At 59.5% G+C, this 114187-nt stretch carries 111 protein-coding genes and 1 pseudogene (1 of these 112 cut by a window edge); 40 read left to right on the top strand and 72 right to left on the bottom strand.

From position 1 onward, the window contains the following. The 8 genes and pseudogenes from NUV55_RS05970 to NUV55_RS05935 form a co-directional block, all read left to right on the top strand. Window positions 1-385, top strand: the 3' portion of a protein-coding gene (locus tag NUV55_RS05970; RefSeq protein ID WP_296671234.1) for a hypothetical protein. 35 nt of this gene lie to the left of the window's left edge; 385 of the gene's 420 nt are visible here — the last part of the coding sequence; the start codon falls outside the window, past its left edge; the stop codon is at window positions 383-385. A gap of 5 nt (window positions 386-390) precedes the next feature. Beyond that, window positions 391-1662, top strand: a complete 1272-nt coding sequence (locus NUV55_RS05965; RefSeq protein ID WP_296671233.1) for a 6-phosphofructokinase — start codon at window positions 391-393, stop codon at window positions 1660-1662. Between the two features lie 40 nt (window positions 1663-1702). Further along, window positions 1703-1891, top strand: coding sequence for a hypothetical protein (locus NUV55_RS05960; RefSeq protein ID WP_296671231.1), 189 nt, complete (start codon window positions 1703-1705; stop codon window positions 1889-1891). A gap of 123 nt (window positions 1892-2014) precedes the next feature. Continuing rightward, window positions 2015-4036 (top strand): sodium-translocating pyrophosphatase, encoded by a 2022-nt coding sequence (locus NUV55_RS05955; protein ID WP_296671230.1) that lies wholly within the window; start codon window positions 2015-2017, stop codon window positions 4034-4036. A 403-nt stretch (window positions 4037-4439) separates the two neighbouring features. Beyond that, window positions 4440-5507, top strand: coding sequence for a GSU2403 family nucleotidyltransferase fold protein (locus tag NUV55_RS05950; protein ID WP_296671228.1), 1068 nt, complete (start codon window positions 4440-4442; stop codon window positions 5505-5507). Window position 5508: 1 nt separating this feature from the next. Beyond that, window positions 5509-5655: pseudogene (locus NUV55_RS05945) on the top strand (sodium/proton-translocating pyrophosphatase); the annotation flags it as partial. A 175-nt stretch (window positions 5656-5830) separates the two neighbouring features. After that, a complete protein-coding gene (locus NUV55_RS05940; RefSeq protein ID WP_296671226.1) occupies window positions 5831-7426 on the top strand; it encodes a DNA cytosine methyltransferase in 1596 nt (531 codons plus the stop codon). A gap of 3 nt (window positions 7427-7429) precedes the next feature. Continuing rightward, window positions 7430-7840 (top strand): very short patch repair endonuclease, encoded by a 411-nt coding sequence (locus NUV55_RS05935; protein WP_296671225.1) that lies wholly within the window; start codon window positions 7430-7432, stop codon window positions 7838-7840. Here the strand turns inward: NUV55_RS05935 and NUV55_RS05930 are convergent. From NUV55_RS05930 to NUV55_RS05905, 6 genes are all read right to left on the bottom strand, one after another. Further along, a complete protein-coding gene (locus NUV55_RS05930; protein ID WP_296671223.1) occupies window positions 7815-7982 on the bottom strand; it encodes a hypothetical protein in 168 nt (55 codons plus the stop codon). The genes NUV55_RS05935 and NUV55_RS05930 overlap by 26 nt on opposite strands. 29 nt (window positions 7983-8011) lie before the next feature. Next, the gene (locus NUV55_RS05925) at window positions 8012-8746 is read right to left on the bottom strand and encodes a hypothetical protein (RefSeq protein WP_296671222.1); all 735 of its coding nucleotides are present in this window, start codon (window positions 8744-8746) and stop codon (window positions 8012-8014) included. After that, on the bottom strand, window positions 8743-9462 hold the full coding sequence (locus NUV55_RS05920; RefSeq protein WP_296671220.1) for a hypothetical protein: 720 nt from the start codon (window positions 9460-9462) through the stop codon (window positions 8743-8745). The genes NUV55_RS05925 and NUV55_RS05920 overlap by 4 nt, the downstream gene beginning before the upstream one ends. Window positions 9463-9529: 67 nt before the next feature. After that, window positions 9530-11404 (bottom strand): hypothetical protein, encoded by a 1875-nt coding sequence (locus tag NUV55_RS05915; protein WP_296671218.1) that lies wholly within the window; start codon window positions 11402-11404, stop codon window positions 9530-9532. Window positions 11405-11422: 18 nt separating this feature from the next. Further along, on the bottom strand, window positions 11423-11839 hold the full coding sequence (locus NUV55_RS05910; RefSeq protein WP_296671216.1) for a type II toxin-antitoxin system VapC family toxin: 417 nt from the start codon (window positions 11837-11839) through the stop codon (window positions 11423-11425). 2 nt (window positions 11840-11841) lie between these two features. After that, on the bottom strand, window positions 11842-12072 hold the full coding sequence (locus NUV55_RS05905; RefSeq protein ID WP_296671215.1) for an AbrB/MazE/SpoVT family DNA-binding domain-containing protein: 231 nt from the start codon (window positions 12070-12072) through the stop codon (window positions 11842-11844). 164 nt (window positions 12073-12236) lie between these two features. Between NUV55_RS05905 and NUV55_RS05900 the strand changes: the two genes are divergently transcribed. Further along, window positions 12237-12785, top strand: a complete 549-nt coding sequence (locus NUV55_RS05900) for a metallophosphoesterase family protein (RefSeq protein ID WP_296671213.1) — start codon at window positions 12237-12239, stop codon at window positions 12783-12785. 42 nt (window positions 12786-12827) lie between these two features. Here the strand turns inward: NUV55_RS05900 and bioB are convergent, their stop codons facing one another. The 5 genes from bioB to ubiD form a co-directional block, all read right to left on the bottom strand. Further along, window positions 12828-13799: a biotin synthase BioB gene (bioB, locus tag NUV55_RS05895; protein ID WP_296671212.1), complete on the bottom strand. Its 972-nt coding sequence runs from the start codon at window positions 13797-13799 to the stop codon at window positions 12828-12830. A gap of 84 nt (window positions 13800-13883) precedes the next feature. Continuing rightward, on the bottom strand, window positions 13884-14648 hold the full coding sequence (fnr, locus tag NUV55_RS05890; protein ID WP_296671210.1) for a fumarate/nitrate reduction transcriptional regulator Fnr: 765 nt from the start codon (window positions 14646-14648) through the stop codon (window positions 13884-13886). A 222-nt stretch (window positions 14649-14870) separates the two neighbouring features. Continuing rightward, window positions 14871-15305, bottom strand: coding sequence for a large conductance mechanosensitive channel protein MscL (gene mscL, locus NUV55_RS05885; RefSeq protein WP_296671208.1), 435 nt, complete (start codon window positions 15303-15305; stop codon window positions 14871-14873). Between the two features lie 150 nt (window positions 15306-15455). Next, a complete protein-coding gene (gene hemN, locus NUV55_RS05880; RefSeq protein WP_296671206.1) occupies window positions 15456-16928 on the bottom strand; it encodes an oxygen-independent coproporphyrinogen III oxidase in 1473 nt (490 codons plus the stop codon). 105 nt (window positions 16929-17033) lie between these two features. Then, a complete protein-coding gene (ubiD, locus tag NUV55_RS05875) occupies window positions 17034-18524 on the bottom strand; it encodes a 4-hydroxy-3-polyprenylbenzoate decarboxylase (protein WP_296671204.1) in 1491 nt (496 codons plus the stop codon). A 107-nt stretch (window positions 18525-18631) separates the two neighbouring features. Here ubiD and NUV55_RS05870 point away from each other — a divergent pair, with 107 nt between their 5' ends. Then, window positions 18632-19111, top strand: coding sequence for an SCP2 sterol-binding domain-containing protein (locus NUV55_RS05870; RefSeq protein ID WP_296671202.1), 480 nt, complete (start codon window positions 18632-18634; stop codon window positions 19109-19111). Here NUV55_RS05870 and NUV55_RS05865 read toward each other — a convergent pair. The 8 genes from NUV55_RS05865 to NUV55_RS05830 all read right to left on the bottom strand — a co-directional run bounded on the left by NUV55_RS05865 (window position 19108) and on the right by NUV55_RS05830 (window position 25700). After that, entirely contained in the window at window positions 19108-20673 is a 1566-nt protein-coding gene (locus tag NUV55_RS05865) for a DUF116 domain-containing protein (RefSeq protein WP_296671200.1), read from the bottom strand. The two genes, NUV55_RS05870 and NUV55_RS05865, sit on opposite strands and share 4 nt — an antisense overlap. Further along, window positions 20670-21560, bottom strand: a complete 891-nt coding sequence (locus NUV55_RS05860; protein WP_296671197.1) for a U32 family peptidase — start codon at window positions 21558-21560, stop codon at window positions 20670-20672. Before NUV55_RS05860 ends, NUV55_RS05865 begins: the two co-directional genes overlap by 4 nt. Next, window positions 21557-22612: a peptidase U32 family protein gene (locus NUV55_RS05855; protein WP_296671196.1), complete on the bottom strand. Its 1056-nt coding sequence runs from the start codon at window positions 22610-22612 to the stop codon at window positions 21557-21559. Before NUV55_RS05855 ends, NUV55_RS05860 begins: the two co-directional genes overlap by 4 nt. Before the next feature lie 30 nt (window positions 22613-22642). Continuing rightward, window positions 22643-23278, bottom strand: coding sequence for a TatD family nuclease-associated radical SAM protein (locus NUV55_RS05850; protein ID WP_296671194.1), 636 nt, complete (start codon window positions 23276-23278; stop codon window positions 22643-22645). A gap of 125 nt (window positions 23279-23403) precedes the next feature. Beyond that, entirely contained in the window at window positions 23404-23892 is a 489-nt protein-coding gene (locus tag NUV55_RS05845; protein WP_296671192.1) for a hypothetical protein, read from the bottom strand. A gap of 30 nt (window positions 23893-23922) precedes the next feature. Further along, window positions 23923-24288: a TusE/DsrC/DsvC family sulfur relay protein gene (locus tag NUV55_RS05840; RefSeq protein ID WP_296671191.1), complete on the bottom strand. Its 366-nt coding sequence runs from the start codon at window positions 24286-24288 to the stop codon at window positions 23923-23925. Window positions 24289-24501: 213 nt separating this feature from the next. Continuing rightward, complete coding sequence (locus NUV55_RS05835) at window positions 24502-24903, bottom strand: YajD family HNH nuclease (protein ID WP_296671189.1); 402 nt, start codon at window positions 24901-24903, stop codon at window positions 24502-24504. Window positions 24904-24956: 53 nt separating this feature from the next. After that, window positions 24957-25700: a thioredoxin domain-containing protein gene (locus NUV55_RS05830; RefSeq protein ID WP_296671187.1), complete on the bottom strand. Its 744-nt coding sequence runs from the start codon at window positions 25698-25700 to the stop codon at window positions 24957-24959. A 319-nt stretch (window positions 25701-26019) separates the two neighbouring features. On the opposite strand from NUV55_RS05830, the gene NUV55_RS05825 reads away from it, so the two are divergent. Further along, complete coding sequence (locus NUV55_RS05825; protein WP_296671185.1) at window positions 26020-27327, top strand: NAD(P)/FAD-dependent oxidoreductase; 1308 nt, start codon at window positions 26020-26022, stop codon at window positions 27325-27327. Between the two features lie 52 nt (window positions 27328-27379). On the opposite strand, the gene NUV55_RS05820 is transcribed toward NUV55_RS05825, so the two are convergent. The 3 genes from NUV55_RS05820 to NUV55_RS05810 all read right to left on the bottom strand — a co-directional run bounded on the left by NUV55_RS05820 (window position 27380) and on the right by NUV55_RS05810 (window position 32636). Next, complete coding sequence (locus tag NUV55_RS05820) at window positions 27380-30508, bottom strand: efflux RND transporter permease subunit (protein WP_296671183.1); 3129 nt, start codon at window positions 30506-30508, stop codon at window positions 27380-27382. Beyond that, the gene (locus NUV55_RS05815) at window positions 30505-31800 is read right to left on the bottom strand and encodes a TolC family protein (RefSeq protein ID WP_296671180.1); all 1296 of its coding nucleotides are present in this window, start codon (window positions 31798-31800) and stop codon (window positions 30505-30507) included. Before NUV55_RS05815 ends, NUV55_RS05820 begins: the two co-directional genes overlap by 4 nt. Window positions 31801-32060: 260 nt before the next feature. Further along, window positions 32061-32636, bottom strand: a complete 576-nt coding sequence (locus NUV55_RS05810) for a cell wall hydrolase (RefSeq protein ID WP_296671179.1) — start codon at window positions 32634-32636, stop codon at window positions 32061-32063. Between NUV55_RS05810 and NUV55_RS13795 the strand changes: the two genes are divergently transcribed. From NUV55_RS13795 to NUV55_RS05795, 4 genes are all read left to right on the top strand, one after another. Beyond that, window positions 32583-32876, top strand: coding sequence for a DUF3565 domain-containing protein (locus tag NUV55_RS13795; protein WP_367280358.1), 294 nt, complete (start codon window positions 32583-32585; stop codon window positions 32874-32876). The two genes, NUV55_RS05810 and NUV55_RS13795, sit on opposite strands and share 54 nt — an antisense overlap. 38 nt (window positions 32877-32914) lie before the next feature. Beyond that, on the top strand, window positions 32915-33727 hold the full coding sequence (locus NUV55_RS05805; protein WP_296671177.1) for an inositol monophosphatase family protein: 813 nt from the start codon (window positions 32915-32917) through the stop codon (window positions 33725-33727). Between the two features lie 111 nt (window positions 33728-33838). After that, complete coding sequence (locus NUV55_RS05800; RefSeq protein ID WP_296671176.1) at window positions 33839-34993, top strand: GGDEF domain-containing protein; 1155 nt, start codon at window positions 33839-33841, stop codon at window positions 34991-34993. 150 nt (window positions 34994-35143) lie between these two features. Continuing rightward, a complete protein-coding gene (locus NUV55_RS05795) occupies window positions 35144-36094 on the top strand; it encodes a phosphoribulokinase (protein ID WP_296671174.1) in 951 nt (316 codons plus the stop codon). 26 nt (window positions 36095-36120) lie between these two features. Here NUV55_RS05795 and NUV55_RS05790 read toward each other — a convergent pair whose 3' ends face one another. The 18 genes from NUV55_RS05790 to NUV55_RS05705 all read right to left on the bottom strand — a co-directional run bounded on the left by NUV55_RS05790 (window position 36121) and on the right by NUV55_RS05705 (window position 53002). After that, window positions 36121-36651, bottom strand: a complete 531-nt coding sequence (locus tag NUV55_RS05790) for a glycine cleavage system protein R (RefSeq protein WP_296671172.1) — start codon at window positions 36649-36651, stop codon at window positions 36121-36123. A gap of 100 nt (window positions 36652-36751) precedes the next feature. Further along, complete coding sequence (locus NUV55_RS05785; RefSeq protein WP_296671171.1) at window positions 36752-37813, bottom strand: hypothetical protein; 1062 nt, start codon at window positions 37811-37813, stop codon at window positions 36752-36754. Window positions 37814-37925: 112 nt separating this feature from the next. Next, on the bottom strand, window positions 37926-38078 hold the full coding sequence (locus NUV55_RS05780; RefSeq protein WP_296671169.1) for a hypothetical protein: 153 nt from the start codon (window positions 38076-38078) through the stop codon (window positions 37926-37928). A gap of 11 nt (window positions 38079-38089) precedes the next feature. Then, a complete protein-coding gene (locus NUV55_RS05775) occupies window positions 38090-38458 on the bottom strand; it encodes a DsrE family protein (protein WP_296671168.1) in 369 nt (122 codons plus the stop codon). A 181-nt stretch (window positions 38459-38639) separates the two neighbouring features. Next, window positions 38640-40244 (bottom strand): cytochrome D1 domain-containing protein, encoded by a 1605-nt coding sequence (locus tag NUV55_RS05770; RefSeq protein ID WP_296671167.1) that lies wholly within the window; start codon window positions 40242-40244, stop codon window positions 38640-38642. Between the two features lie 13 nt (window positions 40245-40257). Then, the gene (nirJ, locus tag NUV55_RS05765; RefSeq protein ID WP_296671165.1) at window positions 40258-41460 is read right to left on the bottom strand and encodes a heme d1 biosynthesis radical SAM protein NirJ; all 1203 of its coding nucleotides are present in this window, start codon (window positions 41458-41460) and stop codon (window positions 40258-40260) included. A gap of 116 nt (window positions 41461-41576) precedes the next feature. Further along, complete coding sequence (locus tag NUV55_RS05760) at window positions 41577-42098, bottom strand: AsnC family transcriptional regulator (protein ID WP_296671164.1); 522 nt, start codon at window positions 42096-42098, stop codon at window positions 41577-41579. Further along, window positions 42095-42538 carry an Lrp/AsnC family transcriptional regulator gene (locus tag NUV55_RS05755; protein WP_296671162.1) on the bottom strand — a complete coding sequence of 148 codons (444 nt, stop codon included), beginning with the start codon at window positions 42536-42538 and terminating at the stop codon, window positions 42095-42097. Before NUV55_RS05755 ends, NUV55_RS05760 begins: the two co-directional genes overlap by 4 nt. After that, window positions 42538-43083, bottom strand: coding sequence for an Lrp/AsnC family transcriptional regulator (locus NUV55_RS05750; protein ID WP_296671161.1), 546 nt, complete (start codon window positions 43081-43083; stop codon window positions 42538-42540). The genes NUV55_RS05755 and NUV55_RS05750 overlap by 1 nt, the downstream gene beginning before the upstream one ends. Continuing rightward, a complete protein-coding gene (locus tag NUV55_RS05745) occupies window positions 43074-43535 on the bottom strand; it encodes an Lrp/AsnC family transcriptional regulator (RefSeq protein ID WP_296671159.1) in 462 nt (153 codons plus the stop codon). Before NUV55_RS05745 ends, NUV55_RS05750 begins: the two co-directional genes overlap by 10 nt. Further along, window positions 43532-44677: a cytochrome D1 domain-containing protein gene (locus NUV55_RS05740; protein ID WP_367280361.1), complete on the bottom strand. Its 1146-nt coding sequence runs from the start codon at window positions 44675-44677 to the stop codon at window positions 43532-43534. The genes NUV55_RS05745 and NUV55_RS05740 overlap by 4 nt, the downstream gene beginning before the upstream one ends. Before the next feature lie 28 nt (window positions 44678-44705). Next, the gene (locus tag NUV55_RS05735; protein WP_296671156.1) at window positions 44706-45044 is read right to left on the bottom strand and encodes a cytochrome c; all 339 of its coding nucleotides are present in this window, start codon (window positions 45042-45044) and stop codon (window positions 44706-44708) included. A 54-nt stretch (window positions 45045-45098) separates the two neighbouring features. Then, complete coding sequence (locus NUV55_RS05730) at window positions 45099-45431, bottom strand: plastocyanin/azurin family copper-binding protein (protein WP_296671154.1); 333 nt, start codon at window positions 45429-45431, stop codon at window positions 45099-45101. Window positions 45432-45576: 145 nt separating this feature from the next. Next, complete coding sequence (locus NUV55_RS05725) at window positions 45577-46569, bottom strand: ethylbenzene dehydrogenase-related protein (protein ID WP_296671153.1); 993 nt, start codon at window positions 46567-46569, stop codon at window positions 45577-45579. A gap of 69 nt (window positions 46570-46638) precedes the next feature. Further along, entirely contained in the window at window positions 46639-47271 is a 633-nt protein-coding gene (locus tag NUV55_RS05720) for a NapC/NirT family cytochrome c (protein ID WP_296671151.1), read from the bottom strand. Between the two features lie 161 nt (window positions 47272-47432). Next, window positions 47433-49052, bottom strand: a complete 1620-nt coding sequence (locus tag NUV55_RS05715; protein WP_367280360.1) for a cytochrome D1 domain-containing protein — start codon at window positions 49050-49052, stop codon at window positions 47433-47435. A 354-nt stretch (window positions 49053-49406) separates the two neighbouring features. Next, entirely contained in the window at window positions 49407-51167 is a 1761-nt protein-coding gene (locus tag NUV55_RS05710) for a nitrite reductase (RefSeq protein ID WP_296671148.1), read from the bottom strand. A 137-nt stretch (window positions 51168-51304) separates the two neighbouring features. After that, entirely contained in the window at window positions 51305-53002 is a 1698-nt protein-coding gene (locus NUV55_RS05705; RefSeq protein WP_296671147.1) for a NosR/NirI family protein, read from the bottom strand. A gap of 149 nt (window positions 53003-53151) precedes the next feature. Between NUV55_RS05705 and NUV55_RS05700 the strand changes: the two genes are divergently transcribed. Next, entirely contained in the window at window positions 53152-53334 is a 183-nt protein-coding gene (locus NUV55_RS05700; RefSeq protein WP_296671145.1) for a hypothetical protein, read from the top strand. Between the two features lie 67 nt (window positions 53335-53401). Here the strand turns inward: NUV55_RS05700 and dsrB are convergent, their stop codons facing one another. From dsrB to NUV55_RS05650, 10 genes are all read right to left on the bottom strand, one after another. Beyond that, window positions 53402-54475, bottom strand: coding sequence for a dissimilatory-type sulfite reductase subunit beta (dsrB, locus tag NUV55_RS05695; RefSeq protein WP_296671143.1), 1074 nt, complete (start codon window positions 54473-54475; stop codon window positions 53402-53404). Between the two features lie 126 nt (window positions 54476-54601). After that, window positions 54602-55834 carry a dissimilatory-type sulfite reductase subunit alpha gene (gene dsrA, locus NUV55_RS05690; RefSeq protein WP_296671141.1) on the bottom strand — a complete coding sequence of 411 codons (1233 nt, stop codon included), beginning with the start codon at window positions 55832-55834 and terminating at the stop codon, window positions 54602-54604. 267 nt (window positions 55835-56101) lie between these two features. Next, entirely contained in the window at window positions 56102-57466 is a 1365-nt protein-coding gene (locus NUV55_RS05685; RefSeq protein ID WP_296671139.1) for a cbb3-type cytochrome c oxidase subunit I, read from the bottom strand. An 89-nt stretch (window positions 57467-57555) separates the two neighbouring features. Then, entirely contained in the window at window positions 57556-58062 is a 507-nt protein-coding gene (locus NUV55_RS05680) for a hypothetical protein (protein ID WP_296671138.1), read from the bottom strand. Window positions 58063-58188: 126 nt separating this feature from the next. Further along, a complete protein-coding gene (locus tag NUV55_RS05675; protein WP_296671136.1) occupies window positions 58189-58581 on the bottom strand; it encodes a hemerythrin family protein in 393 nt (130 codons plus the stop codon). Continuing rightward, a complete protein-coding gene (locus NUV55_RS05670) occupies window positions 58559-60169 on the bottom strand; it encodes a cytochrome b N-terminal domain-containing protein (protein WP_296671134.1) in 1611 nt (536 codons plus the stop codon). Before NUV55_RS05670 ends, NUV55_RS05675 begins: the two co-directional genes overlap by 23 nt. 87 nt (window positions 60170-60256) lie before the next feature. Next, complete coding sequence (locus NUV55_RS05665) at window positions 60257-61027, bottom strand: SCO family protein (protein WP_296671132.1); 771 nt, start codon at window positions 61025-61027, stop codon at window positions 60257-60259. A gap of 308 nt (window positions 61028-61335) precedes the next feature. Continuing rightward, window positions 61336-63030, bottom strand: coding sequence for a cbb3-type cytochrome c oxidase subunit I (locus NUV55_RS05660; RefSeq protein ID WP_296671130.1), 1695 nt, complete (start codon window positions 63028-63030; stop codon window positions 61336-61338). Window positions 63031-63043: 13 nt separating this feature from the next. Then, the gene (locus tag NUV55_RS05655) at window positions 63044-63580 is read right to left on the bottom strand and encodes a hypothetical protein (protein ID WP_296671128.1); all 537 of its coding nucleotides are present in this window, start codon (window positions 63578-63580) and stop codon (window positions 63044-63046) included. 18 nt (window positions 63581-63598) lie between these two features. Continuing rightward, window positions 63599-63766, bottom strand: coding sequence for a hypothetical protein (locus tag NUV55_RS05650; protein ID WP_296671127.1), 168 nt, complete (start codon window positions 63764-63766; stop codon window positions 63599-63601). A gap of 309 nt (window positions 63767-64075) precedes the next feature. On the opposite strand from NUV55_RS05650, the gene NUV55_RS05645 reads away from it, so the two are divergent. The 6 genes from NUV55_RS05645 to NUV55_RS05620 all read left to right on the top strand — a co-directional run bounded on the left by NUV55_RS05645 (window position 64076) and on the right by NUV55_RS05620 (window position 69732). Further along, the gene (locus NUV55_RS05645; RefSeq protein ID WP_296671125.1) at window positions 64076-65071 is read left to right on the top strand and encodes a heme A synthase; all 996 of its coding nucleotides are present in this window, start codon (window positions 64076-64078) and stop codon (window positions 65069-65071) included. A gap of 140 nt (window positions 65072-65211) precedes the next feature. After that, the gene (locus NUV55_RS05640) at window positions 65212-66243 is read left to right on the top strand and encodes a COX15/CtaA family protein (RefSeq protein ID WP_296671122.1); all 1032 of its coding nucleotides are present in this window, start codon (window positions 65212-65214) and stop codon (window positions 66241-66243) included. Window positions 66244-66343: 100 nt separating this feature from the next. Then, window positions 66344-67582 carry an NnrS family protein gene (locus NUV55_RS05635; RefSeq protein WP_296671121.1) on the top strand — a complete coding sequence of 413 codons (1239 nt, stop codon included), beginning with the start codon at window positions 66344-66346 and terminating at the stop codon, window positions 67580-67582. 112 nt (window positions 67583-67694) lie between these two features. Beyond that, window positions 67695-68144: a hemerythrin domain-containing protein gene (locus NUV55_RS05630; protein ID WP_296671119.1), complete on the top strand. Its 450-nt coding sequence runs from the start codon at window positions 67695-67697 to the stop codon at window positions 68142-68144. A gap of 7 nt (window positions 68145-68151) precedes the next feature. Continuing rightward, entirely contained in the window at window positions 68152-68421 is a 270-nt protein-coding gene (locus tag NUV55_RS05625; protein WP_296671117.1) for a DUF2249 domain-containing protein, read from the top strand. Between the two features lie 3 nt (window positions 68422-68424). Continuing rightward, window positions 68425-69732: a hypothetical protein gene (locus NUV55_RS05620; RefSeq protein ID WP_296671116.1), complete on the top strand. Its 1308-nt coding sequence runs from the start codon at window positions 68425-68427 to the stop codon at window positions 69730-69732. Between the two features lie 92 nt (window positions 69733-69824). Here the strand turns inward: NUV55_RS05620 and NUV55_RS05615 are convergent, their stop codons facing one another. The 6 genes from NUV55_RS05615 to NUV55_RS05590 form a co-directional block, all read right to left on the bottom strand. Next, the gene (locus NUV55_RS05615; RefSeq protein WP_296671114.1) at window positions 69825-71222 is read right to left on the bottom strand and encodes a GGDEF domain-containing protein; all 1398 of its coding nucleotides are present in this window, start codon (window positions 71220-71222) and stop codon (window positions 69825-69827) included. Continuing rightward, on the bottom strand, window positions 71219-73654 hold the full coding sequence (locus NUV55_RS05610; RefSeq protein ID WP_296671112.1) for an EAL domain-containing protein: 2436 nt from the start codon (window positions 73652-73654) through the stop codon (window positions 71219-71221). The genes NUV55_RS05615 and NUV55_RS05610 overlap by 4 nt, the downstream gene beginning before the upstream one ends. Beyond that, window positions 73639-74100 (bottom strand): hypothetical protein, encoded by a 462-nt coding sequence (locus tag NUV55_RS05605; protein WP_296671111.1) that lies wholly within the window; start codon window positions 74098-74100, stop codon window positions 73639-73641. Before NUV55_RS05605 ends, NUV55_RS05610 begins: the two co-directional genes overlap by 16 nt. Further along, entirely contained in the window at window positions 74097-75197 is a 1101-nt protein-coding gene (locus NUV55_RS05600) for a hypothetical protein (RefSeq protein WP_296671109.1), read from the bottom strand. The genes NUV55_RS05605 and NUV55_RS05600 overlap by 4 nt, the downstream gene beginning before the upstream one ends. Before the next feature lie 378 nt (window positions 75198-75575). Continuing rightward, window positions 75576-77732, bottom strand: coding sequence for a cytochrome D1 domain-containing protein (locus tag NUV55_RS05595; RefSeq protein WP_296671107.1), 2157 nt, complete (start codon window positions 77730-77732; stop codon window positions 75576-75578). A gap of 228 nt (window positions 77733-77960) precedes the next feature. Continuing rightward, entirely contained in the window at window positions 77961-78242 is a 282-nt protein-coding gene (locus tag NUV55_RS05590; protein WP_296671299.1) for a LuxR C-terminal-related transcriptional regulator, read from the bottom strand. Here NUV55_RS05590 and NUV55_RS05585 point away from each other — a divergent pair. Continuing rightward, the gene (locus NUV55_RS05585; RefSeq protein WP_296671302.1) at window positions 78183-78572 is read left to right on the top strand and encodes a hypothetical protein; all 390 of its coding nucleotides are present in this window, start codon (window positions 78183-78185) and stop codon (window positions 78570-78572) included. The genes NUV55_RS05590 and NUV55_RS05585 overlap by 60 nt on opposite strands. Before the next feature lie 362 nt (window positions 78573-78934). Here the strand turns inward: NUV55_RS05585 and NUV55_RS05580 are convergent, their stop codons facing one another. The 3 genes from NUV55_RS05580 to NUV55_RS05570 all read right to left on the bottom strand — a co-directional run bounded on the left by NUV55_RS05580 (window position 78935) and on the right by NUV55_RS05570 (window position 82616). Beyond that, the gene (locus NUV55_RS05580) at window positions 78935-79600 is read right to left on the bottom strand and encodes a SurA N-terminal domain-containing protein (RefSeq protein ID WP_296671106.1); all 666 of its coding nucleotides are present in this window, start codon (window positions 79598-79600) and stop codon (window positions 78935-78937) included. Between the two features lie 65 nt (window positions 79601-79665). Beyond that, window positions 79666-81789 carry a c-type cytochrome gene (locus NUV55_RS05575; protein ID WP_296671104.1) on the bottom strand — a complete coding sequence of 708 codons (2124 nt, stop codon included), beginning with the start codon at window positions 81787-81789 and terminating at the stop codon, window positions 79666-79668. Window positions 81790-82004: 215 nt separating this feature from the next. Then, on the bottom strand, window positions 82005-82616 hold the full coding sequence (locus tag NUV55_RS05570; protein ID WP_296671102.1) for a LuxR C-terminal-related transcriptional regulator: 612 nt from the start codon (window positions 82614-82616) through the stop codon (window positions 82005-82007). Window positions 82617-82920: 304 nt separating this feature from the next. Here NUV55_RS05570 and NUV55_RS05565 point away from each other — a divergent pair, with 304 nt between their 5' ends. Next, the gene (locus NUV55_RS05565) at window positions 82921-83301 is read left to right on the top strand and encodes a SirB2 family protein (protein WP_296671101.1); all 381 of its coding nucleotides are present in this window, start codon (window positions 82921-82923) and stop codon (window positions 83299-83301) included. A 92-nt stretch (window positions 83302-83393) separates the two neighbouring features. Beyond that, window positions 83394-84566, top strand: a complete 1173-nt coding sequence (locus NUV55_RS05560) for a nitronate monooxygenase family protein (RefSeq protein ID WP_296671099.1) — start codon at window positions 83394-83396, stop codon at window positions 84564-84566. A 15-nt stretch (window positions 84567-84581) separates the two neighbouring features. Here NUV55_RS05560 and NUV55_RS05555 read toward each other — a convergent pair whose 3' ends face one another. Next, window positions 84582-84980, bottom strand: a complete 399-nt coding sequence (locus NUV55_RS05555; RefSeq protein WP_296671095.1) for a TraR/DksA C4-type zinc finger protein — start codon at window positions 84978-84980, stop codon at window positions 84582-84584. 151 nt (window positions 84981-85131) lie between these two features. Between NUV55_RS05555 and NUV55_RS05550 the strand changes: the two genes are divergently transcribed. After that, entirely contained in the window at window positions 85132-85785 is a 654-nt protein-coding gene (locus NUV55_RS05550; RefSeq protein WP_296671093.1) for a cytochrome b/b6 domain-containing protein, read from the top strand. Window positions 85786-85788: 3 nt separating this feature from the next. Here NUV55_RS05550 and mobA read toward each other — a convergent pair whose 3' ends face one another. The 3 genes from mobA to NUV55_RS05535 form a co-directional block, all read right to left on the bottom strand. Next, window positions 85789-86412 carry a molybdenum cofactor guanylyltransferase MobA gene (mobA, locus tag NUV55_RS05545; protein ID WP_296671091.1) on the bottom strand — a complete coding sequence of 208 codons (624 nt, stop codon included), beginning with the start codon at window positions 86410-86412 and terminating at the stop codon, window positions 85789-85791. Beyond that, window positions 86409-87608 (bottom strand): gephyrin-like molybdotransferase Glp, encoded by a 1200-nt coding sequence (glp, locus tag NUV55_RS05540; protein ID WP_296671090.1) that lies wholly within the window; start codon window positions 87606-87608, stop codon window positions 86409-86411. Before glp ends, mobA begins: the two co-directional genes overlap by 4 nt. A 78-nt stretch (window positions 87609-87686) precedes the next feature. After that, complete coding sequence (locus NUV55_RS05535) at window positions 87687-87932, bottom strand: thioredoxin family protein (RefSeq protein ID WP_296671088.1); 246 nt, start codon at window positions 87930-87932, stop codon at window positions 87687-87689. A 112-nt stretch (window positions 87933-88044) separates the two neighbouring features. On the opposite strand from NUV55_RS05535, the gene NUV55_RS05530 reads away from it, so the two are divergent. After that, window positions 88045-88749 carry a Crp/Fnr family transcriptional regulator gene (locus tag NUV55_RS05530; protein WP_296671086.1) on the top strand — a complete coding sequence of 235 codons (705 nt, stop codon included), beginning with the start codon at window positions 88045-88047 and terminating at the stop codon, window positions 88747-88749. 108 nt (window positions 88750-88857) lie between these two features. On the opposite strand, the gene moaA is transcribed toward NUV55_RS05530, so the two are convergent. The 7 genes from moaA to NUV55_RS05495 all read right to left on the bottom strand — a co-directional run bounded on the left by moaA (window position 88858) and on the right by NUV55_RS05495 (window position 96996). After that, window positions 88858-89847, bottom strand: coding sequence for a GTP 3',8-cyclase MoaA (moaA, locus tag NUV55_RS05525; RefSeq protein WP_296671084.1), 990 nt, complete (start codon window positions 89845-89847; stop codon window positions 88858-88860). Beyond that, on the bottom strand, window positions 89834-90637 hold the full coding sequence (locus tag NUV55_RS05520) for a molecular chaperone TorD family protein (protein WP_296671083.1): 804 nt from the start codon (window positions 90635-90637) through the stop codon (window positions 89834-89836). The genes moaA and NUV55_RS05520 overlap by 14 nt, the downstream gene beginning before the upstream one ends. A 25-nt stretch (window positions 90638-90662) precedes the next feature. Beyond that, a complete protein-coding gene (locus NUV55_RS05515) occupies window positions 90663-91439 on the bottom strand; it encodes an ethylbenzene dehydrogenase-related protein (RefSeq protein ID WP_296671082.1) in 777 nt (258 codons plus the stop codon). Window positions 91440-91452: 13 nt separating this feature from the next. Continuing rightward, window positions 91453-92505, bottom strand: coding sequence for a 4Fe-4S dicluster domain-containing protein (locus tag NUV55_RS05510; RefSeq protein ID WP_296671080.1), 1053 nt, complete (start codon window positions 92503-92505; stop codon window positions 91453-91455). Window positions 92506-92527: 22 nt separating this feature from the next. After that, window positions 92528-95251, bottom strand: a complete 2724-nt coding sequence (locus NUV55_RS05505; protein WP_296671078.1) for a molybdopterin-dependent oxidoreductase — start codon at window positions 95249-95251, stop codon at window positions 92528-92530. Between the two features lie 214 nt (window positions 95252-95465). Further along, window positions 95466-96134, bottom strand: coding sequence for a PAS and helix-turn-helix domain-containing protein (locus NUV55_RS05500; RefSeq protein WP_296671076.1), 669 nt, complete (start codon window positions 96132-96134; stop codon window positions 95466-95468). A gap of 85 nt (window positions 96135-96219) precedes the next feature. Next, complete coding sequence (locus tag NUV55_RS05495) at window positions 96220-96996, bottom strand: Crp/Fnr family transcriptional regulator (protein WP_296671075.1); 777 nt, start codon at window positions 96994-96996, stop codon at window positions 96220-96222. 188 nt (window positions 96997-97184) lie between these two features. Between NUV55_RS05495 and NUV55_RS05490 the strand changes: the two genes are divergently transcribed. The 10 genes from NUV55_RS05490 to NUV55_RS05445 all read left to right on the top strand — a co-directional run bounded on the left by NUV55_RS05490 (window position 97185) and on the right by NUV55_RS05445 (window position 109667). Next, window positions 97185-100670: a molybdopterin-dependent oxidoreductase gene (locus NUV55_RS05490; RefSeq protein WP_296671073.1), complete on the top strand. Its 3486-nt coding sequence runs from the start codon at window positions 97185-97187 to the stop codon at window positions 100668-100670. A gap of 111 nt (window positions 100671-100781) precedes the next feature. Beyond that, window positions 100782-101909 (top strand): 4Fe-4S dicluster domain-containing protein, encoded by a 1128-nt coding sequence (locus NUV55_RS05485; protein WP_296671072.1) that lies wholly within the window; start codon window positions 100782-100784, stop codon window positions 101907-101909. 16 nt (window positions 101910-101925) lie between these two features. Continuing rightward, window positions 101926-102759: an ethylbenzene dehydrogenase-related protein gene (locus NUV55_RS05480; RefSeq protein WP_296671070.1), complete on the top strand. Its 834-nt coding sequence runs from the start codon at window positions 101926-101928 to the stop codon at window positions 102757-102759. A 22-nt stretch (window positions 102760-102781) separates the two neighbouring features. Continuing rightward, window positions 102782-103528, top strand: coding sequence for a molecular chaperone TorD family protein (locus NUV55_RS05475; RefSeq protein ID WP_296671069.1), 747 nt, complete (start codon window positions 102782-102784; stop codon window positions 103526-103528). Window positions 103529-103655: 127 nt separating this feature from the next. After that, entirely contained in the window at window positions 103656-104195 is a 540-nt protein-coding gene (moaB, locus tag NUV55_RS05470) for a molybdenum cofactor biosynthesis protein B (protein ID WP_296671067.1), read from the top strand. Window positions 104196-104317: 122 nt separating this feature from the next. After that, the gene (gene moaC / locus NUV55_RS05465) at window positions 104318-104791 is read left to right on the top strand and encodes a cyclic pyranopterin monophosphate synthase MoaC (protein ID WP_296671065.1); all 474 of its coding nucleotides are present in this window, start codon (window positions 104318-104320) and stop codon (window positions 104789-104791) included. A 67-nt stretch (window positions 104792-104858) separates the two neighbouring features. Then, window positions 104859-105056 (top strand): DUF2892 domain-containing protein, encoded by a 198-nt coding sequence (locus NUV55_RS05460; RefSeq protein ID WP_296671064.1) that lies wholly within the window; start codon window positions 104859-104861, stop codon window positions 105054-105056. 132 nt (window positions 105057-105188) lie between these two features. Further along, complete coding sequence (locus NUV55_RS05455) at window positions 105189-108713, top strand: FAD-dependent oxidoreductase (protein WP_296671063.1); 3525 nt, start codon at window positions 105189-105191, stop codon at window positions 108711-108713. Between the two features lie 74 nt (window positions 108714-108787). Further along, window positions 108788-109243, top strand: coding sequence for a glycine zipper 2TM domain-containing protein (locus tag NUV55_RS05450; protein ID WP_296671061.1), 456 nt, complete (start codon window positions 108788-108790; stop codon window positions 109241-109243). A 184-nt stretch (window positions 109244-109427) separates the two neighbouring features. Beyond that, window positions 109428-109667 carry an addiction module protein gene (locus NUV55_RS05445; RefSeq protein ID WP_296671059.1) on the top strand — a complete coding sequence of 80 codons (240 nt, stop codon included), beginning with the start codon at window positions 109428-109430 and terminating at the stop codon, window positions 109665-109667. 54 nt (window positions 109668-109721) lie between these two features. Here the strand turns inward: NUV55_RS05445 and NUV55_RS05440 are convergent, their stop codons facing one another. Together NUV55_RS05440 and NUV55_RS05435 are read right to left on the bottom strand one after the other, a co-directional pair. Then, a complete protein-coding gene (locus NUV55_RS05440) occupies window positions 109722-110309 on the bottom strand; it encodes a chemotaxis protein CheB (protein ID WP_296671057.1) in 588 nt (195 codons plus the stop codon). A 743-nt stretch (window positions 110310-111052) separates the two neighbouring features. Then, window positions 111053-112210: a patatin-like phospholipase family protein gene (locus tag NUV55_RS05435; RefSeq protein WP_296671055.1), complete on the bottom strand. Its 1158-nt coding sequence runs from the start codon at window positions 112208-112210 to the stop codon at window positions 111053-111055. A gap of 118 nt (window positions 112211-112328) precedes the next feature. On the opposite strand from NUV55_RS05435, the gene NUV55_RS05430 reads away from it, so the two are divergent. From NUV55_RS05430 to hflD, 3 genes are all read left to right on the top strand, one after another. After that, entirely contained in the window at window positions 112329-112769 is a 441-nt protein-coding gene (locus NUV55_RS05430) for a VOC family protein (RefSeq protein ID WP_296671054.1), read from the top strand. 261 nt (window positions 112770-113030) lie between these two features. Continuing rightward, window positions 113031-113291: a metal-sulfur cluster assembly factor gene (locus NUV55_RS05425; RefSeq protein WP_296671053.1), complete on the top strand. Its 261-nt coding sequence runs from the start codon at window positions 113031-113033 to the stop codon at window positions 113289-113291. Window positions 113292-113402: 111 nt separating this feature from the next. Then, entirely contained in the window at window positions 113403-114068 is a 666-nt protein-coding gene (hflD, locus tag NUV55_RS05420) for a high frequency lysogenization protein HflD (RefSeq protein ID WP_296671051.1), read from the top strand. Window positions 114069-114187: the final 119 nt, after the last annotated feature.

Raw genomic sequence — 114187 nt, 5'->3', positions numbered from 1 at the left:
CGAGCTCTGGGCCGTGCGCAATACCCTGAAGGAACGCTACGGCAAGGAGATCGAACCGCAACGGGCCGACTCCGAGGTCATGCTCGGCGGCGCCGATGGCGTGGCCTGGTGCCCGGCACTGTTCTGGAGCGCGAAGGGGGCAAACTTTGCCATTGTAAAACCCGGTGCCAAGCGCTTTCGGGCCAACTTCTATTACCATCCGGAGTACCAACTCGGCACCGGCATCGACAGTTATGACGAGATCGGCGACTGTGTCATCAGCGTGTTGCAAGTCGAGTCCGATCATCTGCGCAAGCAGAAAATCAAAACGGATCAGCAACCGGCGAAGGATAGCGATGACTCGCCGGACAAACCGGACTTATCACCAAACTTCTGGGGAGATTGAAACCTGTGGCAAAAAGCAAACCCAAAAATGCATTCTACGCCCAATCGGGCGGCGTCACCGCCGTCATCAACGCCTCGGCCTGCGGCGTACTGGAAACCGCGAAAAAATATCCGAAGAAAATCGGCAAGGTCTACGCCGGACGTAACGGTATTATAGGAGCGCTGACGGAAGACCTGATCGACACCGGCAAGGAATCGGTGGCCGCCATCAAGGCGCTACGTCACACGCCTTCGGGCGCGTTCGGCTCCTGCCGCTACAAATTGAAAGGCCTGGAGCAAAACAAGCGCGAGTACGACCGCCTGATCGAGGTGTTCAAGGCGCATGATATTGGATTCTTCTTTTACAACGGCGGCGGAGACTCGGCCGATACCTGCCTCAAGATTTCGCAACTGTCCGAGACCATGGGCTACCCCATTCAGGCCATTCACGTCCCCAAGACCGTGGACAACGATCTGCCGATCACCGACAACTGCCCCGGTTTCGGCAGCGTCGCCAAATACATCGCCGTCTCCACGCGCGAAGCAAGCTTCGACGTGGCTTCGATGGCCAAAACCTCAACCAAGGTATTTATTCTTGAAGTCATGGGCCGTCACGCCGGCTGGATCGCGGCCGCGGGCGGGCTCGCCTCGACTCCGGATACTGAGATTCCGATCGTGATCCTGTTTCCGGAGGTCAGCTTCAACAAGGAAAAGTTTCTCGCCACCGTTGACGCCAACGTCAAAAAATTCGGCTACTGCACCGTGGTGGTGTCCGAAGGCGTAAAGAGTCCGGACGGCAAGTTCCTCGCCGACCAAGGCCTCAAGGACGCCTTCGGTCACGCCCAGCTCGGCGGTGTCGCGCCGGTCGTGGCCGCGATCATCAAGGAAGGTCTCAATCTCAAGTATCACTGGGGCGTGGCCGACTACTTGCAGCGCGCCGCGCGTCACATCGCCTCGAAGAACGACGTGGAGCAGGCCTATGCCATGGGCAAGGCCGCCGTGGAATTGGCCGCCAAGGGTCATAATTCGGTGATGCCCACGGTGGTGCGCCTGTCCAGCAAACCTTATAAATGGAAAGTGGGCCAAGCCCCGCTTAATAAGGTAGCGAACGTCGAGAAGATGATGCCCAAAGACTTCATCACCGACGATGGCTTCGGCATCACCGCCAAGTGCCGCACCTATCTGGAACCGCTGATACAGGGCGAAGATTATCCGCCGTACAAGAATGGCCTGCCGCAATACGTGCGTCTCAAGAATGTGCCGGTGAAAAAGAAACTCTTGGGCGAATTCAAACCCTGAAAAATCAGGCGCCCGCATTACACTCGACAAGGCAACGGAATTGCTCACGGTACAGGCGGGTTTTGGCGGGTTCTACAACGCCAATTCGTCCAAGCTGATTCTCGCGGAAGTCAGCCGTGAGCACAGCCAGGCAGCCGTGGACCGGCTAATCCGTGACTTGAATCTCGACAGGGTATTTGGCTTCGAACCGGGAATGCATTTCGAAGGCGGTTTAACCATGAAGAAATAAACGCCTTGAATTACAATTGATTTGGATCAACGAAGCGATTCAACTGAATCAGTTACTTTCAGCACTCTTCGATAACCAAAGCGCCTAACGGCGCAGCAACGTTTCACTTGCGGGAGGAAACACATGTCTGACAGCCTGATCTTTGCCCTTGCTTGCGCCGTCGCCGCTATCGTATACGGCGTGGTGTCCATCAAATGGGTGCTGGATAAACCCACCGGCAGCGAGCGCATGCGCGAAATCGCCGCCGCCATTCAGGAAGGCGCCTCGGCCTACCTGAATCGCCAGTACACCACTATTGCTGTCGTCGGCGTGATTCTATTCCTCGTTATTTATTTCGTGCTCGATCCCCGCACTGCCATTGGCTTCGCCATCGGCGCACTGCTTTCCGCTGCCACCGGCTATATCGGCATGCACATTTCGGTGCGTGCCAACGTGCGCACCACCGAGGCGGCCAAGGACGGGCTCAACCCGGCACTGCAAGTGGCGTTCCGCTCGGGCGCTATCACCGGCTTGCTGGTGGTCGGCCTCGGACTGCTGGGCGTGGCCGGGTATTACGCCCTGCTCAAACATTTATATCCCGGCTTCTCCCAGTCGGAACTGATAGCACCGCTGGTCGGGCTCGCCTTCGGCGGCTCGCTCATTTCAATCTTCGCGCGTCTCGGCGGCGGTATCTTCACCAAGGGCGCCGACGTGGGCGCTGACCTCGTCGGCAAGGTCGAGGCCGGCATCCCCGAAGATGACCCGCGCAACCCGGCGGTGATCGCGGACAACGTGGGTGACAACGTCGGCGACTGCGCCGGCATGGCCGCCGACCTGTTCGAGACCTACGCCGTGACCATCATCGCCACCATGCTGCTTGGCAGCATGGTGCTGCCGAATTTCGGCAACGCCGTGCTGTATCCGCTGGTCCTCGGTGGCGTGTCCATCCTCGCCTCCATCCTCGGCACCTTCACCGTCAAGGTCAGCAAGAAGGAAAAAATCATGAACGGCCTGTATCGCGCCGTAATCACCTCCGGGGTGCTGGCCGCGATCGCGTTTTATTTCGTGACCGACAAAATGATGGTCGGCAACGGCTCCTACAGCACCATGCAGATTTACGGCGCGGCGCTCATCGGGCTCGCGCTCACCACCGCCATGGTGGTCATCACCGAGTACTACACCGCCACCCAGTACAGCCCGGTGCGCAAGATCGCGCAGGCCTCGACCACGGGCCATGGCACCAACGTCATCGCCGGCCTCGGCCTGTCCATGAAAGCGACGGCGCTGCCGGTGCTGGCGGTGTGCGCCAGCATCTGGGGTGCCTATGAACTTGCTGAGCTCTACGGGATAGCCATCGCCGCGACCTCGATGCTGTCGATGACCGGCGTCATCGTGGCGCTCGATGCCTATGGTCCGGTCACCGACAACGCCGGCGGAATCGCTGAAATGGCGGGGCTGCCGAAAAAAGTGCGCGACATCACCGATCCGCTGGACGCCGTCGGCAACACCACCAAGGCCGTCACCAAGGGCTACGCCATCGCCTCGGCAGGCCTGGCGGCGCTGGTGCTGTTCGCGGACTACACCGACGCGCTCAAACACGCCGGCAAGGCAGTGGAATTCAGCCTCACCAACCCCAACGTGATCATCGGTCTATTCATCGGCGGCCTGATCCCTTACCTCTTCGGCGCCCTCGCCATGGAGGCGGTGGGCCGCGCCGCGGGCAGCGTGGTGGTGGAGGTACGCCGCCAGTTCAAAACCATCAAGGGCATCATGGAAGGCAAGGCCAAACCGGATTATTCCAAGGCCGTGGACATGCTGACCAAAGCCGCGATCAAGGAGATGATCGTCCCGTCGCTACTGCCGGTGCTGGTGCCCATCGTCGTCGGCTTCACCCTCGGACGCGAGGCGCTCGGCGGCGTGCTGCTCGGCTCCATCGTGACCGGTATCTTTGTCGCCATCTCCATGACCACCGGCGGCGGCGCCTGGGATAATGCCAAGAAATACATCGAAAACGGCAAGCACGGCGGCAAGGGTTCAGAGGCGCACAAAGCCGCGATCACCGGCGACACCGTGGGCGACCCCTACAAGGACACGGCGGGACCTGCGATCAATCCCATGATCAAGATCATCAACATCGTGGCGCTGCTGATCGTCCCCCTCTTATAGTAGAAGATTCCCACCGAATCCCCTCTCCCGCCATGTAAATGGGGTGTGCGCGCAGCGCACCACGGCTCGCCTCCCTCTCCCGCGAAGCGGGAGAGGGAATGAGGGTGAGGGTGCGGGAGAGGTCTGGGAGAGGGTTCCATCATCAAAAAGGGCCGGCTTTGCCGGCCCTTTTGTTTTTCTGTGCACCGGCGGCGAGCCTCTCCAGCCTCTGCCGCACGCGGGAGCAATTTACTCGAACCTGTCTCAAAATTATTTCCCCCCCTCCCCTTGCGGGAGGGGGTCAGGGGGAGGGGATTTAATTTTGAGACAGGCCCTTTCCCGGTTCCGGCCGCGTCATAAACCCGGTCAGTATCCGTCATTATCTGTTGTTGACGGATACTATAGTATCCACTAGGATTTCGTTATGACGGATACCAACCGACGGCTCCCCATGTTCACACCGCACCGCCGTTCGCTGACAGTGTTGTACGCCGACCTGGAGAACCATGCGCTTAACCAGGGCGAGGTCTTCGTCGGCACCGCCGGCTCGGTCATCGAGCGCAAGAATGCCTCCGGGTTTCGCTTCTACGCCCACCAGTTCTATGACGGCGAGGGCAAGAAGCGCGAGCGCTACCTGGCGGGGCCCGTGGGCGACCCGAAGGCCGATGCCGCCGCGGCCGGGTTGCGCGAGCGAATCAAGGAGCTGAAGGAGATCGTGCCCTCGCTGCGCCTGCTGGGGCGGGAGGGATTCAATCTGGTCGATGCCAGGACTTATGCCACCCTGGCCAGCCTGCACAATCACGGAGTGTTCGGGGCCGGCGGGATGCTCATCGGCTCGCACGCCTACGGGGTGCTGCTGAACCGGCTGGGTGTCCGTGCGACACCGTATGCCACGGAAGACATCGACATCGCCCGGCGTGAAGCGCTCGCGTTTGAAATGTCGCCCGAACAAGGCCTGCTCGAGATGCTGAAGGATTCCGGGATCCCCTTCGTCAAAGTGCCCCCACTCAACCGCAAGAAACCGCCGACTTCTTTCAAACAGCGCGGCCGGTCGCGGTTTCATGTCGATCTGCTGGTGCCCTCGGCAAACGAGGATTTTCCCGTGGTGCCCGTGCCTGAACTCCAGGCGCACGCCACGGGCCTGCCCTACCTCTCCTATCTCCTGGCCGAGTCCCAGACGGCGATGCTGATGGCGCGCGAAGGCTGCTGCCCGGTGCGGGTGCCCCTGCCCGAGCGCTTCGCCGTGCACAAGCTCATCGTCTCGCGCCTGCGCACCGGGCGTGAGGCGAAATCCGGCAAGGACGTCTTCCAGGCCTGCGTGCTGTGCGCGGCGCTGGCGGAGAGCCACCCGGGCGCTATCGAATCCGCCCTGGCGCAGGTTCCGCGCCGCGCCAGAAAATACCTCGCCCCCGCAGTCACAGCCGCGCGCCGATTGCTCGAGCCTGCCCACGCACGCGCCTGGGAAGAGCTCTCGCAAACAGCCAAACCTTAGGCACGGCGGCAAGGGTTCGGAGGCGCACAAGGCCGCGATCACCGGCGACACCGTGGGCGACCCCTACAAGGACACCGCCGGCCCGGCGATCAACCCCATGATCAAGATCATCAATATCGTGGCGCTGCTGATCGTGCCACTCTTATAGAGTGCGCGCTCTGCGCGCTTCGGCTCGCTCCCTTCTCCCCTTGCGGGAGAAGGGGTGGGGATGAGGGGTAAAATTTATCAATTAGGGCCGGCGCAAGCTGGCCCTTTTCTTTTTCGCCAGAAAATCCTCACTACCAAGCGACAGCCGGCCTTCTAATTCAGGTAATATAAAATTCATGTCACGATGTAAGATAATCCCGATAATCGATCTCTTCGCTGGTCCCGGCGGGCTTGGTGAGGGTTTTTCTGCTTTCTGTTTATCTGATAAGCAGCACCCCTTCAAGGTTATGCTCTCTATCGAGAAGGAGCGTACCGCACATAAAACTCTTCTTCTGAGAACCTTCCTGCGACAATTTTCTGAGAATCGTTTTCCTAAGGAATATTACGAATTTCTGAGAAATCCCAAAGAGTCTCAAGAACATAGGCTTACGCAGCTTTATGAGAAATATCCAAAAGAATTCGAAGCGGCCTCTCGTCAAGCCATGCATGCTGAGCTTGGCCCTGCCGAACAGACAAGAATCAGGGGTGCAATCGACACGGCCTTAGACGGGTCGACTGAATGGGTTCTCATTGGTGGCCCGCCATGCCAGGCATATTCACTGGCAGGCCGGTCACGAAACAAAGGGATATTGGACTACAAGCCAGAAAATGACCGGAAGCAGTATCTTTATCTCGAATACTTGCAGGTTATTGCGGATCATGTCCCGGCGATGTTTGTGATGGAGAATGTCAAAGGACTGCTGTCAGCAACAGTAAAAAACCAATATGTGTTTACCCGCATCGTCGATGACTTGCGTGACCCCTCTCGGGCGCTCGCGCGAGAGGGGCGTAAAATAAACCAACAGGGGCGCAATAAGACACGGGCTCGTTACCGCATCTATTCGGTTATCCATACTGACACTACCAAACCGCTCGTATCATCGGACTACGTGGTGCGTATGGAACAGCACGGTATTCCACAGGCGCGTCACCGGCTCATCCTGCTGGGTGTACGAGAAGACCTCGAACAGGCACAGCCACCAAGTCTTTTCAAACATGCGCCGATCCCGACAAACCATGTTCTTGATGGATTACCGAGATTGCGAAGCGGGCTTTCCAACGGGAATGATAGTGCTGATAATTGGGCTCATGCCCTTCATGCAGCGCGCGAACGACGCTGGTTTGAGGCCTCCAAGAAGAAAGCAGGAGCTGAAGTTTACAAGCTTTTGCGTGAATTGACCCAGCATGTGCGACAACCCAACGCAGATCGGGGCGCTGAGTTTGTCCCATGCGCGCCAAACATAACTCACCGACCAGACTGGTTCCTTGATAAGCACTTGGAGGGTGCGTGTAATCACAGCAGTCGGTCACACATAACCAATGACCTGTACCGATATCTTTACGCAAGTTGCTTTGCAAAGATTCACGGACGATCGCCAGTGATCAGCGACTTTCCAGCCGATCTTCTTCCAGAACATTCGAATGTCGAAGATGCGCTCGATGGTGCGTATTTTGCTGACCGTTTCCGGGTGCAGCAATGGGGACGCCCCGCCACTACTATCACCAGTCACATTTCAAAGGATGGCCATTACTACATCCACCCAGACGCCTCTCAATGTCGCAGCCTGACTGTAAGAGAAGCTGCCAGAATTCAAACCTTCCCGGACAACTATTTCTTCTGTGGCCCTCGCACGGCGCAATATGTACAAGTCGGAAACGCAGTTCCGCCTCTGCTTGCACTTCAGATAGCCGAAATTGTGCACGTCGTGCTGAAACAGGCTGGTGCAATTTGAGGTATGGATACCCTCAGCAAAGCTAAGCGGAGTTGGAATATGTCCCAAATTCGCAGCCAAGACACTTTCCCGGAAAAGATAGTCAGATCAGCAATTCGCCGGCTCGGTTATCGAATACAACTTCATGTGAAGGATCTGCCAGGGAGACCGGATATTGTCCTCCCGCGACGCAATACTGTGGTGTTTGTTCATGGTTGTTTCTGGCACAGGCACTCGCGTTGTCGGTTCACCTATACGCCAAAAACACGCCGAACCTTCTGGCTGCGCAAGTTCACAGAGAACCGAGACCGCGATGCGCGTGCGCGTCGGCATCTTCGGAAACTCGGGTGGAAAGTAATTACGGTCTGGGAGTGTCAGACCAACGATGTGAAAACTCTTACCGTCAGGCTCAAGCGTCTATTGTCATCTGGTTGATGATATGGCGCGCCTGCTCAATTTTCTTTTTATCCCAATACCTGAGGTCACCAGTTTCTGACTCATAGCCGTCAATACCATCTATCGCGGCTGCAAGCAGCTCCAGCAACTCACTCTTTGACATCTGATCAAGAAGTTTCATTGAAAGCCCCGCTGTCTGATAATTCGATTCTAGCGTCTTTCTGACAGAAAGCGATTAAACTCTTTTGGCAGAAGAGTTGCAACTTGGTCTGCTGTCATTGCATAAAGATCCCACGTCATATCGAATTGGTTGAGGAAATCATTTGCAAAGCGACGAAACGTACCCGCCCCTTTACTGGCCGCTCCACGCTTCACCTTCTTCCCAATGGGATCGTAATACATGCGCGTTGCAAGCTCGACCACGCTACGGTTTGTCACAACCTCCTGTCTCGACAATATTTGTTCGCTTGCCTCGCCTGGGGCGTAGAGAGGACCGCACAGAACTACCCTAGCACGCTCCGGATTATCCCGGTGAAACCGGTACACCCGCCAAGGCCCTGCCAGAAGGTGTCTGTAGAACTTCTTCCAGTCATGCGATTCCGAAGGAATCCAGCGTGCCCGCTCTCCTGGCCATTTCTTTGCCTGTTTTCCGGCGGGCGGGCGAAGCGTGTCGAACCAGAACAGCGACAACCAAGCCCATACACCCCTGTCTAAATCGGAATCTGCTACACCTGCTTCGATGAACTTATCATAAAGATATTTCGCAGCATCAAATCGATTCGAGAACTTCTTGCTGTCGATATCAACCTTAACTGAAAGACTCTCAGACTTCGCTTGATCTTCAAGAATTTCTGCTGGAGGTGTGAGCATCGGGTTATCTGCAAGTGCATCCAAGTACATTCCCAGTTCTTCGATGCCTTTTTCATTTAGACGCCGCAGTCTCATTTGTCCCCCCTGCTACGATACTCTTCGTACAGATCAAGCATCTGAAGTCTACGTGAAAATGCCGCAACAACTTGCTCTATCCATTCTTCGAGCGCACCCTCATCCTCGATGTCCGGCGGCTCAGTTGTCACTGGAATAGAACGGACAAACCTCAACCATTGCGTGCGCCAATCACCGGTATCATCATCTTGAGTATCGCCCTTGTCCTTATCCACAAGCAGGATACGAACGAGTATTGCCTCCAGAACTTCAGGCATAACCAATGACCTGAATGCCTGGTCTCTAACAACATCCCACTTTTCACCGAGAGCACTATTTATCAAAAGTACCGGCTTATCACTGAAATCAAGCCTCCATACACGCTTCTCCAGATTCTTGTCAGACCTGACTGGTAAGATCGATTGTCGTGATTGTTCCTCTTCATCCGGTTGCCGGGGAGACAACTCATCTGCCTCGGCCAAGATCAAGCCCTGCTTCTCACCTGGCGATGTAACTTTTACGCGAAAGAGAATTCCGTCAGTTCCATCAAATTCGGTTAACCGTCTATCCGACGGTGGTTTTAGCGCTCCAACAGTTCCGTACGGAAAGCGCATCCAGCTTGCGCTGGACCCACGATATGCTTCAACACATACCACAGCATCTGCCGGAATCTCATGGCCCTTGTCTAGACGAATATCAGCATCAAATGTGCCCGTCTTGTCAGACAATTGGCTCAATCTGAGACTGACCTCATCTCTAGTGATGCGTCGGCGACCTGTGTAGTTAAATGACCGTATCGGCATATCAGTCTTCTCCAGCGGTGACTCTTACACGCACATCCCGATTGACGTCAAAACCCCTAACGGTAACTTGAAAGTCTTTATCATCAAGCTTTGCCGAAATCCGATTATTAGCGCGCGACAGAAGTGTCGCGCTATGAAGTTCGACATCAAATTCATCGTCTTTGAAATCAAAATCTTCAGGGATGTAACGAGTGAACGCATTCCCTCGTCGAACCTCGTATGCAGCCTGTATCTCAAGAGATTTAGGAATTTCTGCCGCCTCAACAGTACCTGCTGCAGCAATGATAAAGCCGCCATCTACACGTGAAATATTGAAAATGCGCTTACCATTCTTGTGACCACCATTTTCCTCATTCTCACTTCCTCCCTTATTCTTTCCGGCCTTCTTATCTTGTAGTTCACCATCCGGCAGATTGAAAATATCTGAAAGAATGTCACGATCCTCTTCGCTTTCTGTCTCCGTCAGCAGCCTCACAATATTGCGGACGCTGTCACTGACAAATTTCAGATCTTTTGGCCCAGACTTGTACTTTCCTTTAAAATGGGAACCATCATGTTGCCATTGTGTATGTGAGGGGTTTTCAGAATCACCTAAGAATGTGGCAAGTGGACGGTCCTCGACAATCACAAGCGCCGTTAATCCACGGTTTGGCCGAGGTCGGACGTCTGGAATAATTAACCCGCCACGTACAAAAACAGGACGCTCATTTCTATCCGAACCATCGCGAATAATAAATACGTCGAAATACGATGGTTGCGCTGGCTTGCTTTTCTCGCGCACATTAACAGGTACGCGTATTGCAAGCTGTTTGTTCGTCATCAATTGATTCGTCAGATGTGGGCGTAGCTCCTCGGGAATGAGCTTTTCATCCCAATCCATTGCTTTGTTCAGATCAGGACTTTTAAGCTTTGGAATGGTCGCTGTGCCCTCCCCAAGCGACCAACGTGCAAGGTTGATCAACGGCCAGAGGTCACGCTCCAAGTCTCCACCAATCCGCTGAATCTCTTCGTGCAACGAATCCTTACTAACTGTGATTTCTGTAGAAGGCGTCTTAATAATTACTTCGAGTCTGCCAGTCAGAGTTGGGTAAAAATAGTCGCGCAATACGGCTTCGACGATCGCGCCTTCGGTTACTTCGGGGTCCAACCAAGGAACAACAATTGACAGGCCAGACTCCGATCCGCGATCCAATGAGAAACATTTTCGAAAGCGTTCCAGCGTGGCCGCATCGTCTATCGGCATCACCATCTCGTCAGCGCGCTGCAATCCATACCACCCATCGGGCTTATAATCCTTATTGTTGAGCTGATGTCCTTTCAGTACTGCCATACCCATGAGCAAGGCCTTTTTGTCATCGTGTCTCACGGTAAATCCGAACATGGTGTTGATACGACTGGAACGCTGAAACACGGTTTTTCCAACCCCCCAACTGCCACGATCACCTTCGCCTTTATCTGAAATGCCATCGCCTCGGAAGAAATGAGCAAAAGCATTTTTTTGGTTCTTTCCGTATGGCACTTTTGAGATATCGCCGGTAAGGCCTTTCGTAAAGAAATCCTCAAAGACAAGAAATTCGCAAAGTTCGCTGCCATCCGGGACTTCTCTCAATCCGTTATCAGGAGCGCGAAAATGCTCCCAACCATCCGTCAAGAATTCGCTCACGTCTTTGCTCTTCTTCGCATTCTCTTTACCGGATACAAAGATGCGAACGAGTACAGGCTCATCTCCAATGGCTGCATCGAGGCTGTTCTGAATTCCTTCGCGCACCAATGCACGTCCCGGATCTGAAATTGTCTCCGACGAGAAGAATTCTCCTTGAATAGGATCACGTCGCTTGTCCTGTGGACGATAAGTATCAAAATACCATTCTGCCATGTGCTTACCCTTCCTCTTTTATGCTTCCAACCACCTGATACGGATGTCACTTTCTACCTGCTTGAATTCCTTGTCTCCAGTCACCAACTCTGCCTTCTGCTCCTTAGCTAGGGCTGCCGCAAAACAGTCAGCAAATGACATACGATTTTTTGATTTAAACATTCCGGCCTGTCGTGCCAGTTTCCAGTCAACGCCAATAAAATCGATTCCAAGTTGCCGCAAGCCCTCGACACCTTTATCAGCCTCGGTTTCCGATACTTCGCGCGCAAGGATGTACCAGACCTCTCCGGCATTCACGACTGACATAAGCAATGGAATTTCATGCTCATGGGCATCGGCGATCAGGTCAGCCACTTTCTGACTTGAGTTTTCATCCTCCAAGTACGCCAGCACTGCCCACGAATCGAGGACAAGCGCCTTGGGTTTTCGCGCCATTTTTAAAGCTCCTTCTCGCGCTTCTTTTCCGCCGCCAAGGCTTTCAACAGGCCTTTCCCCTTGTACTTTCCACGCAGGCTCTGGATGTATTCGCGGGTAATAGGGGTCAGAACGATCTTATGTGCTTGCTCATCCACATCCACTTGGATGCGGGTGTTCTCTGTCATCCCGAGTTTCCGCCGGATTTTTGAGGGAATCACGATCTGGCCTTTGATAGTCATGTAAGTATCCATTGCTGAATCTCCGTATTTTTTAAAAGTATGCCTTTAGATATAAAGTAAGTCAAATATATTTTGTAATACTATAACATAGAAGTGTACTTATATATGTTTGGTTTACTAATAAAAACGCGGGCTTGCTGCGCATACTTCACTCACTGCGATAGAATCACGTCCCTATGAAAATCTGCATCGTTTCCGACAGTCACGATCACCGTGATCATCTCGCCGCCGCCGTCACCGAGGCCAAATCACTGGGCGTACAGGCGGTGATTCATTGCGGTGACCTGGTGGCGCCCTCCACGCTGCACGCCATCATCCCGCTGGGGCTGCCGATACATCTGGTGCACGGTAATAACCAGGGCGACTTGTTTCATCTTTCAAAGCTGGCGCACAAGCCGGAAAATCATGCGCATTACTACGGTCAGGACGGATCGTTCGCTTTGGCGGGGAAACGAATCTTCATTGTCCATTATCCGCATTACGCCAAGGCCATGGCGCTCACGGGTGATTACGAACTCGTGTGCAACGGACACGAACATCACGCCGTCATCGAGCGGATTAAAAATATCAAAGGCGGCGAAACGCTTCGGGTCGACCCCGGCACCGTCGGCGGCGTGAGCGCGCCGGCCACCTGGGTACTCGGCGATCTGGAAAAAATGGAATTTGAAATCCGCCCGGTGCGCCTGCCGGTGACGCAGCCAGACAAACAAACGGATCATAAATAAGGCGCGCGGCTGAGGTCCGGAAATCCGGAACCAAAAAAGCTATCAGGCTTCTGCTGTTTTGCGCGTCGGCGCCGGTATTGCAGGGGACAAGGGGTAAATGCCCAATTTCTCGAACAGCCTGAGATCGGCGTCGGATTCCGGGTTGGGCGTGGTTAGCAGCCGGTCACCGTAGAAAATGGAATTGGCGCCGGCCAGGAAACACAGGGCCTGGAGATGGTCGGGCATGGCGCTGCGGCCGGCGGAGAGGCGCACGAAAGACGTCGGCATGGCAATGCGTGCCACCGCAATGGTGCGCACGAATTCTATGGGGTCGAGCGCCTGTTTATCGGACATCGGCGTGCCGGGAATATGCACCAGCAGGTTGATCGGCACCGATTCCGGCGGCGGATCGAGGGCGGCCAGCTCGGCGATGAACTGAACACGGTCCGTGCGCGATTCCCCCATGCCCATAATGCCGCCGCAGCAGACCTTGAGCCCGGCGGAACGCACCTTTCTCAGCGTATCCAGCCGGCTGTCGAAAGAATGGGTGTGAACAATGTTGTCGTAATGGGCTCGTGACGTATCCAGATTGTGGTTGTAGTAGTCCAGGCCCGCCTGCGCCAGCTGCTCCGCCTGCCCGTCGCGCAACAGGCCGAGCGTGGCGCAGGTTTCCAGGCCGAGGTCCTTGACCGCGCGGATCATATCCGCGACCAGAGTCAGATCTTTTTCCTTCGGACCGCGCCAGGCCGCACCCATGCAGAAGCGGGTGGCGCCGCGCGCCTGGGCCGCGCGCGCGGCAGCAATAACTTCATTCTGCGACATCAAGGGCTGGCTTTCTACGTCCGTGTGGAACCGCGCCGACTGGGAACAATAGCCGCAATCTTCGGAGCAACCGCCGGTCTTGATGGACAGCAGCGTGGAAAGCTGGACCGCGTTCGGATCGAAATGCTGGCGGTGCACCGTCTGGGCACGATAGACGAGATCGTTGAACGGCAACTCAAACAGATCGGCGATTTCGGAGGTTTCGGGACGCATCAGGACTCTTCCGGGGAAAGTCGGCACAAACTTAGGATAAGCCGGCCGGCTTGTCAACCCTGCGGCAAAAAGCAGGTTGACGAATTATTGGGCCGAGACGTTGTGCTCGCGACCGTTGCCGGCGGCCATGTTGCGCAGGCGGTTCAAGTCGCGCAGGGTAATCTGCCGGCCATGAACGTTAATCAGGCCTTCGTCATGAAAGCGCGACAGCAGGCGACTCACCGTCTCGAGCGCAAGCCCGAGGTAGTCGCCCAGATCCTGGCGCGACATGCTGAGCTTGAATTCAGTGGGCAGTCCACCGAGCCGTGCCAAGCGACGCGAGAAACTCATCAGACAAGAGGCCAGACGTTCCTCGGCGGTCATGCGCCCCAGCATCATCAGCATCTCCTCGTCGCGTACGATCTCGCGGCTCATGATGCGCAACAGCTGATGCTGCAGGCCGGGGATCTTGGTCGCCAAGTCCTCCAGCGCCGGGTAGGGAATATCACAGACCTCCGAGGTTTCAAGCGCCTCGGCGCTGCACGGATGCTTGTCGGTGCTGATGGCGTCGATACCGAGCAACTCGCCCGGGAGATAAAAACCGGTCACCTGGGCGCGACCGTCCTCGATCAGGCCGGTGGTCTTAAGCGCGCCGTTGCGGATCGCGTACAGCGAGCGCAGGGGGTCGCCAAAACGATAAAGCATTTCTCCTTTTTTCAGCGTGCGCCGGCGCTTGACAGCCTTGTCAAGAGCAGCAATGTCGACATCATTGAGCCCGAGCGGCAGACATAATTCCTGGAGCGTGCAATCCTTGCAAGCTGCCTTGATGCTGGAGATATTGATGACCGCCGCAGCTTCTCGTTTTTGCACCGAGCTTTTCCTTATGCTTTGGATGCCTTTTGTAACAAAATTGCCAAGGTACGTCCATCGCGCCCATGCATATCAATATAATACAAAGGGTAAACGATTGTTAACGTGATGCAGGGTTCGAGCAAGGAACATGGGAGCCTCGTTTAAGGCTGTCGGCGTCAATCGAGCCGGGTCTGAAATATTGCTTCAGGCCCGGCTCAGCGGATGCCAGTTATCCCCGGATTACTTGAGTGAAGCGCTGCAGAACTTGCAGCGCTTGGCGGCGAGCGGAATCTCCGAGAGGCATTCCGGACAGCTTTTCACTTCGAGTGCCTTGGCCGGGGCCTCTTCTTTCTTCAACCGGTTCATCGCCTTGATCACCATGAACAACGCAAAGGCGATGATGACGAAGTCAATCAGCGCATTGATGAAGAGACCATAGTTCAGTGTCGGCGCCCCCGCGGCCTTGGCCGCGGCGAGCGTGGGAAAACTGCCGCTGCCCAGCGTGACGAACAACTCGCTGAAATCCATACCGCCCAGCGCGAGACCGATGGGCGGCATCAACACATCGGTGACGAACGAACTGACGATCTTCCCGAATGCCGCGCCGATCACGATGCCGACCGCCATGTCCACCACGTTGCCGCGCATGGCGAATTTTTTGAATTCTTCCAACATATGAAGTCTCGTTTTTTATTGCCGTGGAAAAGAGATGTTAGGCCAGTTTGCGGGTATTGTCGTCCGTGGCACCTGATGCCAACTCTGATGCGGCGTTTCCCGACGCGGTGCGCAGGTGACGGACAGTGGTGGAACTGACAGGTCGAGCCGTCAGATCACCTTTGAATAGCGCTGTTCCTGTTTCTCGCGCAGGTAACGGTCGAAAACCATGCAGATATTGCGAATGAGCAGCTTGCCCGCGGGCTGCACGCGCATTGACTTCGCGTCCACCTCAACCAACCCGTCCTGCTGCATGACCTTGAGATCAGCGAGTTCCGCGGCAAAGTAGTCGGCAAAACGGATGCCGCGTACGCGCTCGACGGCATTCAAGTCGAGCATGAAATGGCATATCAACTGCGTAATGATCTCTCGCCGCAGCTTGTCGTCATCATCCAGCACAATACCGCGCATCACCGGCAGATGGCCTGAATCGAGTACCGCGTAGTAATCTTCCAGCGTTTTCTGGTTCTGGCTGTAACAATCGCCCACCATGCCAATCGCTGTAATTCCCATGCCGATCATGTCGCACTCCGCATGCGTGGAGTACCCCTGGAAATTCCGGTACAGCGTGCCGTTGCGCTGCGCCGCTGCCAATTCGTCGTCCGGTCGCGCGAAATGATCCATGCCGATGTACACGTAGCCCGCCTGCGTCAGGCGCTCGATGGTGAGCTGAAGGATATTAAGCTTCTCCTGCGGACTCGGCAGATCGGAGGTGGAGATGCGGCGCTGCGGTTTGAACATCTCCGGCAGGTGCGCGTAATTGAATACCGAGAGCCGGTCCGGGCCAGCGGTGATAATTTTTTCCAGCGTGCGTCCAAAGCTTTCAACAGTTTGGTGCGGCAGACCGTAAATCAGGTCCATGTTAATGGAACGGAAACCGAGCGCGCGCGCCTCCTTGAGCACCGCGAAGGTCTCGGCCTCGGTCTGGATGCGATTCACCGCCTTCTGCACCGCGGGCTCAAAATCCTGCACGCCCATGCTCAAGCGATTGAAGCCGAGGCTGCGCAACACAGCCAGCGTCTCCGGCCGCACCTCGCGCGGGTCCACCTCGATGCCGTATTCGCCCTTGTCGTCATCACGCAGGCGGAAATGCTCGCGCGTGACCTCCATCAGCTCCCGCATTTCCTCGTGACTGATGAACGTCGGCGTGCCGCCGCCCCAGTGCAACTGCTCCACCGTGCGTGATCGATGAAACAGTTGCGCCTGCAGGGCGATCTCGCGATGCAGCCGACCCAGATACGGTGAGGCGCGCTTGCGGTCCTTGGTGACAACCTTGTTGCACGCGCAGTAAAAACAGACGGTGTCGCAAAAAGGCAAATGAAAGTACAGCGACAGCGGGCGCGGCGCGGCCGAAGCATTGCTCCGTTTGGCCTGGTCCTGGTAATCCGCCTCGGTGAAGCCTGTGTGGCCGCTCTCGCGCATCCCTGCGCCCGCGGCACTTGTGCTTCCTGCACTTCGGAACTGCACGGCCGTCGGATACGACGTGTAGCGCGGTCCGCTTTTGTCGTAGCGGCGCAGCAGTTCGGCGTCAAAAATGATCTGGTGATTCAAGCTCGTTTTGGAGAAGTCGATAAATATGATCATTAAAGATAACGCGGGTCACCGGCGAAACCCATGACCTGTATCAATAATAGATCGGGTACGCGGGTGAAATGAAGCAGAATCGGTCCCAGTCCGGTTTGGCCGGATTCAAGGATGGTGCGACGCGATGCCCTCAATCCCCAGCTGGTGCCACAGGTCGTCGACCCGGCGCACCACCTCGGCGCTCATGGAAATCGGCCGGCCCCAGGCACGCGCCGTTTCGGCCGGCCATTTGTTGGTGGCATCCAAACCCATCTTACCGCCGAGACCCGAGACCGGGCTGGCGAAATCCAGATAATCAATAGGGGTGTTCTCGATCAGCAGCGTATCGCGCACGGGATCCATGCGCGTGCTCATGGCCCAAACAACTTCTTTCCAGTCACGCACGTTGATGTCGTCATCGGTGACGATCACGAATTTGGTGTAGGTGAACTGGCGCAGGTAAGACCACACGCCGAACATGATGCGTCGGGCGTGACCGGCATAACGTTTCTTAATGCTGACGCAGGCTACGCGGTAGGAGCAGCCTTCCGGCGGCAGATAGAAATCCACGATCTCCGGAAACTGCTTCTGCAGCAACGGAATGAAAACCTCGTTGAGCGCCATGGCCAATACTGAGGGCTCATCGTGCGGCGAACGCCCCATGTAGGCACTGTGATATATGGGCTGGTCGCGATGCGTGATGCGCTCGACAGTGAAGACGGGAAATTTTTCCTGCGAGTTGTAATAGCCGGTGTGATCGCCGAACGGTCCTTCCAGCGCTTCTTCTGCCGGGTCGATATAGCCCTCGAGCACTATTTCTGCCGAGGCCGGCACGTACAGCGTGGCACAGCCGCAGGGGACGACCTCACTGCGCGCCCCACGCAATAGTCCCGCGAACTGGAATTCCGACAGTGTATCGGGAATCGGTGTCACCGCCGCCAGCAGTGTCGCCGGATCGGCCCCGATGGCAACCACGACGGGAAAGAGATCTCCAGGATGAGCCTCCTTCCACTCACGAAAATCTACCGCGCCGCCGCGGTGTGGCAGCCAGCGCATAATCACTTTATTGCGCGCGATCACCTGCTGACGGTAGATGCCGATGTTCTGTCTTTCCTTGTAGGGACCTTTGGTAACAACCAAGCCGAAGGTGATCAAGGGCCCGGCGTCTTCCGGCCAGCAAGTCTGTATGGGGAATATCGACAAGTCCACGTCCTTGCCTTCGATTACATGTTGTCGGCACGATGCGTTGCTCACCACCCGCGGTACCACGTGCAACAGTTGCTTGAATTCCGGGAACTTCTCGATGACGTCGCCGAGACCGCGTGGCACCTGCGGTTCCTTCAGAAACGAAAGCAGCTTGCCAACCTCGCGCAGGTCTTCGATAGATTCGCGTCCCATGGCTAGCGCCACGCGTCGCGTGGTGCCAAAAAGATTCCCCAGCAGCGGGATATCCGATTGTTTCGGGTTTTCAAACAACAGCGCCGGCCCCTGCACGCGCAGGGTGCGCTGGCATATTTCGGTGATCTCCAGTCGCGGGTCTACCGGGACCGTAATGCGCCGCAGTTCGCCGAGTTTTTCCAGATGCGCAATAAATTCGCGCAAATTTTTGAATTTCATGGAGCGCTCAGAATAGAACGACTTCTGCGAGCATAATTTGACCCAGATCAATAACTTCTTTCATCCAGACCTGTTATAAAACATTCGTCCCATTTTTCCCGGTACATATGCTGCCTCATCCACTGTTACTGCCTCTGCGCATCATCCCCGACGCCGTGCACGCGGAACTGTTCGCGCGTGCATTCAACCACCTGCTGCGCGGCCAGCCACTGGCGGCGCGCCTGCCGGAAATCAACGGCAAATCCGTTTGTATACATATTCGAGATGCGGCGAGCGAGATCCATTTCCGGATCGACCAGGGACGGTTGCAGCCAGCCGCGGCGGGCCTTGCCGATGTCCGTATCAGCGGCAAAGTGGAAGATTTCTGGCAACTCGCGACCCGGCGCGAGGACCCCGACACGCTCTTCTTCAATCGCCGGCTGTGTATTGAAGGCGACACGGAAACCGGCGTGCATGTGAAGAACCTGCTGGACGCGCTGGACTACGACTGGGAGGCGCATTTCCGCGATGTGCTGGGGGAAACTCTGGGCGGAGCCGCATTCGCTGTTTTCCAGCGCGCCATCGACCAGCGTCTGGCCGCGAGTTAATCCGCCTTTCCCGCCACCGGAGGGACACGTTTCATCACCCTACGCAACACATCCAGATCAAGGCGCGCCTGCGCCTGGAATTTCCCCGCGTAGGCCAGATCCTCCTGTTGCAGCTCGTAACAGTTCGAACCGGTGATATCCATCAGCACGGCAGGAATGCCGGCCTCACGAAAAGCATATTCGCGTTTCAGGTAGAAATGGCGGCAGCACATGCCGACATAGGCCGGTGTGTCCTGTGCGCGCAGCTCGCCGAGTGTCTGCTGCAAATGTTCAAAATTGGTGATCGTCACGACGCGCATGCCGCGCTCGCGTGCCAGACGATATGCCTCGCCTACTTCGCACATCCCGCAATCGGGACAACCGTCGCGGTGGCGCCACTTGCACCAGGATGGCTTGGCGCAGTACGGCACCAGCATGACGCTGGCCGCGCGAGCAACATCCGCTGCCGCCAGTGGCGATGGCGCATGCACCATGAGCGTATTGGCCTGCTCATGAGTCAATGCAAACTGCGCCTGCTGGGCATAGCGATCGAGTGCGAGGCGCAGGCCGTGCTGAATGTCCTCGGTGGTAAACCCAGCCAGGTCATGCGGATAGACACGAAAGAATTCATCGAGGCGCTCATCCAGCCACGCCACCGGCGTCCTGGCGAGCCAGGATGAAAGCGAGATAAACAAATACGCGGGATACAATTGCATGCCACCGGCGAATTCAACCTGCTGCAGAGTATCGCCGCTTTCGCTAAGACGCACACGGACATACAGGACACCGCCCGGCGTTTTTACCAGGGCCTGATACCAGAAATTAAGTTCGGCATCCCAGTTACCGGCGGGTGGCGCATGGTTCGCGTCACCGGTAATTTCCTCTGACTTCAATTCCACTCTCTTGCCAAATTCCACGTCAAGCAATTCAGCCCAACCAGTAAGGACATGCCATTCCAGAACAGCCGGCTCAGCGGCAACGCCCTCGTCCCGCAACGTGGTAAAACGACCGCGTGCGCTACGGACACCATCCGGTGTGAGTTTTTCCGTTGGCACGCGCAGCGCCGTCATCATGGTTTCGGTGTCATGATCCAGCAGCAGGCTGCCCTGAAACAGCAGCGCCGAATCCGAGAGCGCGATAAAGCCCGAAGCCAGCTTGCGCCCCGCCAGTTCGATGTCGTTGGGCGGCGCGAATATGGCATTCACGCCCAATCCTTGCAGCCCCTTCACCACTCCCCCGCCTAACAGTGCGAGCCATTCCATGATATTTTTCTTGCCCCAGGCGCTCGGACGGGAAAGCGTCAGCGTCCAGCACAATTGATCGGGGTCGAGATAAACCGCCGCGCCGCCACTCACGCGCTGCACCATGTCGATCCCCTGATCGCGGCAATACTCCGCGCGCAAGGCATGGCCCGCCGTTTCAAAGGCGCCCAGCGAGACAGTGGGACGATAACGATGGAATCGTACGTGGCAAATGGGCGCATCCGCCTCTTGCGCCTCACGCCATTGGGCGCTGTCGAGCCGGATATTTTCCGGGCCGGAATGCAGTCCGGTATCGATTACAAAGCCGGTGCGTGTAGTCATACGTGCACCCGGTGCATGCCTGGTGCGCCATGCCAGTAGCCATCGCAAAATCCAGCTGTTTGATGTGGCGCGATACTACCGGCCGCGGCAGACGATTCCAGTTGCCCGTCCATGACGTGACGGAAAGCATCGATGATTTCGAACATCCCTTCGGGCTGGGGAGAAAGCCGCAAAATATCCACTTTGAGCGCTCGCAGCTCTCCGATTTCGTTTACCAGGTTGTAAGTCTCTCCGGACTGAACCTGGATACCGTTGAGATTCAGAAATGACTGGCCCTCGCGTGTTTGCATCGGCATGCCCTCAGGGTAATCCGCGCAACGGAAACCGCACTCATCCTTGGGGAGGTTATGCGCGCGGGCGGTGAAACAGCGCGCCGAGAAGGACAGCGGCAGACGCCCGAATACGAACACCTCGGTTTCCAGGTTGGCGGAACGGCTGGACTGAAGCGCGGCCAGTGTTTCGCGGTCGAGCTCCATTGGCATCACCCAGCGCCGGGCGCCAATACGCGCCATCAGCTCAAGGGCGCGACTGTTATAGACATTGACATGCGGGCCGACAATAAACGGCGCGACACCTGCCAGCATGTTGATCGCCGCCATGTCGTTGGCCTCGACTGTATACCGGCCGTTTTCAATGATGGTGCGCAGGTAGGAAGCTTCCGATTCGGCCTCGATCAGCGTAAGCGTTGACAGCACCGCTTCTTTGCCCGCGGCGGTCAGACGCGCGGCGATATCGAGCCAGTCCGGCAAACGCATGGCGCGGCGTTTAGAGCAAACCGTCTCTCCCAGATAGACAATATCGACCGGTGCCTCGGCAGCGCGCGCATAGAAATCAAAAACGCGGCTGCGTTCCCAGAGGTATGGAATCGGACCGAGGGAAATTTTCATTGCCATGGCCGGGAATACGCACCGAGCGTGTGGCAGCGTCCTTCGGCGACGTTGTCAAGCTGCTTCACCCATTCGACTTCGGGTACAAATGTCTCCGGATCACTGATACAGGCATCGATGGCTTCGCGCAGGGTGCGCGTAACCTGCGCCACGTAGGCCGGGCTGCGCTGCCGACCCTCAACCTTGATCGCCGCCACTCCAGCGCGATACAGCTCCGGAAGAATGTCGAGCACGTTGAGGCTGGTCGGTTCCTCCATGGCGTAGTAAACCTTACCGCCGACCTCGGCCGCTCCTGCGCGTCCTGCGCGTCCTGCGCCCGCGGCATTCGTACATCCCTGTACAGCAAAGCGGCCTTTACAAATCGTCGGGTAGCCCGCGGGCTCGTCCGGCGCATAGGTGTCAATTAATACGCCATTCAGGCGCGAGCGCCGGCCGCTGGCCGATTCCTCCCATTTCACGTGTTTCGCAGGAGAACACACCCCGTTCGAATTCGGTGATTCGCCGGTCACGTAGGAAGACAGCGTGCAACGGCCCTCGACCATGACGCACAAACTGCCAAAGCCGAATACCTCCACCTCCGTGTTCACGCGCTTCATGACATTCTGCACCTGCGTGAGCGACAACACCCGCGGCAACACTACACGCCGGACGCCGAAATGCCGCACGTAAAAATCAATCGCCTCGTGGCTGGTGGCCGAACCCTGCACCGAAAGATGCAGGCGCAGATCGGGATAAGTCTGTACGGTGTAATCCATGAGCCCGGGGTCAGCGAGAATCAGGGCATCGATGCCGAGGGTGGCCGCCTGATCCACAGCGCGGCACCACTTCTGCCACTGCGATGGGCGTGGATAGGTGTTGATTGCCAGGAATACACGCGCGCCGCGCTCATGCGCGTAATGCACAGCCCGGCGTGCTTCATCCAGATCGAAATTGAGGCCGGGGAAATTGCGCGCGTTGGTGCCGTCACGAAAGCCGAGGTAAACGGCATTGGCGCCATTGTCCACCGCCGCCTTCAGCGCCGGCATGCTGCCTGCCGGGCAGACGAGTTCCATTTTTCCCGTGGGGGGCATGGCGCGAATAAATCAGCCGACAACGTCCAGCACGCGATGCCGGAATTTTACTCCAAGGTCATGCGCGATCTTTTCACACGCCGAAATATCAACGCCGGAGAGTCCATCGATAGCGGTCAGGGTAACGTCCGGGATAAATTCGCGCGCACGCCTCACAAAATCCAGCATCGCCCCGTAAGAGCCCGGCAGTTTCGGACGACAATGCCGGTTATAGATATCCGCGTTCTGGGCATTCAGCGATACCGACAGCGCATCGATCAGGCCTTCCATATCGGGCGTCACATCACGCCCGTAAACAAAACTGGCGAGCCCGTCGGTGTTGATGCGTATCCGTTTGACGCGATGCCGTATGCGGGTCGCCACATCCAGCAGCGTATACAGCCGTAGAGTGGGTTCTCCCAGACCGCAGAACACGATCTCCTGATAATCCTCCGGATTGCCCGCCGCCGCGACGATTTCCTCGAGCGCAGGATCATGATCGAGTCGCAGTTGGTATTCCTGCACCGTCCATTCGTCGTTGAATTTCGGGCAGAATGCACAGCGCAACGAACAGCGGTTGGTAATGTTGAGATACCGGTTGCCGTGCAGGGTATAACCGACAGTTTGCTCTGGGCCGGCCAGCCTCGCCGTTTCCCTTGTTTCAGCCATTGCGCTGGACCTCCGAGAATCCGGAATTTTAGGCACATCATCGGCATGCGCGCTTGATGCAGGTCAAAAAGAAAGGGCCGCACATGATGCAGCCTCACAGGAAAAACCGGGCGAAACGGGTGTACTTACTGGCGGGGCCCGGGCGGGAGTGCGATCTGGTACGTGGCATGGCACGCCACACATTTATTCATGGTCTGTCCGAGCTGTCGCAGCGATAGCTGCACATCATTCATGGCCTCAGCATCCATGGCGATGCGGTCGAAGTCGTTGTGCACGCTGTGTCCCAGCGTCTTGAACTCCAGCGGCAATTTTGCCGCCAATCCGGGCGGGACCGCGTGTGCCGCCGCCATGCCGAGCGGACGCGTAATCTTCACGATGGCGGCAGCGTCTTTGCGTTCTGCTGCCTCCAGCATCTGCTGGATGCCGACGAGGAATTGGCGCATCTCGTTCAGCACCACGACGCGCTCGGACGGATCGAGCAGTATCGTCACCCTGCCATCCACCTCGGTCCCGGTCCTGCCCAGCACTACAAACTTCAGGACCAGACCGACAATAGTGAGCAGCAACAATCCGATGATCACCCGATACACCACGGTATTTTTAGTCGCCGACATAATATTCCCCTTAACTTGGACTTGTTTCAATCAATGCTCGCCCTTGGTGCGCAACAAGCCGGCGAGACGGTTGCCCTGCTTCTGCGGACCGCCACGCGGAAAGATCTCATGGAGATAGCGGTTGCTGCCCTTTTCGGGATCCCACTTCATGCGAAAGTGCTTGATCATCTCACGCACGTTGGCTTGCACGCCATGCTCGACGAAAAACTCGCGCAGAAACCGGATGATCTCCCAGTGCTCATCGGTGAGCTGCAACTGCTCCTGGGCTGCCAATGCATTCGCGAAGTCCTCCGACCATTCTTCCAGGTTAAGGATATAGCCCTCGGAATCCGTGAGCACTTCCTTTCCGCCGACATCGAGTTTGCGAATAAAGGCTGTGGGAACAGTACCTTTCATCATGATCTCCTCTTGACCGGTCACGGCATCAAGCCTCGGACACAAGGCTTTCATTATACTAAGTAGCCCGTATGGTTTGGAATGCACTTGACCTGAATCAAACGGAGACCGGTTATCGCGGGTCTTTGGAGATATCCCGGTCGTGATAGGAATCACGCGCGAACAACGGGGAAATTATTCTGTCGCCGTTGCGCGCGACAGTTCGACATCCAGCTACTTGCTCTTGAGCATATCCTTAAGGCCGGCAAAGGGATTGTGCGTTGCCACGGTCTTTTTCTCCGTCCCGATATTGACGTCATAACCTTGCACCAGATGCGCGAAGCGCTGGTGTTCGTTGTCGTGGCAATAGAGGCAGAGGTTCTCCCAATTGCTGCCGTCCGGGGGATTGTTGTCGTGGTTATGGTCCTTGTGATGCACCGTCAACTCGTGCAAATTCTCGCGCAGGAACGTGCGGCCACAGCGTGCGCAAATCAATGGATGAATTCTCAGTGACTGCTCGCGGTAACCTGCCAGGCGCGTGTCGCGATCCTTATGAGCGCGGGCCACGATGTCATCGAGCTTCTTGTTGTCCAGTGCGCCGGTCGGCTTGCGCGGGCCGGAGTTTTTCCCCGCCATAGAATCTTTTCCGAGTTTGTCCGTATATTATAAAAGCGATGCCTCGCGAACTCCTATCGTGGAGACGTAACGGACAGCTGCCGCAGTTTTTCGATTTCCTGCACGAACACCTCAAATCCTGGGGCACCGAGTGACTGGCGCACGATGGTCAGCGTATCGCCCTCGATAGTTCCGATCAAAAACGATGGCGTGCCGGTGAGCCCCAGCCTGCGGGCACTGCTAACGTCCTGCCCGATACCTTGCCCAAAGGCCTGGCCTTCGAAACAAGCGCTGAACTTTGTCTCGTCCAGATTCAGTTGGCGTGACAACTCTGCATACAGGTTTTGGCCCAACCGGCCCTGATGGGCAAACAAGGCATCGTGCATATCCCAGAAGCGGCCCTGCACACCTGCACAATGGGCGGCCATGGCGGCGGGCACGGCCTGCGCGTGAATTCGAAGAGGTAAATCCTTGTGAATGAACTGCACCACACCGGTATCGACGTAGTCCTTCTTGATCTGCGCGAATTGCTTCTGGTGAAAATCCCGGCAATAGAAGCATTGGTAGTCGCTGAATTCGACGATGCCGATCTTCGCCGTGGTACTTCCCAGGCGTGGATCATTCTTCACGCTCACTTGCGGCGGTGCGCTCCCGATGACGTGGATCGGTCTGTCACGGTAGGCAACGCCGGAGGAGTGTGAACTCCGCTGCGTATCGGCGCCAGCGGCCGGGTCGGGGGGCAATGTAGAACCGGCGCAGGCCACCAGACCGAGGCAGAGCAGGACAACAATGATTATTGGGCGAAAAAGAATAAACATGGTCACAATCCGTGTGGGTAGTTATTCCAGTCTAGCCAGAGATATGACTGGCGCCAACCTTTGCACCATATGGCAGGTGGCAATAATACCTCAGACCAGCTGGCTGTCGCGAATTCCCGGTCCACAAGCCAGCCATTAATCCAACGCAGTGCCTTGCCGCGACTGACACTGCAGCAGTCGAAGAATATCGATACACCGAGCCTTGTCTCAAGTGTCTGCGTCTCCACGAGTTGCCTGCTTTGCGCTTCCTCACGAACCATGCACACCGGCAGATAACTGTTATCGAGGCCGGCGCTCTGTAACGCTGTAGAATAAGGACATGAAGCCACATCGGATCGTGATCGTCGGCGGCGGCGCGGGTGGGTTGGAGCTGGCCACGCGTCTCGGCGACAAGTTCGGGAAGCGGAAGCAGGCGCAGGTCACGCTCGTGGACGCCAAGCTCACGCACCTGTGGAAGCCGCTGCTGCACGAGGTCGCGGCCGGCACCTTCGACTCGCATGAGAACGACGTCGACTACATCGCCCAGGCGCACCAGCATCATTTCGAATACCGCCTCGGGCGCATGGACGGCCTCGACCGCGACCGGCGCGAGGTGAGCCTAGCGCCGACGCTCGACGAGGCCGGCCGCGAGTTCGTCCCGCGCCGCGTGCTGCCCTACGACACGCTGGTGCTCGCGGTCGGCAGTGTCAGCAACGACTTCGGGATACCGGGTGTGCGCGAGCATTGCGTGTTCATCGACGACCGCGACCAGGCCGACGGCTTCCAGCGCGCGGTGATGCGCAATTACATCCACGCGCAAACACATCCGGAGCGCTTGTCAGCGCATCAGCTGCAGGTCGTGATCGTGGGCGCCGGCGCTACCGGCGTGGAGCTGGCCGCGGAGATGCACAATATGGCGCGCCAGCTCGTGGTCTACGGCTTCGACCGCATTAATCCGGAGCAAGACCTCAAGCTTGTCATCATCGAGGCCGCCGCCCGCATCCTGCCGGCGCTGCCAGAGCGGCTTTCCACTGCCGCGGAAAAACAGCTGCACAAGATCGGGGTAGACGTGTACACCGGCCGGCGCGTGACGCGCGTGATCGACGAGGGCGTGCAGACGCATGACGGCCAGTTTTTTCACGCCTCGCACCGGGTCTGGGCCGCCGGCATACGAGCGCCGGCGTTTCTGCGCGAACTCGCCGGCCTCGAGACCAACCGGCTCAACCAGCTGGTGGTGCGTCCGACGTTGCAAACCACGCGCGACGACAATATATTCGCGATCGGCGACTGCGCCTCTTGCCCGCAACCGGGCAAGGACAGGCCAGTACCACCGACGGCGCAGGCGGCGCACCAGCAGGCCGCTCTACTCGTCAAAGCCGTCGCCCGCCGGATACATGGCAAGTCACTGCCTGAATTCATTTACCGCGACCGCGGCTCACTGATATCACTCGCGCACTACACCACGCTAGGAAACATCATGGGCAATCTTATGGGGAACATGATGATCGAGGGCTGGTTCGCGCGTCTGACCTACCGCATGCTTTACCGTCTGCACCAGCGCGCACTGCACGGCACGCTGCCGATGCTGCTGCTCATGTTTTCGGATTTCCTGCAGCAACGTGCGCGTCCGCGAATGAAACTTCATTAAACGGGATTCAGTACGATTGCCATCAAGGCCGACTCGGATTATTCCTGCCAGACTAGTTCCTGGTAGCTTCGACAATCTCCTGTTGCCGTTTTTCCACCGCACGGCGGTCGCGTTCGAAGCGCGACAGCAATTCGTACACACAAGGCACGACGAACAGCGTGAGCAGCGTGGATACCAGCACGCCGCCGATCACCGCGATCGCCATGGGCGCGCGCAGCTCCGCGCCGGGACCAAGGGCCAGCGCCAGCGGCAGCGCGGCGGCAATGGTGGCGAACGAAGTCATCAGGATCGGGCGCAGCCGGATCGGACAGGCCTCGATCAGTGCCGCGCGCACCGTCACACCGCCGCGATCGCGCACCTGGTTGGTGAAGTCCACCAGCAGAATGGAATTCTTCTTCACGATGCCCATTAGCAGGATCAGGCCGATGAAGCTGAAAATGTTGAGCGAATGGTCGAACAGCAGCAGCGTCAGGAACGCGCCCGAGACGCTGAACGGCAGCGCCATCAGCACCGTGACCGGGTGCACGAAGCTGTTGAACTGCGAGGCCAGCACCATGTACGCCACGATCACGCCGAGCACCAGCACGAACCACAGGCTCGCGAACGATTCCTGGAACGACTGCGATCCGCCGACGAAACGTACCGTGTATTCCGGCGGCAACACCTCGCGTGCGATGGCCTGCGCCCGATCCAGCGCCTCCTGCTGCGACTCGCCGGCCTTGACGTTGGCGAATATCTTGATCGCGCGCTCGCGGTCGTTGCGGTTGATCTGCGCCAGGCTCTTGGCCTCACGCACCTGCACCACCTCCGAGAGCGGGATCAGCTCGCCGCGATTGTTGCGCACGTACAGTCGCTTGATCTGGTCGATACGGTCGATCTCCTGGTCGCGCAGCCGCACGCGCACGTCGTAGCGGTGCCCCTCGGAGGAATACTGTCCGGCGACGACGCCGCCGACCATGGCGTTGACCGTCTGGGAGATGGCCTGGATGCTCACGCCGCGCGCGGCGGCGCGTTCGCGGTCCGGGATGATCTGGATTTCCGGCTTGCCGAGCAGATAATCGCTGTCGGTGTCGGTCACGAGACCGGTGGCGTCGAGCTTCGCGATGATAGTCTCGGAATACTCCACCAGCTTGTCCCAGTTGCGCCCCTGCACCGCGAACTCAATCGGAAAGCCGCGCGAGGCGGTGAAACCGCGCTGCGACAGATCCTGGATCGAGACCTTCAGGCCCAGCTTTTTGAGCGCTTCGCGCGTGGCCGCCATCAGCTCCTGCTGCGACAGTTCGTGGCCGGCCTCCGGGTCGATGCCGCGGCTGCCTTTCGGTTTCATGCTGATGAAGGCGTTTGCCAGATTCGACTGTCCGCCAGTGCCGAACCCACCCACCGCGACCATGTAGCGCCGGATTTCGGGACGCGCAGCGAAGAATTTCTCGGCCTCGCGCATCACCGAGTCGGTGAACTCCATCGAGGAATCCACCGGCGTCTGCGCGCGCACGATGAAGCTGCTCTGGTCCTGCGCCGGCATGAATTCCTTGTTGATGAAATTGAGCGTGCTGAACGAGGCCGCGAAGAACAGAGCCGAGCTGCCGATGATGATCCAAGGATGCCGCAATGCGACCTCCAGCAGCTTGCGGTACAGCGCGGCCACGGCGCGAAACGCGAAATCCGCCGCGCGTCCCATGCGCGTGACGCGGCTGCCGGCCTGGACGAACTGCGAGGCGCGCATCGGCGTCAGCGTCAGCGCCTCCAGCAGCGACAGCAGCACCGCCACCGTCATGGTAATACCGAACTGGAAGAAAAACTTGCCGATGACACCGCTCATGAACGCCACCGGCAGGAAGATCGCGACTACCGCCAGCGTCGCCGCCAGCGCGGCGAAAGTGACCTGGCGCGAACCCTTGAGCGCCGCCTCCACGCGGTTCTCGCCCTTTTCCTGGTGGCGCACGATGTTTTCCAGCACCATGATGGCGTCGTCCACGACGATGCCGATGGCGAGACTCAGGCCCAGCAGCGTGAAGGTGTTGAGCGTGAAGCCGAAGAAGTACAGGACGATGAAGGTGCCGATGATCGACGTCGGGATCGCCAGGATGACGTTCAGCGTCGCGGTCCAGCTGCCGAGAAACAACCAGCACACGAACGCGGTGGCGAGCGCCGACAGCACCAGCGCCATCTTGAACTCGTCCACCGACTCCTCGATGAACTTGGTGGTGTCGAAGTTGACGGCGATCTTCATGCCTTCCGGCAACTGCTTGGCGACCTCGGCCATGCGCGCCTTGACGCCCTGCGCCACGGCCACGGTGTTCGACCCGCGCTGCTTGCGGATGCCGATGCCGACCGCGCGCTCGCCGTTGGCGCGCGAGATGCGGCGGATGTCATCCAGCCCGTCCTCGATCTGCGCCACCTGGCTCAGGCGGATGCGGCTGTAGACCGGCTGGCCGCCGCGCTGGTTGATGACGATGTTCTCGAACTCCTTGGCGGTTTTGGCCTCGCCGAGGGTGCGCACGTCGTATTCCTTGAGCCCGGCGGTGATCTGGCCGGCGGGCAGCTCCGAGTGCTCGGCGACGATCGCGTTCAGCACGTCGGTCACCGCCAGTTGGTAGCGGTTCAGTTCCTTGCCCGAGACCCAGACGCGCAGGTTGGGATCGACGTAGCCGCCGAGCGTGATCTCGCCGACGCCGCTGACGGACGAGAACCGGTCCTTGAGCGAGTCCTTCACGTAACGCATCAGCTCGCGCAGCGTGTGCCGGTCGCTCGTGACCGACATCCACAGGATCGGCTGGTCTTCGGGGTTGGTCTTGCTGATGACCGGCGGCTCGATGTCGGTCGGCAGGTGGCGCTGCGCCGCCGCGACTTTATTCTGCACCTCTTGCAGCGCGTCGGCAATGTCACGCGACAGCTCGAACTCGACGCTGATGCTCGCCTGGGCATAGCGCGCGGTGGAGGTCACGCTGCGCACGCCCTCCACCGTCATGACCGCGTCTTCGATGACGTCGACGACGTTGGTCTCGATGACCTCGGGCGCGGCGCCAGGATAGTCCACGCGAATCGATACCACCGGGAAATCCACGTCGGGCAACTGGCTGATGCCCATGCGCGAGGCCGAGATCCCGCCGAACAGGATCAGCGCCGCCATCAGCATCCAGGCGAACACCGGACGGCGGATGGCGATTTCAGGCAGGTTCATGGCGTGGGTTCTTCGGGCGCGGCCGGGCGACGCACGGCCGCTGCTTCCAGCTTGAGATAATCGAGTTTCGCGGTGTAGCGCGCGCGGTCCAGCGCCCGCTGGTTTTCCTGAAAGGCGGTCAGGGCCTGCAACACATCCAGGTTCGTGACCAGCCCCAAGCGGTAGTCACGCCGTTGCACTTCGTAGTTTTTGCGCGCCGCCTCGGTCGCCTTCTCCAGCGCCTCAAGCTGCGAGTGATCGAATACCACGCTTTGATAGACCGAGCGGATTTCCTGCTCTGCCTGGCGGCGCACCTGGCTTGCGCCCAGCTCGGCCTGTGTGCTCTGCGATACCGCCTCGCGCACCTGCGATTGCCGGCTTCCGCCGGCGTACAACGGGATCGTCAGCGCCAGCTGCACATCCCAATCGACGTTCTCAAGGCTGCCCCGGCGTTCCAGGTAACGGTTGGCGTTCAGATCGAGCGAGGGCTGGCGCGCGCCGCGTGCCACGGTGATGTTTTCCTGCGCCGCGGTCAGGCGTTGCTGCGCCGCCTTCACGTCCGGACGCAACTCCAGCCGCACAAGATAGGCCTCGAGCGCATCCAAATTCACTGGCAGGGTCTCGACATCACGCAGCGGCGTAGCGGCTGGCAGGCCGCTCAGGAACGCGAAGGCCTCGCGTGCGGCGCTGAGCTGGGCCCGCAACTGTTCGACCTGCGCGCGCAGGGTGCTTATCGTGCTCTGCACCGTCAGTGTCTCGCCTGTACGCGAACGGCCGATGCGCACGCGATCGCGCAGTTCCTTCTCGCGCTCGAGGTTGTAGTTGATCTGCTCATCGAGATTCTTCAAGTCTTGTTCGAGTGACAGCACGTCGTAAAAATTCTGCGCCACGTCCTTAAACAGCTGCGTGCGCGCCTGGCGATAATCCTCTCCCTGAGCGCCCACCAGTGCCTGCGTCTGCCGCATCGAGGCGAATTCCCGGAAGCCGCGGAACAGCGGCTGGGTGGCGGTAATTCGCGCGTTGGGATGACGCGCGGGATTCGCTGACGTGTCGCGCGCCCCCTTGTCCAGCCAGGTATAGGAAGCGACGCCATCGATAGTTGGGCGCAATGCAGACCCCGCTTGGCGATAACGTTCCTCCGCCTGCTGGATCAGTTCGCCCTGCGTCGCGACCACCTCGCTGCGCGTCAGCGCATGCGCGAAGTAATCGTCCAGCGTCAGCGCCCCGGCGGCAGCCACGGGCCGCACCACGGCCAACAGGCACGCGGCCAGCGCAACGGCCCAGATCGTTGGAGAGGCGTCGTCAGGCTTCACTGAACAATATCCTCCAGAGGTGTACGCCCGGGATTGGACCTGACGGCGGACGAAAATATCCGGCATGCGTTCCGGAAGTTATTGTCGTTGGCATGGGATTATCTATGAGGAACGAACCAGACGAATAGTAAACGATGTAAACCATCTTGCCTGCCTCCGTGCTCACCGACAAGCCTCCCCGTGACGTGGATAATACGGCAGAACGTCGAGGAGATACGCATTTTCGGCCCGCCGATCCCGGCAGGCCATGCAAACCCGCGCTATCGGTAAAAAATGTGTCTACCGATCCGTGCGACGGGCTTGTTACCGCGGGCCCAGCTGGGCTTGATGTGCGTGGCATGATAATGCAGCGCGCCCGCGAGCGTCGGCGTATGACGTCCGTAATAAACCGTTTCGGCGACCTCCCAGGCGCGCCGGAAGGTTTCTTCTTCAAGCGAGGGACGTTCATCCAGTTCGTTCCAGGAGAAAGCGCCGACATAGCGCTTGCGCAACGTATCCCAGTTCCTCTGATGCACCACACCGCAAATCGTGTCGGGGTAGCGGCCCGAAGCCACGCGGTTCATGGTGACCTCGGCCACCGCGTATTGACCGACCATTGGCTCGCCGCGCGCCTCGAAGTACACGTTAAATGCGAGACAGGTAAGGTTCTTCACGTCGTCCCGCCTGGCGAAAGCCGAGTGGATGAAATAACCGAACGAAGTAACAACCAGACCGATTACAAGAATAAAGATAAGCGGACCCTTGCGCGTCGTGTACCAGTGAAAACGCAGATTCTGCCATCCATGCGACAGCGTCGAGGTGCGGGGATGAGTCCTGGAAAAACGTTTCTTGCGCATGTCTCCGGCGTCTTTTCGCACGGGGACGGAGGTGGTGCACCCCGCCCCATTACTCAAAGCTATGATCCCCGGGGCCACCGCGCCAGACCAGTGCGGACCAGTGGAACACGTGCCCGGATCAATGGCGCGATATTCTTTCATATGCGCCATAATCCGCCCTGGACTAACTGCCCGTGGGTCATGGCGCCTGGAGGCCGGGCATTGGATCTGAATCGCGCATGCGGCGATGAAGAAACATGACGTTAAATCTTGAAAAGATCGGGCGAGGAAATAACTCCGTGGACATTCGTAACGAAATTCCAGTACGCGACATCGAACGCTTTTTTACCAAGGCCCTTGAATTTTCCGCGACGGCGCGTTCGCTCATCCTGTCTATGCTGCTGGCCGGATTCGAGGTCAAGCGCAAACCGGACCAGAGCTTCGTCACCACCGCGGATCTCAGGGTCGAAGAATTGCTGCGCGAACTGATCGAGCGGGATTTCCCCGACCACGGCATTATCGGCGAAGAATATCCGCCGACTCGTCCTGAAGCGCCGTTCCAGTGGGTCATGGACCCGATTGATGGCACCGAGGACTTTGTACAGCGTATGCCGGCCTTTGGCAGCATTCTCGCATTGCATTACCGCGGCGAACCGGTCGTGGGCGTTATCGATCATCCGGTGCTGGATATCCGGGTAAGCGCCGCCTTCGGGATGGGCGCCTACCATAACGGCCGACATGTGACGCTCCCCGATCTCGACCCCGATGCCATCGACGGGACCGAGCGCGTGATGCTTCCGTCGCGGGCGAACTTCACCAAGCACCGCGACGACGGGCGCCTGTTCGACGCCGTGGCGCGGGCGCATCCGAACCACCGTATTTACCGCACCTGTTTTACTCATACATGCGCGATCCTGGGCATGGCTGATGCCGCCATTGACTATGGCAACCCTATTTGGGATTTCGCGGCCAGCCGCATCCTTATAGAAGAGGCGGGAGGAAAGTTTCTGAACGTCCGCGAATGGGACGTGCCGTTGTACAGGCGCGTCTACGGTTCGATCATGGGCAAGCCGACATTGGTGGATCGTCTGTCGATGCTTTTCAACCAGTAGTGTTATTCATATTTTTTCATCACAAGATGTTGTTATTTTTCTCTTGTGCGGTTACATTTACGCGCGATAAAAATGAATAAAGGTCCCCGAACCCCCTAGGAGCACACAAGGTTGGCTGTCGGCGAAAACCTCTCCGTCGACCCCGGTTTGATGCGTGCGTTGGTGCGACATCTCGAGCACCTTCAGCGCCATCCGGACGGCGGCGAACTGTTACAGTTGATCAAGGATGGCCTGCATCACTGCCGTGAGCGTGGTCTCGTCAACGGTTCCTGTCTCTCCCATTTGCATCAGCAGTTACTTGCCTATACGCAGAATAACGCACTGCCCTCTTCCATCCGTCTGCGGGCGCGTCTGATCCAGCAACACCTGGCGATTTACCTGCCGCAACCGGATCACATCATCCCGGCGCGCGAATTCACCCCAGAGCCAACGTTGGCCGCACCTGCCAAGACCACGTCAAGACCACGTGCGCTCAAGGCGCCCGATTCCCAGATCACGGAGACTCCCGCCATGGAAAGCCCAAGAACGCCGGAACAGCCATCGGCGCCGGTGGCCAAGACATCGGAGGCGTTGCGCACTACCGAGGCCGGTGTAGCACCGCAACTCGATGAACTGCGCCAGATGCTGGCAAAGGGCATGGACGAGATGCTGCGCGAGCGCGAGACGCTGTCACGTCAACTCTCCGACGCCACCACCTATCTCAAGATGATCGAGGCCGAGCGCGAGCAGTTGCGCGAAGAACTTAACAAGGCCCGGCGCCGCATCCGGGCGGGTGAGAAATCCACGAAAAGGCCGCTCGGACTGCCCAAGCGCGACGTGCTGGTGCGGCAGATCGAATCCGAGATTGAGCGCGTGAAGCGCCATGGCGAACCGCTCGCGCTGGCGCTGATCGATATCGACAACCTGGAAGGTATTCAGGAAAAACACGGTGCGGAAATCGCCGATACGGTGTTGAACCGGTACACGAGCGAAGTGCTCGGCCGCTTCCGCAGCTACGACATGGTGGCGCGCTATAGCAAAAACGAATTCGCCGTGCTGCTGCCCAACACCGGCAAGGACAATGCCTTGCGCGCGCTGGAGAAGGTTCACAAGCGCGCCAAGGAGTCGCATTTCAGCCACAAGGGCCAGAGCTACCCGCTTCCCGGCTTCGGCGGCGTACTCACGTTTTATTCCCCCGGCGAGGAGCCGCACCAGATGCTGCGCCGCGCCGACGAGGCACTGGTTAACCTGAAACTGCGCGGTGAGCGCCAGCTCGTCGTCGTTTAGGCCCCCAGGTGTTTTGACTCTTTTCAGGTGCTGGGGACATAACTACAGGTCGTTTCTTCGCATCCCGCCACGGGGCCCGGCAGCCACCGTTGACCAGCGCACCCGAATACCAACAAGATAGCGATATTCACGGTTACCCGAGGTCGAGCCATGTCTGAAAGGCATCCTATCGTTGCAGTCACCGGCTCATCGGGCGCCGGGACTACCACCGTGCGTCACGCCTTTCAGGACATCTTCCGACGCGAGAATATTACGGCCGCATTCGTCGAGGGCGAGGCATTCCAATGCTACGAACTCGAGGAACGCATGCGCCTGATCCGTCAGGCCCAGACCGAAGGGCGGGCATTGAGCCTGTTCGGTCCGGAGATGCACCAGCTCGACCGCCTCGAGGCTTTTTTCAAGGAATACTCCGAACACGGCACCGGGCAGATCAGGGAATACGTCACGCCCGACAACCAGGAAGAACTTGGGTTGCCCGCCGGCACCTTCACACCCTGGCGGGCATTGCCCAAGAAAACCGATCTACTGGTCTATGAAGGCCTCCACGGCGGCATGGTTGCTCGTACCTGGACCCGCCGAACAATGAGCCCATCGCACAATCCCGCCGTCATCGAGCGGCGCAGTATCACCAACGGCAACAGCGGGGTGGACATCCCGCAGTACGTGGACCTGCTGCTCGGAGTGGTTCCGGTGTTAAACCTTGAATGGGTACAGAAGATTCATCGCGACACCAATGTGAAAGGGCGAACACCGGAGGCCGTCACCAATACCATCCTGCGCCGCCTGCGCGACTACACTAATTTCATCACGCCGCAGTTTTCCCTCACCGACATCAATTTCCAGCGGGTGCCGGTGGTGGACACTTCCAACCCCTTCATCGCGCGCGATGTCCCGACAGCGGATGAAAGCGTGGTGGTCATCCGTTTCCGCGATCCATGGCGATACGATTTCCCCAACCTTCTGAAGCGCATCCACGATTCATGCATGTCGCGCCCGAACACCATGGTCATTCCCGGTGGCAAGATGTCTCTGGCCATGGAGATCATCTGCACGCCATTGGTACATGAATTGCTGGAAAAGCGGACCAACTTAACCGTCTAGATTCACCGGGGACAGAAGTCGACGCACTAGTGCCGCGCCGGCTCAATGGTGGCGTCCAGATTGAGGGTGTCGCAGAAGCTGGTGAACTCGTCGCGCAGACGTCCGATATGCACGTCGGCCGGGATGCTCACCGTCAGGTTGAGCGAAAACATGGGCGTGCCGGTGTGCGCGGCGGGATAGGTCCACGTTCCCATTTCCTCGATGTTGATCTCACGGCTGGCGAAAAAATTGGCGACCTCGTGCACGATGCCGGGATGGTCCATCGCCACCACATCCACCGCGTAGGGCACCCGGTCCTGGGCACTCGTGCGCGGTTCGGTATGCTTCGCTAAAATGGTCAGCTCAAGTTTTTTCTCCAGCGGCGGCAGTTGCCGCTCCAGTCGCGTGATGGCGCCCCAGTGACCGGAAACCATCAGGATCAGGGCAAACTCACCGCCCAACACGGTCATGCGGCTGTCCTCGACGTTGCAACCGCTGTCGAGAATGGTCTTGGATAACTCGTTGACGATCCCGGGTCGATCCGTCCCGAGCGCGGAAATGACGAAATATTTCTTCATAAGTGGACAACGATCCCAAAACTGCCATCAGAGGGGACCGGGAGTCTAGCGATTTCCTTCGGGCCAGGCCATTACCAAAACCCTGTCAGTGACAGTGGGGCTAACGGAATACCTTCAGCTCCCGCACAACCAGCTTGCGCTGCTTGCCACTCCACTGCGACAGGCACAAAAGCTTTCCCTCGCTGTCCACGTCCATGTCGTAAATGGGGGCGGTTTCCTTGATCTTCTTGAGTCCTGCCTTGTCATACACAAACAGGAAGTTTTCCCTTTTTTCATAGTCCGGCCCGGTGATGACCTGAAACAGCACACGGTCACCGCGAATGTGCTCCACGCGCAAACCGGTTTGCTGGTAATTCTTCACAGGGAAGCGATACAGCAATTCAAGTTTGCCACCGGTGTACCGCGCCAGCCAGGCGTCCGGTCCGTAAGCCACGAGCAGGATGATGGCATTGCCCGAGGCAAACGCGCCGCGCAAGCTGTAAATCCACTCGTCCGTGATGTCGACAATTTTTGATATCTGCTTTCGTTCCGTATCGAGGTACCAGATATGATTGTCCTGTTTCCAGTAATTCTTCTGCACAATATATTTCTTCTGGCCGACCTTGAAACCATTCGCCAGCGCGTTCGCCAGCGCCGGCGGCGGTACGGAGGGAAACGCCGCGGTCAGCTCGGGAGTCAACGCTTCATCCCTGTCAGCCGTATCATCGGTGAGCGAAAACGGCTTTTTTCCTATCAGCTTGCCAGCGGCCACGTCGAAGAACAAATTGACGCCATTTACATCGCCGTCCGAAATTCCCGCCTTTAGCGTGGTCGCGTCCTTCCAGGTGAAATCGGCAACAAAGCTCTTATAGATCGCGAATTCACGCGAGCCTTGGGCATCGAGCAGGGTATTAACTTTGAGCGTCTTGAGATCGAGGGCCTGAATCTCCGTCAATTCGGTGGCGCCTTGCAGCAAGACGTGCGCAAACGCCAGGTAACGCGAGTCCGGCGAAAAATGCGGTAATACGTAATCACCGTCCTGGAGTATCAGCAGAATCTTTCCGGAAGCCGGGATTTCGCCCGAAGGCGTCAGCGCAAGCGTAGAGAATGGGTTAGCCAGTACCAAGACCGGCCACGCACTCACCGCCCAGAACACCGACCGCACCCAATGCCGCATGTTCATTCCTGTTCACCGATAGATGACGCCAAAAGAATATATACCTCTCGCACCACGAAAGGGAGGGTCGGCGGATCGTGACTGGCCATCCCTCTTCAAAACCATCTGGCAGTGGCGATCAGTGCTGGGTTTCTCCCGCGGCGAGTTGCTGGATCAACCCCTGCACGATCTCGGGCTCCATATCAAAACCGACCTCGGATTCCGGGTTGAGCGCGATGCCGTAGCCACTACCCAGAAAGGCTTGGCGTGCTCCAGGCTGGATGTTGTTCAACCGGTGCTGCTTTAATAGGTGAGTGTCACCACGTCATCGTCGATGGCTTGGCCGATGACATAGGCGCCGCCCACGGTTTCCTTGATCTCCGAGATCAGATCGTTGCCCCAGAGATCAAGCGCGGGCGAACAGATTTTGAACTTCACGCCGGCCTCGTAGGCATCCTTGATGAAGTCATACACCGTCTTGGGGCTGCCCTGCTTTACATACAGTTTCTCGGCTACTCCCTTAACGGCAAGCTCGGCGGCACCCCCACTGAAAACAATTTCGACGTCGAGCTCCATCGCCGCCGCCACGCTCGCCTGAAAGAAAGGCGCCCCGAGTTCCGCAGGATTTTTCGGGTCGGTGTTCAACATTACGATCATCAGTTTGTCAGCCATCGGAGGTCTCCATAAAACTTGGGGGAAGAAGCTCCCCATCTTCGCGCTAGCATGGTCACCGTCTGGGGATGGTTTACTTTATAGAGGAGACCACGTAGAGGCTTATTGATCTAAATCAGAATCAGCGGGCTTGATTGCAAAAAATCGGTTCGTAAAGCGGAATACATGGCACAAAGGTCGATTAATGGCTGGTTCCCGCCGAGCGCGTGATTTTGTTGTAGACGTTGTATTTGCCAGAAGGTTTTTTCATGGGTAAGCGCTTCACTTCCTTGAAGGTCGCCGCATCGTAGATCACCAGTGCGCCATCCACGTCCCACACGCTCACGAGCGCGTATTTGCCGTCACGCGTGAATTCGGTGTGCGCCGCGGTCTTGCCGGGCGCGGGCGTAAGCGTCTTCACTACCTTAAACGTGCGCTTGTCGATGATCTGGATTTTGTCCTTGTCCTTCGGACTCATCATGGCATCGACCCAGGCGTAGGGCGTGTTCTCGTGCGAACGCATGAAAAAACCAGGCCCGAGGGTATCGATACGTTGAACAACCTTCCAGTTGTTCATGTCTATGATCGACACCACGCCCTCCCGGAGATTGGGGGTGGCCATCACCATGTGGCCGTTACGCTCCCAGGTGATGCCCGATCCAAGATGCGGCATGCCGGGAAGATCGAGCGTGGCAATGCGCCGGCGCACGTCAAGATTGACTATCTGACCCTTGCCGGCCTCGCGCGAGGCCCCGACGATATGGACATACTCCTGATCGAAAAAGAAATCGTCGAGGTAATCATCAAGACGGATACGCTTCGGCGGGAACGGCCCTGGCACGGCGATCCCCTCGCCATATTTAAAGTCATGTACCATGCCCTCGTAGACCGGCTCCGCGTGCTCATCGTAGGTGATTTCCCAGACCTCGGGGATATCCTTGAGCGCCGCGATAAAACTCTTGCGCGGCGCGGCATCGTATACCGCCGAGACGCGCGAACTCTTGCCATCATGCCCTTTGACTTCGATCACTTTGACCGGCGTCAGGTCGCGCGCGTCTAAAATAACGATGCTGTGCGGCAGATAATTGCCAACAGCGACGTATTTGCCGTCGCCCGATACCGCGGCATTGCGCGTATTGATGCCGGCGCGAACCTCGGCGATGAACTTCAGGTTGTAGATGTCGTATTTGGATATCCAGCCGTCGCGCGAGGCGAAGTAAACGTAACGCCCGTCTGGAGAAAACTTCGGCCCACCGTGCAACGCGAAGCGTGTGGGAAAGCGCGCGATTGGCTCGAAGCGGTCGCCGTCCAGCAGCGTGGCATGGTGATCGCCCAGCTCCACCACGATGAAGAGATTGAGCGGATCCCCGACCTTGAACACGGGCTTGTCTGAAAGCTTTTCATCGGGTTTGACGTGCAGCAGGTGTGACGCGCGGATTTCCTTCATGCCCCAGCGCGGGACTTCCGGCAGTGGTTGATAAATCAGCTTGGCGAGTTGCGCGATCTGCTCTGCGCTCAGTTTGTCCCGGAACGGCGGCATCTGGGTCGCCACGCGTCCCTCGCGGATGGTGGCGACCGCCTCTTCACGTTTGAGTCTTCCGAGATTTTCCGGCAATAGCGCCGGGCCAATGGCTCCCAGCCGGTCCGGACCGTGACAAGAGGCACAGTGTTCGGCGTAAAGCCTGTCGGTCGGGACCGACGGCGACGCCACGGCACCCGACGCGTAAACCACGCCCAGAAACAGCCAAGGGAGGATTCTGCTCGCGCGACTGGCGAATTTGGGTAGCGCGACCGAATCAGTGGCCATCACACAATCGCGCCTATTTGGAAACTGCAATGGGAATCCGGGAGTAAGGGCGATTTGTCAGGCGTTCACCGAGACCTTCCACGCCAATCTCCTCGTCGGTGAGATAGCAGGCCGGGTCTTCGGCCCAGGGGTCGTTGGTGAGCTGATGCGCGCGCACCCGGGTGTTGCCCCCGCAAATATCAAAATACTGACAGGCACCGCAACGACCCTTGATGGAACGCGGATTCGCCTTGAGCCCGGCCATGAGCGGGTCGGAAACATCCTGCCAGATCTGCGAGAACGGCCGCTGCTTCACACTGCCCAGGCTGTAATGCCACCAGAAAGTGTCGGGATGGACATTACCGAGATTGTCGATATTGGCGATATTCACGCCCGAGGAATTCCCGCCCCACTGCGCCAGCTTGGCGCGCGTGTGATCAACAAGATGCGGAAAGTGCTGGCGCACCCAGAACAATAAATAAACGCCATCGGCATCGTTGTTGCCGGTAACAAATTCCTTGTGCAGGCCACGCTGTGTGTAATCCCAGCAGCGGTCAAACAGCAGGTCCATGGCCCAGCGCGTCGTTTTCAGGATCACGTCGTCTTTGCGGTTGATGTTGCCGCGCCCGGCGTAGTTGAGGTGCGACAGGTAAAACTTGTCAATGCCTTCGGCTTCCATGAGATTCAGCAGTTCGGGAAGTTCTTTGGCATTGTCCTGGGTCATGGTGAAGCGCATGCCAACCTTGATGCCTTTTTGATGGCACAGACGGATGGCATTCATGGAGGCGTCGTAGGCGCCTTCGAGACGACGGAAACGATCGTGGGTTTCACGCAGGCCATCGATGCTGATGCCGACGTAGTCGAAACCGATTTCCGCGATGCGCTCGATGTTGGATTCGTCGATCAGGGTACCGTTGGTGGACAGCCCGACATAGAAACCCATCTCTTTTGCCCGGCGCGAAATGTCGAAGATATCCGGACGCATAAGCGGCTCGCCGCCGGAAAGAATCAGTACTGGCACGCGGAAACCCTTGAGGTCGTCCATGACCTTATAAATTTCCGTCGTTGAAAGCTCTCCGGGAAAATCAGTGTCGGCCGAAATCGAGTAGCAGTGCTTGCAGGTGAGATTGCAACGGCGGATCAGGTTCCAGATCACTACCGGCCCGGGCGGATTTCTCTTGGGGCCCAGCGGAGTTGGGCTGCTGATCTCCTGCATGTATTGCGATATTCGGAACATTTCATCTTACCTTCAAAACTCATTTCACAGGATTAACAGGATTTTTCAGGATTGACAGGATTACTTTTCGGTTTTAATCTTGTTAATCCTGTGAATCCTGTCTATTCGATTTTTTATTAAGCCAATCTCAAACCGGTTTTCTTGAGGATGCGCGTGCTGTACAACACCGTGTGGCCATGGTCAGCCTCACCCAGGAGTTCCGCGATCAGCGCCATTTTCGTTTCCACTTCCGCGCGGTCGCGTCCGTGAACCATGGCGAAGAGATTATAGGGCCAATCGGGGAGATGGCGCGGTCGATGGTAGCAGTGACTGACGAAATCAAGTTCGCCGATCCTGGGACCCAACTCGCGTACTCGCTCCTCCGGCACGTCCCATACCGACATGCCATTGGCCTGGTAACCCAGCGTGTAGTGGTTCGGCACCGCACCGATGCGACGTATCATGCCCCCGTTCAGCATACGCTGGAGACGTGCAATCACTTCATCGGCACTGATACCCAATTTTTCCGCGATCGCATGATACGGCCGGCTCACGCGTGGAAGACCCTCCTGCGTCGCCACAATGAGGCGGCGATCGGTCGCATCGGGTGCATACGCTGCATCAGCCTGTTTTTCGCGCAAGACGGTGGCGGTGCTCATGCCTCGAACCTCAGGCCGACAAAAAACTCTTCCAGTTTCGGCATGTTGTAGACCGGGTAACCGGTGGTTTTCTCGATTTCGCCGATGACTTCGCCAATACGCGCGGGGGTCTCGGTGGCGAGCACGAACCACATATTGAAGGCGTTCTCGCGCGCATAGTTGTGCGCCACTTCGGGAAAATCGTTGATGATCTGCGCCACGCGTTCGAAATCCTGCGCCGGAATTTTCATGGCCGCCAGTGTCAGCGCCCCGCCCAGACGCTCGGCGTGATACATCGGTCCAAAACGGGTAAGCGTCCTGTTTTCAAGCATCGCCTCAACTCGCTGGATCAGTTCGTCCTCGGTGAGACCCAGCCTTGCCGCTGCTTCGGCATACGGGCGCTCGCACAGCGGGAAATCCCCCTGGAGGTTATTAATGATATGGCGGTCGGTGGCATCCATCAGCATCCATCCGTCTCGGCCGGTAATGTATAAATCGCGCCACGCTGCTTGAAGCGCCGGCGACTGAACAGGACTTCATGTGGCAGTGTTTGCAGGCCGCAATGATTGACCATCCACTCCAGGTGGGCCAGCACTTCCTCACGGTTCTTGCCGTGGATCATGCAGTAGAGGTTGTAGCGCCACTGCGGCAGGCGCCGCGGGCGCCGGTAACACAGCGTAATGAAATCAAAATCGGCGATGCAGCGCCCGAGTTCTGTAACCTGTTCTTCAGGCACGTCCCACACCACCATGGCGTTGGACGCATAGCCGAGTTCATGATGACGCACCACCACGCCGAAACGGCGGATCACGCCAGCCTCTTTCAAATAGGCAAGCCGGGCGATCACCTGCTCTTCCGACACCCCCAGCTGGGCGCCGATTTCGGCATACGGCCGCGGAGTGAGCGGCAACCCATGCTGGATCGCCGCCAACAGACGACGGTCGGCTTCGTCCACGGGCGGGCGCGGCGACGTCGCGGTCGAATGTTTAATGATGTTCAGTTCCATCGCAGATCAAATCCCAGATCAATGTGGTAATCCTCGACGAGCGGGAATGACAACACTTCGTAACCGCTGCGAATGGTGATTTCATCCAACACCGTGTGCAAACGCGCGGCATCCGGCGCCGTGGCCACGAACCAAAGGTTCATCCGGTGTTCACGCTCGTAGTTGTGATTCACTTCGGCATAGCCGCTCACGATAGCCGCCACCGCTTCCAGCTTTTCCGGCGGCACTGCGATCGCTGCCAGCGTGCTGACGCCCACCGTGTTGGGCCGTACCACCGCTCCCACGCGGCTGATGGCGCCGGCCTGTTTCAGTTCATGCAATCGCACAAGTACTTCTTCCTCTGTCACGCCAAGACTTCGCGCCATGTCCGCATACGGCGTGGAGGAAAGCGGGAAATCCTGCTGGAAATCATTCAGCAGGCGCCGGTCAAGATCACTCAATTCCGCCTTCATTGGCCGATCCTCTGCGCCCGTGCCGAGAAGAAAATGCCGCTCGGCTTGTCCGCTGGCAGCGACGCCACGCGCTCGAACGTACCGGTGTCGTACACATCCACACGATTCTCGTCGCGCACAGACAACCAGACATTTTCACCGCGCGGCGTGAACTCCATGTGCAGCACCGCTTTGCCGGGCTTGAGCGTGCGGATCACGCTGAGAGAAAGCGTGTCGATGACCTGCACCGTGTCATTGTTCGGCGGCGCGAAATTCACCCACACCTGGCGCCCGTCCGGGCGCGCCACCACGAATACCGGTTGTCCGGCGACGGCGATGCGACTGGCTTCCGTCCAGTTTTTCTGGTCAATCACCAGCACTTCATGCCTGCCGACCGCCGGCACATAGGCGGTATCGTTTGCCTGTGCCCAGTAATCCATGTGCGGCATTTTGAATACCGGCAGCGGTTCCTGCCCGCGGCCATAACCTTCCAGTACGCGGCGCACGCCCATCGAAGGCTGCCACAGGTCGAGCAGCGCGAGGCCGTCCTCACCGAAAAGGCCGGCGATGTAGTAGCGGCCGTCGGGCGTCACGGTGCCGTCGTAGGGCTGCTTGCCGACATTGGGAAATTTGCGCACCTGCGGCTGACGCGGGTTGCGCATGTCCGCCATCCAGATCTCGCCGGCGTCGTACAGGGAAAACACGAAGATGTCGCCCGGTGCATCCACCAGTCCCACCACCTTGGAGCGGCGGGCACTATCGCCCGATCCCGCCGGGATGTCGGCGAGCAGCTCGAGCGTATCGGCGGTGAACACCTTCACGCCGCCCGGCTCATAATTGGACACCGCAATCAGTTTACCGTCCTGTGAGATGGCGCCGCCGATGGCGTTGCCTGCCTGCACGATGCGCTTGTCGATGCGCCTGCGCAGCATGTCGACCTTGGTCAGACCGCCGTCACGCCCAAAGACATAGGCATAACGCGCGTCACGCGAATAGACGACCGAGGCATGCGACAGATCGCCCAGTCCCGTTACCTGCGCCAGACGCGTGCGTGTCGTCGTCTCCACCAGCTGCACGCTGCCCGCAGCACGCTCGATGATGACCCCGAGATCGCCCGTGCCACGCGGCGAGGCGCAGCCGGCAAGCACTGCCAGAATTGTCATGCCCGTCAGCAGGCGCAATAGATTCAAATTATTTCTCCGCATCGAGTTGTCCCTGCATCAGGACTTCAACCACCCATCCCGCTTCCTGCTCCGTCAGGAAACTCCGCCAGGGCGCCATCGGCGTGCCCGGACGGCCATGCAGAATCGTGGCTCGCAGGCCTTCCGGGGATTTCCCGGCCAGGGCCTCGGGTGTGAGCGCCGGTCCCAAACCACCCTTGAGCGTTAATCCGTGACATGACCCGCAGTCTTGCCGGACCAGATGTACCAGTTCGACGCGCCGTGTCGGCTCGGGCGACGTCACCAGCGATGCGGCAGACACCGCCGCACCCGCCAATACCGCTCCCCCGATCAAACCGATGGTCCACATACTCCCTTTATAGAGGGTGGGCCCGGTTGCCACTTTGATCCTGCTCAAGCCGCCCTATTCGACGACTTCGACCGTGCCGGTCATCTCGGGATGCGGACCGCAGGTATAGGGGTAAAGACCGGGTTTATCGAAGGTCCGGCTCCAGGATTCGCCGGGGAAGAACCGTTGCGACTCGAGATACTCTTCCTTCGGGAACAGCACCGAGTGGTTGTTGCGCCGTTCGTTGTTGACCCATTTGACAGTAGTGCCCGGCTTGATCTTGAGATGCTGGGGTTCGAATTTCATCTTGTCGATGCTGACCTCCACCGTGCCGCCCGCGTGCGCCACAAGGCCCGCGCAAAACAACAGGGCGGCAAGCATCAACCGCAATGCCTGAGTGCTCGTCATTTCTCCCTCCTGTCCATCAATTACGTGCATGTCCAAAAAGCCAACATGCCGTTGGTACATTATCTGACCGGAATGCACCCCGGGAAGCGGTTTCCCCCGAGAAAACACCCCCGCACGGCACAGGAATACCGTGCGGGGTGATCGATTACTGTTTCACGGCGTTGATGTCGGCCTTGGCATTATCGAGTGCCAGCGAGTGACCCAGCGAGACATGGTGATGACGCTCGTTCGAATAGGCATCGTGTATCGCGAAGCCGATATGGTAGGTCTTACCGGGCTCGATCTTGTGATCGCCGATTTCGGCGCTCGCAAGTTTCCTGGTGAAGCTAACCGTCCAGGTATCGCCCTCGAGCTTGCCCTCGGCCACGCCCTCAACCTCTTTCATGCGGCGAGCATCCAGCACATAGCCGTCGCGTGGCGCGGCGCCACTGCGATATTGCACGATGTCGAGGAATTCACCCTCTTTGAGTTCCTTGTCGATCTCGGCGCCTGATTTGAGCTTGTCCCAGCCACCCCACGGATGTTCCTTGTTGGTGATGGAGGTGCGCGATTCCTTGAGATACTTGGTTGGCCCATTCTTGCGAATATCGAGCGCCTTGGCCTTCGCATGGTTGGGCGCATTCTTGTCCACGTCCGGCATGGTGCGCAGATCGTGGTGGCAACTGGCCCAGCAACCGCCCACATCGGCGTAATCGACCTTACCGGCGTCAATCATCATGGCGACCTTGACCTGATTCTTCTCGTCCATCTTTGGGGCGCCAGTGGACTTCGTGTCCTTCCACTGCAACCGCAGGTAAAGGTTGGCGCCATCGTGCGTTGCCTGAACTGTAATCGGAATGCTGCCTGGCACTTTGATTGCGGTCTTCTCCAGATCGGGCTTTCCGCCCGAAACGATCTTCTTGCCAACGTCAGCCGCCTCCTTGTCGTGACAACCTGCGCAGGTTTCACCGCCCTTCATCGCCTTGGCACCGCTGTGATCGACGCCCTTGAGCGTCCACTCGAGGCTGGCCGTGCCCGGATAAAGCAGCGTCATTTTCTTGGCCGGCGCCTTGCTCCAATCCGGCGCCGCTTGCAACGTGCCCATTGTCGCAATTGTCGCCAATACAAGCGTCGAAATAATTGTCATCATTTTTTTCATAAGCCTATCTCCGTCACAGTTGAACCGAATAATCGTACCGTACGCATTCCGGATATTACCGGACTGCCGTCAGAGCGTCTCTTCTTCGTCGGCCGCTTCCAGCTGCTTGTGCACCGGCTTGTGGGCAATGCCCTTGTGGCAATCGATGCAGGTCTCGCCTTTCTTCTGCGCAATCTCATGGAATTTCTTGGCGCGGTCCTTCTGTGCATCGGTCTTCATGCCATCAAAGCTGTGACAGTTGCGACATTCAAGCGAATCGTTCTTCTTCAGTCGTGCCCATTCGTGTTTGGCAAGTTCCAGACGTTTGGCATCGAACTTTTCCGGCGTGTCCACGCTGCCCAGCATTTTGTGCCATAACTCATTGGTCGCCTCGATCTTGCGCCTGACCTTGTATACCCACTCCTTCGGCACATGGCAGTCGGAACAGATCGCGCGCACGCCGGTGCGGTTCTGGTAATGAACTGTCTTCTTGTACTCGACATAGACGTTGTCGCGCATTTCGTGGCAGGAAATGCAAAACTCCAGGGTATTGGTTGCTTCCATCGCCGTGTTGAACCCGCCCCAGAAAATTATACCGCCGATGCCACCCACGATAAGCAGTGCCAGCACGGAGTAATGCGCGCTCGGCCGCCGCAGGGTGTGCCACAGCCGCCCCAGAGTGCCTTTGGGCGCCTTGGGGTCCGATGTTGATTTATCTCTCATGCTTCAATGTCTCTTTGCCGACGTTCCGCGGATGTACTGTCGTATACCGGGGAAGGTTGCCGATGGATGTGAAAGTTGAAAATTACTCCGGTTATTCGGTTGCCTCAGGGCACCGACGACTCCGGGAGGCCGCAGGCCTCCCGGAGTTCGTACCGATTTACTCAGTAGATATCGTGCTGCGTGTTGTACACGTTGAACTTGCCAGTGGGCGTGATCATCTTCGGATCCTTGATCACGGTCTTGAGCTTGCGGGTCTTGTCATCGATCACCACGATCGCGCTCGGATCGGTTTTACCCGCCCAGACCGAGAACCAGACCTCCGTACCTTCGGCGTTGTATTCGGCGTGCACTGCACGCTGAACCGCCTTGGTCTTGCCGAGGTTCGCCATCTTGGCGATGTTGATGATCTCCGGGGGTTTGTCCAGGTTGCGGATGTCATACACGGTTACCGATTCGGCAACTTCCGGCTCCGGATTAAGCGGGGCATCGGCCCACAGGTTTTTTGATTTCGGATGGGTCTTGACGAACAGCGAGCCGCCGCCGTGATTCTTGAGTTCCTGCACCACCTTCCAGGCATACTGCTTGTGCCCTTTGGGATCGGTACCGATGAGCGATATCACGTCAGCACCCAGATGGGACGTGGCCCACACCGGACCAAACTTCGGGTGCACAAAGTTGGCGCCTCGGCCCGGATGCGGCTTGGGCTTGGTATCAACAATCGCCGCCAGTTTGCCTTCCTTGGTGTCCACCACCGCCACCTGGTTAGAGGCGTTCGCCGCCACCAGGAAGTAGCGCTTGGTGGAGTCCCAGCCACCGTCGTGCAGGAACTTCGAGGACTCAATCGTCACGGTCTTGAGATTCTTGAGATCGGAATAATCCACCAGCTGAATCAGACCGGTTTCCTTCAGGTTGATCACCCATTCCGGCTTGAACGGCGAGGCTACGATCGAGGCCACGCGCGGCTCGGGATGGTACTCGCCATCCACGGTGACGCCGCGGGTGGAGACCAGCTTGAGCGGCTCAAGGGTGTAGCCATCCATGATCACGTACTGCGGCGGCCAGTAGGAACCGGCAACCGCATATTTGTCTTCGTAGCCCTTGTACTTCGAGGTCTCCACCGAGCGTGCATCAAGACCGGTCTTGATGGTGGCAACCACAGTAGGTTTCTCGAACCACATGTCGATCAGGTCGAGCTTGCCGTCGCGGCCGATGACGTACACATAGCGGCCGGAAGCCGACAGACGCGAGATGTGCACCGCGTATCCGGTTTTCACAATGCCCCAGATTGTCTTCTTGTCGCCGTCGATCAACGCCACTTCGCCGGCATCACGCAGGGTTACTGAAAAGACGTTTTTCAGATTGACCTTGCTCATCTGCTTCTTCGGCCGCTCCTTGGTCGGGATCACGACCTTCCAGCTGGCGCGCATGTCCTTCATGCCCCACTCCGGCGGGACATCCGGGGTCATCTGGATGTAGGTGGCCACGTTCGCAATTTCCTCCTTGGTGAGGATATCGTCGAAGTTGACCATGCCGCCTTCGGTACCATACGTAAGAATCTTTTCAAGACGACTTTGACCGAGCTTGCGCGTGCCACCCTCGACCACCGTGCCGTCGGGTTTCTTGGTCATGGTGACGGGTTCAAGATTTTTTCCGGTGGCGCCTTTGCGCAACACACCGTGGCAGCCCGCGCAACGTTCAAAATATATTTTCTTGCTGGCTTCCTTGGCTTCCGGTGACAACGTCGGCTCCGGATCCGCGGCCATCGCGTATCCCGATGCCATCAGCATCACGGCCATTCCTGTTGCGACAAGTACCGTATGTTTCATAAAACCCCCTCAAGGTAAAAGAATTGAAACAACCAACCTCCTCAGCTCGACATTACTGCTTGCATGGCAAGCAGCCAATTCAGACGCATTCATCGTCACCTTCCTGCACGCGTACTACATTGATGTACATCAAATAAATCCATTCAATGAGGATATTCGTGGTTCTGAAACGCTGCATTCATGCAGATAGCGCAATTCATCTGCGTCTCGCTCCGAAATTGAAATCAGCATCCGGTTGATGCGCGGTGCGCAAAAAAACGGCGGGGTCACCCCCGCCGTTTATGTGACAAACCTGAATCGTTTGGTCAACTAATACACATCGTGCTGCGTATTATAGACATTGAACTTGCCGGTGGGCGTGACCAGCCGTTTGTCTTTGATGACATGTTTCAGCTTGCGCGTCTTGTCATCGAGGACCACGATCGCCGATTCCTGATCCTTGGCGTTCCAAACCGAGAACCAGACTTCGTTACCGGCCTTGTTGTACTCCGGTTGCACCACCCGCTTCGGGCCTTCACCCAGACCCGCCATTTCAGCGATCTTTACCACCTCATAACCCTTGTCGAGCCTGCCAATGTCAAACACCGCGACAGACTGGCTGATCTCGGCATTCGGGTTGAGTGTCGTATCCACCCACAGATTCTTTGACTTCGGGTGGGTCTTGATAAAGAGCGAACCGCCGCCCTGGCCTTTGATCGAGCGCACCATTTTCCAGGCATTGGCCTTGTGTTTCACCGGATCCGTGCCGATCAGGGCAATGGAATCATCGCCCAGATGGCCCGTGGCCCAGACCGGTCCGAATGTCGGATCGACGAAATTGGCGCCACGACCCGGGTGGGGAATCTTGCCCACGTCCACGAGCGCTTTCGCGCCCTTGTCGGTCTTGGCAAGCTTGCCGGTTTTCGCATCCACCACGGCAATCTTGTTCGACTGGTTGGCCGCCACCAGGAAGTAACGCTTGGTGGAGTCCCAGCCGCCGTCGTGCAGGAAGCGTGCGGCACCGATCTCGGTGATTTTCAGGTTATCCAAATCCGAGTAATCCGCCACCAGAATCTTGCCGGTTTCCTTGACGTTGACGATGAACTCGGGCCTGTAGTGCGAAGCCACGATGGAGGCCACGCGCGGTTCCGGATGGTACTCCTGCGTGTCCACGGTCATGCCGCGAGTGGCGACAATCTTGAGCGGCTCCAGCGTGTCACCCTTCATCATCACGAACTGCGGCGGCCAGTAGGTCCCGGCCACGGCGTACTTGTCTTCGTAACCCTTGTACTTGGAGGTCTCGACCGAACGCGCCTCCAGGCCAACCTTGATCTCGGCAACGTTATTCGGCATCTCCATCCAAAGATCAATGAGGTTGATTTTTGCATCGCGCCCGATCACGAAGAGATAACGACCCGAAGCTGACGTGCGCGAGATGTGCACCGCGTAACCTGTTTTCACGACATTAATAATTTTCTTGGTGTCGCCGTCGATCAATGCGATCTCACCGCTATCGCGCAAGGTAACCGAAAAGAGATTGTCCAGATTGATTTTGTTCATCTTCTTTTTCGGGCGCTTGTCGGGCGAGATCAGCACCTTCCACGAGGCCTTCATTTCATTGAGGCCATATTCGGGCGGTGTCGGCGGCTCGTGTTGCAGGAAGCGCGCCATGATGTCGACGTCCTCGGGAGTGAGGTCTCCCGAGGTGCCCCAATTAGGCATGCCCGCCGGCGAACCGTAATTGATGAACACCTTGAGGTAATCGGTGCCCTTCTTAAGCGTGATGTCCGGCGTCAGCGGCTTGCCGGTCGCGCCCTTGCGCAGCACGCCGTGGCATCCGGCGCAACGCTCGAAGTAAATCTGCTTGGCGCGGGTGAATTCTGCCGTAGTCAGCGGCGGTGCCTTCGGCGACACCACGGTCTCGGCTTCCTCGGGTTTAATTGGCACCGGTGCGCCCTTGTAGCGCATTTCGGTTTCCGGCGTACCGGGATGTCCGGATGGTTTCTCCTCCGCGAACACCGCGGGAAACGCCAACGGCAAAAACGCCAGCAGGGCAATTACGACAGCCCTTTTGGTCTGTATGAATTTCATGATTTTCCTCCTGATGGTTTAAATTAATGGGTCGGAATGGGCCGGAATTTTAGAGAGGGGCTGGTTTCACTCCTTGATTTGTATCAAAAACCACGAATCCATGCAGGTTTGCACGACGCAATTTCTGAAATTTCACGTTATTTCGTGGATTGAGGGCATCCGCTGCAGCCCTCCTGCCCCGGTTCACCCCTTACACCGACGTCATCTAGACCTGTGGAACCGAAGGCGGATTCCATGCCCAAGGCGAGTTCACGTGCACGAACACTGCGCCCACGACGTTTGCGGCGATCAACTTCCGGCGGGCATTTGTGGTCATTCCAGTACGTTACCTGACAGTCAAGACAGTAGTGACACTCATTGGCATTAATCTCCCCGTTCTTGCGGATCGCCTGTACCTCGCATTCTGCTGCGCACACCTGGCACGGACGGCCGCATTCACGATGCCGCCGCAACCAGTCGAAAATGCGGAACTTGCCGGGGATGGTGAGCGCCGCGCCGAGCGGACAGAGATACTTGCAGTAAAACTTGCGATTGATGGCCGAGACCAGGATCAGTCCGGCGGCAAACAGGACGTAGCCCCACTCACGCTGAAAGCGCATGGTGATGGCAGTCTTGAACGGCTCGATCTCGGCCAGGCGCTCGGCCTGCGTCAGTGACTGCAGCGAAATGCCGAACAGCCCGAGCAGGATGATGTATTTCAGCGCCCACAAACGTTCGTGCATCATCTCGGGAAATTCTCTTTGCTTGACGCCAAACCGGCGCGCCAGTTGCTGGGTCAGCTCCTGCAACGCTCCGAACGGGCAAAGCCAACCGCAATAGATGCCGCGTCCCCACAACAGCAGCGTCACCGCCACGAACGACCACAGGATGAACATCATGGGGTCGATCAGAAACCCTTCCCACTGAAAACCGTGCATGAAGGAATGCACGAAGGTGATCACGTTGATAATGGAAAGCTGGGCGAGGGAATACCAGCCGATGAAAAAAACCGTGTACAGCAGGAAACCGTCGCGCACGTAAACCAGCAGGCGCGGCCGCTTCGCGAGCCAGTCCTGGAACACCAGTACCAGCGTCAGGAACGCGAGGCCGGCGACCAATACCGCGATCTGGAAAGTGCGCTTGCGCCAAACGCCCTTCCAGATCGGTTCCTCGACGGCTGCGACGCCGGTACTGGATTTTGATTTCACGGTGGTCGATGCGCGCGATGCTTTGGTGTCACCGGCTTTACCGGCCGACGGAGAAACCGGCGCTTGCTGCTCCACCGACGCGACCTCCGTTTTCGTGACTGTGGGCAAAGCCGGCGGCGCCAGTCCACGGGACTCGGCCACGCGGCGGACGGAGCGTGTGAGAGTGGCGTTCTCGACCATCACGGTGATGGTGGCACCGGAGATACTGTCGATGGCGACCTGACCTGCTACACCGCTGCCAATGACGACATCATCGAATACGGATTTTCCCTGATACTGCCGCGCAAACTGCTGCAAGCGCTCCTCGGTGATGCCGACCACCAGGATCGGTTCCTGATGCTCGACGATGCGGATGCCGACAATTTGCCCGGCAAGATCGAAGCCGACCAGCGTGTTGATGGGATGGCCGGAATAGGCCGGGATGCGAATGACGTCGCCGGTCAGGTAGGCGTACCCGAGCAGGCGCTCACCTTGGTACACGGCCGCGGCCGGCGGCTTGCCTTTGAGCTCATCGAAACGGTCCGCCTGCGGGAAAAAGGTATTCACCGCCGGATATAATTCATCGATGGTTTCGGCGCGCGCCGTGACAACCACGCTAATGAGCAGGGACAATATCAGCAGGTGTAAAACAACGGTCAAATATTTCACGAAAGAATCATGCGCGGACAAGAAGGCATCCCTGAAAAGGCTGAAGCCAGCCTGATACAGGGAGATTACAGCGGTATTGATTTCTGTCAATTGCCAAGTCTCACAACGCGATAGAATCCCGTCACAATCGCTCTGGAGGCGCAGGCACAGTGGAAATAGTCTACTTCACATTGGTAGGAATTGGGCTTTATTTTGTATCCGACTGGATACTGGACCGCATTGAAACTTCTCGTGGCCGCCCGTTCGAGAACCGCTCGGTCATCTTCTTCGTCATTATCCTGGTGCTCGCCGTGGTCTCGTTCCAGCTCCTCGGCCGCCTCATGCATTCGTAAACAGCGCGCCAATGCAAAAGGCGAGGGATTCCCCCTCGCCTTTTGCACAGCACCAGTAAAAATTCCCTCAGAACCGGATATGCACCGAGGCATTGAGACTGGCGCGCGCACCGCGCCAGTTGTCGAGATGATACTTGGTGAACGGCAGCTCGGTCAGTTCGAAGAACCGCGGCCAGCCGATGCGCTCGACCCATTCGCCCATGCGTTCCCAAGCGTGCGCGTCTTCCTTGTACACGCGCAGGATCTTCTTCACGATCGCGGCGACCTCGGGCCAGCGCGGCGGGTTGTTCGGGATGCCCGCGGCCACCAGCTTGTGGAACATCGGCTTGGTGCGGGCATTCGAGTTCTTGCCGCCAACCCAAATAGCGAATTTGGAATGTTCGGGATCGTTGATCTGCATCGGCGGGCAGGGCGGGTAGCAGGCGCCGCAGCAGATGCATTTCTTCTCGTCGACTTCCAGCGAGGGCCTGCCGTTGACCATCGCAGGACGGATCGCCGCCACCGGGCAGCGCGCCACGACCGAGGGACGCTCGCAGAGGTTGGCCACCAGATCGTGGTTGATCTTGGGCGGTTTCGTGTGCTGGATATTGATAGCGATGTCGCCCTGACCGCCGCAGTTGATCTGACAGCAGGAGGTCGTGATCTTGACCCGGTTCGGCATATCCTCGTTGACGAACTCCTGATGCAACTCATCCATCAGCGACTTGACCGCCCCAGAAGCGTCGGAGGCCGGGATATCGCAGTGCAGCCAGCCCTGGGTATGCGAGATCATCGAAACGGAATTGCCGGTGCCGCCGACGGGAAAGCCCCCCTTTAAAAGCGCATCGATCAGCGGTTTCACTTTCTTTTCATCCGCCACCATGAACTCGATGTTGGAACGGATGGTGAAGCGCACATAGCCGTCGGCGTATTGGTCGGCGATGTCGCACAGTTTGCGAATGGTGTGCACGTCCATCTGCCGCTGGGTGCCGGCGCGCACGGTCCAGACCTGGTCGCCGGTTTGCGACACGTGGTGCAGCACGCCGGGGCGCGGGCGTTCGTGCCAGGCCCACTGGCCGTAATTGCGCCGCAGGGTCGGATGCATGTACTGGAAATGATCCGGCACGCCGGACTCGATGGGCATACGGGGCTGTGCAGTCATATTGATATCCTCTATATGATTTTTGAAACCGCAGATGAACGCTGATTAACGCAGATTAAGAAACCAAAAAATCTTTTGCTTTTATCCGTGTTCATCTGCGTTTATCTGTGGTTGCAGTGGCTCTTTTTAACCAGCTTGGGCCTTGCTGGCCTTCAGGCGCGCGACCTCGTCGTCCCAGCCGTCCATGCGGATGTACGGATTGGTGCGCGGATGGTTGATCATGTTCGGATCCACCTCGCGTCCAATACCCTCCAGGAAGTTGTTGAGACCGATGCGTTCGATCATCTCGCCGCAGCGCTCGTGCTCCAGGCCGTTCTCGGCCCAGAAATCGATGGTGCTCCTGCCGAGTTCGACGAGCTGCTCGAAATCCTCGTCGGTGTCGAGTTTCATGAACGGCACGATCACCGTGCCCATGAGGTCGCCGATCTTGAGCGTGCGCTTGCCGCCCATGAGGACGGTCACGCCGCGGTCCTTGCCCGGCGACAGCGCCTTGGTCATGACGTTGATGCAGTGCATGCACCTGACGCAATTGCGGTTGTCGATCTCGAGCGTGTCGTCGTTCTTGAGCTTGATGGCCTTGGTCGGACAACGCGTGACGACGTTGTCGATCACATACTCGCGACCCTTGGCCTTCACGAAATTCTTGACCTCGGCCTGGTTCACCTGGATATCGTCGCGCCAGGTGCCGATCACGGCCATGTCGGAACGCTGGATCGAGTTCATGCAGTCGTTGCCGCAGCCGGAGAACTTGAACTTGAACTTGTACGGCAGCGCTGGGCGATGCAGGTCGTCGGTGAAGGTGTTCATCACGGTACGGTGCGCGCGGCCTTCGTCGAAGCAGGAGTGCTCGCAGCGCGCGTGGCCGACGCAGGACATGGAGGTGCGCACCGACGGGCCCGCGCCGCCCATGTCGAAACCGAGTTCATTCACTTCGTCGAACGCGGCTTGAATGTTTTCCGTGGTGCAGCCCTGGAGCATGATGTCGCCGCTTTGCCCGTGCAGCGCGATCAGGCCCGAGCCGTGCTTCTCCCAGATATCGCAGAACTTGCGCAGGATATCTGTATCGTAATGCATGCCAGGCGCCGGCATGATGCGCAGCGTGTGAAATTCTTTCGATTCCGGAAACTTGTCCGCTATTTCGGAGAATCGTGGAATCACGCCGCCGCCGTAGCCTTTCACGCTCGCGGTGCCCCCCTTCCAGTAACCCTTGCGGGTCTGGTAGGAGTGCTCCAACTGGCCGAGCAGATCCACCATCATATCGTTGTCCTTCGCCAGACGTTTCAGGCCGGTGACAAAGCTCGGCCAGGGACCGCTTTCGAGCTGGTCCAGCATCGGGGTTGCGTGCATCTTTTTGCTCATGCGCCTTCTCCTCGGATCAGGAATGATTTCACGTGGCCGGTCCAGTGCCTGAGAGGGTGCGCCGTTCGACCGCTGGCGACAGACTCCGACCGATACCGTTTTTCACGCAGCCATGATTAGAAATCCATGTGCGCGTGTGATTGATCTAGATCAAGTGAACCCAACAGCGAGAGGCATCTCGCCACCGTGGATACGCTGCCTATCCCTTTCGGGAAAAGGCTCGTGATCAATGCGGGAAAAGGAAGGGAGGAATTATCGTGTAGCGGCTTAGGGTTTAGCGCTGAACGATTGCTTCGGCCACATGGCACGGTAACAAACATAGATAAACAAAAATCCACCGATGATGGAAATCATTCCGCCCAGCCCCATGAGTCCCATGCCGGCGACGCGCTCCACCGTGTCGAGTTCCTGCGCGGCCCCCGCGACCTTGCGCTGCACGCCGTAACCGCCCGAGATCACCAGCCCGAGCACGTGCAGCAACTGGCCGCCGCCGTAAAAGTACGGCTGGAGCCGGGCAAGTTTCATGTCGGGCCGGCGGTAACCGAAATGCGGCAGGAGATAATAGGTCAGCCCCATGAGCGCCAAGGTCACACCGACAATGCTGCCGTGATAATGCGCCGGGATGGTGACGTTGGTGCCAGTGATAAGAAAACCGATCACGCCGCCGGCGCCGAACAGGACCATCGAGGCAATCAAGGCGGCACGCAGCGGTTGCGCGTCACCCTGTGCGCGCTCCGCCCGCCACAGTCCGTGAAGTAATGCCAGACTCAGGGGCAGCGCCGCCAGGCTGCCGCCATACTGCATGAGCCAGGTAAACAGCTTGATGTGTTCCACCGACGTCACGGGATACGAGTAATAAATGATCGGCGTGATAAACACGGCGGCGAGTCCGAATCCGAAAAAAACCAGCGCCACGCGAGGACTCAGCGCGAGGCGCACGTTGCTGGCCGAGGCCAGCCACAGCCATGAGACCAGCATGAGCAGCGTGTAGGTGAATTGCAGCACATGCCCACCGCCCCAGAACAGCAGCTCGTAATACGGCTTGCCGCGCAAAATGTCCGGAACCGTGAAATACGACCAACCAAAGGCCATAAGTGCCAGCATCGCCGACACCGCCGCCGTATTGAGTCCGAAGCGCAAGGCGGCGGCGCCCTGCATCCACTGGCCCACCGGCGGGATCGCCCCCATGGCGCGCAACACCAGCAAGCCTATGCCGCCGGTAAACAACAGCAGACCGGCCAGGAACAGCGGGTGCTGCAACACCGGGATATAGTTGCTCATCAAGGCCTCACCCGCGCCGAGGAAGGGTGCCGTCGCCATTACGAGTGTTCCCAGTATGGCGAGCAGGAGTGCCAGTCGGCCGGCGCTCAAAAACCGCGGCGTGGAATTGAGACTCCACAACACGCCGCCAAAAGCGAGAAACCAGACCAGCACCGAGAGGTCCACGTGCACCACCAGCGCGGTGTGGAAAAAATCCGTCCACGGGAAAAAATTCTGTACGTAGGGGGTGCGCGCCAGTACCAGCAGCACCGAGAAAATTCCCGAGACCAGGAGCGAAACCAGTCCGAGCAACAACCAGCCGCGCGCCAGGTTGCGGCGCGCGCCGTCGGGAATCGGAAGCGAGAATTCCATATGATTATTCACCGCAGAGATCGCAGAGTTAAAAACCAATCATGCATTCATTCTCTCTGCGTTCTCCGCGCCCTCTGCGGTTGAATTTCTTATTTAAACACAAACCCGCCGGCGCGGGCGTTGAAGTCGACCACGAAAACCTGACCCGGTGTCACGCTCACGTTGGCTTCCTTCGTGTAATTAAAGTCAGGTACGCGCACGCTATCCTTCAGGCGGGCGCGCAAACGATGCTGGCCTGCGGGCACCGGGAAGCGTTGATACACGGTGGAAGCGCCATCACGCGAGAGGCCCCGCGGGGGTAATTCAGCCCGGTAAATCGGCTTGCCGTCCAGCTCCAACTCGAACGTCAAGGGAGAGCGCTCGCGTCCGCACAGCATGGGGATGCGCATGTTGGGCGGCAGCTTCTCCAGTTCTGCGGCGCTGCGCGCGCGGCATTCCTCCAGCGGTTGTCCGGCATGGCTGAAGCTCGCCTTGATCAGGCCCTGATCGGAGGGGAAATGCACATAGGCCGGGGCCACCGAAAAGTAGCCGATAAAGGCGACAAACAGCCCGTAGAACAGGGCCTGGCCGGAATACCGCAAAATGTTTTTCAGCATGACTCAAAACCTCTTGATATGAAATTTAACCGCAGAGAACGCAGAGAGGTTGAATTCATGATTTATTGTTAACTCTGCGCTCTCTGCGATCTCGGCGGTGAATATTCATATAAAAATCTCTCTTCATTAGCCCAGATTCCGGTGCAGCCGCGCGTCGTGCGTGCGGAAATGCACGCCAAACCACGCCCCCAAGCGCTGCACGAGTTGCTCCGCATCGAAAATCCGTTTGTCCTCGTAATCGTCCATGATATCGCGGATTTCGTCCAGCAGGCGCTCATGATCCGCCTTATGCTCCTGGAAGTGAACATAGCGACTCGCGCGCATGAGTTTTTCCTCGAGTGCAAAGTGCGCGGATATGCGCGTATATATCTCGCCGAGAAAATCGGGCACGGTGATGTCAGCGTCGGGACGCTTTAACCTGTCGTAGGTTTCGTTGATAAGCCCGATGAGTTCACGATGCTCGTGATCGACGGATGCATCACCGACTGAAAACCGGTCATCCCATGCGATAAGAGACATCTCTCGCCTCGTCTTGATTTGGATCCGGGGGCGCGGAAGACGGTGGCAAGCCTCCGCCTTTCTGGTATGGCCCCATTTCCCGCAGCCGTGCGCGAAAGGCTTCCAGTTCACGCATCAGTAGCGCGGCACCTGACGGCGCCACCCAGACAGTGGCGATCCGGTCGCGCGACACGCGCCCGCGCAGATAAGGATCGCGCTGTCCCGCCAGGCGCTGCTCCATCCATTCCACTCCCAGTCGATGATAACAATCGCCCGCCGCACACCCGACGAGCATCACACCATCGGCGTGGCGACGGGTGACGACAAAATCGATGAACGCAGGCGGCAAGGCCCCCACGCAAGGCAACGCGACCACGCCGACTCCCGATGTTTCAAGCGACGCCAGGTTGCCGCTGGAATGGCAGCCGTAGACGAGTACCCGGTCATTTCCGGAAAGTCCCATCATGGCATCCAGTGTGCGTTGACGTATCTCGCGCACCGGCAGGAGCGGCATGTCGATGCCGGCAACGAGTTCCGTCGTGCGTCGAAACGGTGTAGCGGTCGGGCAGGCGCCGGCGCAGATCCCGCAGGCCGTGCACAAATCCGGATTTACGGAAGCCTCACTCTCATACGGCAGCCCGTCGGTGCGCGGCTGTATGATCACCGCGCTGTAAGGGCAATCCGCAAAGCAGCGTCCGCACCCGTTGCAATTCGCAAGGCTGACCACGGCCGCGGCCGCCTCCTGCCTGCGCGGGAGCCACGGCAGGATCATCAGCAACAAGGTGCCGCCACCCGCGATGGCCCAGACAGCTCCCGGTGACCAGACATCGATCAGCGGATAAAGCATGAGATAAAACCAGTCGGGCTGCACCACGCCGACCACTGTGTCGAGATCGGCCGGCCCCTGGCTCAACGCCGGATACACCAGCGACAGCGCCGTGAGCGCCGTCAGCGTGCCGATCATGATCGCCCGTGGCGGATTGGTTTTGGCGCGGCTGATGCGCTGGATATGGATCCACATGCCAAGCAGCAGAAACAGCGGAATGCCGATGTGCATGAAGGACAGCAACGAGAAAAAACGGTCACTGACGGTTGCGCTGTTGAGAAAATTTCGCGCGATGGATTCACTGAAGATCGGCAGCCAGTCGAGCCACTCCGCGGTCACCACCGCGATGTACTGAGCCAGGCGGTCCCACACCAGCCAGTAACCGCCGATGCCCGAGGCGTACAGGAACCACAACAGCATCACCCCCGTGATCCACGCATACCAGCGCACGCCCCGGTAGCGATCCAGAACGAACTCGCGCACCAGATGCAGCAGCACAACAACCACCATCGCATCCGAGGCATAGCGGTGCAGGCTGCGTGCCACTCCGCCCAGGTACCACTGGCTGTGCGTCAAATATTCGACCGAACGGTAAGCGCCCTCGATGCTGGTCTCGAAAAAAATAAAGAGATAAATGCCGCTGGCCGTCACGACCCAGAAGAAGAAAAAAGACAGCGCCCCGAGGTGGTAAAAAGGATTGATCCGGGGACCGAACGCGGCATCAAAAGCATTTTCCACAAACGCAAATGCCTGACGACCCGTGCGCTGTATGGCTTCTAACAATATCCGTCTCCGAAATATCCGCTCTTCATCCGGTGTAACGACGGACATACCTTAGCATTATGGTGGGGAATAAGAGTATGACGCAGGTCAACCCCGGCGTCGGCGGTTTCGACGCCATTCCCGGAAAACCAGAAAACTCACGATGCCGATGGAACTGGCGCCGATGAATAGTCCCATGAATATCGAATAATCAAAACGATACTTGTCGGTTGTCGGGTCGTAGACGGTGCAGAACAACTTGATCTTGTTGCTGAGGCTGGAGAGAAATGAGTGCGCAACCGGTTTCCCGAAGACCAGCTCCTTCAACGGCTCCACGAGCAGCGGCGTCTCGAAGGTCATTCCGTAAACCTGACGATAAATTTTTCCCTGCGCATCGATCACCGTCGCCTGGATCAGGTGATCGAAGCCGTGCGGCGCGCGATAGGAAATGAAGCCAAGCTCTTTTGTGAGACCTTCCATCGAAGGCGCGTCGGCACTCAGAAACAACCAGCCGGAAATGTCGATACCCTGATCCAGCGAAAACTGGCGCATGGCCACCGGTGTGTCTTTCGGCGTGTCGAAACCGATGCTGAGAACGCTGAAACTCTCCGGCCCGAGCGCGGCGCGTGCGGTGCGCGTCACCTTGGCGAGATGCTGCGTCGTGGTGGGACAGATGTGATAGCAGCTGGTGTAGATGAGGCTGATCACCAGCGGCTTGCCGCGATATTCCGACAAGCGCACACGGCGTCCGTCCGTCGCCGTCAGCGTGTAATCACCGACGAATTTGCCGATCACACCCTGACTGATGGTGAGCGCGGTCTTTTCATCGAAATTCGATGGCGAACTTCCCGCCGCTGACGCCGCTGGCGGGTTATGCATGCCGGCATCATGCGGAGTGACAGCCACAGCAGCCGGCGCCAAGAGCAGACCAACAATCAAACAGAATAAGGAAGTATGCGAATTTAAAAGCATGTGGCCATCATAACAAACCGCGACACAGGGGTGAGCCGAAACGGCGAACGGGCGCACAGGAAGTGCGCCCCGGGCTTTTCCGCGAAGCAGGACGCGCAGCGGAAAAGTGCCGAATGCGGTGCCGAGGGATGCAAAAGGAACAGCCGGGCAGGCTCAGCCTGCCCGGCCTCCCTAACGCGGACCGGCCCAGTGGCCCGCGCAGACAATCTATCCGGCTAGCCGAGGCCCCAGACCTGGGACAAGTACTTCCAGTTGACGAAGTAGTACAGGATGAACGAGGTCAGGAACACCAGCGCCAACACCAGCGTGCCGGGCACGGAGATCCCGCCCATGCCGATGCCATGCAGACCCGGTGCAACCATTTCGGCAATCATCGGGGTCGCACTCTTGGTTTCGCCACGCTTACGGCCGAAGAACACCGAGCCGACGATCTGCAATATAAACAGCCCGCCGCCGATTACCGCGAGGATAACGCTGATGCCCGTCAGGCCCAGCAGCAGGTACGCCGTTTCCGGAAACTGATGCCCGAAGATGGCGCCGCTGAAGGAGATGTCCCAGTGACGCCGCGGCACGCCCAGCGTGCCGGCGCCCATCATGAACAGACAGAACCCTGACATGCCGATGCCGAAAAGATATGGCTGGAATTTCGACAGCGACGGCAGAATGATGTCACGCCGGAACAGTATCGGCACCAGCCAGTAGGTCAGGGCCATGAAGGCGAGCGTGGTGCCGCCGACCACGGTGGCATGGAAATGACCCGGCACGTACAGGGTGTTGTGGATGATCAGGTTGATCTGCTCCGTACCCATAACCACGCCGGAAATGCCGCCGAGAAAACCGAAGATGAGAATCGAGAGAAACACGCCGGCAAAAGTCGGGTTGCCCCACGGCGCCTTGCGCAGCCACTCGAACAGGCCCTTGTTGAAGCCGCGCTTGCGCTGCGCCGCCTCCATCGCGCCCGGCACCGTCAGGCCGTGGATCATGCTCGCCAGCACCGCCAGGTACATGGCGTAGCTGGTGTTGAAGATCTTCCATTCCGTGCCAATGCCCGGATCCACCAGCAGGTGATGCGCGCTGGCGAGTTGCAGAAACAGGATGTACAGCAGAAACGCCGAGCGCGAGACCTTCTCGGACAGCGGCCGCGCGCCGAATACCACGCCCATGACCGCGTACCACACGGCGATATGGGCCGAGACGTTGATTTGCTGGGAGGAATGGCCCATGCCCCACCAGAGGATACGGTACATGAGAGGATCAATGTGGTTGATGTAGCCAATCTTCCACAGGAAGGTCGGAATCAAAATAATGGCGCCCGAAGCGATGGTAAAGATGGCGATGATGCAGGCCGTCAGGGCGCCGAATGTGACCAGCGGGATCGACCCGTCGCCGTAGGTGCGTTCCGCGCGCGCGATCACCAGCGTGCCCAGAAACACGAAACATCCGATCAGCGCGCCGACCGCAAACAGGATCAGCCCCAGATAGAAATGTGGCTCGGCTGACATCGGCACGTACGAGGTCATCATCACGCTGGAACGGCCCTGGAAGATGGAGACCATGGTCGTGATGGAACCGATGACCATTAGCGCAAAACCGAGCCACGCCCAGCGCGGGCCCGCGAGACGTGATTTCAGCAAGGTAGTACAGGTGAAATACAATACTGCAATTTCAAAGAAGATGATCCAGAAAATCAGTACGCTGACGCCATGCGCGGTCAACAACATGTAAAACGAATCAGCCTGCAGCAGGTGCACCGTGGGCCAGCGCGTCAGGCCCATCAGCAGGCCGAGCACACCACCAATCAGCAGGAACACGATGCCGACAACGGCGTTGAGTTTCATCAGCGTCTCGGCCGGCTTGTGGAACAGCAGGCCGGTGTCGGGACAGGTTCGGAATTCCGCAGTATTCGCCATGGGCCTCTCCTCCTTACTTCACGTAGATTTTGCCGATCATCTGGTGATGACCGATGCCGCAGTATTCATTGCAGATCACCGAGTATTCTCCCGATTTGTTAGGTGTGATTTTGATCACCATCTCGTAACCGGGGATAACCTGCAAATTGATGTTCTCCGGCTGCAGCGAGAAGCCGTGCTGCCAGTCCACGGAAGAAAGATGCAGGCGGTAGCTTTGGCCCTTCTCGAGCTCCAGCGCCGGGTACCATTCCCACAGTCGTCCGAGCATGTAAATGTCAGCTCCCGCGGGCGGTGCGACCACAGGCATGTCGCGCGTGGTTTCCTTGCGGATGGTGTACTGATCCACCATCGCCTGCACTTTCTTGGTATACATCTCGGGCGTGGTGCGATAGGCCTCGCTGGAAAGATTCTGCTTACCGTAGATGTGCCAGTAAGGCATCATGAAGAACATCACGAGCGCCCAAACGAGCGCGATCGCGACCCAGAAAAGCTCAACGGCCTCGATGGGTTCATTCCACCAGATTCGTTCGGCAGGAGGAGTCAGGCTCATGTCAGTGTCTCCCGGAGGTTATTTGGCCAGGGGTAAAGTGACGATTTCCATGATGCCCCACAGGATGTAAAACACCGTGGGCATGGTCACTCCGATGAACAAAAGCAGAAAGGGATTGTCGAGCACCCGCTGCATCGCAGGAACCTTTTCGTCCCGACCTGAATCCGTATTTTTGGCTGCTGACATGTTCACACCTCCAGATTAAATCGAAATACTGTTGGGCCACTTTTGCCGGGCTGTCTCGCGCAACGCCGGCTCCATAATTCACATGATGCGACAGAATGCCGCTGTGGATTTAAAACCGTTTAGGGCATATGGAAACTTGATTTAGATCAATTTCCCCGAAAATGTTTTACACTCTGCGCCGATCATGCACGCAATCTCATCGCAGACAAAAGTAGCAGGCAACCGAAATTGCGCCATGACCAACATCAAGAGACCGGGAAATTATCAGTATCTGCCATCCCTCTTTTCGTCTCCTGACCGGAACTCGCCATGACCGAACACGCCGCCAACCAGCCGACATCCGGCCGTGCGAGCAGTCTTTACACGCTGCTGGTCTCTGTTTCCATCTTGCTGGTGCTGATTGTGGTGATACTGAGCGCCTATTTGCGCCTGTCGGGCAGTGGCCTGGGTTGCGCTGACTGGCCGTCCTGCTACGCACTGATCAAGGCGGAAACAAGCGGCACGGAATCGCTGGCCGCGGCGCATCTGGTGCCGCCGTGGGCCACCGCGACGCATCGTTTAGTGGCCTCCGCGCTGGGCATGCTGGTGCTGGGGATCGCGGTCACGGCGTGGCGCCGGCGCCGGGAACCGGGGCAATCCGTCCTGATCCCGCTCGCGGTGCTGGGGCTGACCGTCTTTCTTTCGATACTGGGTTACAAAACGCCCTCGCCGCTGCTGCCGTGGGTCACGCTCAGCAATCTGCTCGGCGGCATGGCCATGCTGGCCATGTTGTGGTGGCTGGGGCAACGCTCCGTATCAACCAAAACAGAAAATATACAGAGGCACGAGTTGCGGCCATGGGCGCTGATTGGAATTTTCATTGTCTTCTTTCAGATTGCACTGGGTGGATGGGTCAGCGCTAATTTCGCGGCGCTCGCCTGCACCGATCTTCCCGGTTGCGGCGGTTATCCCTGGAGCGATGGCCCTTGGCGCGAGAGCTTTAACCTGTCTCGCGTATTGCCAGCCACGGACGCCGGTGCCGTAATCACGGGCGATGCCGGCAAGATCATTCATCTGGTGCATCGCGCCGGCGCGGTTCTCACATTCCTTTATATGGCATGGCTCGGCTGGCGCGCCATCGGTTCGGGAAGCCGTTATCGCGGCACGGGCATTACGATACTGGTTTTTCTCGCGCTGCAAATCCTTCTCGGCATATCTGCCGTCGCCTTCAGCCTGCCCCTCGCTCTGGTGACAGCGCATAATGCGATTGCCACGCTATTATTGCTGTCCATCGTGAACCTGAACCATCTCCTGACACCGAGATAATAAGATGAATTCAAACCACGGGGGACACGGGGAAAAGCATGGAAAACGGTTAAACAACGGCCTTTCTGTTTTTCGACATCTTTACTCCCCGTGTTCCCCGTGGTTTAAAATTTTGGTTTTCATTTCGATAGCGGCTCTAAATGATAAACACTGCATCACATAATAAGCAGGTCGCCGGCTGGCTGCTGGTTGTCGCGGCAATGATTTTTTTGATGGTGGTGCTGGGTGGGACCACGCGACTCACGCGCTCGGGCCTGTCCATCGTCGAATGGCGGCTTTTTGAGGGCACGCTGCCGCCGCTGACCGAGGCACACTGGCAGGAGATGTTCGATCTGTACAAAAAAACGCCCGAGTATCAGAAAATCAACGTCGGCATGGATCTCGCCGGCTTTGAGAAAATATTCTGGCTCGAGTACCTGCACCGTCTCTGGGGCCGGCTGATTTTTTTCGTTGCGCTGGTGCCACTGTTGTGGTTCCTGTGGCGCGGCCGCATCGAGAAGAAATTGATCCCGCGCATGGTGGCAGTACCCTTGCTGGTGGCGCTGAATGGCGTGCTCGGCTGGCTCATGGTGGCGAGCGGCCTCATTGATCTGCCGCGCGTGAGCCCCTATCGCCTGACCGCGCACCTGGGGCTGGCGGTGGCGATCTACGCCTATATCCTGTGGTTAGCGCTGAATCTCGTTTCGGAACGCAGGCCGGTCAACGCTTCGCCGGAATTGCGGCGATTCGCGCATACCGTTACCGGTCTGGTATTTATCATGATCCTCTCGGGCGGATTTGTTGCCGGCACCAAGGCCGGGTTCGCCTTCAATACTTTCCCGTGGATGAACGGGAGATTTTTTCCGGAGGGGATGTACGCCATGCAACCGTTCTGGATCAACCTGTTCGAGAACATCGCCACGGTGCAGTTCAATCATCGCCTGCTCGCGTTTCTGCTGTGTCTGGTGATCCCGGTCTTCTGGTGGAAGGTAATGCGTGCGGGCCTGTCATACCGGGCACGGCGCGCGGCGCACCTGCTGCTCGGCTGGCTCGTGGTGCAGGTGCTGCTGGGCATCGCCACGGTGGTAAATGTCACGCCGGTTTCACTGGGCGCGGCGCACCAGGCCGGTGCGCTGGTGCTGTTCAGCCTCGCGCTGTATCTCTTGCATACGCTCCGTAGCCGTCAGAACTGAGGTGGCGATAAGGCGCGGGCGTTTTTCGTTCGCCTTTGATTTGCATCAAATACGGTGACGCCGATGGCTGCTAAGTAAGGTCTCCTGAAATCGGCCAACCATGTCTCCCGACAACACTAATCATTCCGCCTCCTCTCGCTGGGACAGCTTTACCGCCGCGCCGCACCGGATGATGTTTCTCCCCGGCGCGCTCCAGACCGTACTGATCATGTTGTTCTGGCTCGCCGAGCTACTCGCGCGCGCAGGCTGGTCAGAACCCCTGCGACTCGTGCTGCCCTCCATATCGGCGCATGTGTTTCTCATGCTGTTCGGATTGTTTCCGTATTTTATTTTCGGATTCCTGTTCACCGTTTACCCGCGCTGGATGGGCGGCCCGGTAATAGCGGCCTCGCGATACGTCGCCGTTTTCTTTTTTCTCGTTACAGGCATGGTTTTGTTTTACGCGGGCCTGTTCTTTTCTCTCCTTCTCGTGGCGCTGGCACTGGTCCTGCAACTGCTGGGATGGGCGTTGGCGCTCCATGCATTGTTCACGGTTTTCCGCCAGGCACCCAAACACGGACCGCATGAGCGCCTGCTCAATCTCGCGCTCGCCGCCGGCGCAGTCGGTATCCTGTGTTTCCTCACGGGCGTCCTGATCCAGTCGCCGCTGGCGTTTACGTTGGCGCGCGAGATCGGCCTATGGCTGTTTCTGATGCCGGTGGTGTTCCTGGTAGCGCATCGCATGATTCCGTTTTTCACCCAGAGCGCGCTCATCAATTACCTGATGGTGCGCCCGGCGTGGACACCGCCGCTGATGGTGGTGTGCGTCGTGGCGCACGCGGCCTTCGAGCTCGCCGGATTGCCGGCGTGGCGCTTTCTCGCGGACGCGCCGCTGGCGGCGGCGGCGCTGCATCACTCGTGGTTGTGGCAATTCCGCCGCAGCTTTCACGCGCGCCTGCTGGCGATGCTGCACATCGCCTTCCTGTGGCTCGGCATCGGCATGGCGCTGTTCACCGCGCAGAGCCTGACGCTGCTCGTCACCGGCACGGATTATTTCGCGCGCGCGCCGCTGCACGCGCTCGGCATCGGATTCTTCGGCGGCATGATCGTGGCCATGGCCTCGCGCGTCACGCTCGGCCACTCCGGCCGCGCGCTCGAAGCCGACGATCTCACCTGGCGCGTGTTGTTCGGCATCAACCTGGTCGCGGCATTGCGCATCGCCGCGGAGTTCGCGCCCGCGGCTGCCAGCAGCATACTGAATGTACTGGCGGCGGTTGTTTGGCTGCTGGCCTTCCTGTTATGGGCCCGGCTGTATGCGCCGATGTACCTGCGGCCGCGCGCAGACGGAAACCCCGGCTAGCTTTCGCGCAAAACCCCCGCGGTCATCCGGGCATTACACGACGATGACAGCCCCGTTGATGTAAATCAATGCGCATTGGCGCCGCAGGCCCAAGAGTGCGCCCATGGAAACCGTGAGCAAACCACGAAATCCCCCCGGCCTCGGCGATACGCTGGCGCAGGATCACCACCGCTGCGACGAGCTCTTCGCCAGCGCCGAGAAACACGCCGCGCGGGGCGAATGGCCGCAGGCGCAGCGCGACATCACCGCCTTTATCGAGGCCATGAACCATCATCTCGCCTTCGAGGAGCAGACGCTGTTCCCGGCGCTGGAACAAGTCATCGGCGCCGGCGGCCCGACCCAGGTGATGCGCATGGAACACGAGCAGATGCGCACGCTGTTCCGCGACATGCAGCAAGGCGCGCAGGCACAGGATACGCAGCGCCTGCTTGGCGCCACCGAAACCCTGCTCATCCTGATGCAGCAGCACAACATGAAAGAGGAGAACATCCTCTATCGCCTGGCCGATCAGGTGCTGGGCGCGCAGGGGCCGGCGCTGGCCGGACAATTCACTCAAGCCTGACGACGCCATGCCGTCCGAGCACCGGCTGGACGCCCGCGGTCTGCCGCCGCCCGAACCGATGGAGCGGGTGCTGGCCGTCATCCACGCGCTCGGCGACGGAGAATATTTGCGCGCCTTCCTGCCGCACGAGCCTCTTCCCCTCTACCCGCTGCTGCAACAGACCGGCTTTGACTGGCAGGCGCGCGGCGCCGGCGACAGCTCCTGCGAACTTTTCATCTGGCGGCGACACGATGACCAGGCGCGGTCGGCCGTGCGACATATCCTTGACGGTGTTTGACCCATGAGCGCCTCGGATCTGCGCCTCGATCAGGCGCCGCCGTTTACCGTGCCGTTGCGTTTTTTTCTCACGGCGCCGTGGTTCGCGCTGCTGGCGGCGGCGTTGCTCGCGTGGCAAGGCCCGGAGGCGCTGGCCTCGCGCTGGTCTCCAACCACGCTCGCGCTCACCCATCTGTTCACGCTCGGTTTCCTCGCCATGACCATGCTGGGCGCGCTGATGCAATTGCTGCCGGTACTGGCGAGCTCTCCCATCGCCCGACCGAAACTCGTGGGCGGTGCCGTGCACGGGCTGCTCACGCTCGGCACGCTGGCGCTGAGCGCCGGTTTTGCGGCCTCGCATCCGCCGCTGCTGCGCGCGGCATTGTGGTTGCTCGGCGGCGGATTCGCCCTGTTCATCGCCGCGGCCGGGTGGAGCCTGTGGCGCGCGGATCGCGCCAACCCGGCGGTGTGGCCGTTGCGTCTGGCACTGATGGCGTTGCTGGTCACGGTGGTTTTCGGCATCATCATCGGAATATCGCGGACTACGTCCGCCGCCGGCTCGGCCAGCGCTCACTGGACCGATATGCATCTCGCCTGGGGATTCCTCGGCTGGGTCGGGCTGCTGGTGATGGGCGTGGCCTTCCACGTGGTGCCGATGTTCCAGCTCACGCCCGCCTACCCGGCATGGATGACGCGCCGGCTGGCACCGCTGCTGTTCGCGGCGCTGCCGGCCTGGAGCCTGGGCCTGTTGCTGGCGCCGCAACATTCCTTTTTCACGGTCATGGCCAATGCGCTGGCGGTGGTCATCGGTCTCGGCCTCGCGGCGTTCGCGATCGTGACGCTGCGTCTGCAAAGCCAGCGGCGGCGCCAGTTGCCGGACGTCACCCTGCGCTTCTGGCAACTGGCGATGACGAGCCTGCTCGCCTGTGTCGTCATGGGGCTCGCGCTCCGGTTCGCGCCGGGGAACTTTCCGCGCCTGGAACTGATGCTCGGGACGTGGCTGATCGCCGGTTTTGCCTCCAGCGCCATTCATGGCATGCTGTACAAGATCGTGCCGTTTCTCACCTGGCTGCATCTGCACGAACAGAACGTGCGCGGCACCCTGCCGAACATGAAACAGATCATGCCGGACACACGCACCCGGCCGCAGCTGTGGATTCACGGCGTGGCGTTGTTGCTGGTAACCGTGGCAATCCTCCATCCCGGATTCTGGGTGTATCCGGCGGCGGCCACGCTCGCGCTTTCGTATGCGTGGCTGGGATGGAACCTGTCTTCCGCTTACGCCGTCTTCCGGCGGCACGTTATGGAAGGTTTGATTAATCCAAAAATGTAGGGTGGGCACAGCCCACCATTGAGTAGCCATCGAAGCCCTATATGGTGGGCGATGCCTACCCAAATGTTCGCATGGGTATTTTTGAGATGGCTTCAGGCTTGGTTGGCGAATATCGCCACACCCGAGGCGTTCAACCGCGCCGCATACAGCGCGGCGGTGGCGTGCTGCGTCAGGGTCTCTGCGTCTTCACCGTGCTCGGGCGAGATCGCAATCCCAACGACTGCCTTGGGGAGCGTGACGCTCTTGTCGGCGGTGAACGGCTGCTTCAGCGACGCAAGAATGGCGCCCGCAGTATTGACCGCGGTTTCCGCGTCCATGCCGAATCGCAGAACCGCGAATTCGTTGCCCGCCAGGTGAGCGAGCACGTCTACTTCGCCTATCGTCCGCCGGATGCGGTCGCCGGCTTCCTTTATCAGCAGGTAATTGTTGCGGTGATTGAGGAAGCTGCCGCTCGCCATCCGGAAACCGCCCAGATCAACGAGCAGCAGCGCGCAAGAGGAATTCTTCTGCTGCCCCTCATGCAGGCAATGTTGCAGCCGGTCCAGCAAAAAATAGCGGTTGGGGAAGCCGGTCGCCGTGTCGTGCGTGTAGAGATATTCGAGCTTTTTGTTGCGCCGATGATAACGGAACAGCAATACCACCATTACCACGCTGACCGCGAAGACCATCGCCATGATCGTCAAGGCCTCGTGCCAAATGTCGCGGCGCGCGTTCTCAAACAACCCGGGCTCTGGCATATCCGCCAGATTCCAGAATGTGCCTTCGACGGGAACCGAGTGGCCGATGCGGCGCATTTCCTCGGGACTCAGTTTGAACTCGCGATCGAGAACGATGCGCACGCCGTCGGACGTGATCTCGATAAGGTCCGGGATATCCCGTTTGAGCAGCATCAGCTTGTGTCCGGGGAGTTCGCCGTGCTTCAGGATACGGGCGACGATATCGGCGGAGAAACTCACGAAAAATATGCCCATGGATTTTCCGCCGCGCTCCCAGTCCACCATGATGTCGAAGTGGTACATCTGGTTGTTGGGGTGGACGTAAACACCGCTGTGCGCGCGGTCGGCGGCGAATTGGCGCATGTCCTTCACGCATATTTCCTCCACCCGACCCTCGAAATCGGTGACGTAAGGCTTGCCGTTTTTGTCCGCGATGGTAAGGGCGAAGGCCTCGGGAAAATGCGATTTCACCGACGCCTGCAGGGCATCGTAGAGGCCGTAGTCCTCGGGGTTGCGCATCAGCCGCTGCAGGCGCGTTGCTTCCGTGTCCGCGAATAGACGCGCCGCGCGGCGCAGCTCGTTGAGGAAAATGCCAACCTCACCGGCTGCGCCCTGCACCGAGCTGCGCATGAGTTCCTGCTGATGCGCCTCGAATTCCCGGTAACGGACATGGCTGGTCCAGGCGAGCAGCGCGCCCACCATGGCAAGCGCCAGAACCGCGAAAACCAGGGTGAATCGCTGCAACGCCCGCGTTTCTTCCAGGCGCGGGCTCATGGACTGTCCCGGGAGGATTTCAGGGGATTCTGCATCTCCATGTCGGCGTTGAGCAACGTTTCGAAATCCGCCGCCGGCACTGGCCGGCTGAAGTAATAGCCCTGCATGATATCGCACTGGTGCGAATGCAGGTAAACCAGTTGTTCCTCCATCTCCACGCCCTCGGCCACCACCCGGATGCCCAGCTTGTGCGCCATCTCGATGACCGCCATGGCGATCGCCGCGCTGTGTTCGTCGTGCGTGATGTTGTGCACGAAGGATTTATCTATCTTCACGGCGTCAATAGGCAGTAGTTGCAGGTTGGCGAGCGAGGAGTGGCCGGTGCCGAAGTCGTCGATGGCCAGAGTCAGGCCCATGTTCTTGAGCTCGAACAGCACCGATTTGATTTCCGCGTGGTTGTGCAGGATGAGACTTTCCGTCAGTTCGATCTCGAGATGCGCCGGATCCACGCCGGTCTCTTCGATCACGCGCCCGACCTGCTCCACGATGCCCTTGTACTGGAGCTGGCGCGGCGAGATGTTGACCGCCACGCGCAGCGGCGGAAGACCCTGCTTGCGCCAGGCCACGCTCTGCTCGCAGGCGGCGCGCAGCAGCCACTCGCCCACGGGGATAATAAGCCCGGTTTCCTCGGCGAGCGCGATGAAGCGCTCGGGGTACAGCAATCCCAGATCCGGATGCTGCCAGCGCGCCAGCGCCTCCGCGCCCACGATCTGGCCGCTGAAGCGGTCGTACTGCGGCTGATAGTGCAGCAGCACCTGCGGTTGGAAGTAGAGCGTGAGATTTCCCTGCTGCACCGCCTTGCGCAGCGAGGTTTCCAGCACCAGCCGCTCCTGGGACTGCGCGCCCAGGCGCGCGTCGTAGAACTGGTAATTATTGCGGCCAAGCGACTTGGCCTTGTACATCGCCGTGTCGGCGTTCTTGATCAGGTTCTCGATGTCGCTGTCGTCGAACGGATAGATCGTGATGCCGATGCTCGTCGAGACGAAGACCTCGTGTTCGCCGATCTGGAACGGCTTCGAGAACAGGCCGATGACTTTTTCCGCCACCTGTGCCGCGTCCTCGACGTTGGAGATGTCGGTGAGCACGATGGTGAATTCATCGCCCCCGAGCCGCGCGATGGAATCGTCCTTGCGCACCACTTCCGTTAAACGCTTGGCCGCCGCTTGCAGCAGCAGATCGCCGAACAAATGGCCGAGGGTGTCATTGACCTCCTTGAAGCGGTCGAGATCGAAAAAAAGAATCCCCACGAGTTTCTCGTTGCGCTGCGCGCGGGCAAGCGCCTGCGCCAGGCGATCGTGGAACAGCCGCCGGTTGGGCAGTCCCGTGAGCGGGTCGTAGTACGCGAGGCGCGCGAGTTTCTCCTCGAACTGCATGCGCTCGCTGATGTCCTGCGCCACGACGGTGTACAGCTTCTCCTCCCCATGCTGGAAGGCGCCGATGGAAAGCTGGACTGGGACGGTGCCGCCATCCTTGCGCCGGGCGGTCAGGGTAACGCCGGAGGCAATGTGCGGCAGGCCGTCGGGCCCGATCACCCGGCCGGCCTCGGCGAGGCTGAAAAAACGGGTGAAGGGCGTGCCGGCCACCTCGGTAGCCGAGTAACCGAAAATCCGCTCCGCCGCCGCATTGAAGCTCTCGATGCGCCCCTGGCCGTCGAGCGTGACGATGCCCTCGGCGGCGTGCTCCAGCACCGCGCGGTGGCGCTCCTCGCGCGCGGCGATCTCGCGCCCGCGGTGGATCAGCTCGCGGCGCATGGTTTCCAGGTCCTCGGACAGATACGCCACTTCGGCCAGGCGGCTGTCCACCGTCAGCGGCCGGTCGAAATGGCCGGAGGCGATTTCGCGCGACGCCTCGCGCAGTTGCCGGAGCGGCCGTCCCAGGTGCATGCCGAGCAATATCGCCAGAATCAGCAGCAGGATCGTATAGCCCCCGGCGAAATAAAAGCCGCGGCGGTAGATACGGGCGATCTGCTCGCGGGTGTAACTTTCGTCGAAGCCGAGATTCAACGTGCCGCGCGGGCGTGCGTCTCTGTCCGCGACCGGCGCGGAGATGTAATAAACGTTGTCGCCGTGTTCACCGAAGAAAAAATCCTCCTTGAAATCCCGCTTGCCCTGCGGGTCGTTCGGCGCGATGGCGCGCGGATCGTCGGGATCGTCCATGGCCACTTCCACGTACACCACTTCGCCGCCCAGCAACAGTTCGCTGAAAAGCGACTGGATCTCTGCCCGGTCGTCGAGCTCCGCGCCGACCAGGCCGGCGAGCATGCGCGATTGCGAGCGGACGTTATTGACGAACTGCGCCTTGTAATCCTCGACAACGAAATACAGCACCCCCGAAAGCAACAGCGCGCCGAGCAGTGTCCCGAGCGCCAGCACGCCCAGCGCCAGTCGCGTCGTCAGGCCGTGCAGAACCTGGCGGGTTATTTCTCGCGCCATAGTTCCGCCACGACCTTCAGTCCCGCGGCCTCGGCCTTGTCCGCCCACATGTAGGTGACGGCATTCGGGTTTGTGGCGAGCGCTCGGAACAACTCTTTCTCCGCGGAGTATTCCGGAGGACGGCTGCTCATCGTGCGCACCACCCGGGTCATCATGGCGCGTTCATATGCCGGTCCGGACATGTACATGACCTTTTGCATGAAAACCTCGTACACCACCGTATTGGTGTGGTTGCACAACGGCAGGAAAGTCTTGCCGTCCTTGGTGACGGCGACACCCAGATAGAGCTTGCGCACTTCCTCCGGGGAAAGCGCGGCGGCATCCGACTGGTGGCTGGCGACGAGCACGAGCTTGCGCCCTTCCGTCGCCGGCAGCGGCAGCGCGAAGGTGCTGGCGATCAGTACCGCCGACAGCATGAGACCGGTGAAAGAAAAACGTCGCTTCATGGAAACACCATGCTCCATTGAATGCCTGTCTCGTTGTAGCGTCCGGCCTCGATGCGCGAGCGCGCGAATTCGAGCTTAAGCGCCTGCTTCTTCCCGAAATCGCGGCGCACGCCGGCAAGACCGCGGCCCTTGACGAAATGATGGAACAGCATAAGGTAAGCATCATCGTCCGCGCCGCGCGTTCCCTCGGCGCGCGCATACGGCGTCCACAACGCGTTCCACTGGTATTCAGCCTGAAGATAGGCGCTGGCAAAACCGCCCGCGGTGCCGGACGTCGCGCCGCCTTCCAGTTCGTTGCGCAAAAAGAAAACGGCGCCGACGAAGCGCAGGTTTTCCACGACCTTGTTGACGGATACGCCCGCCACGGTCTGGCGCACCTCGCGAAAGTCGAGTTCCTTTGCCGGTATTTGGTTCCGGCCGACGAACAGGCCGAAGGAATCCAGGCCTCCCTCCTGTGGGTTATAGGTCAACCGCAGGCTCGCGGTGGATTTGGCCGAGCGTTGCGGACCCACGATCAACGGCGACTCCAGCCCTTCTCCGTCGAGTTGGCCGCTCACGCCCAGCCCCAATTCGTAACGCAGGCTGCCCTCTTGGTCCGCCTGCCGCACGCCGTCGAGTTGCGCACCGATGAAATGCGAGGGCAGCACGCCGCCCTCGTGTCCGTCGAACGCCTCGATGCCGGGGCGGCGGATAGTCGTCTGAAGGTAGGCCCCGTGATGATACTGCGTGTTCCAGTACCCCTGCGGATTGTGAAAGCGACCGACCCAGGCGGTGGTCTGCGGCGCCAAGCGCCAGCCCCATTGCAGCCGCGCGAGTTCATATTCACCTTCGTCGGCGGCATGCGCCTCGCCGAAAAAACGGTAGCGGTCGTCCTGCCAGGAATAAAGAAACGTGGCCTTCGCCTCACCCTCGTTGCGCTTGATCTCGTCACCCACCGGCGAACCGCTGCGATGCTGGGTGGAAGCGTCGAGGAACACGAGGTAGTCGCGGCGCTGATCTTCCGCGCCTGCTCCCGCGCTCAGGAAACCGGACAGAATCGCTGCTGCTGTCCACCGAGCGCAGCACGAGACGGCCGCTCGCGTTCGACAATTATTCATCAGGAACCTCCCCCATGAGGTATGCGAAATGCTTTGATTTGCCTGCTATTCAATTAATCCATAGGAAAGCATAGTTCAAAAAATCCGCCGCAAAAAAAGCGGGGCGGCTGTGAAGTCCTCCGCCCCGGCGGTGTGATTTTGGTTACAGATTTAGGCCCGCGAAACCCGATTTCAAAAGGTTACGCCGATTCGAAAAAAACGTGGAAACGCCCTTGCGTGATTTAAGGATCACTCGCTTTCGCCCCGCGACAGCCGGGCCAACGCCTGGGGCGACCGCAGCTCGATCTCGCCGTGTCCCAGACGGACGCAACCGGCGTCAAACACAAGCCGGGCGCATCCCCGTTGGGAGATGCGCCCGGCGTGTTACCTCCTTGAAACTCAGTAGATGTCGTGCGACGTGTTATAGACGTTGAACTTGCCGGTGGTCGCGGGGAGCGGAATCCGCGCGATCTCCGCCAGCGTGGTGCCGTCCAGGATGACCTGTCCGCCGCCTTCGCCGGCCCAGTCCGATATCCAGACCTGGCTGCCGTCCCTGTTGAACTCCTGGTGCACCGCCTTGCCGGCGGTCGCCACGTCGAAGCAGCGATCCACCGTGCCCGTCGCCTTGGCGATGGCACAGACCTGCTTGTCGTTGGTCGAGCTCAGGGTCATGTCAACCAGCACCCAGGGAGAGTTCGGGTGCGTCTTGAGGAACAGCGAACCCGCGGCTGGCAGCGTGATGTTGCGCACCACGGTCCAGGCAACGTCCGGCCGGCCCACCGGGTCCGCCCCGTACACCGCGAGCAGGGGACTGCCGATATGCGGCGTGGCGTTGACCCAGCCATACTCCGGATCGTACCAGTTGGCGCCGCGGCCCGGATGCGGCACGCTGCCGGTGATGAAGCTCGTCACGAAGCTGCGCGTGGCGGTATCCACGATCACCATCTTGTTGCTGGCGTTGGCCGCCGTCATGAAGTAGCGCCTGGTGTGATCCCAGCCGCCGTCGTGCAGGTATTTCTCGGTGGCGATGTTCGCCGCCAGTGGGAAGCCCGCCTGCGAATAGTCCACGATGCCGACGTAACCGGATTCCTTCTGGTTGATCACCCACACCGGCTCGAACTCCGAGGCCACGATCGCCGCCACCCGCACCTCCTGCAGGGTCTCCCCGGTGATGCTGGTCAGGGGGATGTCGTTGCGCGCCAGCGGCTCCAGCGTCAGGCCGTCGTACACGACGTACTGCGGCGGCCAGTAACAACCCTCGATAAGGTATTTGTCCTCGTAGCCCGTGAACTTGCTGCCGTCCACGCTGCGGGCGTCGTGACAGCCCTTCACCTTCGCCACCAGGTTCGGCGTGCTCGCCCACAGGTCAATCATGCTGACCAGCCCGTCGCGGCCGATGGCGTAGAAGTAGCGTCCCGACTTCGACGAGCGCAGGATGTGCACGGCGAAGCCGACATCCACGCGCACGATCTCCTCGCGGGTGTCGCCGTCGAAAATCGCGATCTGGCCCGCGTCCCGCAGCACCGTGCCGAAGTAGTTCTGCCAGTCGCGCGTGGTTTGCGGCGCCGTGGGACGATCGGCCACCGGAACCAGCAACTGCCAGCTCGCCTGAATCTCCGCCATCGGCAGCGGCGGCGCTTCCGGCGGCGGCAGTTGCAGGTAGGCGGCCATCTTGGTGATCTGGTCGTCGGTGAGAATGCCCGCGGTGCCGAAGTTGGGCATGCCGCCCGGCGTGCCGTGGCGCATCATCGCGCCCAAGCCGTCGGTGCCGATCACCTTGGCCCTGACCTCGCCGATGTTGGGCCCGGTGGCGCCATTGCGATACAGGCCGTGGCAGCCGGCGCAGCGGTTGAAGTAGAGATTCTTGGTGTCCTCGAATTCCGCGGCCGTCAGCGTGACTGGTGGGGTCTCGACGCGCACCTGCTGCAGATTGAGATAGGCCCAGATGTCGAGGGCGGTGTAATCGGACAGGTTGGTGTCGGACATCCACCAGGGATAATTTTCCAGACCGGTGCCGAACGCGCCATGGCCGATCATGGCCTTGGGTTCGACGGTGAAGGCCTGGATCCATACGGGCCTTCTTCTCTGGACCACATTCAGCAGATCGGGCCCGACCCGGGCGCTGGTGCCCATGGAGTGGCAGCCGGTGCAGTTTTTCCTGAACGCAGCCTCGCCATTGGTTGAATTGCCATTGCCGGAAAGCCGTTCCGGGTTGCCGGTCTCGGGAAGGACGGCCAGGTAGGCGGCGACATTGGCGATGTCGGTGCTGGTCAGATATGACAGGAACTGCATCTCCGGCCGCATCCGGATCATGCCGCTGATCCTGTTGGCCGAGGCGTCCCGGATGCTCTTGCGCACGAAGCGGCCGCCGGCATCGGTTCCGTGACAGGCGAAACAGACGCCCTGGAAAATCGCTTCGCCGGCGACCGGATCACCACCCCCACCGCCGCCGCCTCCACCTCCGCCCCCACCACCCATGGCCCAGGCACTGCCGATCATCAGGGGTGACAGCAGTATAACCGCAACAAACCGAACAGGAATTTTCAGAAACTTCATGACCGCCTCCTCCAGGATAAACCGAATCTATTTATGATAAAAAATATATGATGGAATAATCCGCGCCCTTCCTGCGCTTTTACGGACGTTGGAACTATGTCAGGACTGTCAACAACCGGACAATGATGCACATGCATCATTTTTCGGACATTGCGTGAAACTGAAATGCGTCAGCCCGGCACGCGGCCGGGGCACAGGAACTTACATTAAAGAAGAGAGAAAAAAAATTTAACGCATCAAGCCGTTACGAAAAATGTAACTCACCGCCTCGGCCCGGTTGTGAATACCCAGCTTTGCATAGATGTGCTGGATATGATTCCGGGCGGTGGCATGACTGATGTGCAGCGCGTTCGCCAAGGCCTTGGCGTCGAGGCCCTCGGCGAGCAGTTTCAAAACCTGCCGTTCACGGCAAGTAAGCCCGTGCTCGATATCGGGTGAGATGCCGTTTGTTTGTTCCCTGTCGTCAGCCGGGTGGAAAAGAGAGCAAGAGGGGTCAACGGGCCGGAGCATGAAAATCGCGGCGACATTATCGAACGTTCTGGAAACGGGCATGACTCCCACATCCAGCAAGATCGTTTTCCCATCGCTCAAGCGGACTCGCAGATCGAAATTCTCAACGGGCCGGCCCTCCAGCGGGGATTTCCCGAGGGGGCAATGCGAGCAACAGAAATCTTCTCCCTCCGGGTTGCGGCCGCAAACTACTTCGTAGCATTTGCGCGGGAACGGCGCCGAATCGCCGTGCAGAAAAATTTCGGCAAACGTTCCATTTTGGTAAACGATGCGGCAGGCATCGTCAATGGCGAAAACGGCGTCGCACGTTCTGGAAAAGATATCCTGTAATGCCTGCATGACGATCGAATCCCCTCTGACGCAACCATTCTGTCACCCGGAATCTCGGTATCACAAGCATCGGGGGTGCGGCAAAATGCCGCAGCAAGCAAGAAATACGCCAACAAACGCCGCGGAACAGACAGCGGCAGGATATGAATTCACTCGATAAATTGAAAAGGCAGGACGCGCGCGTTGCCGCATCGGCGGCTGTATGGCGCGGCGCTATTGCTGACTTCGATGGTAGTTGTTCATCCCGGATTCCGGGTATATCCGGTCGCAACCCCGATCGCGCTTTCGTATGCGTGGCCGGGATGGAATCTGATGTCCGCCGTCCAGCTATATCGTCGGATCGTGCACGCTACAACCACCCGCTAGGGTGCGCCGCCGGCGGCGGGCGTCCAGCGCCAGAGGCGGGCGACGTCCGCCAGCGACTGCATCCAGCTTTTGCGCTGCTCGGGCCAGCGCCGCTGCCGGATCACCATGCGCATATGTTCGCGGTGTTCGGCTAACTCCCGCGACGAGGGCGGCGTTTTTTCCTTCCAGAAGTTACGCAGGAATTCCTCGCGGACTTCTTCATCGGTAACCGGCATGGCGGCCGACTCGATCGCCTCGAGCCGTTCGATCAGCAGATTGCGCCGCGTTTCTTCCTTCCACTGCTCCGGCGTGATCTTGAATTCGGCGAAGGCCTGTTTGAGCCCGCCTTTGTTGGCGTAAGAGGCCTCCATCTCGCGCAGCCGTTGCGCGATCTCCTCCTCGGCAACGGTAATACCGCGGCGGTGTGCTTCCCGGACTTCGAGCTCGCGCTGGATCATGCCGTTCAGCACGCGCACCATGGCGTGCGCCTTTTCTTCCGCGCCCATGGCATCGAACAGCGAAGGGTTCATCGAGCGGCTTTGCGCCAGGCGCGTTTCGAATTGGGCGCGCGTGACTGCAACGTCGTTGATGCGCGCCACGATTTCCGGAAGCGTCGCCGGTGTCGTTTCCGCGGCGGCAACACCCGGCAACAACAGGGCGAACAAGAGGAGAAGCCTTTTCATGGACGTGAAAGCAGGGGGCAGCGTTTCGCTGCCCCCTGCTTTGTTGTTACCGCATTACCAGCCGGTTACGGCCAAGGCTTGGGCGCGGGAGCGACCATGATCCCTTGCGCGCCGGTGTTGATCTTGAGGTCCAGATCCAGCGGCAGCTCCGTGGCCAGCGGGTCGAGCCACACCTCTTCCTTCAGATAGGTGTACTTGCCGGTCGTGGTCGTCTTGAGCGGCACGTCGCCCACGTGCGCCCCGCTGCGGCAGTCGGGGCAGAAGGTCGTGATCGGCACGTTGCACGAGCTCTGGCCGCTGCACAACGCCTTGGCGCCGTAACCCTGCAGGCTCACCTGCTCGCCGGCCGAGCCTGGCGCGCCCGCGCTTGCCACTTTTTCGAGGTCATAGACGCTGATGTAATCCTCGAAGGTATTGGTCACGTAGGCGTAGTAGCAGATGGAACTGGGAACGCCATTGTCGCACAACGCCTTGCGGCCGTAGGTCACGCCGTGCGCTCCAAGGCCCGCCGGGAAGGTGTAAACCGCCGTCGGATTGCCCGCGGAACTGAGCGCCGTGACCGCGACGTTGAACGACGCCTTGTTCGCGGTGACCATGAAGCGGCCGTGCGTGGTGGCGTCAGGCGGGCTCACCGGCGTCTGGATCGGCATATGCACCCAGCGCACCGGATAGATCGAGGTGTCCCGGAGCTTCAGGTTGCCGCTCGCATCCCGCAACGCGGCCGGAATCACGCTGCTGTTGCGCGTGATCGTACCGCCCGTCGGGTTGATGTCGTACACCGACACCGACGCGGTCCCAGCGTTGTTGGTGTAAGCGCGCACGCAGCCGCCGGTGCCGTAGCCGTTGAACACGCTCGCCGCGAGCGGCGAGACGCCGCCGGTCGAGGCGAAGGACTGCTGTTTCGCCTGGCTCACGGAGTAGAGCGACACGGAGTTGGCCAGCGTGTTGGCGGTCAGATAATGCTCGCCATCGTCGCAGAACCAGATGCCGTGCGGCGAGAACTGGCCGCGGATGGGGTTGCCCACGAGGGCGCCGCTTTGGCCCGCCGCGAACTTGGCCACGTCCACTTCCTGCATGGCCACGCCGCCCATGATGGTGACGAACCAGCGTTCGGCCGCGCCGGGCGATACCTGCACGTGCGCCGACGCCGCGCCGGTGGCGGCGGTGCGCACCACCGCCTTGGTGCTGGCGTTGATCACGGTCGAGGTGTTGTCGTGCCAGTTGGCCGTGAGCACGTAGGATGTGCCGTTGCTGCCCTTTCCGGGCCAGGCATTGTGCGGGTTGTTGCCGACGTTGGCGATGTAGTTCTTGATGTTCCAGTTCGCGGAGTCGATGACCTGCATCGCGCCGTCCACCGTGTCGGAGGCGCTTTCCTCCTGGCTCTGGGCGTTCACCCAGACCTCACCGCTGCCCGCCACGGCCGGTTTGGCGATGGCGACCTTCGAGGCCTTGGTGATTTCCGCCGGCGTATTGCCCGCAGTGCAGGCCTCGAACTGCATATACGGATGCAGCTTGCAGAGATAGCGTACACAGCCGGGCGCGAGCCCCGTGGATTGATCCGCGTAGTAATAACCGGTGCCGCTGCCGAGATTGCCGGCGTAGCCGATGAAGCCCGAGTCCTTGCCGACGGCGGAGTTGGTCATGGTGTGCCAGGTCTTGCCGGTGTTGGTCACGGTGAGGTACTGGTTGGCGCCGAGCACCACACGCCGTGTGTCGTCATAGGGGTCGTTGGCGTTGTCCACGCCCTTGTCGGTGTACCACGGATCGGCATCCAGGATGTCCACCTTCACTTCCGTGCCCGACGGACGCGCGGGCGCCGGGCAGCTGCCCATCATGCCGCCGCAGTTATTGCGCAGCCAACTGACGAGACTGTTGAGCTCGGTGTCGGTAATTTCCGCCGGCCCGAAACCCGGCATGCCGCGGTTGTCCGATCCGTTGCGGATCATGTTTTTGGCCGCGGTGTCGCTGATCATCCTAAGGCCCGCGATGCGTGGGGCATTGACGTCATTGACCCATGAGTCTCCGCCACGGCCGCCCGATCCGTGACAGGTGGAACAGGCGGCCGCGAAGATTTTTTCCGGCGGTTGGGATTGAATGGCACTGGCCTGCGCCAGCGGCGATGCGAGCAGGATGGCCACTGTAAGCAGCGCAGCCTCCCACCCACTCTTTATAGAATAATTGTGGAACATGACTCCTCCTTATATATATATTTGATATTTGTGGTGGTACCGCTGTGCGGCAAATTGCCGCACGCGTGCAACAATATATTTACGATCAAAGTCGGAAAAAATGATTCGAATGCGTCATTTTGCTTGATGCATTTGCATCAGGCAGGCAATCCACGCCGGAAACAGGGATATGAGAACGGGGAAGAGCGATGCAAAAAACCGGAGATTACGCGCGGCTACAGGAGACTGTTGCGGTAGGCAAAGCTCACCGCTTCCGCCCGGCTGTGGATGTCCAGTTTTTCAAAAATATTATGGATGTGGTTACGGACCGTGACGTGGCTGATGTGCAGAATATCGGCGAGCTCCTTGGTACTGCGGCCCTCGGCAAGCAGCCTGAGGATTTGCCGCTCGCGTGGCGTGAGCCGGTGTGCCGTTTCGTCGTTTTCCTTGGAGGGTCCGCCATGCGCGAGACGATTGAGGGCATGCATGACGTTGACGGGGCGGATCAGGAAGACCGCGACGGCGCGATGGAATGTTTTCGGCAATGGGGACGAGCCTACGCTGACCCACGCTGAATCCCCGTGGGCAGGAGAGATGATCAGATCAAAATTCTCGACCGGACGATCATTCGTGAGGGACTTTCCGACCGGACAGTCAGGGCTGCAAAAAACCTGGCCACCCAGCGTCTTGCCACACACGACTTCATAACAGGGGCGGCCCGACCCCTCGGATGCCGGGCATTGGAAAAGATCGGCGAAAATTTCGTTCCGATAAACAATCCGGCAGGCGCCATCGATCGCGAAAACGGCGTCTGACGTGCGGGAAAAAATTTCACCCAGGTCGGTCATGACCTCTTCTCCTCCCCTTTAGAGTTATAGGTATCAAAGATAATTATATCCTTCCGCAAATACAAATATTTCTGGTTTAGAACCATTCAAAGATTGGCCACGCTGGTATTTACCGTTCTCCAGGCCAGTAACCCCTGCACATTGTGGATGATTACCCGGCTTCCTTTCTGTCAGCCTGGGCGGCGCAGACACTCCCGGCGGCAAAAATTCAGGGGGAGAATTTCGTTTACAATACCGCGCATGCGCATGGCCTGCGGTCAATTGAAAAAATATAAATTTAGGGCGCCACCCCTCCGGACTCCCGATGTTTATTGCCCTTAAGACCATTCACGTCGCCAGCGTCATTCTTTCCATCACCGGTTACGTGATCCGCGGCATCTGGATGATCCGCGAGTCGCCCTGGCTCCAGGAAAAATGGGCACGGGTGGCGCCACATATTATTGATACAACGCTGCTGGTTTCAGCCATTCTGCTAACACTGCAAATTCAGCAATACCCCTTTGTGCACGGCTGGCTCACGGCCAAGGTGCTGGCGCTCGTTGCCTACATCGTGGTCGGCGCGATTGGCCTTAAATACGGCAAAACCAGAAAAATCCGCATCGCCGCCTGGTTCATCGCGATCGCTATTTTCGCTTATATCGTTCTAGTCGCGTTGACCCGGCAGGTGCTGCCTTATATTGGCTAGCGATCCCGTTACACCCGGCCGCGAGCTTGACCTTGATCAACACTTTTTTTCACGAATTAGGCTAGGTTGTGTTGCACGGCCCAGCTTATTCCATGATTCATACTTCTTTCCCCATGCTCACTATCCGTGGGCGCCAATTGCTTCCCATCATCCAGGGCGGCATGGGTGTGGGCATTTCCGGCCACCGGCTGGCCGGTGCCGTCGCCCGGGAAGGCGCGGTCGGCACCATTGCCAGCGTGGACCTGCGACGCCTGTACCCGGACATCATGCAACGTTTGCGCAAATGCAACGATCCGAAAGTACACAGCGCCGCCAATATCGAGGCGCTGGATCGCGAGATTCGCGCGGCGCACGAGATCGCGCCGGACGGCTTCGTCGCGGTGAACGTGATGCGCGCGCTGTCGAATTACGCCGAACTCGTGGTGCAGGCCTGCAAGAGCGGGGCAAACGCCATCGTCTCGGGCGCGGGACTGCCGTTCGACCTGCCCGAGCTCACGGAGAAATTCAAAAACGTCGCGCTGATCCCGATCCTTTCGGAAGAACGCGGCGTGCGCGCGGTACTGAAGAAATGGATGCGCAAGGGACGACTGCCGGACGCCATCGTCATCGAGCACCCGCGCTACGCCGGCGGCCATCTCGGCGCCACGCGCATGGAAGAGGTCAACGATCCCAAATTCGATTTCGGGCGCGTGCTGGAGGAGATCCGGCGCGTGTTTCAGGAGCTGGGAATCGCCATTGGCAGCATTCCCCTGATACCGGCGGGCGGCATCAATTCATTCCAGAAGCTCAAGGAGCTGTTCGACATGGGCGCCGCCGGCGCACAGATCGGCACGCCATTCGCCGTCACCGAGGAATGCGACGCGCATCCCAACTTCAAAAAGGTGCTGGCCGAGGCCGGGCCGAAAGACATCGTGACCTTCATGAGCGCCGCCGGCCTGCCCGCGCGCGCCGTGCTGACCCCGTGGTTGAAAAATTATCTCGCCAAGGAAAATAAACTGCGCGCCAAGGCGAGCCCTGAATGCTCCCAGTGCCCGAGCCGGCTTGAGTGCCTGGCGCATTGCGGTTTCAAGGATGGCAACCCGGCCGCCGGCCAGTTCTGCATCGAGACGCAGCTCGCGGCGGCGCAACGCGGCAATATTCAGCAGGGATTGTTCTTCCGCGGATCGGAATCACTGCCCTTCGGCGCGGAGATACGCAAGGTCCGTGAATTGCTGGAAGTTCTGCTGACCAGGCGCTCGCTCACCACGGCCGTCCAGGGAGCATAAACAGCGGTGATTGGATTAGAGACTGGGAGTGGCGTCGCGTCCCCCGCGACGGTTTTCATTCCGGCTCTGGCAGTTGATACAACGCTTCGCCGTCGGATAGGCATCGAGTCGTTCGAGGACGATTTTGTCGTTGCAATCGACACAGGTGCCGTAGATACCGTTTTTGATGCGTTCGAGCGACGCCTCAACGTCCCGGATTTCCTCAAGTTCACGGGTACGCGTGGCAATGTTGATGCCGCGCAGCAGCTCGGCAAACGATTCTTCCCCGGCATCGTGCACCATGCCGGCCAGTTCGGTGAAGTCTTCCTGCTTCGAGTTGGCCAGCTCGCGATGAATAATCTCACGCAGTTCCTCACGGCGATTTCTCAGCCGTTGCTCGAACTGCTGCAGTTGCTTTTCAGAAAGTTCCGGCATGATCGACTCCCCCTGCTGATGCACTCTTCGTGGCCACTTCGATGCCTGTTCAAGCCTAACACAGTCATTGATCGCCTATTGAATCCGGTACGCGCTTGCCAATTCCTTCTGCCGCACCATTCGCGCCTTTGTCACATTCAAGGAGCCAGCCATGAACCTGCCTGAATCACCTGTTTTGCAGAAAGCAATCAAGGTCTGGGACCCGCTGGTGCGCCTGTTCCACTGGTCGCTGGTGGCAGCGTTTACCATTGCCTGGCTCACCGGCGACGAGGAATCCCGCCTGCATGAACTGGCCGGGTACACCGTCATCGGCCTGGTGCTGATACGGATTGTCTGGGGATTCGTTGGCACACGATACGCGCGCTTCAGCGATTTTGTCTACCGTCCCTCGGTCATTTTGTCTTACATCAGGGAATTAACGCTCGGAAAATCCAAACGTCATCTGGGACACAACCCGCTGGGCGGATTGATGGTCCTGGCGCTGCTGGTATCGCTGCTTGCCGCCGGGATTACGGGGCTCGCCCTGGAGGGCGCGGAACAAGGCACCGGACCCTTTGCCTCTCTTTCCACCGGGGCCACGATGACGATGCCTGGTGTAATTGCCGAGGCCTTAGCCGATGATGACGACAAGGTGCACAATAATGGAAAGAATGAAAACGATGAGATATGGGAAGAGCTGCACGAATTCTTCGCCAACCTGACACTGCTGCTGGTGGTGCTGCACATCGCGGGCGTGATTATCGGCAGCCTGGTGCACCGGGAAAATCTGGTGCGCGCCATGTTCACCGGACGCAAACCGGGATGAGCGTCAGGCTTGCTGAAGAACTTTTTCCTCAAGACGCTTCAGTTCTTCGGGCGTATTGATGTTATCGAAGGCATCGGCCCGATCGGAAAAATCGACGCTGACCGCCCCCAGCCGATGCATCCACTCGCCCGCGCCGCGAGCGCCTGCTGTCATATACTGCTCCAGACGATCGTCCACATCGCTACGCATTAGCGCAAACACCGGTTGCATCCGACCGTGGCAGAAAACAACGGAAGCCTCGGCCTGCGCGTGAGTCAATGCACTCGCCAAACGTTCAACCAGGTCTGAAGGCAGCGCAGGAGTGTCGCAAGGCACAACAAGAATATAAGTCGTCTCGGTAACTCGCATGGCGCTCAACATCCCCGCCAGCGGTCCGTCATAGTCGCCCATGGCGTCGGCGACGACGGGAAAACCGTATGACGCATAGACATCCCGGTTGCGGTTGGCACTGATTAGCAGACTCCCCACCTGCGGTCGCAGGGCGTCGATGGCATGCTCGACGAATGGTCGGCCATGCATATGCACCAGCCCCTTGTCCACACCGCCCAGTCGGCTGCCGCGTCCGCCGGCGAGTATGACGCCGGTAATTTCATGTCTGGCGATAGCCTTGTGTTCAATGGCCGTCATAAGTCCGTGCTCAAAGGAATTGCCATCACCGTTTCACCCTGCTTGAAGCCGGCGCTGTCGGCCTCGACACGGATAAAGCCGTTGGTTTCGCGCAACGGCCCCAGCATGTGCGAGCCCTGGCCGGGCAACGCGGTGGCCAGGAGCTTGCCATTCTCGGTGACAAGCCGCGCGCGCACGAACTCGGTGCGCCCGGGGTGACGACGAAAATCATTGGTAGCGGTCGCGGCCAGTTGCGGCATGCGCGAAACGCCGTGGTGCCACGCGATGAGCGCGGGCTCGACGAACAGCTTGAACGTCACGAGGCTGGAGACCGGATTGCCCGGCAGCGCGAAGAAATGCGTGCGGGAACCCACGCGACCGAAGGCAATGGGCTTGCCCGGCTTGATTTTCACTTTCCAGAATTTTATCTCGCCGATCTCGGCGAATACCTGCTTGACGAGATCATGATCGCCAACCGAAGCGCCGCCGCTGGTGATGACAAAATCGAAATCCGCGGACGACTTCAACAGTTCGCGCAGCGCCGCCGGATCGTCGCGCACCGTGCCACCGTCCACGGCATCCATTCCCAGCTCCTGCAACAATAATAATGTCGCCAGCCGATTGGATTCGTATATCTGTCCGGGCTGCAGCGGCGTGCCGGGCGTGACCAGCTCATCGCCGGTGGCGGCCACCAGCACACGCGCCCGAGGGTATACCGGAATTTGCGCCACACCGGCCGCGGACAGTAACGCCAGATCGTAGGATGACAGCCGGCGGCCGGCAGGGTACAGCACATCGCTGTGGCGGAAATCCTCGCCACGCCGGCGCAAATGACTGCCCGGCTGCACTGATTTGGGGAAGATGACCTTGCCGCCCTCAAGCTTCACGTCTTCCTGGATCACAATACTGTCCGCGCCCTCGGGCATGGGCGCGCCCGTGAAAATGCGCATGGTGGATCCAGGGCTGAGCTTTCCCGGCGCATCGCCGCAGCGACATTCGCCGTGCAACGGCAATACAAAGCCGGCGGCGACCAGATCGGCGGTGCGCACGGCGTAGCCGTCCATGGCGGAATTATCGAACGCGGGGTTGTCCACTTGGGCACGCAATTCCTGCGCGGTGAAACGGCCATGCGCCTGCAACAACGACACCGTCTGTGTCGTGGCAGATGGTGTTACTTCCGCGAGAATGGCGGCACGGGCTTCTTCGAGACTCAGCATCCCGGAACGGTAGCGCAAATCGGGGTCAGGGCCTAGACCGCGTCAGAGATACCCTTGGAAGAACCAGAACTATTGAAACTATGTCCGCGAAATGAGCGTACGCGCCTCTTCAAGGCTTTGCACGCCAATGGCGACCAGTACACCGTCGATCACCACGGCCGGAATGGTTTTGAGCTGTAACTCATCGGCCAGCTGCTTGCCTTCGGGATCGGCCAGGTTGACCACGGAAAAATCGAGCGCACGCTCTTGCGCCACCTGGCGCCAGACCTTTTCAGCCTGTTCACAAGGGACGCACGACTCCGAAACCAGTAGCTGGACTTTCATTCTCCTTCCGTTTGCTTCGGGCAACACCGGATACCTGTGTCACTTTGAAACGCCACGCCGGCAAGGGCATTGACCTTGGTCAACCGGGCCTCACTGAGGTTATGATTGCACCATGAACCGACCGTCCGATATCGCGCACGACCTGCGCCGCGCCTACCTGTTCGCGGACATGTCGGAGCCGCATCTGCAATCGCTCGTCAACGGCATGCAGGATATCCATCTAGATGCCGGGAAGACGTTGTTCCGGCAAGGGCAGGCGGCGGAGCGGTTTTATTTTTTGCGTGAAGGACTGGTCAAGCTCTTCCGCATGTCGCCGGAGGGCGATGAAAAAATCATCGAGATCATGCGGCCGGGCGAGACCTTTGCCGAGGCGGTCATGTTCATGGGCAATCAGGGACGCTATCCGGTCAATGCCGAGGCCATTAACGAAAGCCGGGTTTATGCCTTCGAGCAAAAGGTTTTCCTCAATCTCCTGCGCGAATCGAACGAAGCCACCTTCGGCCTGCTGGGCTCCATGAGCCGCCGGCTGCACATGCTGGTGAACCAGATCGAAAGCCTCACGTTGCAAAACGCCACTTACCGCCTGGTGGCGTACCTGCTCGAGCAGATTCCACGCGACGTCAAGACCTCGCCGGAAGTGCAACTCACGACACCCAAGGGTGTCATTGCTTCGCGACTCGCAATCCAGCCCGAAACGCTGTCGCGCATCCTCGCCAAACTGCGCCAGGGTGGCTTGATCGAAGTGCACGGCAATCACATCACCATCCGCGACGTGCAGGCCCTGCGCAATCTCGTGCACCTGCCGCCGGAGGAATGAGGCGGTGAATCGTGATTCGTAAACCGTGAACCGTAAATCGGAAGACGAATCACGACTTACGGATCACGATTCACGAGCGGTGCGCGAGACGCACCCTGCTGCTGTCGCTCATCCGCCAAGCGCGGACATCGGAATGGCGACAATCTCTCCACCCGTTTTCTGAAAGTCATGCCGCTCGGGTTTGTTCATCACCGCGGCACGAATCATCGTCTTCAGCGTTTCGTCTGAACATCCGCCGCGCAGCGCCTCGCGGAGAGAAACCCGATCATTGTGTCCCAGGCAGAGCACGAGCTCACCGGAGGCGGTCAGCCGCACGCGGTTGCAGCCCGCGCAGAAATGGCGCGACACCGCGGAGATCACGCCCACCCTCACCGGGCCGGAACCGATCTGATAATACCGCGCCGGACCCGCGCCCCGGCCGCCCTTCGCCGGAACGAGCTCGGCGCCGGCGTGCCGGCGCAGGCGCTCAAGAATCAGCGCGGCCGGATAATGATGGGCCATGCCGTCGGCGGCTTGCGGTCCCACGGGCATGGTTTCGATGTAGCGCAGGTCCACGCCGTGTGCGACCGCGAACTCGAGCATCGTCTCGATTTCCTGGTCGTTGATTCCCCTCATCACCACCATGTTGAGTTTCACCGGCGCCATGCCGGCATCGAGCGCCGCCTCAATCCCGCGCAACACCGCGCGCAGGTCGCCGCCGCAGGCGATGCGCGCGAAGACCTTGGGGTCGAGCGAATCGAGCGAGATATTGACGCGCGTCACGCCCGCCTGTTTGAGCGCGTGCGCGTGGCGCGCGAGCAACTGCCCGTTGGTAGAGAGTGACAGGTCAACGATGTCGGGCAGGCGGCCGATCATGGCGGCGAGCCCGGCGAGATCGCGACGCACCAGCGGCTCGCCGCCCGTCAGCCGCACGCGGTGCACGCCCAGCTCCGCGAACAGGCGTATCAGTCGGGCCAGTTCTTCGCTGGTGAGGAGATCGGCGGCAGCGGCGAAGCGCACGCCGGTCCGCGGCATGCAGTAGAAACAACGGTAGTTGCAGCGGTCGGTGACGGATACCCGCAGGTAGTCGATACACCGGCCGAAACTATCGATCAACATGGCCCGCGTCCGGCTCAGCGCCGGGCGGTGCGGTGTCGTCTTGCGCCACGATCGGGATCGTCTCGCGCGTCGGTGGCGCGGGCGGTTCCGCTATTCCCATGTCCTTGAGATAACCCTGCACCAGCGCGAGATCCTTCTGGAAGAAATCATGCGCCGCCTCCGCCAACAGCGCGAAAGCACTGGCGGGGCGTGCCGCTTTCAGCGCCTGCACGAAGCGCGGCATCCAGCGGCAAAGGTGGCGGCTCAGGAAATCGCGCTGCGCCAGCACGTAGCCTTGCAACAGCGCGCCGTCGTCCACCTCGCGCGCCTGCGCCTCCTTGAAGGCGAGGAAGTGCATGAACTCCAGCTCGGCGGCGATGTGATCCGGCAGCTCGCGCTTGCCTTCCTCCGTGCTCATGCGCAGGCCGAAATGCTTGTAGAAGCCCGCCAGATGGAGCAGGATCTTGGCCTTCGGCACGCCGTCGCGGTAAGAACCTTCGTACGGCGGGCAGGGCGGCTGCGGGGCCCCCGCATCGAAGGTTGTGATGTAGAGCGACTCATAGTCCTCGAAGGCGCATCCTGCGAGCGCCCGCGACAGACCGTCGGCAAGCGCCTGCCATTCGGCTTCGCTTAAGCGTGCATGCGCAAGCTCCGCCAACGCCTCGCGCAGTTCCGCCGCATAGGCTCCGTCCCGCAACCGCTCGAAGAAGGCGACGGTGGGATAGCGAAACGGCTCAGCCAGCAGGCGGTAGGCGCGGCTGCGGGTGTCCGGATCGGCGACCGCCGCCTTTGCGTGCTCGCTCATGTCCATGATATTGCCTCCGCGTGGCGGGGTGTCACTGAATCGCCAACGTGCCCCAGCCGGAGATGGCCTTGCGCCCGTTGCGATCCAGGGCCGAACCGTTCCAGTTGGCGAACGCCGCGCGGTAACTTGCGCCGCGGGCGAGTGTTACCTGGTTGACCGAGGCTCCGGTCAAAGGGCGACTCACGATCACTGTCCACCGGCCGCTGCCCCAGCTCTGGTAGTGGATCAGGTTCTGCGCATCCGGGCTCGGCTGCGGCGTGCCGATGCCGCCGGCGACGATGTTCTGCGGTTGCGACAGGTCCGCGCGCCAGAAGACGATGTTCACCGGCCCGCTCTGCGTGCCCATGGCAAGATTGGTGCCGCTCGAGCCGCTGTACGGAATCTCCATGGCGAAGGCATCGGCGAACTTCGGCGTGTCGCTCACCGTGGAATCCGCCGTGCTGTCGCTCCACTCGTAGCGGAAGAAGATGTCGCTGCCGTTGTGCACCGCCTTGACCGTGACCGCGCGGTTGATGGCGCTGCCCAGCATCATGCACATGGTGTCGTTGGTATCGGCGTTGCTGACATAATCGATGTAGCGCACCAGCGTCACCGTCGCCGCCGACGCCGCGCCCCACGAAGAATCGGAGGGGCTAAGTCCGTTGGCGCCGGGCACATAGGCGGCGGTAACCGTCGTGCCACCGCCCCCTCCTCTGCCCCCACCGCCGGGCCCAGCCGCCTGAGTCGCCGGCGACAAGCACAACATCACCGCCAGGACGATCACGGCGCATTCCCTGGAGAAATCCCGCAACCTTCTCGCTGTCATCATGGCCTCCTCCCCCTCAAAGCTGGACGCGATCGGTCTCGGATACAGAGACCAGGATGTCAATCAGTTCCGAGCTGCTGCCGGCTTTCACCTTGGCGCGCTCGGTCTCAATGATGTCGAAAATCTCCTCGATGCGCGCCACGCGCTCGGCGTGGGTCTGTTGGGCGTTGTCGCCGAACAGCTTGGCGAGCGTGTCGGTCGGAATGCGCCGCGTGTTCGTGACCGGCCCGCCCGGCGAGGCGAAGGTCGGCGGTGAGAGCGGTGGAATATAGAAAGTGTTGGGCTCGGTGCCGAACTCCGGGTGCAGACGCAGCCCCACCCGCCACACCTCCACCAGCTTGTAGACGTTGCTCGCCGTATTCTGGGCGTAGCCCACCCAGCGGATGCGCCCGGCGCACTGCGTCACGCAGAAGTTGCCTTGGCCCTGCTCGATGCGCGGATAGCAGAAAATGCACTTCTGCGACTTCTTCTCCTCCGGGTTCCAGTAGATTTTCTTGTACGGGCAGCCCTTGAGGCAGTAGCGGTAGCCGCGGCAGCGGCTCTGGTCGATGAGGACGATGCCGTCTTCCTCGCGCTTGTACACCGCGCCGCGCGGGCAGGCCGCGACGCACGCGGGGTTGCTGCAATGGTTGCAGATGCGCGGCAGGTAAAAGTAATGCGCGTCGCTGGGGCTCGTGCCCGCGCCGATGTCCTCCTGCCAGTTGCTCGCATAGGCATTCGAGCCGTCGGGCGAGGGGATCGGGATCACCTGACCCGCGGTGGCGCTGCCGCCGCCGGCCTTGAGGACGGCGTCGAAGTTATACTCCCAGGCCGCGCCGTAGCTGGCGACAATTTCCGGCAGCGGCGCGCTCAGGATCACATTGCCGTTGGCGTCGAAGCCTCCGCCCAGGGTTTCCCACTTGCGCGGGTAACCCTCGCCCGGATGGGTCTCGACGTTGTTCCAGTACATGTACATCTGGCCTTCGTTACGGTCGGTCCACATGGTCTTGCAGGCCATGGTGCAGGTGTGGCATCCGAGGCACTTGTTCAGATCGAACACCATCCGGACCTGTTTTTGTATCGTCGCCATCGCTTATCCTCCTCGCGCCGCGTCAGCCGATGAACTTGCGGATCTCGACCCGGGTGTCCTTCTGGTTGCCGGTCGGACCCCAATAGTTGAGCTTGAATTTGAGCTGGCCGTAGCCGCCGACAAGCTGGGTCGGCTTGATGCGGATCGTCGTCGGCGTCTGCCAACCGCCCTGCTGGAAGAAGTAACGCTCCCAGCCGTGGTACATCTGGGCCATGCCGTCGGGCAGGCGCGGCGAGATGTTGAGGTGGGCGACGAAACTGCCGTTCTTGTTGTACACCTCGACCTTGTCGTTATCCACGAGCCCGCGCCGGGCCGCCTCGCCGGGGCTTAAATACACGATCGGCCGTCCGCGCTGCAAGCGCAACTGGAACTTGGCGTCGCGCCAGGTGGAGTGGATGCTCCAGCGCCCGTGCGGCGTGTTCCAGCGCAGCGGGTAGGCATCGACATCCACCGGCGGCTTGTACACCGGCAACTGCTCGCCCATCTCCAGGAACCAGTCGTGGTCCACGTAGAACTGCTGGCGCCCGGTGAGGGTATTGAGCGGTCGCTTGTGCTCGGTCATGCGCTGGAAACCGTAGTAGGCGACCCCGGGTTTGATGTCGCTGGTCCAGACCTCGCTGGTCTGGGTGAAGCGGTGCGGCTGGGTATTGATCTGGTCCATGGTAACGCCGGCGGTTTCCTCGGCATGGTCGAGCAGGTACTGGCAGGCGGCCTTGTCGTCACGGATCGCGTTGTTGATGGTGAAGTCGGCGACCAGGCGCGAGAAATCGCGCTGCATGCCGAACTTCGCGTCGTAGTAGCTGTAGCGCGTGTCCTGCAGGGCCTGGGCGAGCGCGATCCAGATCTGCCAGTCGGTCTTGCTCTCGTGCAGCGGCGGGATCGCCGGCGTGAACGGGTGGATGTAGCTGTGCAGGTCGGTCGAATTGAGGTCCCACTTCTCGTAGAAGCTCGCCGCCGGCAGCACCACGTCGGCGTGGAACGCCGAGGTGTCCATGCGAAAGTTGACGTCGACGATGAGATCGAGCTTGGGCAGCAGCGTGTTGACGACCTTCTCGTAGCCCTTGGACTGGTTCACGTAGTTGGCGCCCCAGATGATCAGCACCTTGGGGGTCTTGCCGGTGGTGAGCGTGCCCTCCGGGTAGAGCGGCATCCAGCCGTTGTTCACGCTCTCCGTGATGTACTGCGACAACGGCCGCGGCAGTACGCTGTCCACGTCCGAGACGGTATCGGCGTGGACGTAGGTCCACAGCGTCATGTTCTGGAAGCGTTGTTTGGCGGTGGTGAGCGGGTAGGCGAGATTGATGAAGCCGTGCTCGGGCCAGATCTTCTCCTGGCCGACGTAGTGGTCGAAGCCGCCGCCGGGTTTGCCGACGTTGCCGGTCAGCGCCACCAACAGGATCTGCACGCGGTTATTCAGGTCGTTGTGGAAATAATGATTGGTGCCGGCGCCCTCGATGATGCGCCCCGGCTTGGTGCCGGCGAACTCGCGCGCGATCTGGGCGATGAGCCCGGCGTCGATGCCGGTGACGCCCGCCATGGCGGAAGGCGAGTAGCTCGCGAGCTTCGCCTTCAACATTGCGAACACCGTCGTTACCTGTTTGCTGCCGGCCCGTGTCGTGACGTTCCACGTACCCTCGAGCGCGGGATCGATCGATCCGAGGTTGAGGGTCTTATTGCTGTCGCCCCAGGTGCCGGGCACCAGCACCGCCTTGTTGGTCGCCGTGTTCCAGACGTAGAACTTGTCGGTGCTGCCACCCGAGACCACGTCGGCCTCGCGCAGGAACTTGTTGTTGTCGGTGCGCACCAGGAACGGGAAATCGGTGAACTGCTTGCAGTAGGCGGCGTCGTAGCGGCCCTCGTTCACGATCACGTTGGCCATGGCCATCCCGAGCGCGGCGTCGGTGCCGGGCTTGACCGGCACGAACAGGTCGGAGTGGGTCGAGACCGGGTTGTATTCCGGGAAGATCGCCACGATCTTCGTGCCACGCGCGCGCGCCTCGGTCATGAAGTGCGCGTCCGGGATGCGGGTCTCGAGCAGGTTCGCGCCCCACAGGATCAGGTACTTCGAGTTTACCCAGTCGGCGGCCTCGCAGGAGTCGGTCTGTTCGCCCCAGGTGATCGGCTCGCCGGGCGGCAGGTCGCAGTACCAGTCGTAGAAGCTGCACATCACGCCACCGATCAGGTTGGCCAGCCGCGCCCCGCCGGCGAAGGTGACGAAATGCTTGGCCGGAATGGCGGAGTAGAAAGTGATCGTGTCCGGACCATAAGTCTGGATGTTGGCGGTGATCCGCGAGGCGATGTAGCTCAGGGCCTCATCCCAGCTCGCGCGGCGCCACTTGCCCTCGCCGCGCGCGCCGGTGCGGATCAGCGGATATTTCAGGCGCTGCGGGCCGTAGACGTACTCGAGGTAGTTCGCGCCCTTCTGGCACCCGCGCGGGTTATAGGTGGGCAGCGTGGCGTTGATCGGCGGATAGTCGGCGTACTGCTCTTCCTTGAAGGCGATGCCGTCCTTGACGTATATCTTCCAGGTGCACGAACCGGTGCAGTTCACCGAGTGCGTGGAGCGCGCGACGTAGTCGTAACTGTACTGGTCGCGGTAGAGCGTCTCCCAGCCGCGGTAGGGATAAGCCCCCAGGGGATCGGCCACCGGCGCGAGCAGATCGAGCGCCAGAACATCCTTGGCGGCGACCGCCGCGAGCGTCGCGCCCGCTGTCTTCAAGAAGTCACGTCGGGACCATTTGGCCATCGTTATCCTCCTGTCATTCGGTGGTTACGAAAAGCGGCCGTCGTCTTATGCGGCGGCGGCGCTCTCGCGGAATACTCCGATTCGGCTTTGGCGGAGCGCCCTTTGGAGGAATAGTGACCGAGCGATATCCAGAAGAGAATGACCCGAATGAACCATTTTTATGGCCAATCCGGACTGGTGCGACACTATGCTGCGGGGGCGGCGGACGGCGGGCTCAGAGCAAACAATGACGGAAGGCGAAGCTGATGGCTTCAGCTCGGGTGCGGACGCCGAGGTGCGAATAGATATTACGGATATGGTTACGCACGGTGAGGGCACTGATATGCAGTTGCTGCGCGATCGCGTGCGCGCCGTGGCCCTGAGCGAGCAGCCGCAAGATCTCGCGCTCGCGCCGGGTCAAGCGCGGCAGATCATCCGGCGCAGCGGCGCTCCCATGATGCGCCGCGCCGCGCAGGCGGTTGACGATCGCATACAAATTGACCGGGCGCAACACGAAAACATGCGTCACGGGATTCCACGACCGCGGGGCGGAAAGGATGCCGACATTGACCCACACCGGTACGCCGCCGGCCTGGGGCATGGCGATGTCGAAGTTTTCGACCGGCTCACGCCGCGCCAAGCGACCGCTGACGAGGCACGAACCGCCGCACAAGCGCTGGCCATCGAGCGTGTGTCCGCAGATCACCTCGCGACAGAACCGCCCGTGGATCTGTTCCGGCGCGCGCTGGCACAAGCGCGCGAAGGCGTCGTTGCTCCATTGTATGCGCTGCTCAGCGTCCACCGCACAGGCTGCATCGGCGACGCCGGCGAAGAGCTCACGCCATTGCTCGGCCGGCTTGATCGGCGGTACCGCTTCCCGACCGTAATTTATCGGCTCAGCCACGGCGGCCTCCCCTTTGGGTTTCCGCTAATCATACATATACATTCTGAGCACACCCCTCCGGACATCGATTCCTCGGCCGAAGAAATCAACCCGTTCCAGTCTTGCAGTCATAGGCGCTCACGCCGCTTTCCGCCGGTGCCGCACCGTCGTGCCATGTGACCGCGGCGCAAGGTGGCGTGCCTTCGGCCAGCGCCTTCAGCCTGGCCGTATCCAAGACATGAATCCGTCCACGCGAGGCGCGGATGATGCCGGCGCGCTGGAATCCCGTCATCGCGCGGCTCACCGTCTCGACGGTCAGCCCGAGCATCTCGGAAATCTCCTTGCGCGTGAGCGGCAATGCAAAATCGCCGGCGAGACCGTGTTGCAGCGGCATCAATGAAAGAATGAACGAGGCCATGCGTTCCGTGGACGACTTGAGCCCCAGGTCCCGGATCAGCGCGCGGGAACGCTCCAGCTCGCCGTTCAGCATGCGGATCATGCGCAGCGAAACGCCGGGATCTTTCTCCAGGATCTGCATCATGTCCCGGTGGCGCACAGCGCAGACGTTCGCCTCTGTCAATGCGCACGCGCTATAAGGATAGGAACTTTCGTCGAGGGACTCGAAACCGAACATCTGCCCGGGAAGGGCGAGACGCAGAATCTGCTCTCTTCCATCCGCCAGCGCCGTGGTCAGTTTCACGCAACCGGACTTAAGAATAAACAGCCGATCGGCGGGCGCGCGCTCACGAAACAGCATCGTGCGCGCGGGATAAGATACGGAGGCGATCAGTCCGCGGACGCGACAGACCTGGTTCGACGCGAGACCGTTGAACAACCGTCCTTCGCACAGGACGCAGTCATCGCGATTGCATACGCACGCCATCGTTGTTCCCAACCAATCGAGACAATACCGTTTACCGGGCCGAGGCGAGGATCGGTCACCCGCCGCGAAGCCACCTTGATGTAAGTCAAATTTGATATTTCGCAAAGACAAGTCTCGACGTATCGAATGTAATGCGCCGTGAAAATTCGACACCGTGCGAATCCCATGCAACGATCGGAGGCAGCCTCATGAGCGGATCAAAAGACTATTCATCCTCGCGGCGCCGGTTTCTGAAAATGGCGGGTGCCGCCGGCTTCGGCGCGCTGGCGGCGCCGGCGGAGTTGTTCGCGCAGTATCGTTATCTCGCGCCGGTGTCGGTGGAAAATCCATTGAAGCACTACCCGTCACGCGAGTGGGAACGCATCTACCGCGATATCTTCCGTACCGACAAGAGCTTCGTGTTCCTGTGCTGCCCGAACGATACGCATAATTGTCTGCTCAACGCCCACGTCAAAAACGATGTCGTGGTGCGCATCGAACCGACTTACGGCTATGGCAAGGCCAGGGATCTCTACGGTAATCAGGCCACGAACCGCTGGGATCCGCGCTGCTGCCAGAAAGGCTTGGTGCTGGCGCGGCGTTTCTACGGCGACCGGCGCGTCAACGGCGCCTTCCTGCGCAAGGGTTTCAAGGAGTGGGTGGACCGGGGATTCCCGCGCGATCCGGTGACGGGCGCCGCGCCCGCTGCATTGATGCGTCGGGGCTGGGACTCCTGGGAGCGCGTAGCGCACGAGGATGCCTTCCGCTATCACGCGGCCGCGCTCGCCAACATCGCCAAGACTTACTCGGGCGAGACCGGCAGGAAATACCTGCTGGCCCAGGGCTACGACCCTGACATGGTGGCGGCGGCCGAGGGTGCTGGCACGCGCGTCATGAAATTTCGCGGCGGCATGGCGTTTCAAGGCACGGCGCGCATCGTCGGCGCTTTCCGTTTCGCCAACAGCATGGCCTTGCTCGATGCCAAAGTGCGCGATGTGAAGGATGATCAGGCCAAGGGCGCGGGCGCCTGGGATTCCTACACCTTCCATACCGATCTCCCACCCGGCCATCCCATGGTGACCGGCGATCAGACCAACGACTTCGAGCTGTGCGATACCGAGAACGCCAAGGTCATCATTGCCTGGGGCATGAACTGGATCACCACCAAGATGCCCGATTCGCACTGGCTCACCGAAGCGCGCCTGAAAGGCGCCAAGACCGTGGCCGTGACCGTGGAATATTCCGCGACGGCCGCGCGTTGTGATGACGTGATTGTCATCCGCCCTGGCACCGACCCGGCGTTCGCGCTCGGGCTGGCGCAGGTGATGATCAAGGAAAATCTCTATAACGCCGACTTCGTCAAACGCCTTACCGATCTGCCCTCGCTCGTGCGTCTCGATACGCTGGAGCGGCTCAAGGCGCACGACGTGTTCGCCGGTCACCAGGACGCCGAGCTTGCGAACTGGACCACGGTGGTACAGGGCAAGACTCCGCCCATGCTCGAACAAAAAGGCATTCAGGTACCGGAGCACCTTAAAAAAGAATTAGCCGACTTCGTGGTATGGGACGAAAAAAAAGGCAAGCCTGCCGCCGTCAGTCACGATCAGTTGGGGGAGCATTTCGCCAAGCTCAAGGTCAATCCCGCACTCACCGGTACGTTCAAGGTAAAGCTGGTCGATGGCACGGAGGTCACGTGCCGCCCGGTGTTTGATCTCACCAAACAGTATCTCGACGACAACATGACCCCGGCGCAGGTGGAGAAAATTTCATGGGCGCCGCAGCAGGCCACCATCGGCCTCGCGCGCACCATCGCGGAGAGCGAGGGTCACACGCTCATCGCCTGCGGCATGGGACCGAACCAGTTTTTCAACAACGACAACAAGGACCGCGCCATCTTTCTGGTGCTGGCGCTGGCCGGCTCGCTCGGACGTCACGGAGGTAACATCGGCTCCTACGCCGGCAATTACAAAATTTCATTATTCGCCGGCATTCCGCGGTACGCGATGGAAGACCCCTTTCACCTGCAACTCGATCCCGAAGGGCCGGTGAAAGTAAAAAAATACATTCGCTACGAGTCCATGCACTACTGGGCCAATGGCGAGCGCGTGATGAAAGCCGGCAACAAAAAAATCACCCAGGGCGCGCACATGCCCACACCCACCAAGAGCATCTGGCAGGTCAATTCCAACTCGAGCCTCGGCAACCAGAAGGGTCACTTCGACGTGGTCAACAACACGCTGCCGCGGGTGGAGTGCGTGGTGTACAACGAATGGTGGTGGACGGCCTCCTGCGAGTACAGCGACATCGTCTACGGTGTGGATTCCTGGATGGAGTTCAAGCATCCGGACATGACCGGCTCCAACTCCAATCCCTTCGTGCAGGTCTACCCGCGCACGCCGGTGGCGCGCGCCTTCAACACCGTCTCTGACAACGAGACCTACCTCGGTGTGTCCCGCGAACTGGCGAAACTCGTGGATGAGCCGCGCCTGGCACAGATGTGGCAATTCGTGGCCGACAAGCGCGTGGACGTGTACTTGCAACGCATCATCGACGGCTCGCCGTCGCTCAAGGGTTATCACTTCGACAATCTGGAGGCCAACGCCAAACTCGGCATACCGGCGCTTATGAATAGCCGCACCTATCCGCGCGTCGGCTCCTGGGAGCAAGTGCAGGAATCAAAGCCGTGGTACACCAAAACCGGGCGGCTTGAGTTCTATCGGCCGGAGATCGAGTTTGTCGAAGCTGGCGAGAACTTGGTGGTTCACCGCGAGCCCTCGGAAGCCACCTTCTACGATCCCTGCGCCATCGCAGCGGCGCCGCACCCGGCGATCCGGCCCATGCGGCCCAAGGACTGGGGCATCGCCGAAGGCGACCGCACGCACATCACGCGCCAGATGCGCAACACCACCTACGACGTCGCGGCACTGATGAAAACCAAACATCCGCTCGCGGAGCTGGGCTTCCGTCATGTGTTTCACACGCCCAAGTATCGCCACGGCGCGCACACCATGCCTATCGACACCGACTACATGGCCGCGCTGTTCGGGCCTTTCGGTGACATGTACCGGCGCGACAAACGCATGCCGGGCACGGGCGAGATGTATGTCGACATCAATCCACTAGACGCGAAGTCCATGGGCATCAACGACGGCGACTACGTCTGGATCGATGGCGACCCGAAAGACCTGCCCTTCCGCGGCTGGAATGATCCCAAGCGCAAAGCCGAATACAAAGTGGCGCGCTGCATGGCGCGGGCCCGCTACTACCCCGGCACGCCCGCCGGCATCACCCGCATGTGGTTCAACGGCTACATGGCCACGCCGGGCACAGTGAAGGCGCATGAAACCCGTCCCGATGGCATCGCCAAAAACGCGGAGACGCGTTACCAGGCGTTGTTCCGCTACGGCGGCCATCAGGCGCTCACGCGCTCCTGGCTCAAGCCCACGCATCAGACCGCGGGGCTCATCACGCGCAACCTGTTCACGCATGAACTGGTGAAAGGTTTCCAGCCCGACGTGCACTGCGTCACCGGAGCGCCGCGCGAATCCTTTGTGAAATTCACCAAGGCCGAAGATGGCGGGATTGGCAACAAGGGTCTGTGGCGACCGGTCGCGCTCGGTTTCCGGCCCACGGTCGAGAATGCCATGTTCAAGAATTATCTGGGCGGCGGCTTCGTGCGGATTCGCAATATATAAATACTCACCGCAAAGGCACAAAGCAGACGAAAAGATTCTCAAGAATGAACACGCGTTTCTTTGCGCTCTTCGCGTCTTTGCGGTGAAACGATCTTATTCAGGAGACTGACAATGGCGAAAGTTTACAACTGGCAGATCGGCCGGGAGATGGAGTATCCCTACGAGGGCGCGCGCCCGAAGAAGCAGTTCGCGATGGTGATGGACCTGAACAAGTGCATCGCCTGCCAGACCTGCACCGTGGCGTGCAAGACCACCTGGACGCCGGGGCGCGGGCAGGAATACATGTTCTGGAACAACGTCGAATCCAAACCGTACGGCTTCTATCCGCTCGGCTGGGACGTGAAGATCCTGGAAAAACTCGGCGTGCAGGACGTCAACGGCAAGGTCTATCACGGCAAGACCTTGTTCGAAGCCGCGCCCGAGGGCGAGCACGTGCTCGGTTTCCTGCCCGACGACATGGATTACGCCCACCCGAACATCGGCGAGGACGACTCCCTCGGCAACATGGAACAGGGCGCCTTTCTCACCCTGCCGCACATGCAGTGGATGTATTACCTGCCGCGCATCTGCAACCACTGCACCTATCCGGCCTGCCTCGGTTCCTGCCCGCGCCAGTCCATTTACAAGCGTCCCGAAGACGGCATTGTGCTCATCGACCAGACGCGCTGCCGCGGCTATCGCGAGTGCGTCAAGGGCTGTCCGTACAAAAAAACCTTCTTCAATCCGATGACGCGCGTCTCGGAAAAATGCGTCGGCTGTTATCCGGCGGTGGAACAGGGCCGGCAAACTCAATGCACCATCACCTGCATCGGCAAGATCCGTATGCAGGGATTCATCTCCACGCCCGACCGGGCGCGTGCCGATAGTCCGATCGACTACATCGTGCACATCGCAAAGATCGGCAAACCGCTGTACCCGCAGTTCGGGCTTGAGCCCAATGTGTACTACATCCCGCCGGTGCACGTGCCGCCGGCGTTTCTGGGGCAGATGTTCGGCAACGGGGTGAGCGAGGCCATCGCCACCTACCGCAAGGCATCCGGGGACAAAAAACTCCTGGGCGCACTGATGCTGTTCGGCGCTACGCCCCAAATCATTCATCACTACAAGGTCGAGGGCAACACCAGCATCGGTTACGACGAGAAGGGCCAGGAACTCGCGCGCGTGCCCATGAAGGAACCGATCCAGATACGCGCGGCCTACGACGAGAAACTCAAGGTTCATCGCAGCAATACAACCTGATGCACAGGAGCCGGAGATGAAACTGTCAAATGCAATTCTGTTGGGCGCGGGTCTGATACTGGCCGCCACGGCGTCGGCCGAAACGGCGCTGCACGCCAAATGGGTCGTGGACCCGGGCGCCATGAATGACCCGCGCGCCGCGTATTGGGGAAACATCGAGGCCGCGGGCGTACCGATGCTGGGTCAGATGGTGGCCACGCCGCGCCATCTCGATCCGGCGGTGAAGGAGCTCCAGGTCAAGGCCGCGCACAACGGCCACCGCATCGCCTTTCTCATCGAATGGGCCGATCCCGCCCGGAGCGACCGCATCGTGGTGGACGAATACGGCGACCAGGTGGCCGTGGAGCTTCCCAACCAGTTCATTCCGGACAAGCCGCCCTCCCCCATGATGGGACACCAGGGCGCGCGTGTGACGATTCTGCAATGGCGCGCCGCTTTCCAGAAAGACCTTGAAGCCGGCGAGCCGCAGATACGCGACCTCTATCCCCATGCGCTCGTGGACATCTACCCCGATCAGGTGCTGCGCGCCACCGATGCGCGACCGTACATGGGCGCGGTCGGCCTGGACAACCCGATCTCACACCCCAACCGCACGCCGGTGCTGGATCAGATGGCCGAGGGCTGGGGCACGATGACAGTCAAGCTTGAGCAGCGCGCTGAGGCCAAAGGGCTGTGGCAGGACGGGCGCTGGCGCGTGGTGATTTCTTATCCGTTCAGCGGCGGCGACAACGACCCGAAACTCGCCGTGGGCATGGAAACCGTCGCGGCCTTCGCGGTATGGGAAGGCGGCGCGCGCGAGGTCGGTTCCCGCAAGGCCTGGTCCAACTGGGTGCCGCTGAAGATCGAGTAGGTAACAAATCTCACAAATACATATGAAAAAAAGACAGCAAGCGGAAGAACAGGCGCAGAAACTGCTCGCACGCGCGGCGGTGTTCCGGCTGCTCGCGCGCGGGTTTGCCTATCCGGCCGAGGGTCATGGGCACGAAATGCAACGGGACTTCGCGCGCCTGTACGAAGCGGACCGCTATACCCGCTTCACCCCCCCTGTTGCGCTCGCGCTCACGCGCGCGCAACAGGGGTGGCGCCACGCCGACGGGAACGAGACGTCACGGGAATACATGCGCCTGTTTCTCGGCTCGGGGCCGGTGTCACTGCACGAGACGGCTTATGGCGACGGCCGACGCATCGCCGGGCGGCCCGTGGAGCTCGCCGACATCAATGGGTTTTACGCGGCCTTCGGCTTGACACTTTCCGAAAGCGACCCGGATCTGCCGGATCATCTGTGCACGGAGCTTGAATTTTACAGCCTCCTGCTGGTGAAGGAATCATATGCGTTGACGCGGGGCTGGCTGTCCCGGGCACGCCTGGCGCGCGAAGCCGCCAAAACTTTTCTCGAACAGCACCTGGGCCGGTGGACCGAACCGCTGAGAGCCAGCCTGCAAGAACACAACGGCGGTCTCTATCTCGACCTGGCCAACGCCGTGGCGGCCACGGTCGAAGCGGAGTGCAAACGCCTGCGCGTCCAGCCGCTGCCCTTCATCGAGCGCCTGCCGCCTGACGTGATGCAGGACGAGTCCTTTGTCTGCCCCCGCGCCAACCCCCAGACGGCGTCGCATTGAGCCGAGCCACCGACGGATTTCGGCGCCAGTCACCGGCGCCGCGGATGCATTCCCCGCGACGGCGTGAGACTGTATATTTATGGTCGCATCCCATCATGGATGCCTATCGGCAGGCGGGTAAACAAAAATGAGCAAAAAAGCAAAAGGCCCCTTCGTTTCGTTGAACGTCGCCGTGCTCACGGTGTCGGACACGCGCACGCGTGAGAACGACACCTCCGGCGATCTCATCCAGGCACGGCTTGAGACCGCGGGACACAAGGTCGCCGCGCGCGTGATTCTCAAGGACGACATCGAGGCGCTGCGCACGCAGGTGCGCGCGTGGATCGCGGATAAAAACGTGGACGCCGTCATCGGCACCGGCGGCACCGGCCTGACCAGACGCGACATCACCGTGGAAGCGCTCACGCCGCTGCTCACCAAGCACATCCCCGGCTTCGGCGAGCTGTTCCGCTGGCTGTCCTACACCGACATCGGGACCTCGACCATCGAGTCGCGCGCCTTCGCCGGTGTCGCCGACGACACGCTGATCTTCTGCCTGCCGGGCTCCACCGGCGCCTGCACGCTCGGCATGGACAAGATCATCCTGCCGCAGCTGAACGCCACCACCGGACCCTGCAACCTGGCCGAGATGCTGCCGCGCATCCGCCATGATCCGGCGCCCAGGTAAGGAAGAGAGATTTATATGATCATTTGTCGCAAAGCCGCAAAGGCGCAAAGAAAAGATCAGGCGAAAAAAACCCGAGAAATCTTTGCGTCTTTGCGTCTTTGCGGCAAAAACTCATATTAACCATGAGCAAGCTGACCCATATCAACGAATCCGGCTCGGCCCGCATGGTGGACGTGGGCGGCAAGGACGTTACCGAGCGTGCGGCCGTCGCGGAAGGGCTGATCCGCATGCAGCCGGAAACGTTTAGGCTCATTGTCGAAGGCGCACACAAAAAAGGCGATGTGCTGGCAGTCGCGCGCGTGGCCGGCATCATGGCGGCGAAAAAAACCGCTGAACTCATTCCGCTCTGTCATGCCATTCCCCTCACCGCTGTTGACATCGAGCTGACTGCCGATGCCAATCGCTCTGCGGTATTTTGTCGCGCCACGGTACGCACCCGGGCGCAGACAGGCGTCGAGATGGAAGCGCTGACCGCTGTCGAAATCGCTTTGCTCACCATTTATGACATGTGCAAGGCCGTGGATCGCGGCATGACACTGACGGACATCGGGCTGGTGTCCAAATCCGGTGGAAAATCGGGCGAGTGGCGACGTTGAAATGAGGCCTGTCCTGCCCCACGTTATATAATGGCTGGAACATTTCCCCTGATCAAAAGGAGGTTTTATGCAATGCAATGTCGGTCATCCTGTCGATAAGACTCTGCGCATCGTCATAGGTATTGGACTCCTCAGCCTGCTCTACTTCTTGGAGGGCGACCTGCGCTGGCTTGGGCTGATCGGAATTATTCCCATTCTGACTGTGGTCTTTGGTTGGTGCCCGGGTTGGGCGCTGTTGGGCATCAATACCTGCAAGACAAAATAGCGCGCAGCGCGTCAATGAAACACCGGCTCCATGTTGCCGGTCGCTGCGTCTCGTCCCATGCATTCGTCGGCGCCACGACATACAATACGGTCTCGCCGAACCATCTCCTGATCGGATTTAACCGAATTTTTCATGTCCCGACCTGAATCGCCGCCGGCCCTGGTGCTGAATCACGGCCTCACCTTCACCGAGCTTTTCACGCCGGAAGGTCTGCAACGAATCGACAGCCTGTTCCTGAGCCACCTGCGTGAGCACGACGCCAAGGTGCACGATGCCCTGCTCACCTGGAGATCGGGACAAGAAAGTCTTGCGCCACTTCAAGTCAGCGAAGTGCTGCTCGCCTGCGGGCCGGTGCTGGATGATTTCATCGCCAACCTCTTCAATATCCGGGATGCGCTGGAGGCGGTGCGGATCCGCACGCTGACGCACGATCCCATATTTCATTTCAAGAAATTCTTCGTGCAGCGGCGCGCGCGCCGGCGTCTGCTGAAAAAAGAGGAATTCGAGAATTTCGCCGAACTGGACTCTTGGCTGACCCAATCACTCAAGCAGGCGGGTCTTGATGCGGCCGACCGCGAGCTGGCGGTAGCGAAATACGGCGAACAGTTGCTCAAGGACGAAAAGGTACACGCCGACCCGATTGAAAAACTCACGCGCTGGTGCCTGCGCGCGCTCACCGTGCCCGAGGGCAAGGCCGCGGTCAAAGGCTGGGTCAGCTTTCGCCTGCCGGAGGGTATTGATCACCAGAAACTGGTGCCGATCTTTCCCATTAACGACAGCATCGGACGCGTGGCGGGGCCGCCGCAACACCTGCGTACGCGCGACGGCTTCAAGCTCACCGACCCGCGCATGAACGCGCGCGAGGTACAGAATGAAATCCATTACTGCATCTACTGTCACGACCACGACGGCGATTTCTGCTCCAAGGGCTTTCCGGAAAAGAAGGGTGAGCCGGACAAGGGCCTGAAGGTCAATCCGCTGGGTGTGACACTCACCGGCTGCCCGCTGGATGAAAAGATTTCCGAGATGCACAGCCTGAAAAAATCGGGCCACACCATCGGCGCGCTCGCCATGATCACGGTCGACAACCCGATGTGCGCCGCCACCGGGCATCGCATCTGCAACGACTGCATGAAGGCCTGCATCTACCAGAAGCAGGAGCCGGTGAATATCCCGCAGGCCGAGACGCGCATCCTGACCGACGTGCTCGACCTGCCCTGGGGCGTGGAGATCTACGACCTGCTGATTCGCTGGAACCCGCTGCGCCCCCAACAGTGGCTGCCAAAACCCTATAACAGCCTCAAGGTACTGGTATTCGGCATGGGCCCGGCGGGCTTCACGCTGGCGCATCACATGCTCATGGAAGGCTTCGCCGTGGTCGGCGCGGAGGGTCTGAAAATCGAACCGCTGCCCGACAAGCTGGTGCGCGAACCGATCCGCGAATTCACCACCCTCGAGGAATCCCTCGACACCCGTATCATGACGGGCTTCGGCGGCGTGGCCGAATACGGTATCACCAACCGCTGGGACAAGAATTTTCTCAAGCTCATTTACCTGTCGTTAGCGCGCCGTCAACATTTCCAGGTGTTCGGTGGCATCCGCTTCGGCGGCACGCTGACCGTCGAGGACGCCTGGGATCTGGGATTCGATCACATCGCCATCTGCATCGGCGCCGGCCTGCCGCAGGCCTTGCCCGTTCCCGGCAGCCTCGCGCCCGGCATGCGTCAGGCGAATGATTTTCTCATGGCGCTGCAACTGACCGGCGCGGCGAAACATTCCAGTCTGGCCAATCTTCAGGTACGACTGCCGGCGATCGTGATAGGCGGCGGACTGACCGGCGTGGACACCGCCACCGAGATCCAGGCCTATTACATCGTGCAGATTGAAAAGATGCTTGAACGCTACGAAACACTGGTCAAGGCCAAAAACGAAGCAGTCGTACGCGCCGGGCTCGATGCCGCTTCCTTGAAGATCCTCGATGAATTTCTTACTCACGGGCGCACGGTCCGTGTGGAGCGTGAACGCGCCCGCCAAGCCGGCGTCGAACCGGATTTTTTAAAACTTATCCGCCAGTGGGGCGGCGTCACCATCGCCTACCGCAAGGGCATGAACCAGTCGCCGGCTTACATCCGCAACCACGAGGAAATCACCAAGGCGTTTGAGGAAGGCATCTATTACGCCGAGGGTCTCGACCCGAAAGAGGCGCGCGTGGACAAGGATGGTCAAGTCGATGCGCTGGTGGCCAAGCGGCTGCGGCCGGACGAAAACGGCAAATGGATGGACACCGGCGAGGAAGTGATCATTCCGACGCGCGCCATTCTGGTCGCCACCGGTGCGCGCCCGAACGTGGCCTACGAATTCGAGCACAAGGGAAGTTTTCACAAGGAGCGTGGTCACTACCAGACGCACCATGACGTGGGCGGCAAGCTCGAACCGATACCGGTGGCGCCGCACTGCAAGATCGGCGACTTCGGGCCATTCACTTCCTACAGCCTGAATGACCGCCGTATCAGTTTTCTCGGCGACACGCACCCGGTGTTTCACGGCAGCGTGGTCAAGGCTGTCGCCTCCGGGCTGCGCACCTATCCCAAGATCGTGGCAGCGCTCGGCGCGCGCGTAAATCAAAAAGGCGACGCCAGGGAGTATCATCAATTCCGGATGCGCATCGAGGAAGCACTGGCGGCGCGCGTGGAATCGGTCAAACGCTTAACGCCTTCGGTAGTGGAACTCAAAGTGCGCGCGCCGATGGCGGCGAAACGCTTCAAGGCCGGGCAGTTCTTCCGCTTGCAGAATTTCGAAACGCAATCAGCGCTGGTGGACGGCACGCGCCTGCAAACCGAGGCGCTGGCCATGACCGGCGCGCGCGTGGACCCGGCCACGGGAATTGTTTCGCTCATGGTGATCGAACGCGGCGCGAGTTCGCGCCTGGTGGCGGGGCTCAAACCGGGCGAGCCGGTGGCGCTCATGGGCCCGACCGGCGTGCGCGCGGCCATCCCGCATGGTGGTGAAACCATTCTCTTCATCGGCGGCCGGCATGGTGCGGCGCATGTCCAATCCACCGGCGTGGCCTTGCGCGAAAACGGCAATCGCGTCCTGTTCGCCGGTTGTTTCGACACGGCGCAGGATGTGTTCTGTCAGGATGAAATCGAGGCCGCGGCGAACGCGGTGCTGTGGATCACCGCCAGCGGCACGCCGGTCAAACCGCGACGGCCACAAGATCGCAGCGTTACGGCACCCGTGCTCGATGGCATCAGCCAATACGCTGGCGGCAAGCTGGGCGATATACCCATCCGGCTACAGGACGTCACTCGCGTACTGGTGGTCGGCAGTAACCGGCTGGTGCGCCTGATCCGCGACGGCCGGCGTGGAGATCTGGCGCTGTACCTGGCGAAAAATCAGATGACCACGGCTTCGATTTCCACGCCGATGCAATGCTGCCTTAAGGGCGTGTGCTCACAATGCTTGCAATGGCAGCTGGACCCCGCCACCGGCAAGCGCACCAAGGCGGTTTTCAGCTGCTCGTGGCAGGACCAACCGCTCGACATCGTGGACCTCGACAACCTCGACGAGCGCCTGTCCCAGAACCGGGTACAGGAGCATTTGACCGATCAGTGGCTGGATTACCTGCTTCAGCGTCATAATGTCGCCCGGGTTTAGGCCGGAACTTGTCAACCCGGCGGTGTCTCTAACGTTTATCTTTCATTCCCGTTTCATCTGATCTGGAGGTTTTCATGCGTAACCTGTTTCTCATTGGTGTCACTACTGCCCTGCTGCTTGCAGGTTGTGCCGGCGGTCTCGGCGGCGGCGATTACGAACGCATGCAGACGCGCGGAGTCCAGGAAGTGCAGATGGGCGTGGTGGAATCCGTGCGCGAAGTGAAAATCGAAGGCACTAAATCCGGCGTCGGCACCACGGCCGGCGCCGTGGTCGGCGGTGTCGCCGGCAGTACTATCGGGCACGGCAAAGGCTCAGTCGTTGGATCCGTCCTGGGCGCGGTCGCCGGTGGCGTCGCCGGCTCGGCGGTGGAAGAAGGTACCACCAAGCAGAAAGGCGTTGAAATTACGGTCAAGCTCGACGGCGGCCGTATGCTGGCGATAACCCAGGCGGCCGACGAAAAAGAAACGTTCAAGGCCGGTGAACGCGTGCGGATCCTGTCGGGTAGTGGCGTCACGAGAGTGACACATTAATCAGCTGTCACCCCGGCGAAAGCCGGGGTCCAGGTAGTGAATGATCAAAAGCCGCCGAAAGGCGGCTTTTGACTTCTGACCGCCTTTCCGTTTACGGAAGAGGGGTTCATGCCGGCTTGCTATGCTTGTTAGTTATATTCAACCGGGCATATGATGTTTGGATACAGGCATATCCGGAGGAACCATGGGTACCGAAGCATTGAAAAAAGTTCGTTCCGAAGCACTGATGCTGTCCGAGACAGACCGGGCCGAACTGGCCCATGCGCTGGTAACCAGCCTGGATGCCCCCGCCGACGCGGATGCCACGGAGGCGTGGGACAAGGAAATCCGGCGCCGCCTCGCCGAGATTGATGCCGGCACCGCGAAACTCATCGACCGGGACGAATTCCGGCGCCGCATGCGGGAACGGCTCGGTAGTCGCTAGTGCGCCGGGTATAGAAAAGGGTACTGACCCCTTTTCTTCCGCCTCACTGATCAGTTAGTTGGCGCGCGCGATTCGCACGATCTGTGCGGCGATGTCTTCTGGGTCCAGGATGAAGTCGATGCAGCCACTTGCGATGGCGCTGGCAGGCATATCCGGCTGTACGGCTGTGTCGAGCTTCTGCGCAATCGTCGTGCCTCCCACTTCCTTTATTCCGCACAGGGCGGCTGCTCCATCCCCGTCATAGCCGGAGACAATGACCGCAATGAGCTTTCCGTCCCAGTCCTGTGTTAGGGACCGCAGGAAGACCGTTATCACGTCGGGCCATCCCCTGGGCTTCGATATTGGCTCTAGACGGAACTCTCCATTGAGGACGTGCAGGTCCCGCTGTTCCGGGATGATGAACACGCGGTCCGGCTGAATGAGTAGCTGCTCCGTAATCAGTTCGACGGGCATCGCCGTGAAGTTAGGCAGAATCTTGTGTAGCTGGGTCGCAACCGTTCTTACATGGTTGACGATGACAATGGCAACGCCCATATCTACTGGCAGATGCCGTAGTAACCGGATGTATGCGTCCAACCCACCGGCCGAGCCGCCCACACACACCACAGGGAAGGCTTTCTCAGGAATGTTGACACTTTTCAAGGTGCCCTCCGCAATTGTCGTGTTTGGACATCCGGATGCTACTCGGCAGCCTACTGCAATGCTTCGGCCGGGCCTAACGTAATTTAGACGTCACATACTGACGTATAACCTGGCCCCGTGACGTCTAACCTGGCAGGGTCAGAAGACCATAAGTAGCTTGCCAACAAGCATTTAGGTCATAAACCAGCATGGCGATGCAGTATTAACCGATCCGACAAACCCTGCAAGGCAAGCAGAGTGAAACTCAGGCAGGAGAAGGTGTTGCTCAAGCCCCGTAGCGCGCGCCGAGCACCGCAGCCCCACCGGGAGTAGTTAAGCGAGACCGTGTTCGAGCCCGGAGCGCGTATTTCGCGCCCGGCGAGTTGGTCGAGCGCCCGGTGGGGCGAGGGTGAGGCGGAGGTTTCGTGGAAGTCCGGTGGACTTCCACGCCGTCGAACGGGTGCGCCGTGGATCGGCGCACCCCGGGTACGAAGGGTTTTCGCGCGCTCCGGGGGGAGTGGTTTTGGTGACTTTTGCCGAAACACAATTTTATCGGGAACAAAATTGGGCGCACTTCAGTGCGCCCGCAGGGCCGAAGCCAGGGATGGCTTCGGTCAAAAGTCACCCAGGGTGCGGGGCGGAGCAACCCGCAATTATGCTTTTGAGTCGCGCGCAAAGCGCGCGAACCATTCAAAACCTGGATTCCGGCTTTCGCCGGAATGACGGAAAGGTTGGGTCCCCGCTTCCGCGGGGACGACAGCAAATCATGCCGCCGGCATGTCGAGGAACCGCAGGATCTCCTCCTTGCGGTGCATCGCATCCTTGTATCCCAGGTCGATCAGCTCGCGGCAAAAGGGTTTTTCGAACAACAAGTAACTCACCAGATTCGATCCATGGCGGTTGAAGGCGCCCAAGCCGCGCAACAGAAACCGTATCGCGCGCGGCAGGTGATGCGCGTGACGCGCGGCGATTTTTTCCAGGTCCTCGCTCGGCGCAATTACCAGCACATCCACCTTGCGCAACGTCAATCCTCCCTCGCGCATCTGTTCGGCGGAAATCAGGCTGATAGTTTTGTTGATGCGCTGCAAGCGCTCAAGATCGGCTTCAAGACTGTCGAGAAAAATACTGTTCAGGACATGGCCGGCAATCTGTGCCAGCGAAGGGTAGTCGTCGGTCTCCGCGCGCGCGGCCCGGGGTGGGGCTTCACTGCGCACACCCACCACCAGCACGCGGTCCGCGCCCAGGTGCAGGGCGGGACTGATGGGCGCAATCTGGCGCATGGAACCATCGCCGAAATATTCGCGGTTTATTTTCTCCGCGGAAAAAACCAGGGGAATCGCCGAGGATGCCATGAGGTGATCGATGGTGATGTTCGCCGCGCTGCCGACACGTCGTGCGCGTCGCCATGTCGTCAGCGAAGACACGCCCTGATAGAAAGTCACGGATTGCCCCGAACCATAACCCGACGCCGTGACGCTCAGCGCATGCAGCGCACCGGCGTCAATCGACTCCTGGATTTTTTTGCAAGGCATGGTTTGTTTCAGCAGGCTCCGCAACGGCGCGCGATCGAGCAACGCGTGCGGGTTTTGCCTTCCCAGCCCGCCCAGCATCATGGCCGCCAGCCAGCGCAACCCGTTTCCCAGCACACCGAAGGCATCGGCGCGGAAAACCTGATGCACGGTAAAATTGCGCCACACGTAAGTAAGGCGCCGCACCCCTTCGTGGAAGCGGGTGGCGTAAATCGCCAGGGTGGTGGCATTGATGGCACCGGCAGAGCTGCCGCAAAGGATGGGAAATGGATTCGGGGTATCCCTCGGGAGCATCTCGGCAATGGCTTTCAACACGCCCACCTGATAGGCCGCGCGCGCGCCGCCACCGGCCAGTACCAGCCCTACCCTGGGTTTATCCTCCATATCGCTCATTTACCGCGGCTTCATGGGTCCCTGTTGACAATGACATGACGATTCCCGACGCTGAAACTTGCACTTTGTTTATGATTGGCGCGTCGCCTCATTATTATAGTCAACAAAGGATAAAACCATGGTTACCCTTGGGCATGTGGTTTTCTATGTGCGCGACCTCGAAAAATCCGTGGCGTTCTACCAAAACGTCGTGGGCCTTGAGATCGACGGGCGGATTTTCAGCGGACACGCCGCCATGCTCACCGGTGGATCTACACACCACGAGCTGTTGCTCATTGAGGTCGGCGCGGCGCCGGGGCCTCTGCAGGGAAAACGCATAGGGCTTTACCACGTGGGCTGGAAAGTCGGTGAAAGCCTCGATGACTTGCGCCAAGTCCGTGACCGCATCCGGGCGCACGGACATGACATCGAGGGCATGTCCGATCACACGGTGAGCCAGAGTCTGTACCTGCGCGATCCGGACGGTAATGAAATCGAACTGTTTGTGGACGACCCGGGTGTCGATTGGCGTCATGCGCAGGAATGGATGGAGGCGCCTGTCAAACCGCTGCGCCTGTGACCCGACACGGAATCAGATGAAATACCCTAAGAGTATCTGAAAAATGAGAACCAAAGACTTGAACCACGGGGAGCACGGGGAGCTAAAAGTACCAGAAAAGCAGGGTGGCTATTCTTGCCTTTACGTGTCTTTCCCCGTGTCCCCCGTGGTTTGAATTTATTATGTTATGGGGGCTAAGTTGATAACAGCTATCGGGTATGCGGTACAGCCGCAACACGATTTGATAGACTGTGTTTACTGTACCGAAAAGAGGTCATTGCGATGGGCACGCCAGTCACTGAAGCCATGGTTTACGAAGCGCTCAAGAAGGTCATGGACCCGGAGCTGAAACACGACATCGTCAAACTGGGCTTTATCCAGGAGATCGATATCGTCGACGACTATGTGCATCTCGAAATCCAGCTCACCACGCCCAATTGCCCCTTCGCCGAAAGCATCGTGGCGCAAATCAAGCGCGCCGTCGAAGGCGTGCCAGGCGTGAAGCGCGTCGAAGTCGAACGCGCCTGCATGAAGGAAGACTGAGCCCCGCTATCCCGTTTGCCTTCGCGCAGTGCCTCGCTGATTCCGTTTCTGGCTGTCTCCATCGCTTCCGCTTAGAATTGTCTTCCAACAAAAGTCCAGAATTGCACATCCATGAGCACAGCGTACACCGACCGTACACTGGCCCTGGCGGGCCTGTTCCAGGCCGCACGGCTGGCGCAACAGCTGGCGCGCGAGGGACGCGCTGAAACGGCCGTCCTGGCATCCAGTATTCAAAGCCTGCTGCTCATTGATGCCCCCAGTACCGAGGCCGTGTATGGCGGGACTCAGGGCGTGAAACCCGGCCTGGAGCTGTTGCGCAGCAAGCTCAGCGGCAATACCGATGCCAACGATGTCGAGATCGCACGCTACGTCATCGCCATGATCCAGCTTGAAGGTCAACTGCGGCGGCATCCGGAAATGCAGGATGCCATCCGTCGCGGGATGGAAGCCATAAGCGAACAGATGAAGTTTTTCGAAGCATCGGAGAATGGCGAAACAGTGCACCCACGTCTGGTGGAAAAACTGGCGGAACTCTACGCCCAAACCATCAGCACGCTCACCCCGCGCATCATGGTCAACGGCGAACACGGCCATCTGAGCAATCCGGCGATCGCGGCCAAGGTGCGCGCGACCCTGTTCGCCGGCATCCGTTCAGCGCTTCTGTGGCATCAGCTCGGCGGCAGCCGCTGGCATTTGTTGTTCAGCCGGAAAAAGATCGCCGGCGAAGCGGCGAGTATTCTGGAAGAAAAAACGAATAGACAGGATTTACAGGATTAACAGGGCGAAGCGGAGTAGTTGCCGATGTACTTAACGTACATCGGCGCCGCTGAGCGCCCGCACAGGGATGTGCGGGCCGGGGTTTATCGGGGTTTCTGTCGCGACGCCAGGGAGGGCGT

The organism is Sulfuricaulis sp. (assembly GCF_024653915.1).
Taxonomy (GTDB): Bacteria; Pseudomonadota; Gammaproteobacteria; order Acidiferrobacterales; family Sulfurifustaceae; genus Sulfuricaulis.
This window is presented reverse-complemented; position numbering and strand designations above follow the sequence as displayed.

What these genes read in the sequence shown, in the direction of transcription:
- NUV55_RS05600 (WP_296671109.1), bottom strand. Translation starts at nt 75,197, where the DNA reads ATGAATAATTGTCGAACGCGAGCGGCCGTCTCGTGCTGCGCTCGGTGG.
- NUV55_RS05820 (WP_296671183.1), bottom strand. Translation starts at nt 30,508, where the DNA reads ATGAACCTGCCTGAAATCGCCATCCGCCGTCCGGTGTTCGCCTGGATG.
- NUV55_RS05460 (WP_296671064.1), top strand. Translation starts at nt 104,859, where the DNA reads ATGCAATGCAATGTCGGTCATCCTGTCGATAAGACTCTGCGCATCGTC.
- NUV55_RS05860 (WP_296671197.1), bottom strand. Translation starts at nt 21,560, where the DNA reads ATGAAAATTTCCCTCGGTCCGATTCCATACCTCTGGGAACGCAGCCGC.
- NUV55_RS05710 (WP_296671148.1), bottom strand. Translation starts at nt 51,167, where the DNA reads ATGAAATTCATACAGACCAAAAGGGCTGTCGTAATTGCCCTGCTGGCG.
- hemN (WP_296671206.1), bottom strand. Translation starts at nt 16,928, where the DNA reads ATGATCATATTTATCGACTTCTCCAAAACGAGCTTGAATCACCAGATC.
- NUV55_RS05430 (WP_296671054.1), top strand. Translation starts at nt 112,329, where the DNA reads ATGGTTACCCTTGGGCATGTGGTTTTCTATGTGCGCGACCTCGAAAAA.
- NUV55_RS05905 (WP_296671215.1), bottom strand. Translation starts at nt 12,072, where the DNA reads ATGGATACTTACATGACTATCAAAGGCCAGATCGTGATTCCCTCAAAA.
- NUV55_RS05770 (WP_296671167.1), bottom strand. Translation starts at nt 40,244, where the DNA reads ATGGCCACTGATTCGGTCGCGCTACCCAAATTCGCCAGTCGCGCGAGC.
- moaA (WP_296671084.1), bottom strand. Translation starts at nt 89,847, where the DNA reads ATGTTGATCGATAGTTTCGGCCGGTGTATCGACTACCTGCGGGTATCC.
- NUV55_RS05760 (WP_296671164.1), bottom strand. Translation starts at nt 42,098, where the DNA reads ATGAGCACCGCCACCGTCTTGCGCGAAAAACAGGCTGATGCAGCGTAT.
- NUV55_RS05480 (WP_296671070.1), top strand. Translation starts at nt 101,926, where the DNA reads ATGAAACTGTCAAATGCAATTCTGTTGGGCGCGGGTCTGATACTGGCC.
- moaC (WP_296671065.1), top strand. Translation starts at nt 104,318, where the DNA reads ATGAGCAAGCTGACCCATATCAACGAATCCGGCTCGGCCCGCATGGTG.
- NUV55_RS05425 (WP_296671053.1), top strand. Translation starts at nt 113,031, where the DNA reads ATGGGCACGCCAGTCACTGAAGCCATGGTTTACGAAGCGCTCAAGAAG.
- NUV55_RS05490 (WP_296671073.1), top strand. Translation starts at nt 97,185, where the DNA reads ATGAGCGGATCAAAAGACTATTCATCCTCGCGGCGCCGGTTTCTGAAA.
- NUV55_RS05730 (WP_296671154.1), bottom strand. Translation starts at nt 45,431, where the DNA reads ATGACGAGCACTCAGGCATTGCGGTTGATGCTTGCCGCCCTGTTGTTT.
- NUV55_RS05785 (WP_296671171.1), bottom strand. Translation starts at nt 37,813, where the DNA reads ATGAACATGCGGCATTGGGTGCGGTCGGTGTTCTGGGCGGTGAGTGCG.
- NUV55_RS13795 (WP_367280358.1), top strand. Translation starts at nt 32,583, where the DNA reads ATGCGACAGCGTCGAGGTGCGGGGATGAGTCCTGGAAAAACGTTTCTT.
- NUV55_RS05560 (WP_296671099.1), top strand. Translation starts at nt 83,394, where the DNA reads ATGATTCATACTTCTTTCCCCATGCTCACTATCCGTGGGCGCCAATTG.
- NUV55_RS05755 (WP_296671162.1), bottom strand. Translation starts at nt 42,538, where the DNA reads ATGGATGCCACCGACCGCCATATCATTAATAACCTCCAGGGGGATTTC.
- NUV55_RS05665 (WP_296671132.1), bottom strand. Translation starts at nt 61,027, where the DNA reads ATGCATAACCCGCCAGCGGCGTCAGCGGCGGGAAGTTCGCCATCGAAT.
- NUV55_RS05870 (WP_296671202.1), top strand. Translation starts at nt 18,632, where the DNA reads ATGCTGCCTCATCCACTGTTACTGCCTCTGCGCATCATCCCCGACGCC.
- NUV55_RS05645 (WP_296671125.1), top strand. Translation starts at nt 64,076, where the DNA reads ATGACCGAACACGCCGCCAACCAGCCGACATCCGGCCGTGCGAGCAGT.
- NUV55_RS05655 (WP_296671128.1), bottom strand. Translation starts at nt 63,580, where the DNA reads ATGAGCCTGACTCCTCCTGCCGAACGAATCTGGTGGAATGAACCCATC.
- NUV55_RS05810 (WP_296671179.1), bottom strand. Translation starts at nt 32,636, where the DNA reads ATGCGCAAGAAACGTTTTTCCAGGACTCATCCCCGCACCTCGACGCTG.
- NUV55_RS05720 (WP_296671151.1), bottom strand. Translation starts at nt 47,271, where the DNA reads ATGAGAGATAAATCAACATCGGACCCCAAGGCGCCCAAAGGCACTCTG.
- hflD (WP_296671051.1), top strand. Translation starts at nt 113,403, where the DNA reads ATGAGCACAGCGTACACCGACCGTACACTGGCCCTGGCGGGCCTGTTC.
- NUV55_RS05535 (WP_296671088.1), bottom strand. Translation starts at nt 87,932, where the DNA reads ATGAAAGTCCAGCTACTGGTTTCGGAGTCGTGCGTCCCTTGTGAACAG.
- NUV55_RS05505 (WP_296671078.1), bottom strand. Translation starts at nt 95,251, where the DNA reads ATGGCCAAATGGTCCCGACGTGACTTCTTGAAGACAGCGGGCGCGACG.
- ubiD (WP_296671204.1), bottom strand. Translation starts at nt 18,524, where the DNA reads ATGAAATTCAAAAATTTGCGCGAATTTATTGCGCATCTGGAAAAACTC.
- NUV55_RS05475 (WP_296671069.1), top strand. Translation starts at nt 102,782, where the DNA reads ATGAAAAAAAGACAGCAAGCGGAAGAACAGGCGCAGAAACTGCTCGCA.
- NUV55_RS05835 (WP_296671189.1), bottom strand. Translation starts at nt 24,903, where the DNA reads ATGGCGGGGAAAAACTCCGGCCCGCGCAAGCCGACCGGCGCACTGGAC.
- NUV55_RS05495 (WP_296671075.1), bottom strand. Translation starts at nt 96,996, where the DNA reads ATGGCGTGCGTATGCAATCGCGATGACTGCGTCCTGTGCGAAGGACGG.
- NUV55_RS05685 (WP_296671139.1), bottom strand. Translation starts at nt 57,466, where the DNA reads ATGGAATTCTCGCTTCCGATTCCCGACGGCGCGCGCCGCAACCTGGCG.
- NUV55_RS05605 (WP_296671111.1), bottom strand. Translation starts at nt 74,100, where the DNA reads ATGAAGCGACGTTTTTCTTTCACCGGTCTCATGCTGTCGGCGGTACTG.
- dsrA (WP_296671141.1), bottom strand. Translation starts at nt 55,834, where the DNA reads ATGAGCAAAAAGATGCACGCAACCCCGATGCTGGACCAGCTCGAAAGC.
- NUV55_RS05635 (WP_296671121.1), top strand. Translation starts at nt 66,344, where the DNA reads ATGTCTCCCGACAACACTAATCATTCCGCCTCCTCTCGCTGGGACAGC.
- NUV55_RS05675 (WP_296671136.1), bottom strand. Translation starts at nt 58,581, where the DNA reads ATGTCTCTTATCGCATGGGATGACCGGTTTTCAGTCGGTGATGCATCC.
- NUV55_RS05775 (WP_296671168.1), bottom strand. Translation starts at nt 38,458, where the DNA reads ATGGCTGACAAACTGATGATCGTAATGTTGAACACCGACCCGAAAAAT.
- NUV55_RS05915 (WP_296671218.1), bottom strand. Translation starts at nt 11,404, where the DNA reads ATGGCAGAATGGTATTTTGATACTTATCGTCCACAGGACAAGCGACGT.
- mobA (WP_296671091.1), bottom strand. Translation starts at nt 86,412, where the DNA reads ATGACGGCCATTGAACACAAGGCTATCGCCAGACATGAAATTACCGGC.
- NUV55_RS05510 (WP_296671080.1), bottom strand. Translation starts at nt 92,505, where the DNA reads ATGGCGACGATACAAAAACAGGTCCGGATGGTGTTCGATCTGAACAAG.
- NUV55_RS05740 (WP_367280361.1), bottom strand. Translation starts at nt 44,677, where the DNA reads ATGACAATTCTGGCAGTGCTTGCCGGCTGCGCCTCGCCGCGTGGCACG.
- NUV55_RS05575 (WP_296671104.1), bottom strand. Translation starts at nt 81,789, where the DNA reads ATGTTCCACAATTATTCTATAAAGAGTGGGTGGGAGGCTGCGCTGCTT.
- NUV55_RS05550 (WP_296671093.1), top strand. Translation starts at nt 85,132, where the DNA reads ATGAACCTGCCTGAATCACCTGTTTTGCAGAAAGCAATCAAGGTCTGG.
- NUV55_RS05745 (WP_296671159.1), bottom strand. Translation starts at nt 43,535, where the DNA reads ATGAAGGCGGAATTGAGTGATCTTGACCGGCGCCTGCTGAATGATTTC.
- NUV55_RS05455 (WP_296671063.1), top strand. Translation starts at nt 105,189, where the DNA reads ATGTCCCGACCTGAATCGCCGCCGGCCCTGGTGCTGAATCACGGCCTC.
- NUV55_RS05640 (WP_296671122.1), top strand. Translation starts at nt 65,212, where the DNA reads ATGATAAACACTGCATCACATAATAAGCAGGTCGCCGGCTGGCTGCTG.
- NUV55_RS05530 (WP_296671086.1), top strand. Translation starts at nt 88,045, where the DNA reads ATGAACCGACCGTCCGATATCGCGCACGACCTGCGCCGCGCCTACCTG.
- moaB (WP_296671067.1), top strand. Translation starts at nt 103,656, where the DNA reads ATGAGCAAAAAAGCAAAAGGCCCCTTCGTTTCGTTGAACGTCGCCGTG.
- NUV55_RS05900 (WP_296671213.1), top strand. Translation starts at nt 12,237, where the DNA reads ATGAAAATCTGCATCGTTTCCGACAGTCACGATCACCGTGATCATCTC.
- NUV55_RS05910 (WP_296671216.1), bottom strand. Translation starts at nt 11,839, where the DNA reads ATGGCGCGAAAACCCAAGGCGCTTGTCCTCGATTCGTGGGCAGTGCTG.
- NUV55_RS05620 (WP_296671116.1), top strand. Translation starts at nt 68,425, where the DNA reads ATGAGCGCCTCGGATCTGCGCCTCGATCAGGCGCCGCCGTTTACCGTG.
- NUV55_RS05660 (WP_296671130.1), bottom strand. Translation starts at nt 63,030, where the DNA reads ATGGCGAATACTGCGGAATTCCGAACCTGTCCCGACACCGGCCTGCTG.
- NUV55_RS05830 (WP_296671187.1), bottom strand. Translation starts at nt 25,700, where the DNA reads ATGTTTATTCTTTTTCGCCCAATAATCATTGTTGTCCTGCTCTGCCTC.
- NUV55_RS05855 (WP_296671196.1), bottom strand. Translation starts at nt 22,612, where the DNA reads ATGGAACTCGTCTGCCCGGCAGGCAGCATGCCGGCGCTGAAGGCGGCG.
- NUV55_RS05840 (WP_296671191.1), bottom strand. Translation starts at nt 24,288, where the DNA reads ATGAAAGGTACTGTTCCCACAGCCTTTATTCGCAAACTCGATGTCGGC.
- NUV55_RS05610 (WP_296671112.1), bottom strand. Translation starts at nt 73,654, where the DNA reads ATGGCGCGAGAAATAACCCGCCAGGTTCTGCACGGCCTGACGACGCGA.
- NUV55_RS05735 (WP_296671156.1), bottom strand. Translation starts at nt 45,044, where the DNA reads ATGTGGACCATCGGTTTGATCGGGGGAGCGGTATTGGCGGGTGCGGCG.
- NUV55_RS05590 (WP_296671299.1), bottom strand. Translation starts at nt 78,242, where the DNA reads ATGCTCCGGCCCGTTGACCCCTCTTGCTCTCTTTTCCACCCGGCTGAC.
- NUV55_RS05850 (WP_296671194.1), bottom strand. Translation starts at nt 23,278, where the DNA reads ATGGCTGAAACAAGGGAAACGGCGAGGCTGGCCGGCCCAGAGCAAACT.
- NUV55_RS05520 (WP_296671083.1), bottom strand. Translation starts at nt 90,637, where the DNA reads ATGGACATGAGCGAGCACGCAAAGGCGGCGGTCGCCGATCCGGACACC.
- NUV55_RS05845 (WP_296671192.1), bottom strand. Translation starts at nt 23,892, where the DNA reads ATGTCGGCGACTAAAAATACCGTGGTGTATCGGGTGATCATCGGATTG.
- NUV55_RS05445 (WP_296671059.1), top strand. Translation starts at nt 109,428, where the DNA reads ATGGGTACCGAAGCATTGAAAAAAGTTCGTTCCGAAGCACTGATGCTG.
- NUV55_RS05515 (WP_296671082.1), bottom strand. Translation starts at nt 91,439, where the DNA reads ATGATGACAGCGAGAAGGTTGCGGGATTTCTCCAGGGAATGCGCCGTG.
- NUV55_RS05865 (WP_296671200.1), bottom strand. Translation starts at nt 20,673, where the DNA reads ATGACTACACGCACCGGCTTTGTAATCGATACCGGACTGCATTCCGGC.
- NUV55_RS05950 (WP_296671228.1), top strand. Translation starts at nt 4,440, where the DNA reads ATGACGGATACCAACCGACGGCTCCCCATGTTCACACCGCACCGCCGT.
- NUV55_RS05580 (WP_296671106.1), bottom strand. Translation starts at nt 79,600, where the DNA reads ATGAAAAGGCTTCTCCTCTTGTTCGCCCTGTTGTTGCCGGGTGTTGCC.
- bioB (WP_296671212.1), bottom strand. Translation starts at nt 13,799, where the DNA reads ATGCGTCCCGAAACCTCCGAAATCGCCGATCTGTTTGAGTTGCCGTTC.
- mscL (WP_296671208.1), bottom strand. Translation starts at nt 15,305, where the DNA reads ATGTTGGAAGAATTCAAAAAATTCGCCATGCGCGGCAACGTGGTGGAC.
- NUV55_RS05790 (WP_296671172.1), bottom strand. Translation starts at nt 36,651, where the DNA reads ATGAAGAAATATTTCGTCATTTCCGCGCTCGGGACGGATCGACCCGGG.
- NUV55_RS05925 (WP_296671222.1), bottom strand. Translation starts at nt 8,746, where the DNA reads ATGAGACTGCGGCGTCTAAATGAAAAAGGCATCGAAGAACTGGGAATG.
- NUV55_RS05570 (WP_296671102.1), bottom strand. Translation starts at nt 82,616, where the DNA reads ATGACCGACCTGGGTGAAATTTTTTCCCGCACGTCAGACGCCGTTTTC.
- NUV55_RS05930 (WP_296671223.1), bottom strand. Translation starts at nt 7,982, where the DNA reads ATGAAACTTCTTGATCAGATGTCAAAGAGTGAGTTGCTGGAGCTGCTT.
- NUV55_RS05435 (WP_296671055.1), bottom strand. Translation starts at nt 112,210, where the DNA reads ATGAGCGATATGGAGGATAAACCCAGGGTAGGGCTGGTACTGGCCGGT.
- NUV55_RS05680 (WP_296671138.1), bottom strand. Translation starts at nt 58,062, where the DNA reads ATGCTGAAAAACATTTTGCGGTATTCCGGCCAGGCCCTGTTCTACGGG.
- NUV55_RS05715 (WP_367280360.1), bottom strand. Translation starts at nt 49,052, where the DNA reads ATGGCATCGGGATACGCGATGGCCGCGGATCCGGAGCCGACGTTGTCA.
- NUV55_RS05485 (WP_296671072.1), top strand. Translation starts at nt 100,782, where the DNA reads ATGGCGAAAGTTTACAACTGGCAGATCGGCCGGGAGATGGAGTATCCC.
- NUV55_RS05650 (WP_296671127.1), bottom strand. Translation starts at nt 63,766, where the DNA reads ATGTCAGCAGCCAAAAATACGGATTCAGGTCGGGACGAAAAGGTTCCT.
- NUV55_RS05565 (WP_296671101.1), top strand. Translation starts at nt 82,921, where the DNA reads ATGTTTATTGCCCTTAAGACCATTCACGTCGCCAGCGTCATTCTTTCC.
- NUV55_RS05595 (WP_296671107.1), bottom strand. Translation starts at nt 77,732, where the DNA reads ATGAAGTTTCTGAAAATTCCTGTTCGGTTTGTTGCGGTTATACTGCTG.
- nirJ (WP_296671165.1), bottom strand. Translation starts at nt 41,460, where the DNA reads ATGTTCCGAATATCGCAATACATGCAGGAGATCAGCAGCCCAACTCCG.
- NUV55_RS05940 (WP_296671226.1), top strand. Translation starts at nt 5,831, where the DNA reads ATGTCACGATGTAAGATAATCCCGATAATCGATCTCTTCGCTGGTCCC.
- NUV55_RS05750 (WP_296671161.1), bottom strand. Translation starts at nt 43,083, where the DNA reads ATGGAACTGAACATCATTAAACATTCGACCGCGACGTCGCCGCGCCCG.
- NUV55_RS05615 (WP_296671114.1), bottom strand. Translation starts at nt 71,222, where the DNA reads ATGAGCCCGCGCCTGGAAGAAACGCGGGCGTTGCAGCGATTCACCCTG.
- NUV55_RS05795 (WP_296671174.1), top strand. Translation starts at nt 35,144, where the DNA reads ATGTCTGAAAGGCATCCTATCGTTGCAGTCACCGGCTCATCGGGCGCC.
- NUV55_RS05625 (WP_296671117.1), top strand. Translation starts at nt 68,152, where the DNA reads ATGCCGTCCGAGCACCGGCTGGACGCCCGCGGTCTGCCGCCGCCCGAA.
- NUV55_RS05450 (WP_296671061.1), top strand. Translation starts at nt 108,788, where the DNA reads ATGCGTAACCTGTTTCTCATTGGTGTCACTACTGCCCTGCTGCTTGCA.
- NUV55_RS05555 (WP_296671095.1), bottom strand. Translation starts at nt 84,980, where the DNA reads ATGCCGGAACTTTCTGAAAAGCAACTGCAGCAGTTCGAGCAACGGCTG.
- dsrB (WP_296671143.1), bottom strand. Translation starts at nt 54,475, where the DNA reads ATGACTGCACAGCCCCGTATGCCCATCGAGTCCGGCGTGCCGGATCAT.
- NUV55_RS05825 (WP_296671185.1), top strand. Translation starts at nt 26,020, where the DNA reads ATGAAGCCACATCGGATCGTGATCGTCGGCGGCGGCGCGGGTGGGTTG.
- NUV55_RS05955 (WP_296671230.1), top strand. Translation starts at nt 2,015, where the DNA reads ATGTCTGACAGCCTGATCTTTGCCCTTGCTTGCGCCGTCGCCGCTATC.
- NUV55_RS05935 (WP_296671225.1), top strand. Translation starts at nt 7,430, where the DNA reads ATGGATACCCTCAGCAAAGCTAAGCGGAGTTGGAATATGTCCCAAATT.
- NUV55_RS05725 (WP_296671153.1), bottom strand. Translation starts at nt 46,569, where the DNA reads ATGAAAAAAATGATGACAATTATTTCGACGCTTGTATTGGCGACAATT.
- glp (WP_296671090.1), bottom strand. Translation starts at nt 87,608, where the DNA reads ATGCTGAGTCTCGAAGAAGCCCGTGCCGCCATTCTCGCGGAAGTAACA.